The organism is Testudinibacter aquarius (assembly GCF_004342725.1).
Classification (GTDB): Bacteria; Pseudomonadota; Gammaproteobacteria; order Enterobacterales; family Pasteurellaceae; genus Chelonobacter; species Chelonobacter aquarius.
This window is the reverse complement of record NZ_SMCP01000003.1, coordinates 1-115,343: the sequence shown is the minus strand read 5'-3', so window position 1 is coordinate 115,343 and position 115,343 is coordinate 1. Positions and strand designations below refer to the sequence as shown.

At 45.0% G+C, this 115,343-nt stretch carries 113 protein-coding genes, 1 other RNA gene, 1 pseudogene and 1 riboswitch (1 of these 116 running past the window's edge); of the genes and pseudogenes, 66 read left to right on the top strand and 49 right to left on the bottom strand.

Annotated elements, in window-relative coordinates; translation table 11 throughout:
• The 3 genes from torA to EDC16_RS04040 form a co-directional block, all read right to left on the bottom strand.
• Nucleotides 1-279, bottom strand: partial view of a trimethylamine-N-oxide reductase TorA gene (torA, locus tag EDC16_RS04050; protein WP_132965672.1) — the 5' end (the start) only. The gene continues 2,211 nt to the left of window position 1, outside the view; 279 of the gene's 2,490 nt are visible here — the first part of the coding sequence; it begins with the start codon at nt 277-279; the stop codon falls past the left edge of the window.
• Nucleotides 280-323: 44 nt separating this feature from the next.
• Nucleotides 324-1,454, bottom strand: a complete 1,131-nt coding sequence (locus EDC16_RS04045) for a NapC/NirT family cytochrome c (protein ID WP_132965670.1) — start codon at nt 1,452-1,454, stop codon at nt 324-326.
• Nucleotides 1,455-1,736: 282 nt separating this feature from the next.
• The gene (locus EDC16_RS04040; RefSeq protein WP_132965668.1) at nt 1,737-2,162 is read right to left on the bottom strand and encodes a TOBE domain-containing protein; all 426 of its coding nucleotides are present in this window, start codon (nt 2,160-2,162) and stop codon (nt 1,737-1,739) included.
• Between the two features lie 520 nt (nt 2,163-2,682).
• Between EDC16_RS04040 and leuA the strand changes: the two genes are divergently transcribed.
• From leuA to leuD, 5 genes are all read left to right on the top strand, one after another.
• Complete coding sequence (gene leuA / locus EDC16_RS04035) at nt 2,683-4,224, top strand: 2-isopropylmalate synthase (RefSeq protein WP_132965666.1); 1,542 nt, start codon at nt 2,683-2,685, stop codon at nt 4,222-4,224.
• A gap of 233 nt (nt 4,225-4,457) precedes the next feature.
• Nucleotides 4,458-4,808 (top strand): endonuclease domain-containing protein, encoded by a 351-nt coding sequence (locus EDC16_RS04030; RefSeq protein WP_132965664.1) that lies wholly within the window; start codon nt 4,458-4,460, stop codon nt 4,806-4,808.
• Nucleotides 4,809-4,886: 78 nt separating this feature from the next.
• Nucleotides 4,887-5,963 carry a 3-isopropylmalate dehydrogenase gene (gene leuB / locus EDC16_RS04025; RefSeq protein WP_132965663.1) on the top strand — a complete coding sequence of 359 codons (1,077 nt, stop codon included), beginning with the start codon at nt 4,887-4,889 and terminating at the stop codon, nt 5,961-5,963.
• 44 nt (nt 5,964-6,007) lie between these two features.
• Nucleotides 6,008-7,417: a 3-isopropylmalate dehydratase large subunit gene (leuC, locus tag EDC16_RS04020; protein WP_132965661.1), complete on the top strand. Its 1,410-nt coding sequence runs from the start codon at nt 6,008-6,010 to the stop codon at nt 7,415-7,417.
• Nucleotides 7,418-7,427: 10 nt separating this feature from the next.
• A complete protein-coding gene (gene leuD, locus EDC16_RS04015) occupies nt 7,428-8,030 on the top strand; it encodes a 3-isopropylmalate dehydratase small subunit (RefSeq protein WP_132965659.1) in 603 nt (200 codons plus the stop codon).
• A gap of 93 nt (nt 8,031-8,123) precedes the next feature.
• Here leuD and EDC16_RS04010 read toward each other — a convergent pair whose 3' ends face one another.
• From EDC16_RS04010 to EDC16_RS03955, 12 genes are all read right to left on the bottom strand, one after another.
• Nucleotides 8,124-8,354: a YgaP family membrane protein gene (locus tag EDC16_RS04010; protein WP_132965657.1), complete on the bottom strand. Its 231-nt coding sequence runs from the start codon at nt 8,352-8,354 to the stop codon at nt 8,124-8,126.
• A 106-nt stretch (nt 8,355-8,460) separates the two neighbouring features.
• Nucleotides 8,461-9,822, bottom strand: a complete 1,362-nt coding sequence (qseC, locus tag EDC16_RS04005; RefSeq protein WP_416069093.1) for a quorum sensing histidine kinase QseC — start codon at nt 9,820-9,822, stop codon at nt 8,461-8,463.
• Nucleotides 9,806-10,474 (bottom strand): response regulator, encoded by a 669-nt coding sequence (locus EDC16_RS04000; protein ID WP_132965652.1) that lies wholly within the window; start codon nt 10,472-10,474, stop codon nt 9,806-9,808. Before EDC16_RS04000 ends, qseC begins: the two co-directional genes overlap by 17 nt.
• 85 nt (nt 10,475-10,559) lie before the next feature.
• On the bottom strand, nt 10,560-10,997 hold the full coding sequence (locus EDC16_RS03995; protein WP_132965650.1) for a YgiW/YdeI family stress tolerance OB fold protein: 438 nt from the start codon (nt 10,995-10,997) through the stop codon (nt 10,560-10,562).
• 122 nt (nt 10,998-11,119) lie between these two features.
• The gene (locus EDC16_RS03990; RefSeq protein WP_132965648.1) at nt 11,120-11,932 is read right to left on the bottom strand and encodes a pyridoxal phosphatase; all 813 of its coding nucleotides are present in this window, start codon (nt 11,930-11,932) and stop codon (nt 11,120-11,122) included.
• 780 nt (nt 11,933-12,712) lie between these two features.
• Nucleotides 12,713-13,450: a 23S rRNA (guanosine(2251)-2'-O)-methyltransferase RlmB gene (gene rlmB / locus EDC16_RS03985; protein WP_132965645.1), complete on the bottom strand. Its 738-nt coding sequence runs from the start codon at nt 13,448-13,450 to the stop codon at nt 12,713-12,715.
• A 60-nt stretch (nt 13,451-13,510) separates the two neighbouring features.
• On the bottom strand, nt 13,511-14,350 hold the full coding sequence (gene fghA / locus EDC16_RS03980) for an S-formylglutathione hydrolase (RefSeq protein ID WP_132965643.1): 840 nt from the start codon (nt 14,348-14,350) through the stop codon (nt 13,511-13,513).
• A gap of 57 nt (nt 14,351-14,407) precedes the next feature.
• Nucleotides 14,408-15,529 (bottom strand): S-(hydroxymethyl)glutathione dehydrogenase/class III alcohol dehydrogenase, encoded by a 1,122-nt coding sequence (locus EDC16_RS03975; RefSeq protein ID WP_132965640.1) that lies wholly within the window; start codon nt 15,527-15,529, stop codon nt 14,408-14,410.
• A gap of 40 nt (nt 15,530-15,569) precedes the next feature.
• Nucleotides 15,570-17,951 carry a ribonuclease R gene (gene rnr / locus EDC16_RS03970; RefSeq protein ID WP_132965638.1) on the bottom strand — a complete coding sequence of 794 codons (2,382 nt, stop codon included), beginning with the start codon at nt 17,949-17,951 and terminating at the stop codon, nt 15,570-15,572.
• Between the two features lie 185 nt (nt 17,952-18,136).
• Nucleotides 18,137-19,543: a sulfatase gene (locus tag EDC16_RS03965; RefSeq protein ID WP_132965636.1), complete on the bottom strand. Its 1,407-nt coding sequence runs from the start codon at nt 19,541-19,543 to the stop codon at nt 18,137-18,139.
• Between the two features lie 2 nt (nt 19,544-19,545).
• The gene (locus tag EDC16_RS03960) at nt 19,546-21,315 is read right to left on the bottom strand and encodes a solute:sodium symporter family transporter (RefSeq protein WP_132965634.1); all 1,770 of its coding nucleotides are present in this window, start codon (nt 21,313-21,315) and stop codon (nt 19,546-19,548) included.
• Nucleotides 21,316-21,494: 179 nt separating this feature from the next.
• Nucleotides 21,495-22,637, bottom strand: coding sequence for an NADH-dependent flavin oxidoreductase (locus EDC16_RS03955; protein ID WP_132965632.1), 1,143 nt, complete (start codon nt 22,635-22,637; stop codon nt 21,495-21,497).
• 391 nt (nt 22,638-23,028) lie between these two features.
• On the opposite strand from EDC16_RS03955, the gene EDC16_RS03950 reads away from it, so the two are divergent.
• Nucleotides 23,029-23,436, top strand: coding sequence for a PACE efflux transporter (locus tag EDC16_RS03950; protein WP_132965630.1), 408 nt, complete (start codon nt 23,029-23,031; stop codon nt 23,434-23,436).
• A 66-nt stretch (nt 23,437-23,502) separates the two neighbouring features.
• Here the strand turns inward: EDC16_RS03950 and fbpC are convergent, their stop codons facing one another.
• The 8 genes from fbpC to cysZ form a co-directional block, all read right to left on the bottom strand.
• Nucleotides 23,503-24,555 carry a ferric ABC transporter ATP-binding protein gene (fbpC, locus tag EDC16_RS03945; protein ID WP_132965628.1) on the bottom strand — a complete coding sequence of 351 codons (1,053 nt, stop codon included), beginning with the start codon at nt 24,553-24,555 and terminating at the stop codon, nt 23,503-23,505.
• Nucleotides 24,556-24,598: 43 nt separating this feature from the next.
• Entirely contained in the window at nt 24,599-26,623 is a 2,025-nt protein-coding gene (locus tag EDC16_RS03940) for an ABC transporter permease (protein ID WP_416069094.1), read from the bottom strand.
• 53 nt (nt 26,624-26,676) lie between these two features.
• Nucleotides 26,677-27,708, bottom strand: coding sequence for an ABC transporter substrate-binding protein (locus tag EDC16_RS03935; protein WP_132965624.1), 1,032 nt, complete (start codon nt 27,706-27,708; stop codon nt 26,677-26,679).
• Nucleotides 27,709-27,786: 78 nt separating this feature from the next.
• Nucleotides 27,787-28,818, bottom strand: coding sequence for an ABC transporter substrate-binding protein (locus EDC16_RS03930; protein WP_132965622.1), 1,032 nt, complete (start codon nt 28,816-28,818; stop codon nt 27,787-27,789).
• A gap of 26 nt (nt 28,819-28,844) precedes the next feature.
• The gene (locus EDC16_RS03925) at nt 28,845-29,882 is read right to left on the bottom strand and encodes an ABC transporter substrate-binding protein (protein WP_132965981.1); all 1,038 of its coding nucleotides are present in this window, start codon (nt 29,880-29,882) and stop codon (nt 28,845-28,847) included.
• A 323-nt stretch (nt 29,883-30,205) separates the two neighbouring features.
• Nucleotides 30,206-30,811: a YagU family protein gene (locus EDC16_RS03920; RefSeq protein ID WP_132965620.1), complete on the bottom strand. Its 606-nt coding sequence runs from the start codon at nt 30,809-30,811 to the stop codon at nt 30,206-30,208.
• 118 nt (nt 30,812-30,929) lie between these two features.
• A complete protein-coding gene (gene cysK / locus EDC16_RS03915) occupies nt 30,930-31,880 on the bottom strand; it encodes a cysteine synthase A (protein WP_132965618.1) in 951 nt (316 codons plus the stop codon).
• Nucleotides 31,881-32,017: 137 nt separating this feature from the next.
• On the bottom strand, nt 32,018-32,848 hold the full coding sequence (gene cysZ / locus EDC16_RS03910; RefSeq protein WP_132965616.1) for a sulfate transporter CysZ: 831 nt from the start codon (nt 32,846-32,848) through the stop codon (nt 32,018-32,020).
• 280 nt (nt 32,849-33,128) lie between these two features.
• On the opposite strand from cysZ, the gene zipA reads away from it, so the two are divergent.
• From zipA to EDC16_RS03890, 4 genes are all read left to right on the top strand, one after another.
• Nucleotides 33,129-34,307, top strand: coding sequence for a cell division protein ZipA (zipA, locus tag EDC16_RS03905; RefSeq protein ID WP_132965613.1), 1,179 nt, complete (start codon nt 33,129-33,131; stop codon nt 34,305-34,307).
• Nucleotides 34,308-34,504: 197 nt separating this feature from the next.
• On the top strand, nt 34,505-34,969 hold the full coding sequence (tnpA, locus tag EDC16_RS03900; RefSeq protein WP_132965612.1) for an IS200/IS605 family transposase: 465 nt from the start codon (nt 34,505-34,507) through the stop codon (nt 34,967-34,969).
• Nucleotides 34,970-35,098: 129 nt separating this feature from the next.
• Nucleotides 35,099-37,117 carry an NAD-dependent DNA ligase LigA gene (gene ligA, locus EDC16_RS03895; protein ID WP_132965979.1) on the top strand — a complete coding sequence of 673 codons (2,019 nt, stop codon included), beginning with the start codon at nt 35,099-35,101 and terminating at the stop codon, nt 37,115-37,117.
• Between the two features lie 135 nt (nt 37,118-37,252).
• Entirely contained in the window at nt 37,253-38,065 is an 813-nt protein-coding gene (locus tag EDC16_RS03890) for a class I SAM-dependent methyltransferase (protein WP_132965610.1), read from the top strand.
• A gap of 18 nt (nt 38,066-38,083) precedes the next feature.
• Here EDC16_RS03890 and EDC16_RS03885 read toward each other — a convergent pair whose 3' ends face one another.
• The 3 genes from EDC16_RS03885 to EDC16_RS03875 all read right to left on the bottom strand — a co-directional run bounded on the left by EDC16_RS03885 (nt 38,084) and on the right by EDC16_RS03875 (nt 39,298).
• Nucleotides 38,084-38,683 (bottom strand): 5-formyltetrahydrofolate cyclo-ligase, encoded by a 600-nt coding sequence (locus EDC16_RS03885; protein WP_132965609.1) that lies wholly within the window; start codon nt 38,681-38,683, stop codon nt 38,084-38,086.
• A gap of 36 nt (nt 38,684-38,719) precedes the next feature.
• Nucleotides 38,720-38,902: non-coding RNA, 6S RNA (ssrS, locus tag EDC16_RS03880), on the bottom strand.
• An 81-nt stretch (nt 38,903-38,983) separates the two neighbouring features.
• The gene (locus EDC16_RS03875) at nt 38,984-39,298 is read right to left on the bottom strand and encodes a cell division protein ZapA (RefSeq protein ID WP_132965606.1); all 315 of its coding nucleotides are present in this window, start codon (nt 39,296-39,298) and stop codon (nt 38,984-38,986) included.
• 155 nt (nt 39,299-39,453) lie between these two features.
• Here EDC16_RS03875 and EDC16_RS03870 point away from each other — a divergent pair, with 155 nt between their 5' ends.
• From EDC16_RS03870 to EDC16_RS03845, 6 genes are read left to right on the top strand one after another with little or no spacing between them, the layout of a single operon-like run.
• A complete protein-coding gene (locus tag EDC16_RS03870; protein ID WP_132965604.1) occupies nt 39,454-40,008 on the top strand; it encodes a UPF0149 family protein in 555 nt (184 codons plus the stop codon).
• A 33-nt stretch (nt 40,009-40,041) separates the two neighbouring features.
• Nucleotides 40,042-41,370: a Xaa-Pro aminopeptidase gene (gene pepP, locus EDC16_RS03865; protein ID WP_132965602.1), complete on the top strand. Its 1,329-nt coding sequence runs from the start codon at nt 40,042-40,044 to the stop codon at nt 41,368-41,370.
• Nucleotides 41,371-41,412: 42 nt separating this feature from the next.
• On the top strand, nt 41,413-42,618 hold the full coding sequence (gene ubiH / locus EDC16_RS03860) for a 2-octaprenyl-6-methoxyphenyl hydroxylase (protein WP_132965600.1): 1,206 nt from the start codon (nt 41,413-41,415) through the stop codon (nt 42,616-42,618).
• Nucleotides 42,619-42,634: 16 nt separating this feature from the next.
• Nucleotides 42,635-43,864, top strand: coding sequence for an FAD-dependent monooxygenase (locus tag EDC16_RS03855; protein WP_132965598.1), 1,230 nt, complete (start codon nt 42,635-42,637; stop codon nt 43,862-43,864).
• Nucleotides 43,865-43,875: 11 nt separating this feature from the next.
• Nucleotides 43,876-44,118: a DUF4160 domain-containing protein gene (locus EDC16_RS03850; protein ID WP_132965596.1), complete on the top strand. Its 243-nt coding sequence runs from the start codon at nt 43,876-43,878 to the stop codon at nt 44,116-44,118.
• On the top strand, nt 44,102-44,350 hold the full coding sequence (locus tag EDC16_RS03845; RefSeq protein ID WP_132965594.1) for a DUF2442 domain-containing protein: 249 nt from the start codon (nt 44,102-44,104) through the stop codon (nt 44,348-44,350). Before EDC16_RS03850 ends, EDC16_RS03845 begins: the two co-directional genes overlap by 17 nt.
• Nucleotides 44,351-44,428: 78 nt before the next feature.
• Here EDC16_RS03845 and EDC16_RS03840 read toward each other — a convergent pair whose 3' ends face one another.
• The 7 genes from EDC16_RS03840 to asd form a co-directional block, all read right to left on the bottom strand.
• Complete coding sequence (locus EDC16_RS03840) at nt 44,429-44,761, bottom strand: hypothetical protein (RefSeq protein ID WP_132965592.1); 333 nt, start codon at nt 44,759-44,761, stop codon at nt 44,429-44,431.
• The gene (locus tag EDC16_RS03835; RefSeq protein ID WP_132965590.1) at nt 44,758-45,120 is read right to left on the bottom strand and encodes a hypothetical protein; all 363 of its coding nucleotides are present in this window, start codon (nt 45,118-45,120) and stop codon (nt 44,758-44,760) included. The genes EDC16_RS03840 and EDC16_RS03835 overlap by 4 nt, the downstream gene beginning before the upstream one ends.
• Before the next feature lie 147 nt (nt 45,121-45,267).
• Complete coding sequence (locus EDC16_RS03830) at nt 45,268-46,596, bottom strand: anaerobic C4-dicarboxylate transporter (RefSeq protein ID WP_132965588.1); 1,329 nt, start codon at nt 46,594-46,596, stop codon at nt 45,268-45,270.
• 216 nt (nt 46,597-46,812) lie between these two features.
• Nucleotides 46,813-47,493 (bottom strand): lyase family protein, encoded by a 681-nt coding sequence (locus tag EDC16_RS03825; protein ID WP_132965586.1) that lies wholly within the window; start codon nt 47,491-47,493, stop codon nt 46,813-46,815.
• Nucleotides 47,441-48,055, bottom strand: a complete 615-nt coding sequence (locus EDC16_RS03820; RefSeq protein ID WP_132965584.1) for a lyase family protein — start codon at nt 48,053-48,055, stop codon at nt 47,441-47,443. Before EDC16_RS03820 ends, EDC16_RS03825 begins: the two co-directional genes overlap by 53 nt.
• 245 nt (nt 48,056-48,300) lie before the next feature.
• On the bottom strand, nt 48,301-48,933 hold the full coding sequence (gene bamJ, locus EDC16_RS03815) for a BamJ family beta-barrel-assembly machinery protein (protein ID WP_132965582.1): 633 nt from the start codon (nt 48,931-48,933) through the stop codon (nt 48,301-48,303).
• Nucleotides 48,934-48,976: 43 nt separating this feature from the next.
• The gene (asd, locus tag EDC16_RS03810; RefSeq protein WP_132965580.1) at nt 48,977-49,882 is read right to left on the bottom strand and encodes an archaetidylserine decarboxylase; all 906 of its coding nucleotides are present in this window, start codon (nt 49,880-49,882) and stop codon (nt 48,977-48,979) included.
• Between the two features lie 181 nt (nt 49,883-50,063).
• On the opposite strand from asd, the gene yceD reads away from it, so the two are divergent.
• The 12 genes from yceD to rplI all read left to right on the top strand — a co-directional run bounded on the left by yceD (nt 50,064) and on the right by rplI (nt 58,123).
• Entirely contained in the window at nt 50,064-50,585 is a 522-nt protein-coding gene (yceD, locus tag EDC16_RS03805) for a 23S rRNA accumulation protein YceD (protein ID WP_132965578.1), read from the top strand.
• A gap of 16 nt (nt 50,586-50,601) precedes the next feature.
• Nucleotides 50,602-50,772 (top strand): 50S ribosomal protein L32, encoded by a 171-nt coding sequence (gene rpmF / locus EDC16_RS03800; RefSeq protein ID WP_121124072.1) that lies wholly within the window; start codon nt 50,602-50,604, stop codon nt 50,770-50,772.
• A 33-nt stretch (nt 50,773-50,805) separates the two neighbouring features.
• The gene (gene plsX / locus EDC16_RS03795; RefSeq protein WP_132965576.1) at nt 50,806-51,831 is read left to right on the top strand and encodes a phosphate acyltransferase PlsX; all 1,026 of its coding nucleotides are present in this window, start codon (nt 50,806-50,808) and stop codon (nt 51,829-51,831) included.
• Nucleotides 51,832-51,901: 70 nt separating this feature from the next.
• Nucleotides 51,902-52,861, top strand: coding sequence for a beta-ketoacyl-ACP synthase III (locus tag EDC16_RS03790; RefSeq protein WP_132965574.1), 960 nt, complete (start codon nt 51,902-51,904; stop codon nt 52,859-52,861).
• Nucleotides 52,862-52,929: 68 nt separating this feature from the next.
• Nucleotides 52,930-53,871, top strand: coding sequence for an ACP S-malonyltransferase (gene fabD / locus EDC16_RS03785; protein ID WP_132965572.1), 942 nt, complete (start codon nt 52,930-52,932; stop codon nt 53,869-53,871).
• Nucleotides 53,872-53,897: 26 nt separating this feature from the next.
• Complete coding sequence (fabG, locus tag EDC16_RS03780; protein WP_132965570.1) at nt 53,898-54,626, top strand: 3-oxoacyl-ACP reductase FabG; 729 nt, start codon at nt 53,898-53,900, stop codon at nt 54,624-54,626.
• Between the two features lie 291 nt (nt 54,627-54,917).
• Entirely contained in the window at nt 54,918-55,148 is a 231-nt protein-coding gene (acpP, locus tag EDC16_RS03775; RefSeq protein ID WP_034617387.1) for an acyl carrier protein, read from the top strand.
• Nucleotides 55,149-55,253: 105 nt separating this feature from the next.
• A complete protein-coding gene (gene fabF / locus EDC16_RS03770; protein WP_132965568.1) occupies nt 55,254-56,492 on the top strand; it encodes a beta-ketoacyl-ACP synthase II in 1,239 nt (412 codons plus the stop codon).
• 232 nt (nt 56,493-56,724) lie between these two features.
• Nucleotides 56,725-57,102: a 30S ribosomal protein S6 gene (rpsF, locus tag EDC16_RS03765; RefSeq protein WP_132965566.1), complete on the top strand. Its 378-nt coding sequence runs from the start codon at nt 56,725-56,727 to the stop codon at nt 57,100-57,102.
• Entirely contained in the window at nt 57,089-57,415 is a 327-nt protein-coding gene (gene priB / locus EDC16_RS03760; protein WP_132965564.1) for a primosomal replication protein N, read from the top strand. Before rpsF ends, priB begins: the two co-directional genes overlap by 14 nt.
• 12 nt (nt 57,416-57,427) lie before the next feature.
• Nucleotides 57,428-57,655 (top strand): 30S ribosomal protein S18, encoded by a 228-nt coding sequence (gene rpsR, locus EDC16_RS03755; RefSeq protein WP_005759927.1) that lies wholly within the window; start codon nt 57,428-57,430, stop codon nt 57,653-57,655.
• Nucleotides 57,656-57,673: 18 nt separating this feature from the next.
• Nucleotides 57,674-58,123 carry a 50S ribosomal protein L9 gene (rplI, locus tag EDC16_RS03750; RefSeq protein WP_132965562.1) on the top strand — a complete coding sequence of 150 codons (450 nt, stop codon included), beginning with the start codon at nt 57,674-57,676 and terminating at the stop codon, nt 58,121-58,123.
• 132 nt (nt 58,124-58,255) lie between these two features.
• On the opposite strand, the gene EDC16_RS03745 is transcribed toward rplI, so the two are convergent.
• Complete coding sequence (locus tag EDC16_RS03745) at nt 58,256-58,714, bottom strand: NUDIX domain-containing protein (protein ID WP_132965560.1); 459 nt, start codon at nt 58,712-58,714, stop codon at nt 58,256-58,258.
• A 14-nt stretch (nt 58,715-58,728) separates the two neighbouring features.
• The gene (locus EDC16_RS03740) at nt 58,729-59,424 is read right to left on the bottom strand and encodes a pseudouridine synthase (protein ID WP_132965558.1); all 696 of its coding nucleotides are present in this window, start codon (nt 59,422-59,424) and stop codon (nt 58,729-58,731) included.
• A gap of 158 nt (nt 59,425-59,582) precedes the next feature.
• On the opposite strand from EDC16_RS03740, the gene icd reads away from it, so the two are divergent.
• The 3 genes from icd to EDC16_RS03725 all read left to right on the top strand — a co-directional run bounded on the left by icd (nt 59,583) and on the right by EDC16_RS03725 (nt 61,549).
• A complete protein-coding gene (icd, locus tag EDC16_RS03735) occupies nt 59,583-60,836 on the top strand; it encodes an NADP-dependent isocitrate dehydrogenase (protein ID WP_132965556.1) in 1,254 nt (417 codons plus the stop codon).
• 241 nt (nt 60,837-61,077) lie between these two features.
• Nucleotides 61,078-61,275, top strand: coding sequence for a hypothetical protein (locus EDC16_RS03730; protein WP_232517297.1), 198 nt, complete (start codon nt 61,078-61,080; stop codon nt 61,273-61,275).
• Nucleotides 61,268-61,549 (top strand): type II toxin-antitoxin system RelE/ParE family toxin, encoded by a 282-nt coding sequence (locus tag EDC16_RS03725; RefSeq protein ID WP_132965554.1) that lies wholly within the window; start codon nt 61,268-61,270, stop codon nt 61,547-61,549. Before EDC16_RS03730 ends, EDC16_RS03725 begins: the two co-directional genes overlap by 8 nt.
• A 64-nt stretch (nt 61,550-61,613) precedes the next feature.
• On the opposite strand, the gene EDC16_RS03720 is transcribed toward EDC16_RS03725, so the two are convergent.
• Nucleotides 61,614-61,943, bottom strand: coding sequence for an AzlD domain-containing protein (locus EDC16_RS03720; protein WP_132965552.1), 330 nt, complete (start codon nt 61,941-61,943; stop codon nt 61,614-61,616).
• Nucleotides 61,940-62,668, bottom strand: coding sequence for an AzlC family ABC transporter permease (locus EDC16_RS03715; RefSeq protein WP_132965551.1), 729 nt, complete (start codon nt 62,666-62,668; stop codon nt 61,940-61,942). Before EDC16_RS03715 ends, EDC16_RS03720 begins: the two co-directional genes overlap by 4 nt.
• Nucleotides 62,669-62,748: 80 nt before the next feature.
• Between EDC16_RS03715 and EDC16_RS03710 the strand changes: the two genes are divergently transcribed.
• Genes EDC16_RS03710 through EDC16_RS03695 form a run of 4 tightly spaced genes read left to right on the top strand, consistent with a single transcriptional unit; the run spans nt 62,749 to nt 65,695 of the window.
• Nucleotides 62,749-63,480: a 4'-phosphopantetheinyl transferase family protein gene (locus tag EDC16_RS03710; RefSeq protein WP_132965549.1), complete on the top strand. Its 732-nt coding sequence runs from the start codon at nt 62,749-62,751 to the stop codon at nt 63,478-63,480.
• On the top strand, nt 63,477-64,118 hold the full coding sequence (locus tag EDC16_RS03705) for a CDP-alcohol phosphatidyltransferase family protein (RefSeq protein WP_132965547.1): 642 nt from the start codon (nt 63,477-63,479) through the stop codon (nt 64,116-64,118). The genes EDC16_RS03710 and EDC16_RS03705 overlap by 4 nt, the downstream gene beginning before the upstream one ends.
• Nucleotides 64,115-64,729: a lysophospholipid acyltransferase family protein gene (locus EDC16_RS03700; protein ID WP_132965545.1), complete on the top strand. Its 615-nt coding sequence runs from the start codon at nt 64,115-64,117 to the stop codon at nt 64,727-64,729. The genes EDC16_RS03705 and EDC16_RS03700 overlap by 4 nt, the downstream gene beginning before the upstream one ends.
• Nucleotides 64,730-64,738: 9 nt before the next feature.
• Nucleotides 64,739-65,695 (top strand): phosphatidate cytidylyltransferase, encoded by a 957-nt coding sequence (locus EDC16_RS03695; protein WP_132965543.1) that lies wholly within the window; start codon nt 64,739-64,741, stop codon nt 65,693-65,695.
• Nucleotides 65,696-65,786: 91 nt separating this feature from the next.
• On the opposite strand, the gene htpG is transcribed toward EDC16_RS03695, so the two are convergent.
• Together htpG and EDC16_RS03685 are read right to left on the bottom strand one after the other, a co-directional pair.
• Entirely contained in the window at nt 65,787-67,673 is a 1,887-nt protein-coding gene (htpG, locus tag EDC16_RS03690) for a molecular chaperone HtpG (protein ID WP_132965541.1), read from the bottom strand.
• Between the two features lie 903 nt (nt 67,674-68,576).
• On the bottom strand, nt 68,577-70,361 hold the full coding sequence (locus EDC16_RS03685) for an ABC transporter ATP-binding protein/permease (protein ID WP_132965539.1): 1,785 nt from the start codon (nt 70,359-70,361) through the stop codon (nt 68,577-68,579).
• Between the two features lie 189 nt (nt 70,362-70,550).
• On the opposite strand from EDC16_RS03685, the gene EDC16_RS03680 reads away from it, so the two are divergent.
• Nucleotides 70,551-72,212 (top strand): putative transporter, encoded by a 1,662-nt coding sequence (locus EDC16_RS03680; protein ID WP_132965537.1) that lies wholly within the window; start codon nt 70,551-70,553, stop codon nt 72,210-72,212.
• Nucleotides 72,213-72,344: 132 nt separating this feature from the next.
• Here the strand turns inward: EDC16_RS03680 and dapA are convergent, their stop codons facing one another.
• On the bottom strand, nt 72,345-73,244 hold the full coding sequence (dapA, locus tag EDC16_RS03675) for a 4-hydroxy-tetrahydrodipicolinate synthase (protein WP_132965535.1): 900 nt from the start codon (nt 73,242-73,244) through the stop codon (nt 72,345-72,347).
• Nucleotides 73,245-73,426: 182 nt separating this feature from the next.
• Between dapA and bcp the strand changes: the two genes are divergently transcribed.
• A complete protein-coding gene (bcp, locus tag EDC16_RS03670; RefSeq protein ID WP_132965533.1) occupies nt 73,427-73,894 on the top strand; it encodes a thioredoxin-dependent thiol peroxidase in 468 nt (155 codons plus the stop codon).
• Between the two features lie 36 nt (nt 73,895-73,930).
• On the opposite strand, the gene thiC is transcribed toward bcp, so the two are convergent.
• Nucleotides 73,931-75,850, bottom strand: coding sequence for a phosphomethylpyrimidine synthase ThiC (gene thiC, locus EDC16_RS03665; RefSeq protein ID WP_132965531.1), 1,920 nt, complete (start codon nt 75,848-75,850; stop codon nt 73,931-73,933).
• 155 nt (nt 75,851-76,005) lie between these two features.
• Nucleotides 76,006-76,109: riboswitch (TPP riboswitch) on the bottom strand.
• 210 nt (nt 76,110-76,319) lie between these two features.
• Nucleotides 76,320-77,387 carry an AI-2E family transporter gene (locus EDC16_RS03660; RefSeq protein ID WP_132965529.1) on the bottom strand — a complete coding sequence of 356 codons (1,068 nt, stop codon included), beginning with the start codon at nt 77,385-77,387 and terminating at the stop codon, nt 76,320-76,322.
• 158 nt (nt 77,388-77,545) lie between these two features.
• Here EDC16_RS03660 and arsC point away from each other — a divergent pair, with 158 nt between their 5' ends.
• Nucleotides 77,546-77,896, top strand: a complete 351-nt coding sequence (gene arsC, locus EDC16_RS03655) for an arsenate reductase (glutaredoxin) (RefSeq protein ID WP_132965527.1) — start codon at nt 77,546-77,548, stop codon at nt 77,894-77,896.
• Here arsC and hda read toward each other — a convergent pair.
• The 3 genes from hda to upp form a co-directional block, all read right to left on the bottom strand.
• Nucleotides 77,891-78,610, bottom strand: a complete 720-nt coding sequence (gene hda, locus EDC16_RS03650) for a DnaA inactivator Hda (RefSeq protein WP_132965525.1) — start codon at nt 78,608-78,610, stop codon at nt 77,891-77,893. The two genes, arsC and hda, sit on opposite strands and share 6 nt — an antisense overlap.
• Before the next feature lie 65 nt (nt 78,611-78,675).
• Nucleotides 78,676-79,938, bottom strand: coding sequence for a uracil-xanthine permease family protein (locus EDC16_RS03645; protein ID WP_176551973.1), 1,263 nt, complete (start codon nt 79,936-79,938; stop codon nt 78,676-78,678).
• A gap of 46 nt (nt 79,939-79,984) precedes the next feature.
• Nucleotides 79,985-80,611, bottom strand: coding sequence for a uracil phosphoribosyltransferase (upp, locus tag EDC16_RS03640; protein ID WP_132965523.1), 627 nt, complete (start codon nt 80,609-80,611; stop codon nt 79,985-79,987).
• Between the two features lie 217 nt (nt 80,612-80,828).
• On the opposite strand from upp, the gene purM reads away from it, so the two are divergent.
• The 15 genes from purM (at nt 80,829) to lnt (ending at nt 97,615) form a co-directional block, all read left to right on the top strand.
• Nucleotides 80,829-81,872, top strand: coding sequence for a phosphoribosylformylglycinamidine cyclo-ligase (gene purM / locus EDC16_RS03635; protein ID WP_232517300.1), 1,044 nt, complete (start codon nt 80,829-80,831; stop codon nt 81,870-81,872).
• Between the two features lie 11 nt (nt 81,873-81,883).
• Nucleotides 81,884-82,522 carry a phosphoribosylglycinamide formyltransferase gene (gene purN / locus EDC16_RS03630; protein WP_132965521.1) on the top strand — a complete coding sequence of 213 codons (639 nt, stop codon included), beginning with the start codon at nt 81,884-81,886 and terminating at the stop codon, nt 82,520-82,522.
• A gap of 149 nt (nt 82,523-82,671) precedes the next feature.
• A complete protein-coding gene (locus EDC16_RS03625) occupies nt 82,672-83,625 on the top strand; it encodes a peptidylprolyl isomerase (protein WP_132965519.1) in 954 nt (317 codons plus the stop codon).
• 106 nt (nt 83,626-83,731) lie between these two features.
• Nucleotides 83,732-84,577, top strand: a complete 846-nt coding sequence (rsmA, locus tag EDC16_RS03620) for a 16S rRNA (adenine(1518)-N(6)/adenine(1519)-N(6))-dimethyltransferase RsmA (protein WP_132965517.1) — start codon at nt 83,732-83,734, stop codon at nt 84,575-84,577.
• A gap of 10 nt (nt 84,578-84,587) precedes the next feature.
• A complete protein-coding gene (gene apaH, locus EDC16_RS03615) occupies nt 84,588-85,409 on the top strand; it encodes a bis(5'-nucleosyl)-tetraphosphatase (symmetrical) ApaH (RefSeq protein WP_132965515.1) in 822 nt (273 codons plus the stop codon).
• Nucleotides 85,410-85,549: 140 nt separating this feature from the next.
• Nucleotides 85,550-86,419: a putative selenate ABC transporter substrate-binding protein gene (locus EDC16_RS03610; protein ID WP_132965513.1), complete on the top strand. Its 870-nt coding sequence runs from the start codon at nt 85,550-85,552 to the stop codon at nt 86,417-86,419.
• A gap of 61 nt (nt 86,420-86,480) precedes the next feature.
• Nucleotides 86,481-87,230: a phosphonate ABC transporter ATP-binding protein gene (locus EDC16_RS03605; protein WP_132965511.1), complete on the top strand. Its 750-nt coding sequence runs from the start codon at nt 86,481-86,483 to the stop codon at nt 87,228-87,230.
• Between the two features lie 6 nt (nt 87,231-87,236).
• On the top strand, nt 87,237-88,010 hold the full coding sequence (locus EDC16_RS03600; protein ID WP_132965508.1) for a PhnE/PtxC family ABC transporter permease: 774 nt from the start codon (nt 87,237-87,239) through the stop codon (nt 88,008-88,010).
• On the top strand, nt 88,010-88,867 hold the full coding sequence (locus EDC16_RS03595) for a PhnE/PtxC family ABC transporter permease (protein ID WP_132965506.1): 858 nt from the start codon (nt 88,010-88,012) through the stop codon (nt 88,865-88,867). The genes EDC16_RS03600 and EDC16_RS03595 overlap by 1 nt, the downstream gene beginning before the upstream one ends.
• Before the next feature lie 185 nt (nt 88,868-89,052).
• Nucleotides 89,053-91,635, top strand: a complete 2,583-nt coding sequence (gene leuS, locus EDC16_RS03590) for a leucine--tRNA ligase (protein WP_132965504.1) — start codon at nt 89,053-89,055, stop codon at nt 91,633-91,635.
• Between the two features lie 79 nt (nt 91,636-91,714).
• On the top strand, nt 91,715-92,212 hold the full coding sequence (lptE, locus tag EDC16_RS03585) for an LPS assembly lipoprotein LptE (protein WP_132965971.1): 498 nt from the start codon (nt 91,715-91,717) through the stop codon (nt 92,210-92,212).
• Nucleotides 92,213-92,234: 22 nt separating this feature from the next.
• The gene (gene holA / locus EDC16_RS03580; RefSeq protein ID WP_132965502.1) at nt 92,235-93,284 is read left to right on the top strand and encodes a DNA polymerase III subunit delta; all 1,050 of its coding nucleotides are present in this window, start codon (nt 92,235-92,237) and stop codon (nt 93,282-93,284) included.
• A 259-nt stretch (nt 93,285-93,543) separates the two neighbouring features.
• On the top strand, nt 93,544-94,974 hold the full coding sequence (locus EDC16_RS03575; protein WP_132965500.1) for a sucrose-specific PTS transporter subunit IIBC: 1,431 nt from the start codon (nt 93,544-93,546) through the stop codon (nt 94,972-94,974).
• A 151-nt stretch (nt 94,975-95,125) separates the two neighbouring features.
• Entirely contained in the window at nt 95,126-96,019 is an 894-nt protein-coding gene (gene corC, locus EDC16_RS03570; RefSeq protein WP_132965498.1) for a CNNM family magnesium/cobalt transport protein CorC, read from the top strand.
• Nucleotides 96,020-96,049: 30 nt separating this feature from the next.
• On the top strand, nt 96,050-97,615 hold the full coding sequence (lnt, locus tag EDC16_RS03565) for an apolipoprotein N-acyltransferase (protein WP_132965496.1): 1,566 nt from the start codon (nt 96,050-96,052) through the stop codon (nt 97,613-97,615).
• Nucleotides 97,616-97,665: 50 nt separating this feature from the next.
• On the opposite strand, the gene infA is transcribed toward lnt, so the two are convergent.
• Nucleotides 97,666-97,884: a translation initiation factor IF-1 gene (infA, locus tag EDC16_RS03560; protein WP_132965494.1), complete on the bottom strand. Its 219-nt coding sequence runs from the start codon at nt 97,882-97,884 to the stop codon at nt 97,666-97,668.
• Nucleotides 97,885-98,228: 344 nt separating this feature from the next.
• Here infA and rffG point away from each other — a divergent pair, with 344 nt between their 5' ends.
• The 8 genes from rffG (at nt 98,229) to EDC16_RS03520 (ending at nt 107,269) form a co-directional block, all read left to right on the top strand.
• Entirely contained in the window at nt 98,229-99,293 is a 1,065-nt protein-coding gene (gene rffG, locus EDC16_RS03555; RefSeq protein WP_132965492.1) for a dTDP-glucose 4,6-dehydratase, read from the top strand.
• 22 nt (nt 99,294-99,315) lie between these two features.
• Nucleotides 99,316-100,179: a glucose-1-phosphate thymidylyltransferase RfbA gene (rfbA, locus tag EDC16_RS03550; RefSeq protein WP_132965490.1), complete on the top strand. Its 864-nt coding sequence runs from the start codon at nt 99,316-99,318 to the stop codon at nt 100,177-100,179.
• Between the two features lie 96 nt (nt 100,180-100,275).
• Nucleotides 100,276-101,598 carry a hypothetical protein gene (locus tag EDC16_RS03545; RefSeq protein ID WP_176551981.1) on the top strand — a complete coding sequence of 441 codons (1,323 nt, stop codon included), beginning with the start codon at nt 100,276-100,278 and terminating at the stop codon, nt 101,596-101,598.
• A 13-nt stretch (nt 101,599-101,611) separates the two neighbouring features.
• A complete protein-coding gene (locus tag EDC16_RS03540; RefSeq protein ID WP_198362768.1) occupies nt 101,612-102,793 on the top strand; it encodes an oligosaccharide flippase family protein in 1,182 nt (393 codons plus the stop codon).
• A 26-nt stretch (nt 102,794-102,819) separates the two neighbouring features.
• Complete coding sequence (locus EDC16_RS03535) at nt 102,820-103,731, top strand: glycosyltransferase family 2 protein (RefSeq protein ID WP_157330538.1); 912 nt, start codon at nt 102,820-102,822, stop codon at nt 103,729-103,731.
• Between the two features lie 58 nt (nt 103,732-103,789).
• Entirely contained in the window at nt 103,790-104,884 is a 1,095-nt protein-coding gene (locus EDC16_RS03530; RefSeq protein ID WP_132965484.1) for a glycosyltransferase, read from the top strand.
• The gene (locus tag EDC16_RS03525; RefSeq protein WP_132965482.1) at nt 104,884-105,990 is read left to right on the top strand and encodes a glycosyltransferase family 4 protein; all 1,107 of its coding nucleotides are present in this window, start codon (nt 104,884-104,886) and stop codon (nt 105,988-105,990) included. The genes EDC16_RS03530 and EDC16_RS03525 overlap by 1 nt, the downstream gene beginning before the upstream one ends.
• A 7-nt stretch (nt 105,991-105,997) precedes the next feature.
• A complete protein-coding gene (locus tag EDC16_RS03520) occupies nt 105,998-107,269 on the top strand; it encodes a sugar transferase (protein ID WP_132965480.1) in 1,272 nt (423 codons plus the stop codon).
• Between the two features lie 116 nt (nt 107,270-107,385).
• Here the strand turns inward: EDC16_RS03520 and cpxA are convergent, their stop codons facing one another.
• The 3 genes from cpxA to mutH form a co-directional block, all read right to left on the bottom strand.
• A complete protein-coding gene (gene cpxA / locus EDC16_RS03515; protein WP_132965478.1) occupies nt 107,386-108,831 on the bottom strand; it encodes an envelope stress sensor histidine kinase CpxA in 1,446 nt (481 codons plus the stop codon).
• 74 nt (nt 108,832-108,905) lie between these two features.
• On the bottom strand, nt 108,906-109,619 hold the full coding sequence (cpxR, locus tag EDC16_RS03510) for an envelope stress response regulator transcription factor CpxR (RefSeq protein WP_132965476.1): 714 nt from the start codon (nt 109,617-109,619) through the stop codon (nt 108,906-108,908).
• A gap of 167 nt (nt 109,620-109,786) precedes the next feature.
• Complete coding sequence (gene mutH / locus EDC16_RS03505; protein WP_132965474.1) at nt 109,787-110,461, bottom strand: DNA mismatch repair endonuclease MutH; 675 nt, start codon at nt 110,459-110,461, stop codon at nt 109,787-109,789.
• Nucleotides 110,462-111,146: 685 nt separating this feature from the next.
• Here mutH and rppH point away from each other — a divergent pair.
• From rppH to lysM, 5 genes and pseudogenes are all read left to right on the top strand, one after another.
• Nucleotides 111,147-111,611 (top strand): annotated as a pseudogene (rppH, locus tag EDC16_RS03500) (RNA pyrophosphohydrolase); the annotation flags it as partial.
• Nucleotides 111,612-111,832: 221 nt separating this feature from the next.
• Nucleotides 111,833-112,624 carry a sulfite exporter TauE/SafE family protein gene (locus EDC16_RS03495; protein WP_132965472.1) on the top strand — a complete coding sequence of 264 codons (792 nt, stop codon included), beginning with the start codon at nt 111,833-111,835 and terminating at the stop codon, nt 112,622-112,624.
• Between the two features lie 22 nt (nt 112,625-112,646).
• Nucleotides 112,647-113,441 carry a prolipoprotein diacylglyceryl transferase gene (gene lgt / locus EDC16_RS03490; RefSeq protein ID WP_132965470.1) on the top strand — a complete coding sequence of 265 codons (795 nt, stop codon included), beginning with the start codon at nt 112,647-112,649 and terminating at the stop codon, nt 113,439-113,441.
• 36 nt (nt 113,442-113,477) lie between these two features.
• A complete protein-coding gene (locus EDC16_RS03485; RefSeq protein ID WP_132965468.1) occupies nt 113,478-114,329 on the top strand; it encodes a thymidylate synthase in 852 nt (283 codons plus the stop codon).
• Nucleotides 114,330-114,445: 116 nt separating this feature from the next.
• A complete protein-coding gene (gene lysM / locus EDC16_RS03480) occupies nt 114,446-114,889 on the top strand; it encodes a peptidoglycan-binding protein LysM (protein ID WP_132965466.1) in 444 nt (147 codons plus the stop codon).
• Nucleotides 114,890-115,343 lie beyond the last annotated feature (454 nt).

Sequence of the window (115,343 nt, the reverse complement as noted above, 5' to 3'; positions counted from 1 at the left end):
GTCACTATGCACTTGCTCAGCGACAACGGTTTGTAGCTCGTTGGCAATGGTTGGTTCGATTGCCGGACCGGATTTCACTACTTTGCCGTTTTCCACCACAATCCCAATTGGGCCCCAGTGGGCGGCAGACATGACGGTGGATGATTCTGCTGCCATTGCTTTGCCGGAGGCGAGCAGGTTAGTCGTAATCCCGCCAGTGGCTGCCATGCCGACCGTACCGAGTGAAGTGGTTTTCAGGAATTGACGGCGGCTGCCGTTAATTTTTTTAGTATGACTCATGTATATCTCCTTGTTAATTAACCGTTATCGTTGTGTCAGTGTAATCAATGTGCGCCAGATTGAGCAGCCTCGGCCGGTGTCATATCTTTGGCAAAATGTTGTAAATAAATCGTCACGGCACGCACTTCCGCATCACTCATCGAAGTGCGGTCTTTCATTGAGTTGATCACACCCACCCATTGATTTGCGGTGTAGTGATCGGCGGCAATCGGTGCATGGCAGGTGCTGCAATGGGTTTGATCCAAGCTTTTACCGTAGCTGTTCAACGCATCTAGATCGGCGGTCAGGGCATTTTTGCCAATCGAGACATTGAGTTTGACTTCATTCCAATCAGAATTGGTCACTGAATCATGTATGGTTTTGATGACTTCGACGTCGGCTTTGGCATTGTCATCCAAGACCCCGACAATGATGCGTTTTCCCATTTGTTGATACAGCAGGTTTTCCGCCCCGGCTTGCTGCCAACCGTCCACAACCGCATGAACATTCTCGCCCTCTTGTTTCCAGTCGATCAGTTTGGCAAACGGCATCAGGCGGATTTCTCCCTTTCCGGTTTTGGCGGCGGTAATCGCCAGCGCATACAGTTCCGGATCTTGACTATTGAAATCGGCGGCATGTTTGCTCAGTTCTCCACTGGCGGCACTGGAGTCGGTCGGGATATCCGGCATAAAATGCACCAGTCCTTTGTGGCAGTCGATACAGGTTTGATTGGTTTCCAGTGCCAGCTTGTGCATGGTCTGTGCCTGTTCCGACTGTTCGCCCAAAATCCAAGCATCGGTTTTGTGGCAAGTACGACAAGTGGAAGAATCTTGCTCTTTCATGTTTTTCCAGACCGCCTGAGCCATTTCTAAGCGATGCGCTTCATAAGCTTCTTGATCCGGAATTTTGCCGGTGATCTCGCCCCAAACGTCTTTCACCGCCATAACTTTGGCTTTCACATAATGCCAACTGTCCGGTGGCAAGTGACAATCGGCACACTCGGCGCGAATGCCTTTACGGTTGGCAAAATGCACACTGCCTTCCCACTCCTCTTTTGGAAAGCTCATCGAATGGCAGCTGACACAAAACTCGGTGGAATTGGTTTTGTGAAAAACGCCTTGGGTGAGCCACAATGCCAACCCGCCCAAAATAAAAAGTAACACCCCGAATAAGATTCCTTTCTTTTTCACCCACATAAAAGATACCTCTAATGTTTTAACTCGTTATAGTTATGCTTGTGGCGTATCTTAATCAAAATAGAAAAAGAGTATTTGATATGAATCAAATATAAATTAATTTTTTCAGATAAATAAAATGAAAAAGGGCGGAACAAGAGGGGCTGTCGTAAGGTTATTGATATTAATTCTTTGATTAATATATAAATTTAAAAGCCAAGTGCAAAATAATTTTTGCCACTTGGCTTATTTGAAATAGTAATGTTATATTACTAAATTACGCTATATTATATAATGATTGCTTTATTTCTTAACCCCTAACAGCACATGTGAAGCCTTGATTAGCACGTTAACCGCACTTCCAACTTCTAGTGCCAGATTTTTCACGCTCTGTTCGGTGATGATGGTGGTGATTGCAACGCCGCCTATGGTTTTGACCAATACTTCGGCGTTGACCGCACCATGCGTAATTTTTTCAACATGCGCTTGCAATTGGTTGCGCGCCGACAGGATTAAATCGTTGTCGGTGGACAGGATCACCGATGGGGCTTTGAAAATTGCAACCACACTCGAACCTTCGCTCAACCCCAGTTTTTGAGTGCTATCTGAGGTAATCACCGCGACTAAGATTTCGCCGCCGTTTAAGATTAATTCGATTTGATCGTTTACCGCCCCGCTTTTGATAGTTTTTACGCTGGCGGCAAGTTGGTTTCTGGCACTGATTGTCATATTGACTCCTTAAGTATGAAAGCTACAGGTAAGTAATTACGATTAATTTGTCAGGATAGCATGCAAGGAGGCGCACGCAAAACCTGAAAAGTCTCAAATTGGTATCATGTTTTGCAATCAGTACAGTATTCTGTTAAAAAAATCTTATAACCAGATTAAATCTAATAACACTCATTAATTTGATGTTTTATGCTGATATTTTTTTAATAAAAAGTATTTTATACTGTTCTGAAATGCTAATCTGGCTTGTTTGCAGCGAAAAATTTCATCAGAATGATTGACAAAGTGCGGTTGGCAAGTAAGAATAACCCCACGCTATAATTTTGAACTGTTTTGGATACCAAGATGAATTTTCCGTTTGCTTTATCTCTCCTCCTCTTGCTCGCAAACTAATTGTGCGGCTTGACTGTGGCAGATGATTGGCAAATGACAGTTAACAAGATTTTAAACCCGCACAACGTTGCGGGTTTTTTGCATTTATAAACCGCACTTTGGGCAATATCAATATAAGGAAAATGTGATGAATGATAATGTGATTATTTTTGATACCACCTTACGTGATGGCGAACAGGCATTGAGCGCCAGTTTAACGGTGAAAGAGAAATTGCAAATTGCCTTGGCGTTGGAGCGTTTGGGGGTGGACGTGATGGAAGTGGGCTTCCCGGTTTCGTCTTCCGGCGATTTTGAATCGGTGCGCACCATCGGACAACATATTAAAAACTCGGTGGTGTGTGGATTGTCGCGTGCGGTGGACAAAGACATTGATGCAGTGTACCAAGCCTTGAAGGAAGCGGAGCGTTTCCGGATTCATACCTTTATCGCCAGTTCCGCCTTGCATGTGGAAGCCAAACTGAAAAGCACCTTTGATGATGTGGTTGAACGAGCGGTGCATGCGGTGAAACGTGCCAGAAATTACACCAACGACGTGGAATTTTCCTGCGAAGATGCGGGACGTACCGGCATTGATAATATTTGCCGTATTGTGGAAGCGGCGATTAATGCCGGCGCAACCACGGTGAATATTCCGGATACTGTCGGTTTCTGCCTGCCGACCGAATATGGCAATATTATTCATCAGGTGATGAACCGGGTGCCGAATATCGATAAGGCGATTGTCTCGGTGCATTGCCACAATGATTTAGGCATGGCGACCGCCAACTCATTGACCGCGGTATTGAACGGGGCGCGTCAGATTGAATGTACCGTCAACGGCATTGGTGAACGTGCCGGCAATACCGCACTGGAAGAGGTGGTGATGGCGATCAAAACCCGTCAGGATATGTTCAAAGTGGATACCCGAATTAACACCCAAGAGATCCACCGGGTCAGCCAAATGGTCAGCCAGCTGTGCAATATGCCGATTCAGCCGAATAAAGCGATTGTCGGGAAAAATGCGTTTTCGCATTCGTCAGGTATCCACCAAGACGGCATGCTGAAAAATAAAAATACTTACGAAATCATGTCACCGGAATCGATCGGCTTGAAAAAAGAGAAGTTAAATTTAACCGCTCGTTCCGGCCGTGCCGCAGTGAAAGGACATATGGCGGATATGGGCTATGCAGAGAGCGATTATGATTTGGATAACTTGTACGATGCTTTCTTGAAATTGGCAGACAAAAAAGGGCAAGTGTTCGACTACGATTTGGAAGCCTTGGCGTTTATTGATATGCAGCAGGGGGACGGCGATCGTTTGACATTAGATAAAGTTTCCACGCATACAGCCAGTGACTTCCCGGCGACCTCTTTTGTACAATTATTGTTGGATGGCGAGAAATTAAGCACAGTGTCCACCGGTGGTAATGGACCGGTGGATGCGACCTATAATGCCATCTTGGCATTAACGGGTTTGGATATTAGGATGTCACATTACAATATTGTGGCAAAAGGCGAAGGCGCAGAAGCGTTAGGGCAAGTGGATATTGTGGTTGAATATGAAGGCCGCAAATTCCATGGTGTCGGTCTTGCGACAGACATTGTAGAATCTTCCGCCCTTGCCTTAATCCACGCCATTAACGCCATTTACCGTGCGCACAAAGTGGCAGATTTGAAAGCGAAAAAATAAGATTGAACCGATGTCCTTCTCCCTTGATGGGAGAAGGTGCCCGCAGGGCGGATGAGGGTGAAATCAAGTAAATTTGTACTCCCCTCATCCTGATTTTAGCCTCTGAACGACGCTAAAATCTGTCCTTCTCCCACAAGGGGAGAAGGAATTATCGGGGGTACAACCTATGTACCGTCTTGCATCAAGAATAAGAGACGTTAACCGAAGTTTTGTACTGTTATGAGATTCATTTAATGAAAGAACGAATTAAGCACAATGCGTTATCATTACGTAAAAATATGACAGAAGAAGAAAAGAACTTATGGTTTCATTTGCGAGATAAACGTTTAGAGGGTTATAAATTTAGGCGACAAGTTCCTATTGAAAACTATATTGTGGATTTTGTTTGTTATCGTCATAAACTTATTATTGAATTAGACGGCTCGCAACACTTTGATGATAATGCGTTAGTATATGATGCAAAACGAACTCAACGATTAAATCAACTGGGATTTCATGTGGTTCGTTTTACCAACGATGAAATTAATTTTGATTTAGAAAATGTATTAACAACAATTTATTATGAATTATCAGGGGAAATATAACCCCTCATCCGCCCTTCGGGCACCTTCTCCCACAAGGGGAGAAGGGAAACGAAAAAAATTAAAGACAAGGAATATATCATGCAATCATACAACGTAGCGGTTTTACCGGGCGACGGCATCGGCCCTGAAATTATGGCGCAAGCGATCAAAGTGCTGGAAAAGGTGCAGCAAAAATTTCAGTTTAAGTTGAACTACACCCATTTTGATATCGGTGGTGCTGGGATTGATAATCACGGCAAGGCGTTGCCTGATGTCACGTTGCAAGGCTGTGAAGCTGCGGATGCGATTTTATTCGGTTCGGTCGGAGGCCCCAAATGGGAAAGTTTACCACCGGCAGAGCAACCGGAACGTGGGGCATTATTGCCATTAAGAAAGCACTTTTCTCTGTTCTGCAATTTGCGTCCTGCGATGCTATACAAAGGCTTAGAAAAATTCTGCCCGTTGCGTGCCGACATTGCCGCCACCGGCTTTGATATGGTGGTGGTGCGTGAATTAACCGGCGGTATCTATTTCGGTCAGCCGAAAGGGCGCGAAGGCGAAGGCGCGAATGAAAAAGCCTATGACACCGAAGTCTATCATCGCTATGAAATCGAACGGATTGCGCGCATTGCGTTTGAAACCGCACTTAAGCGCAGCAAACACGTCACTTCAGTGGACAAAGCCAATGTGCTGACCAGCTCGGTGTTGTGGCGCGAAGTGGTGAACGAAGTGGCAAAAGATTACCCTGAAGTGCGGTTGGATCACATCTATATCGACAATGCCACCATGCAACTGATCAAACAGCCGTCGTTCTTCGATGTGTTGCTGTGCTCGAATATTTTCGGTGATATTGTTTCTGACGAATGCGCGATGATCACCGGCTCAATGGGGATGTTGCCGTCTGCTAGTCTGAACGAACAAGGCTTTGGCTTATACGAACCGGCAGGCGGTTCGGCACCGGATATCGCTGGCAAAAATATTGCCAACCCGATTGCACAAATTTTATCCGCAGCAATGATGTTGCGTTATAGCTTCAACTTGGAAGCGGCAGCGCAGGCAATTGAAAGTGCGGTCAAAACCGTATTGGCGGAAGGGCATCGCACCGCTGATTTAGCCGATAACAGCCAGCCGCTTTCCACCTCGCAGATGGGCGATTTAATTGCGGCTAAGATTTAAATTTCACGGCAAAATAACGAATTTACATATTTATGGATGACACAATGAAAAAGACTTTATATGAAAAACTGTTCGATGCACATGTGGTGTACGAGGCGAAAGGCGAAACCCCGATTCTGTACATCAACCGCCATTTGATTCACGAAGTCACCAGCCCGCAGGCTTTTGATGGCTTGCGGGTGGCAAACCGTCCAGTGCGGCAAATAGGTAAGACTTTCGGAACTATGGATCACAGCATCTCCACCCAAGAGCGTGATGTCAACAAACTGCAAGGGCAGGCGCGAATTCAGGTGTTGGAATTGGACAAAAATTGCAAAGCGACCGGCATTTCGTTGTTTGATATGACCGACAAAGAGCAAGGGATCGTGCATGTGATGGGGCCGGAGCAGGGTTTAACCTTGCCGGGCATGACGATCGTTTGTGGCGACTCGCACACTGCAACTCACGGTGCTTTTGGCGCCTTGGCGTTCGGTATCGGCACATCCGAAGTGGAACACGTTTTGGCAACACAAACCTTAAAACAAGCCCGAGCCAAAAGTATGAAAATCGAAGTGCGCGGTAAAGTCGGACCGGGTATTACCGCCAAAGACATCGTGCTGGCAATCATCGGCAAAACCACGATGGCGGGCGGTACCGGGCATGTGGTTGAATTTTGCGGCGAAGCGATTCGGGATTTATCGATGGAAGGGCGTATGACCGTATGCAACATGGCGATTGAATTGGGGGCAAAAGCCGGTTTGATTGCGCCGGACGAAACCACCTTTGCCTATTTAAAAGGTCGTCCACATGCGCCACAAGGCAAAGATTGGGATGATGCGGTGGCATATTGGAAAACCTTAAACACCGACGACGGCGCAGAGTTTGACACGGTGGTGGTGTTGGAAGCCAAAGACATTGCCCCGCAAGTGACGTGGGGCACCAATCCGGGACAAGTAATCGGTATCGACCAACGGGTGCCTAACCCGGCGGAAATGGACGATCCGGTGGTGCGTGGCTCGGCAGAAAAAGCGTTGGAATATATCGGCTTAGAAGCAAATACCGATTTAACTCAAGTAGCGGTTGATCAAGTGTTTATCGGCTCTTGCACCAATTCGCGCATTGAAGATCTGCGTGCGGCGGCAGCGGTGATGAAAGGGCGTAAAAAAGCCGATAACGTCAAACGGGTGCTTGTGGTGCCGGGTTCAGGCTTAGTCAAAGAGCAGGCGGAACAAGAGGGCTTGGATAAAATCTTTATCGAAGCAGGGGCAGAATGGCGTAATCCGGGCTGCTCAATGTGTTTGGGCATGAACGATGACCGTTTGGGCGAATGGGAACGTTGTGCCTCCACCAGCAACCGCAATTTTGAAGGCCGGCAAGGGCGCAACGGGCGTACTCATTTGGTTAGCCCGGCAATGGCTGCTGCTGCAGCGGTGTTCGGCAAATTTGTTGATATTCGCCAAGTTTCGTTAAATTAAGGAGTTCACTATGGCAGGTTTTAAACAACTTTCAGGTTTAGTCGTTCCACTGGATGCCGCTAACGTGGATACCGATGCAATTATCCCGAAACAATTTTTGCAAGCGATCACCCGTGTCGGCTTTGGCAAACATCTGTTTCACGAATGGCGTTATCTGGATGTGGACGGCACACAACCGAACCCGGAATTTGTGTTGAATTATCCGCAATATCAAGGTGCCAGCATTTTATTGGCGCGCAAAAATTTGGGCTGCGGCTCGTCGCGTGAACATGCGCCTTGGGCACTGGCAGATTACGGTTTTAAAGTGATGATCGCCCCGAGTTTCGCCGATATTTTTTATAACAACAGCCTCAATAATCATATGCTGCCGATTCGTTTAAGCGAAGAGCAAGTGGAAGAAATTTTCCAATGGGTGTGGGCAAACGAGGGCAAACCGATTGATGTGGATCTGGTGGCAAAAACCGTGACCGTTGGGGGCGAAGTCTACCATTTTGATTTGGATGAGTTCCGCCGCCACTGCTTGTTAGAGGGCTTGGATAACATCGGCTTGACTTTGCAACACGAAGATAAAATTGCGCAGTATGAGAAAAATATTCCGGCGTTTTTGCGTTAGTTAGCGCTCAACTTTTGCGATAAAACCGCACTTTGCATTTCGGCATAAAGTGCGGTTTTTTGATCTTGCTGTTAGGTTAATCAGGTATGTTAATTAAGTATGTTCATCATCAAAATCAATTTCGCAATTGTTGACACAAGTAGAAATGCCTAGCCATTTATAAATTAAACAATAACTTAGTAAGCCGCTGATAGTGATCAAGACTCCGATATATCCCCACGGGCCGATAATTTTAACTGCGCTCAGGATACATAAAGTAATTCCCAATAAGATTCGGATGATACGTTCCGGCGTTCCCAAGTTCTTACGTAATTTTTTAGGCATAACCCCTCCAGATGATTGGTTTAAACTAAAGTTGGAGCAAGGATTTACTACTTTTCAATTTTATTAATACAGATTTTTAACAACGATGTCAAATACCACTTTTGGATTATTCGAATCGGATCTCGCTTTCAAATCCTTTTGGAATAATATTTCTAAATTTAACCGAATAGTGGTGCAATTCTGCGATTCGGGTCACGATCGATAGCCCTAAGCCACTGCCTTTTTCATTTTGCCCGGCCGGACGATAGAAGCGTTGTCCCAGTTTAGGCAATGCTTCTTCGCTGACGCCATCGCCATTGTCGGATATCGTCAGGTGATCGGAATAGAGCGAAACCGTCACTTTACTACCATTAGGGCAGTAATGAATTGCGTTATCGATCAGATTGCGTAACATCAGTGAAACCAGCAACGGTTGTCCTTGTTGCAACGGCGGTTGACCATATTGCTGAAATTCGAGGCTAATCTGCTTTTTAGCGGCAGAAAAATGTCGCTCCCCCAGTAACGATTCAATCAAATCTTGCCATTGAATCGGCTCCAAATTATCCAGCTCGACCACCGAATCCAAACGTGAAAGCGTGAGCAGTTGTTCGATTAATTGACTGGCGCGGTCGATGCCGCTGGTTAGGTTATTTAAGGCTTGATTACGCATCGCCACATCGTTGCCGGCAAGCTGTGCGATCTCGGTTTGCACCCGAAGTGCGGTTAACGGACTGCGCAATTCGTGGGCGGCATCAGAAGTGAAGCGGCGTTCACGCAATAGCATATTCGAAGTGCGGTCGAAGAAATGGTTTAAGCTGTCCACAATCGGCTGAATTTCTGTCGGCAGTGATGGCACGGTAATCGGACTGTTATCGTCCGGAGAGCGTCGGTTGAGTTTCCGTTGCAATCGTTTCACCGATGCCAGTTCACGAGTAACGACAAAAATAATCAACGCCAATAGGATAGGTAGCCCTGTCAGCCAAACCCAGAGTTGGCTAAAGACAATATCGGAAACCACCTCTTTGCGATACTCAAATTCTTGGGCAACGGCGATCATCACCTCGCCATTATTCCCCGCAGGCAGCCAGAAAATCCGCCAGAGATCGTCGTCAATTTTTTGCTTGGAGAAACCTCGTGCCGGAGAGAATGCGATTTCATCCCCGTGCTCGCCGTCGGATAGCAGTTTTTCGCCATCACGGGTGAAAATCGCAAACGCTAATGCCTCATCATCCAACAGTTTTTTACGGATATGTTTGGGTGATTTCACACTTTTATTGATTCGCCCACTATTTTGCTGCACCAGCATCTGGCGTAAATTAGAGGAGGCAAGTCGTTCAGCAAATAAAATTTGTTGGGTATCAAACACTTTGTCGGTTTCGTCTTTAGCTTTCAGCCAAGCGATAAGGGTGGCAACGCTCCACAGTAGCAGTGAAGCGAAAGAGAGGATAATAATCAGGCGTAACCGTAGGCTGCTAATTTTCATCCACATTACCTAAAGTGTAGCCGACACCATGTACTGTGCGGATAAAATGGTTGCCCAGTTTTTTGCGTAGATTATGGATATGCACTTCCAGCGCGTTGCTGCTGATTTCGTCATCCCAACCGTGTAGTTTTTCTTCGATTAAAGCACGTGGCAGCACTCGGTCTTTATTTGATAGAAAAAGCGCCAGTAGTTTAAATTCGCGCGTAGTCAGATTGATCGGCTGTCCGTCAATTTTCACCATCCGACTATCCGGCTCAAAGCTCAGATTGCCGTGAGTAATTATCGGGTTGAGATTGCCGTTGCGGCGGCGAATCAGCGCCTCTAGCCGAGCGGCGACTTCACTTAAAGCAAAGGGTTTGCACAAATAGTCGTCAGCCCCCTGCTTCAAGCCACTGACCCGTTGCTCCAAGCTGTCACGGGCAGTCAAAATCAGCACCGGCACATCTTGGTTTTGCTTGCGCCACTGTTGCAAAATGTCCATGCCGTCCATTTTTGGTAGGGTGAGATCCAGCACCACCGCATCATAGGGGGCAGAATCCAGTGCTTGAAAGCCGGTTTTGCCGTCTTTAAACCAATCCACCGTATAATTAAAGGTGGTTAAACCGATTTTTAGGCCGTCACCGATCAGGGGATCGTCTTCAATGAGCAAGATTCGCATGATTATTTCCGTTAGCTTGAATGGTGAAAACCGCACTTAGTTAAAAGTGCGGTTGCGTTTGTGTGCTATGGTTGCCGTACGCTATCTATTGTACTTTGACAACGCGATAAATTTCCACTTCGGTTTTATTCCAAGATTTATCCACTTCACCAAACAATTTGACTTTGTCGTTTGGGGTGATTTCTTGTCCTGCCCAAGCACGACGATCAATTTCTACTTCAATGCTGCCACTGTCATCTTTGAACAAATAGTCTTCTTTGCCGACTTGTTTTTCGATGAAACCTTCCAAGACGATGCGTTGATCATCTTTGGCATTTTGCACTTCAGTGACTTTGATTGCTGCAGCTTGTTCGTTATTAAAACCACCGCGTTGCGTTTTGCCGTCACGGTGTTTACCGTCATGCTTTTGTGCCATTTGCTCACCACCAAAGGTCGGCTGTGTCGTTTCAGTGGCTTGGGTTGCAGCCAGTGCGGTTCCGCTGATGGCGATTAATAAGGCTGATACAAGGGCTAATTTTTTCATATTACTTACTCTCCGAGTTTAATTTTTCATCAAATGTTTACAAAGCGATAAATCTGTATTTGTGCTTTGTTGATATGTATTAAAGCAAAGAGTTCTTAAAAAAAACTTAACCGTTAAAATTTTTAAATATATTTTTCCAAAATTTGTTGGATGCCGTTTTGATCGTTATCGCTGGTCACCAGCTTGGCTTGCGATTTCACGTCTTCTTCCGCATTGCCCATCGCCACGCCCAAACCAACGGCAGTCAGCATGCTGATATCGTTGTGGTTGTCGCCGAAGGCGATCACCTGTTGCGGATCGATATTCCAGCTTTGCAGCAGATCCAACAAACGCCCGCCTTTGCTGTTGCCGTTGTTGGCAACGTCCACCCGATCAATCCAAGACCATTCGCAGCTGAATTGGTCGCTCGGCAATTGCGCTACCGCACTTTCCATCAACGTGCGGTCAGGGTGGCTGATCACGAATTTCCAGATTGCTTCCCCGGCAGCCAGCGGCTCATAAAAACTGCTTAGTTGACGTAAGTCCGGACGCACCGCTTGCGGGCAGCGTGCCACCCATTCGCTGAATTTGCGCATATGCGGATTGAACTCGGTGAAGGTCATTTGATTGCGGGTGTACATCAGCAGATGAATGCCCAATTGCTCAGCCACCTCAATCACTTTGCGTGCCTGCTGCCAACTGAACGGATTGGCAATCGGTGTGCTGTCGCTGGCTACATCGTAGATATAGGTGCCGTTGCAACAGATAATCGGGGTGTCCAGTTGCAGTTGGTGGTAATAAGGTTTCACCGCCGTGTGATGGCGACCGGTCACCAACACCACTTTCACCCCTTTTTCACGCACGGCTTTGATCGCTTCGATGCTGCTCGGCAGAATTTCGCCTTGGCTGTTGAGTAAAGTGCCGTCTAAATCAAATGCTACTACACGATATTTCATGGTTTATCCTTTTAAAGCGCTAGGTTGAGATACGAAATTTTTATAACCCCTTCTCCCTTGATGGGAGAAGGTGCCCGAAGGGCGGATGAGGGTGAGATATCGGATCACAGCACTACATCCAGCCCCCTCATCCTGATTTTTGCTTCTGAACGAAGCAAAAATCTGTCCTTCTCCCACAAGGGGCGAAGGAATTCTAACGACTACGTTCCAGCATTTTCACTAATTCGATTGCCAGCACATGACTTCCTTCTCCCTTGATGGGAGAAGGTGCCCGAAGGGCGGATGAGGGTGAGATATCGGATCACAGCACTACATCCAGCCCCCTCATCCTGATTTTTGCTTCTNNACTCCTTCTCCCTTGATGGGAGAAGGTGCCCGAAGGGCGGATGAGGGTGAGATATCGGATCACAGCACTACATCCAGCCCCCTCATCCTGATTTTTGCTTCTGAACGAGGCAAAAATCTGTCCTTCTCCCACAAGGGACGAAGGAATTCTAACGACTACGTTCCAGCATTTTCACTAATTCAGTTGCCAGCACATTATTTCCTTCTCCCTTGATGGGAGAAGGTGCCCGAAGGGCGGATGAGGGTGAGATATCGGATCACAGCACTGCATCCTGCCCCCTCATCCTGATTTTTGCTTCTGAACGAGGCAAAAATCTGTCCTTCTCCCACAGGGGCGAAGGAATTCTAACGACTACGTTCCAGTGTTTTCACTAATTCGATTGCCTGTATATTATTTACTTCTCCCATCGAGGGAGAAGGGAAATATAACAAGGCTTACTTTATCCGTTGACGCACAATTTCAAATAAGCAAACGCCAGTGGCGACGGAAACGTTGAGCGAAGAGACGCTGCCTGCCATCGGAATGCTGATCAACTGATCACAATGTTCACGGGTCAGGCGGCGCATACCTTCGCCTTCCGCCCCCATCACCAATGCAATGGCACCGTCCAGTTTGGCTTGATATAAGGTTTCCGTGGCTTCGCCTGCGGTGCCGATCACCCAGATATTGTGCTGTTGCTGCAATTCGCGCAAGGTTCTGGCAAGGTTAGTGACCCGAATCAACGGTACGCTCTCCGCAGCGCCGCAAGCGACTTTGCGTGCAGTAGAAGTGAGTTGCGCCGATTTGTCTTTCGGCACAATCACCGCATCGACACCGGCCGCATCGGCGGTGCGCAGACAAGCACCCAAATTGTGCGGATCAGTCACACCGTCCAACACCAACAAAAAAGGTGCCTGTTTGCCGCTTAAAATTGCGTCCAAATCGTTTTCGTTCAACTCTTTTGCCGGTTGCACCCGTGCAATAATGCCTTGGTGTACCTCACCGTCGGCTTTTTTATCCAGTGTGGCTCGGTTCATCTGCTGGATGGCAATGCCTAAATTTTGCAGCTGGTTTAGCAATGGCTGTAAGCGTTTATCTTCACGCCCTTTCAGCACATAGACTTCGATAATCCGCTCCGGCGCCGTGTTTAAAAAAGAGGAAACCGCGTGGATTCCGTAAATGTTTTCACTCATGTTTTTTATTGGTTATTCAGTTTGTTTGTTGTTTAAGATAGCATAAAAACCGCCTGCCTATCATCCGAAATGTTTGGCATGAAAGGCAAAGTGCGGTTCGATAAAGCTGGCGATAAAGTAGTAACTGTGATCATAGCCGGGACGCAGATTAAATTCGACGCTGAAGCCCTGTTTGACCGCACTTTGCACGAATTTTTGCGGTTGTAGCTGCTCAGGATAGAAACTGTCGGCATCGCCTTGATCGATTAAGATCGGCAGTTTACGTTTGGCGTATGCTAGCAATGCTAAACTGTCATATTGCGCCCAATTGTTGCGATCGTCGCCTAAATAAGCGCTAAAAGCCTTGATGCCCCACGGAGTTTCGCTGGGGTTGACGATGGGGGCAAAGGCAGAAATCGAGCTAAAGCGTTCGCTGTTTTTCAAGCCGATCATCAATGCGCCGTGTCCACCCATCGAATGGCCGAAAATCGCCGCTTGTCCATTAAGCGGAAAGTGTTGTGCCAACAGTGACGGCAATTCGTCAATGATATAGTCGTACATGCGGTAGTGCGTTGCCCAAGGTTGTTGGATGGCGTTCAGGTAGAATCCGGCGCCTTGCCCCAGATCGTAGCTGTCAGCATCAGCCACCATTTCACCACGTGGGCTGGTGTCGGGCATCACCAACGCAAAACCGTATTGTGCCGCCAAGCGTTGTGCGCCGGCTTTGGTGGAAAAATTTTCATCGTTGCAGGTTAAACCGGACAGCCAATACAGCAACGGCACTTTTTGCCCGTTTTCCGCTTGTGGCGGCAGGTAGATTGCAAAGGTCATCTCACATTCGGTGCGATTGGAAAAATGGCGGTAGCGTTGGTGCTGACCGCCAAACATTTTATTACTGCTGATCAGTGTCAATATTGTCATAAGATCCTCATACAGAAACGATAAAGTGCGGTCAGACCGCACTTTGAGGTTTAGGGATTAATAGTGAATCACGCTGCGGATCGATTTGCCCTGGTGCATCAAATCAAAGGCAGTGTTGATCTGCTCCAGCGGCATGGTGTGGGTGATAAAATCGCTGAGGGCAAATTCGCCGTCCAAATATTGCTGAATGATTTTCGGCAATTGGGTGCGTCCTTTTACGCCGCCGAATGCCGAACCGCGCCACACCCGACCGGTCACCAATTGGAACGGACGGGTACGAATTTCCGCCCCGGCCGGCGCCACGCCGATAATCACTGATTCGCCCCAGCCTTTGTGACAGCACTCCAGTGCCGCACGCATAACATCAACATTGCCGATGCACTCAAACGAATAATCTACGCCGCCATCGGTCATCTCGACAATCACCTCTTGAATCGGTTTGTCGAAATCTTTCGGATTGATACAGTCGGTTGCACCCAGTTTTTTTGCCATGTCAAATTTTTCCGGATTGACATCGACCCCGATAATCCGGCGGGCGCCAATCATACGCGCACCGATAATCGCCGCCAAGCCGATGCCACCTAAGCCGAAAATGGCAATGCTGTCACCGCTCTTGGCTTTGGCGGTGTTGATCACAGCGCCCATGCCGGTGGTGACGCCGCAACCGAGCAGACAGATCTCCTCCAGTGGCGCTTCTTTTTGTACTTTGGCCAGCGACACTTCGGCCACCACGGTATATTCAGCAAAGGTGGAACAGCCCATATAGTGATAAATCGGCTGTCCGTCTTTGAAGAAGCGCACCGTGCCGTCCGGCATCAAGCCTTTGCCTTGCGTTTCACGTACGGAGGAGCAGAGATTGGTTTTGCCGGACAGGCAGAATTTGCATTTGCCGCATTCGGCGGTATACAGCGGAATCACATGATCACCCACCGCCACGCTGGTGACGCCTTCGCCGACTGCTTCGACGATACCGGCGCCCTCATGCCCCAACACGCAAGGAAAAACTCCTTCGGAGTCTTTGCCGGACAGGGTGTAAGCGTCGGTATGACATACGCCGGTGGCGACAATCCGCACCAACACTTCGCCTTTTTGCGGCGGCATCAAATCCAATTCTTCAATTTTGAGTGGCTCATTCGGCGCCCAAGCAACAGCGGCTCGTGTTTTGATAAAATCAGTCATCGGCGTTCTCCTTGTTATCGTATCGGGTTAGTGGAATAACTTATTTACGTTTTCTACTTTTACTGAATGCCCCGCTTTTACTGCGTAGCGCTTTCTTCTTCTCGGCTCGTTTCGGGTCGGCTTTGCCGCCTCTGCCGTCACGCAGTCGTTTTTCCAAACTTTCGGCGTAGCGTACATTTTTCTTCAGTCGATCTTTGGCGGTTTTGCCCTCCCGTTGCGGTTTGCGTTCACTGGCGATCAACACAAAATCGATCTGTTTTTGTTCCAGGCTGACCGCAGCGACTTTGATCCGCACTTTGTCACCGATACGGTAGTACATACCGCTGTTTTCGCCGATTAAACGCTGACCAGCGCTGTCGAACTGGTAATAATCGTTGTCGAGGGTAGAGATGTGTACCAACCCGTCTATAAAGAAATCGTTTAAGCGCACGAACAGCCCGAAACCAGTGACTGTGGAAATGATGCCGTCGAACTCTTCGCCGACGTGATCCTGCATATATTCGCATTTCAGCCAATCGGCCACTTCGCGGGTGGCATCGTCGGCACGGCGTTCTGTAGTGGAGCAGTGATCGCCGAGCAGATCGATGTCGTCCAGCAGATAATGGAAGCCGCCGCCGTTGGTCGAGCGTTTGTTGCTGCCTTGCTCTTTGGCAATCAGGTATTTAATCGCACGGTGCAGGCTTAAATCCGGGTAACGCCGAATCGGTGAGGTGAAATGGGCGTAGTTGTCCAATGCCAAACCAAAATGTCCGATATTGTCGGCGGAGTAGATCGCTTGGCTTAACGAACGCAACAGCATGGTTTGAATCAGTTCATGATCGGGGCGCTCTTTCACCTGGGTCATCAAGGCAGCGTAATCCGCCGGTGTGGGTTTCAACCCGCCGTCTAGGGTTAAACCGCACTCGTTGAGGAAGCTGCGGAATGCCATCAGTTTTTCTTCGCCCGGCCCGGCGTGAATGCGGAACAGCGCCGGTTCTTGCGCTTTTTCCACCAAGGTCGCCGCTGCAATATTGGCTTGAATCATGCATTCTTCGATGATTTTGTGGGCATCGTTGCGCACCACCGGTTCAATCCGTTCGATGCGTCCTTGTGGATTGAAAATAAATTGGGTTTCGATGGTTTCAAAATCGATCGCACCGCGTTTTTTGCGTGCCTCGTGCAACACTTTAAACAGGTTGTACAGCTCTTCCAAGTGTGGTACCAGCAGGGCGTAGCGTTGGCGCAGTTCTTCGTCGCCCTCTAAAATCCGCCACACTTTGGTGTAGGTTAAACGGGCGTGCGAGTTCATCACCGCTTCGTAGAACTTATAACCGGTCATTTTGCCTTTTTTGGAAATATCCATTTCGCAAACCATACACAGCCGATCCACTTGCGGATTAAGCGAGCACAGCCCGTTCGACAGCACTTCCGGCAACATCGGCACCACTCGGTTCGGGAAATAGACCGAATTGCCACGGTTGCGGGCTTCGGCATCAAGTGCGGTTTTCAGCCGCACATAATAGCTGACATCGGCAATCGCCACCCACAGTTTCCAGCCGCTGTCGCCGTTTTTGCGGGCATACACCGCATCGTCAAAATCGCGTGCATCCTCGCTGTCAATCGTGACCAACGGTAGATCGCGCAGATTCACCCGCCCTTGTTTGGCTTCTTCGGCCACTTCTTCTTTGAGACTAGAAACCTGCTTCAACACATTTTCCGGGAAAATATGCGGAATATCGTGGTTGCGCAGCGCAATTTCCACTTCCATGCCCGGCGCCATATTATCGCCCAGAATTTCGGTGATAATCCCGACCGGATTGTGGTTGCGGGTGCGTGGTTGCAGTTCGACCACCACCACTTGTCCCATGCGTGCGCCCATTCGGTGTTCGTTCGGAATCAAAATATCATGGCTGATGCGGCTGTCGTCCGGCACCACAAAGGCAATGCCGGATTCCATAAAAAAGCGCCCGACAATCTGTTTCTTACGGCTCTCCAAAATCCGCACGATCCGCACTTCCTGCCGCCCACGGCGATCAAAGCCGTTCGGCTGCGCCAGCACATAATCGCCGTGCATCACCCGCTGCATCTGTCCGTTGGGAATAAACCAATCGTCTTCTTTCTTGCCACCAACTGTTCCCTCAACCTGCAAAAAACCATAACCGTCACGGTGCCCGATCACCGTGCCTTTCAGCAACGACAATTTCTCCGGCAGGGCATAACATTGGCGTTTGGTAAACACCAACTGCCCATCGTTTTCCATCGCACGCAAGCGACGGCGCATGCCTTCAACCTGCTCTTCGTCGCTAATCTTAAGTGCGGTCAGAATCGCCTGCCGACTCATCGGCGCATTGTGTTCACGAATAGTTTGTAAAATAAATTCACGGCTTGGAACCGGATTGTCATATTTCTCCGCTTCCGCCTGATAATTAGGATCTTTTGACATAATTTCTCCTTTTGTCTGTTGTTTTTATTGTTGTTATCTGGGATGTGCTCAGTTTGACATTTGGGGCGGGGGAATGCAAGGGTAGGCCGTGATTAAATAGAGTAGGATAGTAGGGTCTTTTGATATTAACAGGCTGATTTTTGCAGTGTTATGCGGTCAGTTCAGACCGCACTTTCTGCTGGATTTTAAGGTTTATAGTTTGGGTTTGGTTGAGGAATCTTTGCACCGACCTGCTGCTTCCATTGATCCAGCTTGGTTTTGAGTCGGGCGGTAATTTCTGGGTATTGTTGACTGAGCTCTTCGGTCTCTCCAATGTCGTGATAGACATTGTAGAGTTCTAATTTGCTGTCTTCGAAAAATTCTAACAATTTCCATTCCCCCTCACGTACCGAGCAACCCGGTGTACAGCCTTGATTGCTGTAGTGCGGATAGTGCCAGTATAGTTCTCGCTCCGGTTCATGCTGTTGGCGCAGTACCGGCAAAATACTGACACCGTCACAATGCTGCTCCGGTATTAATGGCAAACCTGCACATTCAAGCAGCGTTGGATAAAAATCGGTTGAAGTGATTGGTGTTTCAATAATCGAGTTGGCGGCGATATGGTTTGGCCAACGCACGATCAACGGCTCTCTAGTACCGCCCTCATACATCCAGCCTTTGCCTTCACACAGTGGCTTGTTGGTGGTCGGCGAGCCTTCGGCGGTTGCTAAGCCGCCGTTATCACTATAAAAAATCACGATGGTGTCTTGTTCCAAGCCGTTTTCTTTTAAGCAATCCAAGATGCGTCCGATATTCCAATCCATATTTTCTACCATTGCGGCATAAACCGGATCGCTTTGAATGGTGCGGCGGATAACGTGGTCGTCTTTTTTATGTTCACAAGGGAAATTTTCGCCGACCACAAACGGGTTGATTTTATCAATTCCTAACATACGCGCTTTTTTACGGTATTTTTCCACTAAGTGTTTGTGACATTCAATCGGCGTATGCACGGCGTAGTGGGACAGATACATAAACCAAGGCTGATCATCGTCTTGTCGGTTGATTAAGTTGATGGCTTCGTCAGTGAGACGGTCAGTCAGGTATTCCCCCTCCGGACCGTCTTCCAGGGTTTCGATGCCGTAAGGTGAAAAATAACCGTTAAACGGGTGTCCCCAGTCGCAGCCGCCGATATTTATATCAAAGCCGTGTTGATACGGATAGGTCTCGAAACGCTGCTCGTTGTGTTGACTTAAGTGCCACTTGCCGACGTGCCAAGTGCGGTAGCCGCCTTGTTTTAACGCTTTGGCTAACGAGAATTCGTCGGTGCTGAGATGATCGATATAAGGCACATCGGCTAATTTCCCTTCGGAGCGTCCGCCCAGCCATTGGGTCATACCTAAACGGGCAGGATATTTGCCGGTTAAAATACTGGCTCGGGTTGGTGAACAGACCGGACAAGAGGCGTAAGCGTCGGTAAAGCGCGCGCCCTCTTGTGCCAGTTGATCTAAACGAGGTGTTTCATAAAAGCTGCTGCCGTAACAACCAGTGTCACTCCAACCGTAATCGTCGAGCAGGATAAATAAAATATTGGGTTTTTTGCTGGCAGACATGGCTATTTTCCTCCGTTTGCTGAAGTTTGTTGATAACGGCTGTTGATATAACGTTCGTAAATCGGTTGAATTTTAATATGCAGCCACGCACAGAACAGTGCGCAAATCAGTACGGCTAAGCCGAAATAGAAACCGAAATCTGGTGAAACCACAGCTTCGGCATAAGCCAGCCCAACTTTAGAGAAGGTGACGTAAATTAAAGTGGCGCATGACAGCAAGATACCGCTGGTGAGCAGAGAATAGCGCCACGCCTGCATATTGATTTTGGCTTTACGCACTGTTTTAACTTCTTTTTCCGCCGCAGGTTTGGCTTTTGCCCAGATGATCAGCATCGCCATTTCAACGATAAAGAGCAAACCGTACACGTGCATCCAGTGAATATGAATGTATTCTTTTAACGCAAATACCAGCAGATAGTAGGTGATTAAGTGGAAAATGATGATGAACTTAGCCGCCGCTTCGGAAACTCTCAAGTGTTTGCCGAACAGTCCGATGAGTACCAAACTGACGATCGGAATAGCGATAAAACCGGAGAATTGTTGTAGGAAGATAAACAATCCTTGTGGCGCATAGACTAAGTTCGGGGCAATCATGATGGTTAAAACCGAACAGAAAATACCGAACTTTTTCGATACATTAATCACTTTAGTATCATCAGCTTGTTGGTTAATCAACGGCTTATAAATATCTACGGCAAACAGGGTAGAGGCTGAATTAATCAGCGAGTTATAGGTGGAGAATACGGCACCCAATAACACAGCTACAAATAAACCTAACAACGGAGCCGGCAGAATTTTGGCAACCAGTGTTGGATAAGCCAAATCACGCGGCTCTAGTCCGGCGCCGTATAAATGAAAAGCCAGTAAGCCCGGAAACATCGCAATAAAGGGGACTAACATTTTAAAGAAGCCGGCCATTAATAGCCCTTTTTGACCGGCTTTCAGACTTTCTGCGCCTAAGGCTCTTTGGATAACGAATTGATTGGTGCCCCAATAGAAAGTTGCAGTCACCATTAAACCGGTGAATACTGCTGCAATGGGAATGGCGTCTAGCTTGCTGCCAACTCCGATTGCATCCAATTTTTCCGGATTGGTGATTGTAATATAGTGCAAGGCATCAAGCATATTGCCTTGAATTTTATCACCGAGCGCCATTAGTCCTAAGATCGGAATCAGGCAACCGATAATCAATAAGCCGACGCCGTTCAGGGTATCTGATACCGCAACCGCTTTTAATCCACCGGTAATGGCATAAATGGCGCCGATCACCCCGACCACAATAGTGGTAAGCCATAACGCCTGCATTTTGCTGAGTCCGAGCCACGCCTCCAGATCCAGTATTTTCATTAAAGCTAACGCACCGCCATATAATACTGTCGGTGACCAAACGAAAATATAACCGAACATAAACAGATAGACGATTAATTTGCGGGTGCCTTCACCGTAGTGTGAGCTGAGAAATTCCGGCATAGTTGAAAATGCGCCGCCTAAATACATTGGTAGGAATAAAATCGCCAATAAAATAATGCCACGAATTGCCCAAATTTCCCAAGCTAATGGCGTCATATTGCCAAAATAGGTTAAACCGCTCTGCCCGACCAGCTGTTCGGTAGATATATTCGTCAATAATAACGAACCGGCAATAAATAATGCACCGAGTTTATTTCCTGCTAAAAAATAACCGTCGGAAGTTGAAACAGTTCCTTTTGTTTTATGCCAAGAGTACCACGCAACAAACAGCATAAATGCCAAACATGTGAATAATGCAAACATAACAGCCTCCTATTCCATCTATGTGTGTTGCGCTAGTGTAGATAGTTTTTGCTGTGATACATTATGATTGTGATCATTATTGCTGTGTGATGGCTGTCACAAATTTAAGATTTGCTAGTCTGGATGTGACGGTGACAGTTTTTTTGTGACTGCCACCTTATATTGGATTCAACCTGTGGTCAAATATCCACCGCTTTCCATTCCGAATTGCCTTTCACCGGCGGTAGGTAGGCAAGGTGCCTCATGTTTTGTTGCCAAAGGTTGCTAGGAATGCGATAACGATCAGCTTTATTCGGGTCGATTTCGGTGATGATTTCCGCTTCTCGTCCGTTGGCAATCAGGGTTGCCAAATCCGGGTTCATCATCACCGCTTTGCCGAGTGCGATAAATTCTGCCCAACCGGTTTGGTAGGCGGTGAGAATTTGATCCGCCGTAAACAGGCTGCCGACACCGATCAGCGGCAATTTTCCGTTAATCCGTTGGTGAATCAATTGCATACGGGTAAGTGCGGTGTCTGCGCCACGGCGGGCTTTTTTGTAGAAATTCCACAACGAAACATGTAGATATTGCAGCGGTTTTTGCACCAGTGCATCGATTAATGCAAATGTATCCTGCATGGTTAAGCCGTTTTCGCCCGGTTCTTCCGGCGAGAAACGGTAGCCGATAATGAAATCCTGTCGCCCCGACCGCACTTTGACCGAATTCACCGCATCGACCACCGCCAACGGGAAGCGTAAACGGTTTTCCAACGAGCCGCCCCATTGGTCTTGGCGCTGGTTGGTGGCTGCGGAGAAAAATTGTTGCAGCAAATAGTTATTTGCGCCGTGGATTTCCACGCCGTCAAAACCGGCTTGAATGGCTAAATCAGTGGCATTGGCAAACGCTTGAATCAGGGTTTGAATTTCCTCTTCCGTCAAGGCGCGGGCATGGCGTTGTGGATTTGCCGATGGTGCAACTACTTCAGCAGTGCCAATCAATTCTTTCACCGCCAGCTGCCCACCATGATGAATTTGCAAAATGGCTTTGGCTCCCTGTGCCTGAATGGTGTGTGCCACGGTTTTCAGACTGGGAAGAACGCCGCTGCCGATGGCGTAAGGCTGACCGGGAAAGGCTTTGCCTTCGGCAGAAATCAGTGTGGCAGCGGTGATAAACAGCCCAAAATCTTGGGCGCGACCTTGTAAAAAAGCAAGTTCTTCCTCGCTGGTGCTACCATCAGGATTGGAAGCATAGTGGGTCATCGGTGCCACCACGAAACGGTTTTTGATCTCCACCCCGTTATTTAGGATGTAGGGTTGGAACAGGGGGGTATATTGCAAATTCATTTTTAGCCTCTTCATTAGGGTCTGTTGATCTTTGTTTATATTTTGAGCTATAGACTATTTTTCGCCACTCTTTTTGCAAATAAATAAGGCAAAAGTTGTGAAGTTTAGTGATTCTAAACGAACGGCTTTTAACTCCGCTGTAGTACGAAAAGTAATGGCGAAAAAAAGTCATAGTCCTGCGGATTGTGTTTAAAATGAGCACACTCGTCGTTGTAATCCTCATCAATAGTCCCACTATTGATTTCGGCTTACGCCTAGATTGTGCTCATTTTAAACGACAACTCAAAATATAAACAAAGATCAACAGACCCTAAACAGAAACACTTCACTTTTCGACTAGATTGGGGCATATTCACTCATTTCAACAAATCTTAAACCCAGAGAGGACAAAATGTCTTTTGTCGAGCGGATTTTCCATGCCGCCCTGTTTGAAGTTTTGGCGGTGATATTTTCAGTTCTCGGCTTGACGTTGCTGACGGATCATTCGGTGAGTGCGCTGTCGGGGACGGTTATTGTGATTTCGCTGATGGCGATGGTGTGGAATTTTGTGTTTAACTGGGGATTTGACCGGGTTTTTCGTGGCGAAAGGGTATTACGCGGCTTCAAAGTGCGGTGCCTGCACGCACTGTTATTTGAAGGCGGTTTATTGCTGTTCACCATCCCAGTGGTAGCATATTTGCTGAATATCAGCTTTTACCAAGCGTTTATCATGGATCTGGGCATCACTGTCTTTATTTTGCTTTATACGGTGTTGTATAACTGGGTTTATGACCATGTGCGGGTGTGGATTAGAACATAGGGTTAGCAAAATATAACGAAGATTCGGGAAACTGACAGTTTCCCGATTTTTATGGTCAATAGCCACTTATTCTTTCGGTAACAAAAATACGCCTCTGGAAGAAAAATGCACGTAGGCGCTGTGTTGTCCGGCATCGAAGTCTTCCGGATTAAGGTTGATCAGCAGGGATTGTCCGTGCCAATCGGCAACGATTTCCCAGTGGTTGCCCATGTAAACCGCACTTTTGATATCGCAGCGCTGGCTCTCTTCACCGTTGCTGAGCAGTGAAATGGCTTCAGGGCGGATGCCGACCAAGCATTCGCCGTCTGCCAAATTAAATTGTGCTCGGTTGGCCAGTTCAAAGCGATACTGGTTAACTGTCACGTCCTGTCCTTGCAATATACCCGGTAGAATATTGGATTCACCCATAAAATTGGCTAAAAACAGTGAATTAGGGTGCAGATACAGCGCTTTGGCTGCGGCTTTTTGCATAATTTTGCCCTTGTTCATCACAATCACTTCATCGGAAACCGCAAAGGCTTCTGTTTGATCGTGGGTAACATACAGCGATGTAATACCTAAACGCTGTTGCAATTCACGGATTTTTTCTCGCATTGAACGGCGTAGGTTAGCATCAAGGTTACTCAATGGTTCATCAAATAATAGCACTTTCGGCTTGAGCACCAAAGCTCGAGCCAAAGCCACACGTTGCTGTTGTCCGCCGGAGATTTGATCCACAAAGCGGTTTTCAAAACCGGCAAGATCAACTAATTCCAAGGCTTCTTTCACCCGTTGTAAACGCTCTTCTTTGCTCACGCCTTGCATTTTCAGCCCGTAACCGACGTTATCGCCAATCGACATATGCGGAAACAACGCATACGATTGGAAAACGATACAAATATCGCGGTTTTGGATCGAGGATTTAGTGACATCTTCGCCGTCAATAAAAATTTGTCCTGAAGTTGGATTTTCTAAACCTGCTACCAAACGTAAAACGGTCGTTTTGCCGCAGCCAGAAGGCCCGAGCAATGTCACCATAGTGCCACGTTTAATAACCAAATCAAGATTGTCGATCACTACGGATTGACCAAAGGATTTGGTGATATTTTTTAATACTAAGAAATCATTGTTTTGAGTCATAATTTATCCTAATTCTTGATGGGCATATGCACGCCCCTACTACTTAATTCATTTTTTTCGCTTTGGAACGTGAAATACGGGTATCGCCGACTAACCAGTCAAAGAATAAAATAATTGCCATCATCACGACGATTAAAATAGAACCATAAGCAATGGCTATACCATATTCACCATCTTCCACTCGGTTAAGAATGTAAGATGTTGCTACACGTGTATCTGCAGTGACTAAAAATACTATGGCACTCACCGTTGTCATTGCACGCACAAAGCTAGTAACAAGTGCAGAAATCAACGCTGGTTTCAACAGCGGCAGCACCACAAAAATAATGGTTTTAAATGTGCTTCCTTTTAATGAAAGGGAGGCTTCATCAAGAGATTTGTCTAACTGCCCTAATCCTGCGATTGCCGCACGCATACCTACCGGCATATTACGCATCACCATCGATAGAATAATAATCAACCCTGTGCCGGTAATATAAATCGGTGCATCATTAAAGGCTAAAATATAAGACACACCGGCAACGGTTCCCGGTACGGCAAAACACAGTAAGGTTAAAAATTCTAGTGTTTTCTTACCTTTAAAATCACGTCGTACCGTAATATAAGCGATAAGCAAACCAAAAAATGCAGTGATCGGTGCTGCGGCAGCTGAGAACAATACGGTTTGAATCAGTGATGGCCAAGCACCATCATCTAAACCTTGTCCAAATAACATTATATAGTTTTTCAAGGTGAGCGTATAATCCACTCCCCAGTTTACAGTGAAGCTACCATAAAAAATACTGCCATATAACACCACATTGAATAAGACCCAAAAGCCTAACATAAAAGTAATGAAGTATCTCATTGTGCTTGGTAATTCTTGCACATCACCACGGTAGGATTTACCGGATACTGTGACATAAGAGCGATTACCGATCCACAGATATTGGATCACAAAAATGGACAATGAAAAGATCAACAATAATGTTCCTAACGTACTTGCGGAAGCATAATCCAGTTGAGAACCCGCAATATAAAAATAGATTTGAGATGAAATTACATCAAAACTACCGCCAAGCACCAACGGCGTACTGAAATCTGCTAAAGATTGAATAGCCACCACTAAGAAGGAATTTGCTAATGCCGGTTTCAATAACGGAAAAATAATACCGAAGAAGGTTTGATAACGATTAGCTCTTAATGTGTAAGAAGCTTCTTCAATAGATGGGTGAATTGATTTTAATGCACCTTCCAAAATCATAAATGACATAGGAGTTAATGCCAAAGTATGAGCAATCACGATGCCAGTAAATCCATATAGCCAGTTACTGCTAAAACCGAGATATTCTACTAAAAATTCTGTCACATAACCGGAACGCCCAAGCATTAACGTAACACCAAGCCCAACAACAAATGGTGGTGTTACAATGGGCAAAATAGAAAATATTTTTCCGATAAATGCACTGCGTTTTGCGATGCGAGTCGTATAAAGAGCAAATAATAAACCGAATAAGGTAGCAAGTACACCAATAGTCGCTGCCACACTCAACGAGTTTGTAATAATACGTAGCACATAAGGCTGCTGAATAATTTTCAATGCTTGTGTTGGCACAAACTCCGATCCGTTATAAAACATTGAAATAAAAATAGCAACGGTCGGATAGACAATAAAGAAAAAAATCAGTAAGACAATACTAATCAAGGATGCAATCACGAATTTATCGCTTTGCATTATTTTCATTTTAGCGAGAGCATTGGTCGCCAAAGCGGTTAATGCAAGCACTAAAACAAAAATCGAATAGCCTAAGCTAATTTTTGCAATGGTCGCTGAAATAAAGACAAATAGAAAAATTCCTACTATCACAGAAAATTCAAAAACACCTTGCCGATATTCATTTTGTTTAGCAATAATTTTAGAAATAAGTGGAATAAATAATAATCCGCCAAACCAAGCCCAGCTTAGATTTGGGGCTGACCACCCCATAGCATCAAATATTTCATCCGAAGTTGACTCCATAATTCCATAATCTAATGCTATGCTAGGTAGCAATATAAAACCTAACATTGCAAACGCAACCCAAAACATATTCGAATTGAATATTTGTTGCTTTTTCATAAAACCTCCAAGATAAAACGACACTATTTAGCCAATTTTATTTCTGTTACCCATTTATTAATTAAAGTACGACGAACATCATTTGAACCAAATTTACTAAAATCATAATTAATAAGGTTTAACTCATCTGGTTTTAATGAAAATGGAGCTCCAACTGCGGTTACATTGGTTAAAATATGGTGAGATTGTGCTTCTTTCCATGATAATTCTTGAGCATCTTTTGATAACGCCCAATCCACAAAAAACTGTGCATTCTTTTCATTACGAGCATTTTTTACAATACTTACTCCCCCTAATTCATAGCCGCTTCCTTCACAAGGCACAATGAGTTCTATAGGTGCTCCATTTTCTTTTTCAAAAGAATAATTCTGTAAGAAGCCAATACCAATAGTTGTTTCCCCTCTAGCAAGGTTACGAGAAGGTGCAGTACCGGCCTTAGGATATTGTGAAATATTATGATCTAATTCTTTAAGATATTTAAAGGCCTCATCTTCACCCCATAATTGAATAAAAGTGGCGATCGCGGTATAAGCAGTGCCTGAACTTTGTGGGTCAGCTAACTGAATTTCATTTTTAAGTCTTGAATCTAATAAATCTTTCCAGCATTTGGGTACTTCATTAATACCTAATTTTTTTAGCCGTTCGGTATTTACACCGAAACCTAAAACACCCATATAAACCACGGAGCTATAATTACCTTTCATTTTGCCGGGATCTTTAAATTGCGGTATTACATATTCTAAATTAGCGGATTGATAAGGTTGAAGTAGCCCCATTTCAGCAGCTTGAGCGTGCGTATCAAAAGGACCACCATACCATACATCTGCTTGTGGATTATTTTTTTCTGCTTCTAATTTAGCTAAGGTACTACCCGAACTATTACGGATAAATGAAGTTTTGACATCATATTTTTTAGAAAATGCCTGAACTTCTTTTTCACAAACAATATTTTGAGCACTACAATATACGACTAAACGACCTTCTGCTATAGCAACTGATGACAAGCCATTTAATAGTATGATGCTTAATACTGCACTTAACTTGAAATTTTTCATTATTTTTTCCTTAGGCTTTTGTACAAGAAGAGTGAGTAATATTTTTGTAATTACCCACTCTTTTAATTAATGATTCAATCATTGGGCTAGCTTGACACGATTAATCCATTTATCTATTAATCGTTTACGCTCGTCTGCTGCACCATATTTATTAAAATCATAATTAATTAAATTAATTGATTTGAAATCAAGCGCATAAGGTGATTGTTGTGCTTCTAAATTAGTTAGAATTTGGTGAGTATCTCCTTTTTGCCAAGATAATTCTTGAGCCTCTTTGGACAGCGCCCAATCCACAAACAATTTAGCATTTTCAAGGTTTCTAGCACCTTTTATAATACTGACACCACCAATTTCATAACCGGTTCCTTCACAGGGTACAATGAGCTCAACCGGTGCTCCTTTTTCCTTTTCAATAGAATGTTCATGTAAGAAACCTATGCCAATCGAAGCTTCACCACGGGCAGTATTACGAGTTGCGGTATTGCCGGATTTAGTATATTGCGAAACATTTTTATGTAATTCAGTTAAATAATTAAATGCTTCCTTCTCTCCCCATAGTTGTACAAATGTCGCTAATGCTGTATAAGCAGTGCCTGAACTTTGTGGATCTGCTGATTGAATTTCCATTTTTAAACGAGAATCAGTTAAATCTTTCCAGCATTTAGGTACTGGAATATTCAATTTTGCTAATCGTTCTGTGTTAACACCAAATCCTAAAATACCAAGATAAATTGCCGAAGTGTAATTACCTTTCACTTTGGCAGGATCTTTTAACTCATCAGGAATATATTGCAAATTTGGAGATTGATATGCGGTTAATAGTCCCATTTCTCCCGCTTGAGAATGAGGATCTAATGTCCCGCCATACCAAACATCACCTTGAGGATTTGCTTTTTCAGCCCCGATACGAGCAAAAATACTTCCCGTACCACCACGAATAAAGCTGGTTTTTACATTATATTTTTTTTCAAAAGCTGCAACTTCTTGCTCACACATGGTATTTTGGGCACTACAATAAACAACTAAACGCCCTTCAGCCTCAGCCTGCTGAGAAAGGAATAACCCACCAAAAACTGCGGTGACAGTAAGAAATATTTTTGAAAGCTTCATAAAACATATCCTCATCTATAATTACTTTACTGTGCTAGCTTCACTTCATCGACCCATTTGCTAATCAAACGTTTACGTTCGTCGGAAGCACCGAATTTTTCAAAATCATAATTGACTAAATTAAGTTGAGTCGGATCAAATGCGACCGGAGATTGCTCTGCGGTTTTATTGGTCAGAATTTGTAAGGACTCGCCTTTTTGCCAGGCAAGTTCTTGACCTTCTTTGGATAATACCCAATCCACAAATAATTTAGCATTATCGAGGTTGCGAGCACCTTTTAGAATACTTACACCACCTAATTCATAGCCTGTTCCTTCACAAGGAACGATCATTTCTATCGGTGCTCCATTTTGTTTTTCCAGAGCGTAGTCATGTAAGAAGCCGATACCCACTGTTGCTTCGCCACGAGCAGTGTTGCGTGATGGGGTAATGCCGGATTTAGTATATTGTGAAATATTTGGATGTAATTGTTTGAAGTAATTAAATGCCTCATCTTCGCCCCAAAGTTGAGCAAAGGTCGCAATAGCGGTATAAGCGGTGCCGGAACTTTGTGGATCAGCAATTTGGATTTCACCTTTCAAACGTGGATCGGTGAGGTCTTTCCAGCATTTCGGAACTTCGTTAATTCCTAATTTTTTCAAGCGTTCTGTATTAACGCCAAAACCAAGAATTCCCATATAAACAGCGGAACTGTAGTTGCCCTTTACTTTTGCCGGATCTTGGAAACGTTCTACGATTTGCTCGACATTTGGCGAACGGTAGGCTTGTAATAGCCCCAATTCACCGGCTTGGGATTGCGGATCAAGCGTACCGCCATACCATACGTCGGCTTGTGGATTATTTTTTTCCGCCTCAATTTTGGCAAAAGTACTACCTGAACCATTACGAATAAAAGATGTTTTCACATCATATTTTTCACCAAAAGCTTTTGTTTCTGCTTCACATAAGGCATTTGTGCCGCTGCAATAAATCACCAAACGCCCGGCGGCATTTGCCACGCCACTTAGCAGGGTGGCACCAAGTAGTGCAGTGGATACGGTAACGGCCAGTTTATTGAATTTCATCATTATTTCCTTATTTAAACATTAATAGAATATTATTTTTTACTATAAACAACATTTGACGTATCTAATAATTCTATACAAATCAAAAAGAAAATTGTGTGATCGAATTCGCAAATACGCAATATATCTTCATTTCGAGTCAAAATAAATCGGAGTATTTTATTGGTATTACGTTAATTATTTGAAAAACTTAGTAGATATGGAAAGTCACGATAGGGTAGTTATCTTTTTTCGCTTCTTTTTATTGGCATTGGGGTGTTTTTAAATAAGAAAAATCCGGTAAACCAAACGGTTTACCGGATCAAACAGTCATCAAATAGTGATTAACGTGCGGAACCGAGTGGTATTTCTGCGTCCGGTTCGTGCGTAATGCGATTGCGTAGGTCACGACGGATCACTTCAATGGTCCAGAACCAGCAGATATGCCCGACCAGCTCGGAAACATGTTCATACAACGGCCATTCTGATACCGGTGGGGTCAAGCCCAATAATGGGAAAGTAATATAGTGCACGGCAATATTGGCGATTAAACCGGCGGCGATCCCCTGCCACAGTTTCACTCTTGGAAAACGTTCAGCAACGATGCAATAGCTGATGGCGAATACCAATGAAAAAATCATGTGGGTGACGCCAATCCAATTGAACGCGTGATCGGCAAAGGTGAACGCAGCTTGTGTCGGGTCGATGCCTAAGTAGTCACGCAGGAAAACATGCGGCGGATTCAGAAATGCACGCGAGCAAACTTCCAGTGCCTGCGACGGATCTTGGCAAGCGGCAGTGAACAGATCCAACGGGCTGCGCGGCGGAAACGGATGCTCAGCCCCCCATTTTACAAACGCTGAAATAATGCCGCCGATGATACCGACAAACAGAGCTACGCCATAACGGCGACGGCTCGGATCGGTTTGTTGAAATAACCATTGAAACATAATATAAAACTCCAAATAAGTTTATAACAAATAAAAACCCAAGCAGATTTACTGCTCAGGTTTGAGATTATACTTATTTGTGATTATAAATTAAACATCAATTTGAGTAATTTTTGTGTTAAATGTCGATCCCGTCGAAAAGGGCGGTACTGAGATAGCGTTCTGAGGCGGAAGGCAGAATCACCACAACCAGCTTATCGGCAAATTCAGGCTGTTTAGCAATTTTGTCGGCAGCAGCCAATGCCGCACCGGATGAAATGCCGCCCAAAATGCCCTCTTCTGCCATCAAACGGCGTGCAGTGGCAATTGCCGTTTCGCTATCAACGGTTTCGACACGATCAACCAGTGACAAATCCAGATTTTTCGGGATAAAACCGGCGCCGATGCCTTGAATTTTATGCGGACCCGGTTTCACCTCTTCACCGTTGCGCGTTTGGCTGATCACCGGCGATTCTGCCGGTTCAACCGCAATTGAGGTAATCGCTTTGCCAAAATCTTGTTTAATGGCACGGCTGATGCCGGTTATGGTGCCGCCGGTGCCTACGCCAGCCACGAGCACATCGATTTTGCCGTCGGTGTCGTGCCAGATTTCCGGTCCGGTGGTTTGTTGGTGAATCGCCGGATTTGCCGGATTTTCAAACTGTTTCAAAATGATATAACGTTTTGGGTCAGATGCGGCAATCTCTTCGGCTTTGGCAATCGCACCCTTCATGCCCTTTGCGCCTTCGGTCAATACCAAATTGACACCCAAGCCTTTCAGCAGGCGTTTACGTTCCAAGCTCATGGTTTCCGGCATTGTCAGCGTGATTTTGTAGCCGCGCGCTGCTGCCACATACGCCAGCGCAATACCGGTGTTGCCGCTGGTGGCATCAACAATCTCTTTGCCTTCGGTCAAAATGCCGTCTTTTTCTGCTTGCCACACCATATTGGCGCCGATGCGACATTTTACGCTAAAGCTTGGATTGCGTGCTTCGATTTTAGCCAACAGGTTGCCGTTGTTGCCGAAATGTTTTAAACGCACTAACGGGGTATTACCGATGGTTTGTGAGTTATCTGCAAAAATTGTCATTTTAACCTCTTATGATGGAGTTAACGGTAAAAAGCGATGGTTAGAGCATAGTCGTTTTTCTCATAAAAAAGTAATGGTTTGTAGTTATACGTTATAACCTTCAGTTATGATACTTATACAGCTTTGAAATTATGCGTTTATTGAGGGTTGCTGACCGCACTTGAGGTCGCTGTTGTAACATCGGTTCCTGTTGTGTTTTTCTCGGCAGAGGCTTCACTTTGCCATGGACGGTAGTGATCAACCCAAAGTGCGGTTGCACCACAAACGGCAACGGGGATAATGATAAAATTTAAAAACGGAATAAAGGTGCAAATTGAAACCAAACCGCCGAAAGTTAAATTCAGGCTGCGCTTTTCTGCCAGTTGGTAGCGCATTCGCATAAACGAAATTTTATGATTATCAAATGGATAATCACAATATTGAATCGCCGCCATCCAAGCACCGTAAAGAAAAAACAGTGGCGGAATAATGGTTTGCCCGACACCCGGCACAAAGCTCAGTACAAATAATCCGATAAACTTCGGAAATGAATAGGCAAATTTTTGCCATTCACGGCGCAACATTCGTGGCGTATCTTTGACTAAATCCAGCGCTCCCAGACCTTGATCGTTGGTTTGTCCGGTCAGTAATTTTTCTACTTTTTCTGCCAGAATACCGTTGAACGGCGCGGCGATAAAACCGGCTAATAAATTGAAAATAAAGAAAAAGACGATCAAAATGGTAATAATCGCCAAGCCGTAAACCAGATAGCTGATCCAATCGAGCCATGCCGGAACGAAACTCACGAGCCACTGTGCAAAATTGCCGATTTGCCCCAACATCAGCCAAAAAATAGTGATTAGCAGCACAATATTAATCAAAATTGGCATCACGACAAAGCGGCGTAATCCCGGGCGGCTGATCAAATGCCAGCCGCGTAAAAAATAGGTCAGCCCTTGTTTGAATTCTGATTGTTCTGCTTGAAACATGGTTTATCGCTCCTGTGTGCGGTTATTGTAGGGTCTGTTGATCTTTGTTTATAATTTTAAACGATAACTCAAAATATCAACAAAGATCAACAGACCCTAGGTTAAACATAGTTTTTTACGGAAAAAATATGATAAGCTTGCAAAATCAATTTCCGTTAATGGATATTGATGGTATTCAAGCGCGTTCATTGGCATTTATCTACTCGGCAACCACTTTATTAAAGTATCGGTTAATGTATAGATTCAATTAAAGAATTAGGTTCAATTAAAGAATAGGTTCATGATGGATTTGCATATTATTTTAATCATTCTAATCGTACTGATTTTGGCTATTCTCGTTGTACATGGTTTGTGGTCGAGCAGACGTGAGAAATCACAGCTGTTTAAGGCGGCAAATACCTTTACGTATGATTCCAGAACCGCAGATTCGCTAAATTCACTAAAAGATGAGCCGGATTTGCTGCACCAACCTGCCTCAACTGACGGCAGAGGACAAATAGCCGAGTCGCAAGCCAATGATCGTACGTGGCGAGCGGACGAAACCGCACTTTCACAGGCTGAAGCGCCGATAAATTCACCACGGCAGCCGACCCAACCAGCGGTTTCGGTGGAGCAGGCGGTCAGTAATATCCGTATCACCTTGCCGGAGCAAGGGATCACAGCCAACCAGACAACACAGAGTACATTTACTCAAAGTGCGGTTGACCATCACGCTAGCAGAGCGGATTCCTTATCCCGTTCGTCATTGTTGAATCGCACGATTGCCGATCTTGAGCAGGAATTTGACAGTGAAGAGGGGATTAATACCTCTTCTGAGCTATTGCGTGAGGAGCTGGCGCGGGTGACTCAACAGCGAAAAATCAATATAAGCCAAGAAGTTAGCGACGATCTTACCCGCAACTCTATAAGCAGTCAAACCGCCGCGCCGAGCGAAGCTGCGGCAATCATTCGCGCACAACTGAATCCGGAAACTGAGAACAAATCGAGCCAGACACCGCAACCGAGCACCGACTCGATGCCATCTTCTGCTGAAAAAGTCGATGGTGCGCAACGTAATGAAAAACCGAAAACAATATTGCTATATGTGGTTGCAGCGCAAAATCAAGCGTTTCAAGGCACGCAAGTGGTACAGTCACTGGATAATCTGGGATTTTTATATGGTCAGCACAGTTTATACCACCGCCACTTGGATTTAGACGGCAGCTCCCCGATCTTGTTTAGTGCGGCGAATATGATGAAACCGGGTATTTTTGATCTGGACAGCATTGCCGATCTACGCACGGTCGGTTTGGCACTGTTTATGCACTTGCCATCGCACGGTAGTGATCTGGCCAACTTCCGCTTGTTACTGCGTGCCGCGCAAACGTTGGCGGACGAGCTGCACGGACAAGTGCTAAATGACAAACGGCAACCCTTTGATCAAGCATCAAAAGAGTACTATTTAAGTTTGATTAGTTAAGCCTGTTCTAGCCCATCGGATAACTTGAACCGCACTTTGAATCAAAGTGCGGTCTTTTTATAGGCAGACGAAGGCTGCCTATAAAAACCATACGCTATGCGTATGGAATCAAAGAGCTTAAGCGGTGAAAAGAAAAAATCCTCCGATATAATGAACAAGGCTGACAACCAAACTTCAACATATAGGAGGATATGCCAATGGCAAGTAAATCCAATGACGATTCAAGTCTATCACACACAAGATGGAACTGTAAGTATCACATAGTCTTTATCCCAAAATTCAGACGAAAAGCGATTTATGGGAAATTACGAATGGATATAGGGAGCATATTAAGGCAGCTATGTCATTACAAAAATGTGGAAATAATAGAAGCTCATGCGATGAAAGATCATATCCATATGCTATTAAAAATCCCGCCAAAGCTGGCAGTGTCAAGTTTTATGGGATATTTAAAAGGTAAATCGTCGCTCATGATTTTCGAAAGACATGCAAATCTAAAATATAGGTATGGAAATCGAAATTTTTGGGCAAAAGGTTATTATGTAAGTACAGTGGGTCTAAATACAAAAGTTATAGAGGAATATATCAGGAATCAGGAAAAAGAAGATATGATTCAAGATAATTTATCGAAGAAAGAATATGTGGACCCCTTTAAGGGGTAAGCCACAGAGTTAGTGTGCAGTTGTCAGTCTTTTCACATGCCCCTTGAGGGGCATGTGAAGTACTAGGCCCTTATAGGGCAGCCGAAAAACCGCACGTTTCACGTGCGGATTGTTATTTAGAAAAATATGATGAATACACAAATTATTTCCCAACAAATTGAGCAGTTGCGTCAACAACTTCGTTATCATGAATACCAATACCATGTGTTGGATCAACCTCAAATTCCCGATGCGGAATATGATCGTCTGCTGAACCAACTCAAACAGCTGGAAGCAGAGCACCCACAACTGATTAGCCCCGACTCACCGACGCAACGGGTTGGGGCGAAACCACTGGTCGGTTTTCGGCAGATTACCCACGAGCTGCCGATGTTATCATTGGATAATGCCTTTTCTGATCAAGATTTTTATGCCTTCGAGCGGCGAATCCAAGAGCGGTTAGGCCGCGTGGAAGAACTGACGTTTTGTTGCGAACCGAAACTGGACGGGTTGGCAGTCAGTATTTTGTATCTTAACGGCGTGCTAAGCCAAGCGGCGACACGTGGTGACGGCACCACCGGTGAAGATATTACCAGCAATATTCGAACCATTCGCAATATTCCGCTGCAACTGTTGAGCGACACCCCGCCAGCTCGTTTGGAAGTGCGTGGCGAAGTGTTTATGCCACATCAGGCTTTCGAACAACTGAACCAAGATGCGTTGCAACACGGGCAAAAAACCTTTGCCAATCCGCGTAATGCGGCAGCGGGATCGCTGCGTCAGCTGGATCCGAAAATCACCCGCCAGCGCCATTTGAGCTTAAATGCCTACAGCATTGGGATTTCCGAAGGGGTTGAGTTGCCAGCCACTCACTATGCACGGCTGCAATGGCTGAAATCGCTGGGGATTCCGATCAACAACGAAATCCGCTTATGCCAAGGTAGTGCTGAAGTGTTGAAATACTACCAAGATATTGCGGCCAAGCGCGATCAATTGGGCTATGACATTGATGGCACGGTGCTCAAAGTCAATGCGATTGCGCTGCAAGAACAGCTGGGCTTTGTCGCCAAAGCGCCACGTTGGGCAATCGCCTATAAATTTCCGGCACAGGAGCAGCTTACGCTATTAAAAGATGTCGAATTTCAGGTCGGCCGCACCGGGGCGATCACCCCGGTGGCGAAGTTGGAACCGGTGTTTGTTGCCGGAGTAACCGTCAGCAATGCTACTTTGCACAACGGCGATGAGATTGAACGGCTTGGCGTGGCGATTGGCGATACCGTGATTATTCGCCGTGCCGGTGATGTGATTCCGCAGATTATCGGGATTATCGAAGATCGCCGTCCGGCAGATGCCAAACCGATCATATTTCCGCAGCATTGCCCGGTGTGCGGCTCAGCGATTGTGCGAATTGACGGCGAAGCGGTTGCCCGCTGTACCGGCGGACTGTTTTGCGATGCCCAACGCAAAGAGGCGCTGAAACATTTTGTATCACGCAAGGCGATGGATATTGATGGTGTGGGCGATAAATTGATTGAACAGTTGGTCGAGCGGGAGTTGATCCACACCCCAGCGGATCTATTCCGTTTGGATAAAATCACCTTAATGCGCTTGGAGCGAATGGGTGATAAATCAGCACAAAATGCGTTGAATAGCTTAGAAAAAGCCAAAAAAACCACACTTGCGCGGTTTATCTTCTCGCTTGGCATCCGCGATGTCGGCGAAGCCACCGCACAAAATTTGGCGAACCATTTTAAAACCCTTGAAGCCATTCGTGCCGCCGATCAAGAGCAGTTAAAACAGGTGCAGGACATCGGCGAAGTGGTTGCAATGCGGGTCTATCTGTTTTGGCAGGAAGAACACAACCGCAGTGTGGTGGAAGATCTGCTAGCGCAGGGTGTTCACTGGGAGGCGGTAGAAGAAAAAGAGATTAGCGATAATCCGCTCAAAGGCAAAAATGTGGTGCTGACCGGCACGCTGACTCAAATGTCACGTGATCAAGCCAAAGCCTACCTACAACAGCTCGGCTGCAAAGTCAGCGGCAGTGTTTCCGCCAAAACCGACTATCTGATCGCCGGTGAAAAAGCCGGTTCTAAACTCAGCAAGGCACAAGAATTGGGAATTTCGGTGCTGTCTGAAGCCGAATTTTTGGCGTTGGTTGCCGAAAACTAACTTTATTTCTCTCCTCCTCCGATCCCCCTATTTGCTACTAGGGGGATAGAATTCTGTGCTTGATCACATTTTCATCGCTGTAACATAGGAATTGCAATCGCTATGTAATAATATATATAACAAAAAGGAAGAGCGATGAAATATCCAAATACGATCCATGACATCGATTTTGCCGAGTTGTATCGTCAGCATTTGCGACAAGCAACCCGAGCCCCGAAAAGTGCACAGGACTGGGATCAAAAAGCGGAAAAAATGCGGCAAGCGGCTGTCGATTTGCAAGACGACTATGTTACTGCCTTTTTAGCCAAAATGGCGTTGCAAGCCGGAGATTCGGTATTAGATGTCGGCTGTGGCGGTGGTGCTATCGGTTTATCGCTCGCCAAACAGGTCAAGCAGGTTTATGCACTCGATTTCAGTCCGAAAATGCTGGAAGTGGTGCAGCAACGGGCTGCGGTGTTAAAGGTGAATAACATCACACCGCTCTTAAAATCGTGGGATGACGACTGGCGTGATGTGCCACTGTGTGATATTTGTGTTTCCTCCCGTTCGTCAATGGTGAATGATTTAGAAGCGGCGCTCAACAAATTGAACCAAAAAGCTAAAAGAGCGGTTTATATGACCATGACGGTGGATAAAAATTTTGTGGCTCAAGAGATTCTGCAAGCCATCGGTAGGGACGGTGTTGGGTTTCCTGGCTATATTTATGCACTGAATATCTTATATCAACAAGGTTATCAGGTCAGCGTTGATTTTATCCACTCGACATTTGGCATGAATCACGTCAGTGAATGGGATAAAGCGGCGCTGATCCGCTCGGTGCAGTGGTCAATCGGGCGTTTGAGTGAGCACGAGATCACTAAGCTGGAGGCTTATTATCACCAGCACCAAACGCAATTGTCGTCTTATCCGTCACAAAAACTCTGGGCGCTGCTTTCGTGGCGAAAATAATGTGAATAGGCAATGCGATTACCCCACCAAAATCTGGTTCAACGGCACGTCCCAATGTTCGATTGGTAGCTGTTCGACTTGTTGACATTGGTGTGCCAAGCCGACAGTGATAGTATTTCTCCGTTGCAGATGTTGCAAAGTGCGGTCGTAGAAGCCGCCTCCCATGCCGAGCCGGTTGCCTTGTCGGTCGAAGGCCACCAACGGTGTGAAGATGATCTCCAATTCATTTTTTGTAACCAGTCGGGTCAGATCCAATTCAGGTTCTGGAATCGCAAACTGATTGGGCTGTAACAGGCTGTGGCGATCATAACGAAAAAACAGTAAATGTCCCGCCGTAAACGGATGCAAACGTGGCAGACAGACGGTTTTTCCCGCTTGCCATAGTTTTTCGATCAAAAGTGCGGTTGAGATCTCGCCGTTAAACGCTAAGTAGAGCGCAACGGTTTTGGCGTTGCGTTGGGCAATTAACGCGAGCGCTTGTCGGCAAATATTTTCAGCTGCTTGTTGCTGTTGCTCTGCACTAAGCTGTTGGCGTTTGGCACGCATTTGACACCGAATTTGCTGGCGTTGCTGGGTGATATTGCGCGTTGGTTTTGTTGCTAGGCAAGAATCGGTCATAATCGTGACACTTGAATTGCTTCACAGAAGTTTGGATTGGGTCCCGAGGTGCCGTTGCGAATAATCGGTCCTTGAACCCTACGGTTCAAGGGAGCCAGTCATACCGTTTTCAGGCTTCTCGGTCGAACCGAGCTTGCACACCGACAGTGAGGGACCGACTCAATAAAAGTTAAGTATCGGCTCAGGGACTTAATCCGCTGACGCACACCCCAGGAAATTTGTTCTTTAAATACTAGCCTACTTTATCGAAAAGTGCCAGTGTTACAATGTGATAATGTGCCCATCCGCACATTTTTACGACTATTTGTTTACTATTTGCATATCTGCACCAACTTCCGCCAGTGCACTGCTCAACGAGGCATCCAATTGTTGAATGCGGTGCAGCATCGAATCTTGTTGTTGATTTTTGCGTTTCTCTTGTTGCAATTCAAAGGTTAAATTCAGTGCAACAATGGATAGCACCCGATCCATTTGCAACATGCCGCTGCGTTCTTTCAACTCTCCGACACGCTGCTCCAGTTGCAATGCCGCTTCGCGCAGCGCCGATTGTTGCTCTTCCGGACAATGTAATCGTAAAACCTGACCAAAAATACGTAATTCGATATTTTCAGACATTTGCTAACCCCATGGACTGGCTTAATAAAAAGTAGCGATTATTATGCCATATTCTGCTGTTTTAACCATAGCGAAAGATGAATTTCAGGATTGTTTTGTTGGTTGTCATCGGCTTTGAGTGATAAAATAAAAGTCAACTTATCAGGAAGAAAAATATGACGACAACAACCTTAGACTATCGACAATTCAATCAGTTACTGAAAACGCATCAAATTGGTTTAAATGCTGCCGAATTACACGGCTTCCTCAGCGGACTGCTGTGTGGCGGCGGGCAAAAAGCTAATTGGAAATCCTTAACCTATCAATTCACCAACGAGGGACACGCCTATCCCACCGATGTAATGCAAAAAGTCGAGCAGTTGTATCAAGAGATTGATGACAGCCTGAGTGATGAAGAGCATTTTAGTTTTGAAATTTGGCTGGACGAAAGCAACCAATTCAACCGTGCTGACTCGCTTTCTGACTGGACCAACCACTTTTTATTGGGGCTTGGCTTGGCAAGACCACAATTGGAGCAAGACGATGACGAAGTGCAAGAAGCGGTTGCTGATTTGAACGATATTGCACGTTTGGGCTATGAAGAGGGCGACGATGCCGAAGAGTTGGATGTGGCATTGACCGAAATCAGTGAATATCTGCAAACCATTGCGATGTTTTTCTACAGCAGTTTCAACCAAAAAATGCCGGTTGATACACGAGTGCTTCATTAAGCATAATTATTAACTCAAAGTGCGGTAACCATTATGGATTTAACCTATTTAGCGGCGTTGCCGACAGCCGAATTTCAGCAACGGCGTCAACGTTTATGTGAACAATTGCCGGATGACAGTGCTCTGTTGATTTTCTCTGCGCAGGAGCAAACCCGCAATGCCGACAGCACCTATCCGTTTCGGCAAGACAGCTATTTTTGGTATTTAACCGGCTTTAACGAACCGGATTCAGCGTTGCTGCTGTTAAAACGTGGTGCTAAATATCAAAGTGCGGTTTTCCTGCGTCCGTCCGATCCGTTGCTGGAAACTTGGAACGGGCGGCGTTTGGGCGTCGAAAAAGCGTCGGACAGTTTAAAATTGGATGTGGCTTATTCAATTGCAGATATTAATTTGGAATTGCCTAAATTACTCAATGGCATAACCGTACTGTATCAAGCGGAAGATCAGCAAGCGTGGGGCGATAAAATTGTCAGCGACAGCTTGCGTTATGCGCGCCAACAGCAACGACAAGGTTTCAGTGCACCGACACAGCGGATCGACTGGCGACCGTTATTAGATGAAATGCGACTGTTTAAATCGGAACACGAAGTGGCATTGTTGCAGCAGGCAGGGCAAATCTCTGCGTTGGCGCATTTGCGAGCGATGCGGCAAACCCGTCCGAACCGCTATGAATATGAGATCGAAAGCGAAATTTTGCACGAATTCAACCGCCATGGTGCACGGTTTGCTTCTTATAACAGCATTGTCGCCGGGGGTGAAAATGCCTGTATTTTACACTACACCGAAAATGATCAGCTGTTGCAAGACGGCGATTTGGTGCTGATTGATGCCGGCTGCGAATTTGCGATGTATGCCGGCGACATCACCCGCACTTTTCCGGTCAACGGGCAGTTCAGTCCGGCGCAAAGAGCGGTGTATGAACTGGTGTTAAAGGCAGAAAAACGTGCGCTTGAGCTGTTGGTGCCGGGGGCGAGCATTTATCAAGTCAATCAGGAAGTGCTGAAAATCAAAGTTGCCGGTCTGGTTGAATTGGGGATTTTGCAGGGGGAAGTGGAGCAGCTGATTGCAGATAAAGCCTATTTACCGTTTTACATGCACGGCTTAGGGCATTGGCTCGGTTTGGATGTGCATGATGTCGGGCATTATGGCGAAAATCGCAACCGCACTTTGGAAGTTGGTATGGTGTTGACCGTGGAGCCGGGGCTGTATTTAAGCAAAAATAGCGATATTCCTGAGCAATATCAAGGCATCGGCGTGCGAATTGAGGATAATATCCTGATTACTGAATACGGCAATAAAGTGCTGACGGCGGCGGTGCCGAAAGAGATTGATGAAATCGAAATCCTGATGCAGCAAAAATAGCGCCGCAAAAATAATACAGAAAACAGAGCGAGGAGAACGGCAATGGAAAAATCCTATGATCTAGTGATTGTCGGTGGCGCCATGAGCGGCTGTTGTCTGGCGTTGGCGCTGGCACAGCATCTGCCGGAGTTACGCATTGCCGTCCTTGAGAAAAATGCTAAAACAAAACCGCAGCCACGGCAAAAGTGCGGTTTTGATGCACGCAGTATTGCGTTGTCGCAGGGTTCTTGCCAAAAATTGCAGCAGATAGCGTTTAATGCCAAGCAAAGTTTGTGGCAGAAAATAGCACCGTTGACGGAGGCAATCACCCAGATTCATGTTAGTGATCGTGGGCATTCCGGGATTGTTGAACTGTCGTCGCAAGCTTTGCAGCTCAGCCGCTTGGGGGCGGTGGTCGAGTTGGCAGCAATGGGCAAAGTCTTGTTGGAGGCGATTGCTCACTACCCGAATATTGATTATCTATCCCCCGTGACCATTACCGAGTTGCAGCGCAGTGCGGATGCTGTTCACCTGCAATTAAGTGATCAATCCCAGTTGCAGACCGCACTTTTGGTCTGTGCCGATGGCAACCATTCCACGATAGCACAGCAATGCGGCATCCATTATCAAACCTTGAACGACTATCAACAAAGTGCGGTGATCGCCAATGTTAAAGCTGGGCTGGCGCACGATGGACGGGCTTTTGAACGCTTTACCGCACAGGGGCCTTTGGCGCTGCTGCCTTTACAGCAAGATTGGTTATCGTTGGTGTGGTGTGTACGCAATCCTGAAGCTCTGCAGGCGTTAGATGACGCAGACTTTTTAGCACAACTGCAACAGCAATTTGGTTGGCGACTTGGCAAATTTGAGCAGGTCGGTAAACGGAGTGCGTATCCGCTGAAATTACAAAAAGCCGAGCGTCAAATTCACCACCGCTTGGCTCTAGTCGGCAATGCGGCACAAACCTTGCACCCGATTGCCGGACAAGGCTTCAATTTAGGGCTGCGTGATGTGACTTGTCTGGCGGCGATCTTGGTGCAAGCGGTGCAACAGGGGCAAGACTTGGGGGCAAGTGCGGTGTTGCAGCGCTATCGACAGCAGCGGCAAGCGGATCAGGCTCGGATGATCAACCTGACCGACAGCTTGGTTAACACCTTCGCCAATGATTTGCTGCCACTGCAAATTGCGCGCAATGCGGGTTTGTTGGCGCTGTCTGCCTTTGCGCCATTGCAACAACAGTTTATCAAACCGACTTTAGGCTGGGTATAACAGACGGAATATCAACATGAAAAATGCAGATGTAGTGATTATTGGCGGTGGTATGGTTGGTTTGGCGTTGGCTGCTGCGTTGGAAAACAGTGCTTGCCAAATTGTGATTGTCGAAGCGTTTGCGCCGGATCCAAACAGCTTGTCGAATCTCAGCAACCGCGTCAGTGCGCTGAATCTTGCCAGCCAAAAAATGCTGCATCAGCTTGGCGTGTGGCAGGAATTGAGACAGGGGCGTTGTTGTGCTTATTCGCAAATGGAGGTGTGGGAAAAAGACAGTTTTGCCAACATTTATTTTGATGCGGCTTCACTGGGGTTGGATCAACTGGGTTATATTGTTGAGAACCAACTGATTCGTCACCATTTATGGCAAAAAGTCATCAGCCAAAACAATGTGGAAATGCTTTACGGCAAGCCGAAAAGCCTGAATTTTAACCAACAGTGTGCTTTGCTCACACTGGAAGACGGCACTATGTTGACCGGAAAACTGCTGGTGGGTGCCGATGGCGCCAATTCATGGCTGCGACAACAAGCGGATATACCCTTGAATTTTCGTGATTACGGACACAGTGCGTTAGTCTGTAATGTAGAAACTGCCGAACCGCACTTGCACACAGCACGGCAAATTTTCAGTCAGGATTCAATTTTGGCATTTTTGCCGTTGCAGCAACCGCACTTGTGTTCGATTGTCTGGTCACAACCGCCGGAAGCGGCAGAACAGCATTTGAACATGGACGATCAAGCGTTTAATAAAGCGCTGAATATCGCTTTTGATAACCGCTTGGGCTTGTGCAACGTGGTCGGCAAGCGCCAAGCGATTGCGCTCACTGCGCGTTATGCCCGAGATTTTGTTAAACCCCGAATTGCACTGGTTGGCGATGCGGCACATACCATTCACCCACTGGCAGGATTGGGGGTGAACCTCGGTTTTATGGATGCGATAGCGTTGGCACAAGAGATTGAGAAAAATCTACAGCAACATCTCGATATTGGCGAACTGCGTTATTTGCGCCACTACGAACGCTGGCGTAAAAGCGAAGCAGTAAAAATGCTGGTCGCAATGCAGGGTTTTAAATCCTTGTTTAATGACCCGAATCCGCTGAAAAAACTGCTACGCGGTGTTGGTATGACCTTGACCGATAAACTGCCGATCGTCAAAGATCAACTCATGGCACAAGCGCTGGGACTCAATGGCGATCTGCCACAAAAAATCAAACAGATGCCGAATGATGAATTAATCTTCTCTTGAATGGAGATATAATGCCTGTAATACTACGCTTTAAAGGATATAAATTTTTCTTTTATTCTAACGAAGGAAATCCTAGAGAACCTGCACATATTCATGTTAGAAATGCAGAAGCCGAAGCTAAATTTTGGTTGGCACCACAAATATCTTTGGCACAAAATGATGGATTTAACGCAAAAGAATTAAGAGAACTATTAGATTTTATCCACGAACATTCAAGAATATTATTGGAGGCTTGGAATGACTATTTCAGCTAAGAATGTGAGATTTGATGAACATACTATGTGGGTTGAGTTGAATGATGCGCGTACTATAGGTGTGCCGTTAGCGTGGTTTCCAAAACTTTTACAAGCCAGTCAAGAAGAATTGAGCTGCTATGAACTTAGTCGTAGGGGAATACACTGGGAGCGGCTTAACGAAGATATTTCGGTTGAAGGATTACTTGCTGGACGTGGGGACCTCACTTATAAATATAACCATACCGCCTAGCGAATTAATCTTATTTCTTACATAACAAAAGAGCGGTTTTCCTCTCCAGAAAACCGCTCTTTTGTATTAGAGAATATATTAAAACTTATTTGTTCGTTCACCCTCATCCATTTGAGTGAGCATGTAAAACAGAGTGTCAAAATGTGAGTCTTTTCTACCGTCTAAAAAATCGCTCTTTCCTAATTGATAACCAACAATAATCACAGTTTCCTGTTGTTTCACAAAATAAATCGTGTTTTGTTGTGTTTTTGCTCGAATAAAAATTTTATAACTTGTGAAACCGATTCCGCTTTTAATCTGATTAAATAGCGGGCTATTGAGCTTTTCGATTATTGCTAAGCGGCTTGGTTCGGTGAAGACTTCATAAAAAATTGTTCGGGTGAATTTATTCGAAAAACCGATTTTTATCATGCTAAATCACCATCACGATAACCCATCATTTCGATCAATTCTTGTTTTGTTTTGGCTTGGCGATAATTTTTTATTTCTTCCGCCTCAACATATTCTGTTAAGTGCGGTTTGGTCGCAAAGAATGTGAGGCTTTGCTGAATTTGTTGTTGCTCTTCTTTATTGCAAGTGTAGGCGGAAAGTGCTTCTTCTTGTAGCTGCGCTGCTTTTTCCAAAATCAGGTTCTTGATAAACTGTTTCATGGAAATATCTTGTTTGAATGCAAAATCTTTCACAAGACGGAATGTTTCCAGATCTAAAGAAACATTGAGTTGCTTGTTTTTTTCATTGTGATTAGCCAAATTGTCCCGATGCAATTCCATCTTAATATCCTCTTAATAAGGAGCCTATAATAATAGGTTCTTATTTTAGCGCAAAGTGAGCGGTAAAAATAGTTTAAAATATAGACAAAGAGCGGTTTTCCTTTCCAGAAAACCGCTCTTTGTATTAGATTCAAATTTAGTCGGATATTAAATAATTGCGTAAGCCAGGGTATAACCGACAAAACAGGCAGTGATGACGCCAATTAAACCCGGCACCATGAAACTGTGGTTGAAGTAGTATTTACCGATTTTGGTGGTGCCGGTGACGTCAAAGTTGACGGTAGCAATGTCTGACGGATAGTTCGGGATAAAGAAGTAACCGTAAGTTGCCGGCAGCAAACCAATTAACAGTGGCGCAGGCAAACCGATTGCCAAACCGACCGGCAACATCATGCGTCCGGTTGCGGCTTGGCTGTTGATCACCACAGAAACCGCAAACAGCGCAAACGCAAAGCTCCATGGATAGGATTGTACCATCTCGGTGACACCGGCTTTAAACGACGGCATGGCATATTGGAAATAGGTGTCGCTCATCCAGGCAATACCAAAAATCGCAATCATTGCCACCATGCCGGATTTAAACACCACGCCATTCGGCACTGTTTGCGGATTGGTTTTGGTCGCAACCAAAATAATTCCGCCAAAGGCAAGCATCATCATTTGAATAATAATGCCCATGGAAATCGCTTTGTTTTCACCTATGGTTCTGACCTCAGGGAAAATCGCCACAATCACAATAATCACCAACGCTAAGATAAACAGCAGTACCGCATTGCGCGCTGAGCTTGGCAGTGCTTCGTTCAGGGTAGTGCTGGTGGTGTTGGCAATTCGGTCTTTCCAGATTGGGTCTTGCAGACGGCGTTGATATTCCGGATCGTCTTTCAACTCTTTACCACGGCGCAAGCTGTACAACGACATCATAATTACCCCGGCTAAAGTAGCAGGAATGGTAACGGCAACAATGCTCAGTAAGGTAACGTGTTCATAACCCGGCAATTCGACGATTTGGGTCAGGTAGTAAACCACGGCGGCGGAAATCGGACTACCGGTAATCCCCAGTTGAGAGGAGACAGAGGCGGCCGCCATCGGGCGTTCCGGACGGATACCGTTTTTCAGTGCAACATCACCGATAATCGGCATAATAGTGTAAACCGCATGCCCGGTACCCAACATCAACGTCATAATATAGGTGACTAAAGGGCCTAAAATGGTGACCATTTTCGGGTTGCGGCGCAAAATCCGTTCAGCGATTTGCAGCATATATTTCAAACCACCGGCGGCTTCGAGAATCGAAGCACAGGTGACGACCGCGATAATAATCAACATGACATCAATCGGCGGCGAAGACGGCGGCATGCGTAGCACAAACACTTCAATTAGCAAGCCGATTCCGGAAACCACGCCTAAACCGACCCCGCCAAAACGGCTGCCGATATACAGCATGATTAAAAGAAATAAAAACTCTAAATACAGCATATTAATTCCTTGCATAAAATTAGTCATAAAACGGCGTTATGATACGAAATTTATATCAGTAAACAAGCAGCAAATATGCAAGAATTGATTTATCTCACTAATAATAGTTATTGGCTACATTTTTGTTGCAGAAATATTTAAGTAATGTAACATTTGTGTAACTTTTCACTATTTTTACGGAGATAAAAATAGCGTAAAGCCTTTTTATTTTTTGATTTAAGTTTTAATCAAATTATTAAACATATCAGTTAAACGTTCATCAGCCTTTTTCAGTTTTTCTTGAGTATGATACAACCATGTTTCATGTAGACCTAGCTGCTCTGTGGCTTTGTTTAAAATTCGCTGCACTTCTGCCGGATTAGTTCCGCCCAATGCCAGATGGTTGTTAATCATATTGCTTGGTTCCAAATGGCTAAAGAAAGTCTCTTTCGACAGAGGAAAAGTGATTTTGTTTGGCATGGTTTCGGTGATAACTGTATCAAATATTTCTACTACTTTATCAAATGGTAGTTGCGCCGGAGGCAATTTATGTAACCGCCCGTATTGGGCTAATTTTGAAGCAAATTGATGGGCAATTGTGAACGGTATTCCTGCTTGGCGCTGAAGCACATTTGCCAGTTCGGTGGTAGTCGAATAGTCAGCATTGACTTGTTCCAGTGCCGCTTCTTTATCAATTTTCAAGCCTTCCAACACCGCATTGACGGTTTTCAGCATGGTGCAAGCCCGTTCTAGCGTTTCTGAAACATCGAGATTTTTGTAGTCGGTTAAGCCAGAATTGACGTTGTGGGCGGAGATACTGGCTTTGAAGGCATCGCCAGTGACTTGACTTGCCAGCAAACGTGCTTTATCCAAGGATGACGGGTTGCGTTTTTGCGGCATCAAACGCATTTTCAACATAGCCTTCAAATCCTAAAAAATCGGCTAACGCAGCCCGATTGATCGGGAAGCTGGATGTTGCCAGTGCTGCTGCTCCAAGCGGACATTTCTTCAAGCGGACGAAATAAGCAGAGAATCGTTGGGTGGTGCGTGCTAAGGTGGCTTCGTAGCCTAAAAGCAAATGTCCGAGCGTGACCGGTTGTGCTTGCACACCATAGGTATAAGAAGGAACAATGCTATCGAGGTTATCATGGGCAAGGTTTAAAAGGCGTTTTCGAGTTTCTAGCGATAAATAATATAAATAAAGGAGACGATCGCGGACTAATAATCGATGTAGTGTAGCTTGTATATCTTGCCAGCTACGTCCAACATGAATCATTGAACCTTCCGAACCAGTGAGTTCCAATAACATCGGCTGTATTTCGTAGTAATCGTGTGGGCGCTTTGACCCCGCTGCGAGTTGTTGTAGTGCTAGTGCAACTTTTTGTGCAACAGCTTGGGTGACGATACCTTCTTGGAAGGTCATTAAGGTTGATGCTTTTTCAATCTGATTGATCCAATAAAAAGAATCATGATTAAACATATTCGGTACTCCTTTTTCATGCAACAGGCGATAAAATAGATATAACAAATATTAACAAATATTATAATATACCTTTGCTTGGAAAATACTACCGATAATATCGTTTGTGATGAAATATTTGACAGAATAACGTTGAATACCGCACTTTTAATATAAAATATAAAAAATATCAACAGGCTCTAATAAAAAAGCGGAAATAATCAATATATTTCCGCTTGTTACTTTATTTTTACGGGAAGGCTGAATTAAATAATATCCAACAACTCTACTTCAAAAATTAGGGTGCTGAACGGTGGAATCGAAGCGCCGGCGCCACGTTCGCCGTAGGCGAGGTGGTGAGGAATGGTCAGGCGCCATTTTGAACCGACCGGCATCATCGAAAGGGCTTCAATCCAGCCGCTGATTACACCGTTGACCGGGAATTCTGCCGGTTGCCCACGTTGTACTGAGCTGTCAAAAACCGTGCCGTCAATCAAGCTGCCGGTGTAATGCACCCGCACTTGATCTTGGCGGCTTGGCACAGCGCCGTTGCCGGCGACCAATACTTCATATTGCAAGCCGCTCTCGGTTTCTTTTACGCCATCGGCTTTTTTGTTTTCGGCTAAGAAGTCTTTGCCCGCTTGTTCCACCTCTTTGAATTGCGCTTGTTGTAATTCAGCGGCTTGTTGCTGCATTTGTTGCAAGGCTTGGCTGACAGCTTGCAGATCAACCGCAGGTGCGTTTTGTTGAATGGCGTCGTAAATCCCTTTTGCCACTGCAGCCACATCAATATTCAACTGGCTTTGCAGCAGTTGTTGCCCCATTTGCAGACCAATACCGTAGCTGCCTTGTTGCTCTGTTGAATCTAAGGTGACGTTTGCGAAAAATTGTGCGCTCATAAATATCCTTATTGTTTATAAAAGAAAGTCGTAAAAATTAAAATTAAGCTGCTGAATCTTGCATAGCCGCTGAAACGGTCATTGCTTGCCCCATGTTGACCGCACTTGTTGCTTTTAGTGTCGGCAAAAACTCAATTTTATCCGCTTGGAATAAATTGATGACGGTCGAGCCAAGACGAAATGCGCCCATTTCTTCGCCTTTTTTCAGTTGCACGGCTGAAGCGCCATCTTGTGGATACTCCCATTGCTGCACCTTGCCGCTGCGTGGCGGATTGATGACGCCTGCCCAGACCGTGCTGATGCTGGCGGTGATGGTGGCACCAACCAGAATCTGCACCATTGCGCCGAACGGTGTATCAAAATAGCAGATCACCCGCTCGTTGCGCGCGAACAGATTGGGAATGTGTTGGGCTAAAAACGGATTAACCGAAAACAGATCGCCGGGCACATACACCATTTTGCGTAATACGCCGTCGCACGGCATATGCACACGGTGATAATCACGTGGTGATAAATAAGTGGTGACGAATTTGCCGTTTTCAAATGCTTCGGCTGATTTTTTATCATCTGCTAACAGATCCGATAAGCTGAAAAAATGTCCTTTTGCCTGAAACAGCTGTCCGTTGATAATGTTGCCCAGCTCGCTGATACAGCCGTCTGCCGGAAAGCAGACCGCACTTTGATCGGCATTAATCGGGCGTGCATCGGCTTTTAACGGACGGATAAAAAATTCATTAAACGACGCATATTGGTTTGCTTCGCTTTTTTCCGCCTCTTGTAGGTTGATTTTGTATTTGGCGCTAAAGGCTTTGATTGCCAGATGAGTGACTGCGCCCCACTGTTTTTCGGCGAACCAGCCGGCCAGGCGGGTTAGTGCCAACTGCGGCACCATATATTGAAAGGCGATTTTCAGCTGTTGCCAATAACTATTTTTGCTTTGTTGCGTCATATTTCCGAGCTCTTCTCTTGGTTATTTAAATGATAAAGTGCGATTATAACAATTTTCGGCAGTGCTGTAAGGTGAGATTTCCGACGCGGGCAAAGTGCGGTCTGAACGTTGTAAAAAAAGTTGCTAAAAAAGTATAATTCCTTTTGACTATTCTTGTCCGTGCAGTTAATATGCACGCCCTATGCAAAAGGTTAAACTTCCCCTGACTGTCGATCCGATAAAAGACGCTCAACGCCGTTTGGATTATGTGGGTTATTACTCGCCTAACCAATTAGAGCGCTTGGCAACGTCAGTCAGTCGCGTGCTGAATGAGGCACAAGTTACATTGTCGTTTTCAATAGATCCACAACGATTGGTCGTGATCAAAGGTCAGGCTAAAATCGATGTGGAGCTGGTTTGTCAACGTTGTGATAAGCCTTTTACTGTGACATTGGAATGCAGTTTTTGTTATAGTCCGGTGTCCAATATGGATCAAGCAGATGTGTTGCCGGAAATTTATGAGCCAATTGAATTTAATGAATTTGGTGAAATAGATTTGCGTGATGTGGTGGAAGACGAGTTGATGCTTGCTCTGCCGTTAGTACCGATGCACGATCCTGAACACTGTGAAGTGTCCGTGGCTGAACAGGTTTTTGGCAAATTGCCTGCTGAAGCAGAAAAACCAAACCCGTTCGCTGTATTAGCTAATTTAAAGCGAAAATAATTTAGGAGTATAGCCGATGGCTGTTCAACAAAATAAAAAATCTCGTTCACGTCGTGACATGCGTCGTTCACACGATGCTTTGACAACTGCTGCTGTTTCTGTCGATAAAGTAACCGGCGAAACCCATTTGCGTCACCATGTAACCGCAGACGGTTACTACCGTGGTCGTAAAGTTATCAACAAGTAATTTCGATTACTCTTGATTCTTTAAGGTAAGCAGTTGAATCGTCTAACCCTGGCGTTAGATGTAATGGGCGGGGACTTTGGTCCCCGTATTACTATCCCGGCAAGCCTGCAAGCGTTGGAACAAGATCCAATGCTACATCTGGTTTTATTTGGCGATAGTCAGGCTATTTCTCCCTATCTCGCAAATATTCCCCACCATCTCCGCCAACGAATCAATTTGCAGCATTGTGACCGTGTGGTTAAAAACCAGCAGGGGCTTTCCTATGCTTTGCGCCATAGCAAAGGCAGTTCAATGCGTTTAGCGATTGAAGCGGTGCGTGATGGTGCGGCGCAGGGCTGTGTCAGTGGTGGTGATACGGCAGTGTTGATGGGCTTGTCAAAAGTGTTGTTGCAGCCGTTGGCGGGGATTCAACGACCGGCCTTGGTGTCGAATATTCCGACTATAGACGGTAAACAGAGTGTTATGCTGGATTTAGGGGCGAATATCGATTGCTCTGCCGAGACGTTGGTGCAATTTGCCCAAATGGGCGCGATTTTTGCCGAAAATAACTTTGATTTGGTCTATCCGCGCGTGGCGTTGCTGAATATCGGTATTGAAGAATTAAAAGGGCTGAAAAATATCCGTGACGCCAGTCAGCTGTTGCAGCAGCAAACCGATTTGAACTATATTGGATACATTGAAGGCAATTATTTACTGAACGGATACGCAGATGTGATTGTCTGTGACGGGTTTGCCGGAAATATCGCCTTGAAAACGCTGGAAGGCACGGCGAAAAATATTTTTAGTCTGTTGAAAGGCACCAAGAAACAGCCGCCGTCGTTGATCAAAAAACTGCTTATCCGTATCGGCAAATATGCCTTAAGAAAATATTTTGTTCAATTGAAACAGTTTAATCCCGATCAATACAATGGCGCCTCTCTGTTAGGATTGACTTCTGTGGTGGTTAAAAGCCACGGCAGTGCCAATCAAGCCGCTTTTTTGTATGCAATACAGCAAGCGGCATGGCAAGTGCGGTCAGAAATTCCGAATAAAATTTTGATCGGCTTGGAAAAAAATTAAGCCGGTGTCGTTATTGAACCGCACTTTGTTGAAAATTCATCATTGATGATTCACACATAATGAGATGATTATGTTTAGTAAAATTTTAGCTACCGGCAGTTATTTACCGGAACAGATCAGAACCAATGCCGACTTAGAGAAAATGGTCGATACGTCTGATGAGTGGATTAGCGTACGCACCGGCATCAAACAACGGCGTATTGCCCGTGCTGATGAAACCGTGGCGACAATGGGAACTGAAGCGGCCAAACAATGTTTGGCGATGGCAGGAAACCTCGATGTCAATGAGATTGATTTGGTATTGGTTGCCACCACCAGCTCTTCGCACGCTTTCCCAAGTTCAGCCTGCTTGATTCAAAAAGCACTGGGTATTGAAGATGCTATTGCTTTTGATATTGCAGCGGCGTGCTCGGGTTTTGTGTATGCGTTGAGTGTGGCTGATCAATTTATCCGCACTGGACAGGTGAAAAAAGCCTTAGTCGTTGGTGCGGATCTGTTTTCTCGCAGTTTGGACGAACAAGATCGCGGCACCGTGATTTTGTTTGGTGATGGCGCAGGCGCAGTGATTCTGGAGGCCAGTGAAGAACCGGGTATTCTTTCCAGCCATTTGCACTCTGATCCGACCCAAGGTGAAGTGTTGGTATTGGAAAATGCCAAACGCAGCCGTGATGAGGCTTCTCCGGCATATCTAACCATGCAGGGCAATGAAACCTTCAAAATCGCTGTGCGCCAACTGGCGAATGTGGTAGAAGAAACCTTAGCTGCCAATAATTTGGATAAAAAAGACATTGATTGGCTGGTGCCACACCAAGCCAATTTACGCATTATCAGTGCTACCGCCAAAAAATTAGAGATGGATATGTCGCAAGTGGTGGTGACGCTTGACCGTCACGGCAACACTTCCGCCGGCAGCATCCCTAGCGCACTGGATGAAGCAGTGCGTGATGGTCGTATTCAGCGCGGACAACTGATTTTGATGGAAGCGTTTGGTGGTGGCTTGACATGGGGCTCAGTATTAGCACGTTTTTAAGCCCTATATTTAGTGTAATACGTTGCAGTGGTAAGTAGTAATCAGCAGTGGCAAACAGAGGATTTAATATGAAAAAATTTGCTATGGTTTTTCCGGGACAAGGCTCACAAGCTATTGGTATGTTAGCCGATTTGGCTACCCGCTTCCCGATTGTGGAACAGACGTTTAAACAGGCTTCCGATGCACTCGGTTATGATTTATGGAATTTGGTACAAAACGGTGAAGCAGAGGAGCTGAATCAAACTTGGCGTACCCAGCCGGCACTGTTGGCGGCGTCTGTTGCGATTTACCGTGTATGGCAGCAGCAATATCCGGCATTAAAACCAGAGGTGATGGCAGGACATAGTTTGGGCGAATTTTCTGCCTTGGTCTGTGCCGGGGTTTTGGATTTTGAAGAAGCCGTGAAATTGGTCGAACTGCGTGGTCGCTTAATGCAAAAAGCGGTTCCGGCAGGGACTGGCGCAATGTATGCGATTATCGGTTTGGACAATCAAGCGATTATTGATGCTTGCCAGCAAGCTGCTGAAGATGAAGTGGTGGCAGCGGTGAACTTCAATTCGCCGGGTCAAGTGGTGATTGCCGGGAATAAAAGTGCGGTTGAACGAGCTGCGGCATGTTGTAAAGAAGCCGGCGCTAAACGGGCATTACCACTGGCGGTCAGTGTGCCGTCACATTGTGCGTTGATGAAACCGGCAGCCGATCAGTTGGCGGTCGCTTTGGAGTCAGTGACTTTCAAACAACCGACAGTCGCAGTGATCAATAATGTTGATGTGAAACAGGAAAAAGCCGCCGACGAGATTCGTAGCGCATTGGTGCGCCAGCTGTATAATCCGGTTCGTTGGACGGAAAGCGTGGAAAAAATGGCGACTGCCGGAGTGAAAATACTGTTTGAAATCGGACCGAATAAAGTATTAACCGGACTCACCAAGCGTATCAACAAAGAGCTGGATGCCCATGCGGTCAATGATAATGCCTCGTTAAGTGCGGTGGCGGAACTTATTCAAGACTAATCAGACGAGTGAAAAAAGGAGAGCGTATGCAAGGTAAAATAGCATTAGTAACCGGTGCCAGCCGTGGTATCGGCAGAGCCATAGCAGAGGAATTAGCGGCAAAAGGTGCCACCGTGATTGGCACTGCAACCAGTGAAAGCGGAGCGGAAGCTATTTCGGCTTATTTGGGTGAGAGTGGCAAAGGCCTAGTGTTAAACGTCAGTGATGTAGCGTCTATTGAGCAGACATTGGCGCAGATTAAAGGTGAATTTGGCGAGATTGATATTCTGGTCAATAATGCCGGCATTACCCGCGATAATCTGTTGATGCGCATGAAAGACAATGAATGGAGCGATATTATTGAGACTAATCTGACTTCGATTTTCCATCTGTCAAAAGCGATGTTGCGCAGCATGATGAAAAAGCGTTATGGACGGATTATCAATATCGGTTCTGTGGTCGGTTCTTCCGGCAATCCGGGACAAAGCAACTATTGTGCGGCTAAAGCCGGGGTAATCGGTTTTTCTAAAGCATTGGCACAGGAAGTGGCTTCGCGTGGTATCACGGTTAATGTGGTGGCACCGGGCTTTATTGCGACCGATATGACCCATGCGTTAACCGATGAGCAAAAACAAGGTATTTTGTCGAATGTGCCTGCTGGACGATTGGGCGAGGCAAAAGATATTGCCAAAGCCGTTGCCTTTTTAGCATCTGATGATGCGGGGTATATCACGGGCACGACTTTACATGTTAACGGCGGACTCTACATGAGTTAATCCGTATGGAGCTGTTTGTCCCAATTGTCGATGTAAGCAAAATCAGACAAATTGAGATAAAAGCATGACAAGCCTATTCGGTAATGTTAGAATCTGCGATGGTATACAATCTTGGTTATAGACTTTTCCAAGAAACAAGAATATAGCCAAATTTTGTCATAGTATGTGTCGTTTGAGCCGTTATTTTTCAGTGGATTACTATCTCAGATAAATAATTGCAGCCGTTTAAACGGTCCATACCATATTCACCTTCTCGCTGTGGCGAAATTTAAAATATAGGAAATTTAAAAAATGAGTATTGAAGAACGCGTAAAAAAAATCATTGTTGAACAATTAGGCGTTAAAGAAGACGAAGTGAAATCTGAAGCTTCATTTGTTGAAGATTTGGGCGCTGACTCTTTAGATACAGTTGAATTGGTAATGGCTTTGGAAGAAGAATTCGATATCGAAATTCCTGATGAAGAAGCTGAAAAAATCACAACTGTTCAGTCTGCAATTGATTACGTTCAAAATAATCAATAATCTTCTGGATTTAGGCGGTTATAAGACCGCCTAAATTTTATCTACGGTTAAAAATTAATCTACGATTAAAAGTACCATTTTCAACCTCCCGTTCGGAGTATATTCATGTCAAAACGTCGCGTTGTTGTTACAGGCTTAGGAATGCTGTCACCGCTTGGTAATGATGTCAACTCAACCTGGCAAAACCTTCTCGCAGGAAAGAGCGGTATCAATCTGATCGAAAATTTTGATACCACCCATCACACTACAAAATTTGCCGGTCAGGTCAAAGATTTTAATGCGGAAGCGTATATTTCACGCAAAGATGCCAAAAAAATGGATTTATTTATCCAATACGGTATTGCAGCCGGAATGCAAGCTATTGAAGATGCCGGTTTGCAAGTGACAGAACAGAATTCACAGCGTATCGGAGTGGCAATAGGATCCGGCATTGGTGGTCTTGGTTTGATTGAGGAAAATCATACCGCACTTGTCAACGGTGGACCACGCAAAGTCAGCCCGTTTTTTGTGCCGTCAACTATTGTGAATATGATTGCAGGGCATCTGTCGATTAATTATAAATTGCATGGGCCGAATATTACGATTGCAACGGCTTGTACCACGGGGGTGCATAATATTGGGCACGCTTTCCGCATAATCAGCTATGGCGATGCCGATGTGATGATTGCCGGAGGGGCGGAAAAAGCCAGCACATCGTTAGGTATTGCCGGTTTTGGCGCAGCGCGGGCGCTTTCTACCCGTAATGACAATCCACAAGCCGCAAGCCGTCCTTGGGATATTGAGCGTGATGGTTTTGTGCTGGGTGATGGCGCAGGGATTATGGTGTTGGAAGAATACGAACATGCCAAAGAGCGCGGTGCTAAAATATATGCGGAGCTGGTCGGCTTTGGTATGAGCGGTGACGGTTATCATATGACCTCTCCACCAGCGGATGGCGCCGGTGCAGCGCTGGCGATGAAGAATGCGCTACGCGATGCAGCAATTGAACCGCAGCAAATTGGCTATGTTAATGCACACGGCACTTCGACACCGGCAGGTGATATTGCTGAAGCAACTGCAATCAGCTCAGTTTTCGCAGCCAATAAAGATCAGATTCTAGTCAGCTCAACCAAATCGATGACTGGGCACTTGCTGGGTGCTGCTGGTTCGGTAGAGTCGATTTTCACGGTATTGGCGCTGCAAGATCAAATCGTGCCGCCAACCATTAATTTGGATAATCAAGATCCGAATGTCACGCTGGATCTGGTTCCAAACACTGCACGCAAAGTTGAAATGGAGTATGCGCTATGCAACTCGTTCGGCTTTGGTGGCACAAATGGTTCGTTGATTTTTAAGAAAATCTGATCGAATTCTTGCTTTTAAATCTTAATAACAAAAGTGCGGTTTTCAATTAATGCAAACCGCACTTTTGTTTTTGCCGGCAGTTTAAAAATAATCCGAATTTTGCTTGTGCCGCCTAGGTAATCTGGGTATAATCTTGCGCCTTAACAGTCACATTCCATTTTCGTTCCTTGCTTCCGCAGACTGGTGACTGGTCTATCGTCGGAGGCTGATTAACCCGTAAGGAGCAGCAGCAATGCGTCACTACGAAATCGTTTTTATGGTTCATCCGGACCAAAGCGAACAAGTACCGGGCATGATCGAGCGCTACACTGGTTCTGTTAAAGAAGCAGGTGGACAAGTTCATCGCCTAGAAGATTGGGGTCGCCGTCAATTGGCTTATCCAATCAACAAACTACATAAAGCACATTATGTGTTAATGAATGTAGAAGCACCGCAAGAAGTAATCGACGAGCTAGAAACAACTTTCCGTTACAACGACGCCGTTCTGCGTAACGCTATTATGCGTACTAAGCACGCCGTAACAGAAGCGTCCCCAATGGTTAAAGCAAAAGACGATCGTCGTGCTTCAGCCGAAGTTGACAACAACGATTATGAGGATGCGGAAGAGTAATTTAACGATTGACAATCGTTTGTCGTTGACAGGTTTTGTTGCCTCTCATCCCAAACGAAGTATCAGTCCAAGTGGTATTGAACATTGTCGCTTTGTTTTCGAACATCGTTCGCAGCAAACCGAAGCAGGTTTAGCGCGGCAAGCGTGGTGTAAAATAGCGGTATCACTGAGTGGACAACAATTAATTAAACAAACTCAAAGCATTACGGTCGGCAGTAAACTTTTAATCGTCGGTTTTATCACCACGCATAAAAGCAATAACGGACTCAGTCAGTTAGTTTTACACGCCGAGCAAATCGAATTTATAGATTAGGAGACTCGCCCTATGGCACGTTATTTCCGTCGTCGTAAGTTCTGCCGTTTCACAGCGGAAAACGTAGTTGAAATCGATTACAAAGATATCGCCACGTTGAAGAACTACATTACAGAGAGCGGCAAAATTGTTCCAAGCCGTATTACCGGTACTCGTGCGAAGTACCAACGTCAATTAGCACGCGCCATCAAACGCGCTCGTTATTTAGCGTTGTTACCGTACACTGACAACCATCAGTAATCAAGAGAGGATACGGTAATGCAAATTATTCTTTTAGATAAAGTTGTTCATTTGGGTAACGTTGGTGACCAAGTGAATGTTAAAGCCGGTTTCGCACGTAACTTCTTGATCCCTCAAGGTAAAGCAGTTATGGCAACCAAAGCTAATATTGAACATTTCGAAACTCGTCGTGCTGAGTTGGAAGCTAAAGTTGCTAAAGAGTTAGCCGAAGCGCAAGCGCGTGCAGAAAGCATCGCAGCCTTGACTAGCGTGACTATCGCTTCCAAAGCCGGTGATGAAGGTCGTTTATTCGGTTCTATCGGTACTCGTGACATCGCTGATGCGATCACGGCTGCCGGTGTTAAGGTTGAGAAAAGTGAAGTTCGTCTGTCAGAAGGTCCTCTGCGTACCACTGGCGAGCACGAAATTCGTTTCCAATTACATGGTGAAGTCTTCACTTCATTGATTGTAAACGTCATTCCTGAATAAGCCGATTATTCAACGAAAAACCCGATTGTTGCTCAAATTGAGATGGCAATCGGGTTTTTTATTACCTCATATATTCCCTTTTCATGATTAGGGTCTATAGCTCAAATTATAAACAAAGGCCAACAAACCCTATTATTCAAACACCTTTAAAATATCGATTGGCACTGTTTTTGCTTGCAAATAGTCGTGAATCGATTCAAGCACCAACGGGCTTCTGGCGCCTTGTCCCGGTTGGCGGATATAGTCTTGAAATTGCGCCAGCGTCAGCCATAGCCCACGGGTGATATCGCTGTCGTGGGGTGTTATAACACAGCAGTCGTCCAGCTCTAAAGCAAATGTAAAACGCAAAAAATCGGTTTTACTGCGTGATGCCGACCACTGGTAAATTTTGACTAATCGTTCTATTTGGGCATGTTCAATCCCGGTTTCTTCCCATAATTCACGTTGCATTCCGGCGAGCAGGCTTTCGTCTTTTTCCAAATGCCCGGCAGGTTGGTTCAGTGTCAAAATGCCGTTATCCCACTCTTCAACAAACAAAAATTTGTCTTGGCAATGTACCACGCAAGCTAGGGTGATATTGGGTTTGTGCATACGTAATATCCTTGCTATTTTACGACTAAATGAAGCCGTTGAAATAATTGAGCCCGTTCAGTTGCAGACAACGTGCGGTATTGACCGCTGCTTAAGCCGTTTAAATCAAACCCAGCAGTTTCTGCGCGAATCAGGCGCAGCGTTGGGCAACCGATATGCGCAGTCATGCGTCTGACTTGGCGATTACGGCCTTCGTGGATTTGCAGCTCCAGCCAGCAGGTAGGAATGTTTTTCCGTTGCCGAATCGGTGGAATGCGTGCCCATAATCCTGTCGGTTCGGGGATTAACCGCACTTTGGCCGGCAACGTTTTACCGTCGTTTAGCAGCACACCTTGCCGCAGCGCCAAAAGTGCGGTTTCATCGGGAATATTTTCCACCAGCACCCAATAAGTCTTTGCCAGTTTAAATTTCGGATCGGTTAAGCGGTGTTGCAATTTGCCGTTGTTGGTCAACAACAGTAGGCCTTCACTGTCGCGATCTAAACGTCCAGCCGGATAAACTGAGGGAATCGGAATATAATCTTTCAAGGTGGCTCGCTGTTGATCTGCGCTGAATTGGGTCAGCACATCAAACGGCTTATTGAATAAAACGACTGTTGTTTCGGCAAGTGATACGGCAGTTGCCGATTTTCTTGGGGCAACAGCCAATTTTTGTGCTGCTCGCACAGTACGGCGAGTGAAAGTGCGGTTAGGCGTGTTAGATTTAGCCATAATGTTAAAAAAATATTAAAAAAATTGTTAAAATGTGATGTGAATAAAAGAAATAATTTAAGAAAAACTATACTATGCGGTGGGTTGAAGATACAGTATCTTTTTAAAAATTATTTCACCAAACTATTTCACCAAGTAAATCACGGAAAGGAGTCAATATGCAAAGCAAAGTTGTGGTCCCTACACAAGGAACGAAAATTACGCTGGATAGCCCAGGGCGCTTGAATGTGCCGGACAATCCGATTATTCCGTTTATCGAAGGGGACGGCATTGGCGTTGATGTTACACCAGCGATGCGTTTGGTGTTGGACGCAGCGGTAGAAAAAGCTTATGGCGGCAAACGCAAAATCGAATGGATGGAAGTCTATACCGGTGAAAAATCGACTAAAGTGTATGGCGAAGACGAATGGTTGCCACAGGAAACATTGGATTTAATTAAAGAATACCGTGTCGCCATTAAAGGCCCGTTGACCACCCCGATCGGTGGCGGTATTCGTTCGCTTAACGTGGCGCTGCGTCAGTTGTTGGATCTGTACATCTGCTTGCGTCCGGTGCGTTATTATGAAGGCACTCCGAGCCCGTTGAAACATCCGGAATATACCGACATGGTGATTTTCCGTGAAAATTCCGAAGATATTTATGCCGGTGTCGAATGGCAGGCAGGCACGCCGGAAGCGGAAAAAGTGATTGATTTCCTGACTAAACAGATGGGCGTGACCAAAATCCGTTTTACCGAGGAGTGCGGTATCGGCATCAAACCAACTTCAAAAGCCGGTACGCAGCGCTTGGTGCGTGCTGCGATCCAGTATGCGATCGACAATGATCGTGACGTGGTGACGTTGGTGCATAAAGGCAATATTATGAAATTCACCGAAGGCGCATTCAAAAGCTGGGGCTATGAGGTGGCGAAACAGGAGTTCGGCGCAGAATTGCTGGACGGTGGTCCGTGGATGCAGTTTAAAAATCCAAAGAGCGGTAAAACCATTACTGTCAATGATGTGATTGCCGATGCATTCTTGCAGCAAATCTTGTTGCGCCCGAAAGAGTATGACGTAATCGCCACCATGAACCTGAACGGTGACTATATTTCCGATGCGTTGGCGGCGCAAGTGGGCGGCATCGGTATCGCCCCAGGCGCTAACATCGGTGACGAATGCGCGATTTTCGAAGCCACTCACGGCACTGCACCGAAATATGCCGGACAAGACAAAGTCAATCCGGGTTCCTTGATTTTGAGCGGCGAAATGATGCTACGCCATTTAGGCTGGATCGAAGCAGCGGATTTAGTGGTATCCGGTATGGAAAAAGCCATTTCCAACAAAACCGTCACCTACGATTTCGAGCGCTTAATGGACGGCGCAACGCTGCGCAAATGTTCTGAATTCGCGCAGGATATTGTCGATAATATGTAATTTTAGCTACAGAAGACAAAAGCCACAGCTTGATTAATCAGGTTGTGGCTTTAATGGGTAAGAGTAAGTATTTAATATCGCCCGATATCATAAAAAGAATTAACTGTTTTTGGCGTTGAATAAAAAAGAGAGTACGTTGATTTGATCGCAAGAAGTGAAAAAAAACGATTTTAGTAGCGGCTTTTCTCATGATACACTGTTCAACAGTTGACCAGGCAACATTAAGATAAAAACGGCATTGATGAAAAATCGAGGTATTATGATTATCAAAGAAAAAGGGTACGATGAGTATTTAGCGCAAAAAATTGCGGCTGGACGTGCTGACGTTGAAGCAGGACGAGTTTGTACACTTGCAGAGGCTCGCGTTCGGTGGCAAGCAGTGGTTGAGGAATTGGATTCTGAGATAAAGCAATTCGAACGTGATGTGGCTTATGCCTAGATTGGTATTGTCTGACAAAACCATCATTGATATTGAAGGCATTTTGAGAAATGTCAGTGAATATACAAGTTCATTGGCTTCGATTGTAAAATTAGAAGCAGAGCTCTCCGAAAAATTTGAACAGATTGCATTTTTGCCTAGAGGTTTCAAATTACAAGAAGACGGCACAAGACACGCATTTTGTCGTCGTTATCGTATTGTTTACGAATATAACGAAATCAAGGATGAAATCATCATTTTGACTGTGTTGCACAGCTTAAGAAAATATCCTTAACTTTGATGCCTTATTAAAAAAGGTGCGAATTACTCGGATCCTTTTTTGTATTGGGATTAATCTTCTACAAACCCAGCAGATACAGCAAATTCAAGCAAGTGACACCGAATACCACGCTCAATAAAGTGTTACGCAGCCAAATATAACTGGCAAGCACGACAGCTAACGCAGCGATCTCATACAGCAAAGTAGTAAAGCCACTGGATAAGGAAGTTGGGATATTCAGGCTGCTGAACAGTAAAATCAGCATAATACACAACGGTAAGCTTTGATTCAGGCTTTGTAACCAGCCGAGTTGCAGCCAGCGCTGTGGTAAAAACAACGGTAGCGCCCGACACAGGAACATCACCGACGCCATGGCGGTAACAGTCACTAAGATTGTGATGGTATTCATCTGATGTTTTCCTTAGACAGTTTTTTGCCAAGTTGCAAGTGATAGCGTATCAAAATTACCAAAATACAGCATAAAATCGCAGCTAACATCACCCAACCGGGTGCTAACAATTTGCACGCTATAAAGGCAGACAATGCGAGCAGCAATGGAAAAAGATGACGGTTCTGGCGATATTGTTCATATGCTAAAATAATAAACAGACACGGCAGGGCAAACGCCAAGTGCGGTATGGCATCGGCCAGTTCTGCTCCAAGTAAGGCGCCGATCAATGAGGCGGAAACCCAGTAAAACTGACATAAAAAATTGATTTTAGTGATATTACTTTGGCGCTGATGTTGTTCCTGAGTGGTGGCTAAAGCATAGCTTTCATCGGTGATCGAAGCCGTGGTGTACCAACGTTGCCAGCCTTTTTGGGGTAAATCGGTGTGCAGTGCCAGGGTATAAAACAGTTGGCGCAAGCTGATTAACAAGGTGCCGATCACCAGTGGTAAAAAACCGGCGGCAGAGGCAAACAGCGGTATTGCAGCATATTGCGCGGCGCCAGAATAGACCACGATGCTTAACAACACGACTAACCAAATCGGCAAACCGGCGCCAACGCCTAAAATACCATAGGCAATCCCGGCGGCATAATATCCCATGGCAATCGGCAAGGTGAGTTTGATTAAACTGCCCCAAGTATTGCTAGCAGAGGGGGTTGTATGCTTATTGGCTGTGAAGTTCATTTTGAATAGTAATTGTTATTTGACCGAGGAACCGATAGTCTAATCAAAACCTATTTTGTGATCAAGTGAACGGAGACGTTATGCAAACTGCAGTAATTTGGGGCAACCTGGCGCAAATGCCAACACGGGTTGAATTACAGCGCTATTTGCCGAATAGTTTATTGCACGCCGCTAATAGCAATAATGCCCGCAGGCAGCAACGACGACAGTGCAGTATTTTGGCGCATTTTTTGCTGGCAAAGTTGTTGGAATATTTTCAGCAGCCGTTGAGCTTGCTCCAACAGATTCAACGCACCCCAAGTGGTCGCCCTTATTTTGCCGCTGCACCGCATATTGATTTTAATATCAGCCATTCGGCAGATTGGGTGGCTGTGGTGATTTCGGTTGCAGAAAAAAGTGAAAGTGCGGTGGCGGTAGCAGTTGATATTGAAAGCCCGCAAAAAACACGCAATTTTAACGGGTTATTACGGTTTTATGCTTCGCAACCAGAACAGGATTGGTTTGCGGCACAACCGCACGCCGAAGCGGCATTTTACCGCACTTGGTGTCTGCGTGAAGCCGTGTTGAAATCGCAAGGGGTCGGCATTGTCAAACTACGTTCAGTTATTCATCGCCCCGACAGATTACAAATTGAATGTGTTTACGCACCGCAAGGCAAGCTGTTTTTTACCGACGAATTACCATTTTATCTCGCTTATTTTTTACAACAAGCAGGTGAACAGCTGCCGCAAATTTTGGTCTGGCAAAACGACATAAATTCTGCCAACTTGACAAAACAGTTCATTTATCAAGTCAATAAGGACAACATATGACAGAAAATCAGAAGAATCGTCGTCCGCTTGCAACGCGCAGTAGCCGTTGGGCGCAGGCATTAGCCAAAAACTTAGCGCAGCGCAGCATACCGACCCCGAATCAAATCTCCCTGCTCAGTATCGTAGTTGCCTTATTCGGCGGGTTATTGTTAGCATTTTCGCCCAATGCCGTCGGGCTGATTTTGGCTGCACTTTTTATCCAACTGCGCTTACTCTGTAACTTATTAGACGGCATGGTAGCCGTAGAAGGCGGCAAAAAAACGGCCAACGGTGTGCTGTATAATGAAATTCCGGATCGTATAGCGGATTCGGTGTTGATTCTGGCGTTTGCTGCAGCTGTCGGGCAGCCGTGGTTGGGCTGGCTAGGGGCTTTATTGGCGGCGCTGAGTGCTTATATCCGTTTGCTTGGTGGTTCGTTAGGCTTGGAACAACGCTTCAGCGGCCCAATGGCAAAACCGCACCGCATGGCGTTGTTGACGGCGGGGTGTTTAATCGGGGCGGTGGAATGGCAGCTATGGTACAGTCAATATGCGTTATGGTTGGCGCTGGTGTTATTGATTGTCGGCACGTTACTGACCTGTGTTTTGCGGACACGTGCCATTTCGCGTGAGTTGGAAACGCAAGCGAGGTCAACATGATTGCCTCCTTACTTGCTACGCTAACCAAACTGTTGATCGGCGCCTATCCCCATTGGCGCAATAACTTGCCCAGTGGACAACAGCGGATCTATTTTGCCAATCATACCAGCCATTTGGATACGCTGGCAATTTGGTCGTCTTTTAATGCGGAATTTCGTGCCAAAATTCGCCCGGTTGCGGCAAAAGATTATTGGGATAAGGGTGGACTGCGCGGTTTGATTGCCAAAAAAGCGCTGAATGTGGTGATGATTGATCGTGAGGGCAACAGCGATGATCCGTTGCAGCCGCTGTATACCGCACTTGAGCAAGGGGATTCGCTGATTCTTTTCCCGGAAGGCACTCGCTCTGCCGAAAGCCAACCGGCAGGGTTTAAATCAGGATTATATCACTTGCGACAGCGTTATCCGCAAGTGGAGCTGGTGCCGATTTATCTGGATAACACTGGTCGCAGTTTGCCGAAAGGTGCATTTTTACCGCTGCCGTTTACCTGCTCGGTCACTTTTGGCGAGCCGTTACAGGTTGATGTAAAATGGGATAAAGCCGAGTTCTTACACCAAGCCAGACAAGCGGTGATCGCCTTGTCACAACCTTTGCCGCAATCAGCAAAATAGGAGCTGCCGATGTTGAATTTTTTAAGTGAAGCCGTGAACAGCATTCCGAGCAAATTTTGGTGGGTGCTGAGCGGGATGTTGGCATTATTGCTGATTGCAACCGTTATCGGACGTTGGCTGGCGTATAAAAAAAGCGGTGATGTGATCGATAACCTGAACCATCGGATTAATGCCTGGTGGGGGATGGTGGCGATTTTAGTGCTGTGCTTTATTTTTGGTAAAGTGGCAACGTTGGTGTTATACGGTTTGCTCTCGTTTTTCGCCCTGCGCGAATTTATCACCCTGACGCCGACCCGTCGTGCCGATTATTGGGCGCTGGTGTTCTGTTTTTATGTCGCCATTCCACTGCAATATTGGTTGATCGGCATTGAATGGTACGGACTGTTTGTGATGTGCTTGCCGGTGTACGGCTTTTTGATTCTGCCGGCAATTCAGGCGTTATCCGGCGATACGCAGGCCTTTTTTGAGCGCACCACCAAAATCCAGTGGGGCATGATGTTGACGATTTATTGCCTCAGTTACGCACCGGCACTGTTATTGTTACAGAACTTGGAGTTTCAGGGGCAAGGCTTGTTGCTGTTGATGTATCTGTTAATTGTGGTGCAGTTGAGTGATGTATTTCAATATGTGGTCGGTAAATTGTTCGGCAAACATAAATTGGCACCGAATGTCAGCCCGAGCAAAACAGTAGAAGGCTTGTTCGGTGGTGGTGCGATTGCGGTGGCGATCGGTACCGCACTTTGGTGGATCACGCCGTTCAGTATCGGCTATGCTGCGCTGTTTTCGTTAGTGATAGTGATTTGTGGCTTTCTTGGTGGTTTGTCGCTGTCAGCTGTCAAACGCAGCATGGGCGCCAAAGATTGGGGCACGATGATTTCCGGTCACGGTGGCATTATGGATCGCATTGATTCAGTGCTGTTTGCCGCACCGGTATTTTTCCATCTGGTGCGTTATACCTATTTTTAACACTCTGTTTAAGACGCTCAAGCGCATATACTAAAAAGTGCGGTCAAATCATCAGACTTGACCGCACTTTATGCTTTAAGGCTTAAAGAGATTACGCCAGCAGTTTATTGATGCGTTTGATAAATGCTGTCGGGTTCTCCAAGGCACCACGTTCGGATAGCATCGCTTGGTCGAACAGCAGCTCGACCCATTCGCCAAAGGCATTCTCATCGGCAGTATCTGCGGTTTTCTTGACCAGCGGATGCTCAGGATTCAACTCAAACGTATATTTCACTTCCGGTACCGGTTGTCCGGCGGCGGCGAACAGTTTTGCCATTTGCGTGGTCATTTGATCGTTGTCGGTGGAGACAATCGCTGGGGTATCGCTCAGGCGATGAGTCAAACGCACCTCTTTTACCCGCTCGCCCAAGTAGCCTTTCACCCGCTCGATAAATGAACCGAAGTTTTTATCCTGCTCTTTTTGTGCTTCTTCTTGCGCTTTATCGGCCAGATCGCCCAGATCCAAATCGGACTTGGTCACCGATTGCAGCGGTTTGCCGTCAAATTCGTTGAAATAGCCCAATGCCCACTCGTCAATCCGGTCGGACAGCAGCAAAACTTCGATGCCTTTTTTATTAAACAGTTCCAAGTGCGGACTGTTTTTGGCGGCGATGTAGCTGTCGGCGGTGATGTAATAAATGGCTTTCTGCCCCTCTTTCATGCGTGCAACGTAGTCTTGCAATGAGACGTTTTGCTCGCTGCTGTCGTTGTGAGTGGAAGCAAAGCGCAGCAGTTTAGCCACTTCTTGCTGATTGGTGTGATCTTCCGCCAATCCCTCTTTCAGCACCAAGCCGAACTCTTGCCAGAAGTTTTGGTATTTTTGTTTATCTTCATCTTTTGCCAATTTTTCAATCATGCCCAAGGCACGTTTGGTCAGGGCTTTGCGCAGCGCAGCGGTGACTTTGTTGTCTTGCAACAGTTCACGCGACACGTTCAGCGGCAGATCGTTGGAATCGATCAAGCCTTTGACGAAACGCAGGTAGTTCGGCATAAATTGTTCGGCATCGTCCATAATAAACACCCGTTGCACATACAGCTTCAAGCCGTGTTTATGTTCGCGGTTGAACAGATCCCAAGGCGCTTTGGTCGGCAGATACAGCAGGCTGGTGTACTCTTGTTTGCCTTCGACGCGATTGTGCGCCCACAGCAGCGGATCGCTGAAATCGTGGCTGAGATGCTTGTAGAACTCTTGATATTCTTCGTCGCTGATCTCGGTTTTATTGCGGGTCCACAACGCTTGTGCTTTGTTGATTTTTTCCCATTTTACGCCGCTTTCTTTGCCTTCATCATCGAACTCTTTGACCAGTAGCTCGACCGGCAGATCAATATGATCGGAATATTTGCTGATGATTTGACGCAAGCGCCAGTCGTCTAAAAACTCTTTTTCATCTTCGCGTAAGTGTAAGGTGATTTCGGTGCCGCGATCGGCTTTTTCGATATCGGCGACGTCATATTCGCCTTCGCCGGCAGACTGCCACAACACGCCCTGAACCGCACTTTCCCCGGCGGCACGGCTTTTCACCGTGACTTTGTCGGCAACGATAAAGGCAGAGTAGAAACCGACCCCGAATTGTCCGATCAATTTGCTGTCTTTGGCTTGATCCCCCCCCAAGCTGTTAAGAAATTCTTTGGTGCCGGATTTGGCAATTGTGCCCAGGTGATCGATGATTTGCTCACGGTTCATGCCGATGCCGTTATCGCTGATGGTCAAGGTGCCTTTGTCTTTGTCGGCGCTGACCCGCACTTTCAGATCGCCGTCGCCTTCGTATAATTCCGGGGCGGACAGAGCTTTGAAGCGCAATTTATCCGCTGCGTCGGAGGCGTTGGAAATCAGCTCGCGCAGGAAAATTTCTTTATTGGAATAGAGGGAGTGAATCATCAGTTGCAGTAACTGTTTGACTTCAGATTGAAAACCACGGGTTTCTTGATTATTGCTCATTGTTGTTTCCTATTTTTCTTTAGTTAAACAAAATTTGGTTAGGATTAGATATGGGAGCGGTTGGGGGGATTTCAAGGGGAAAAGTGCGGTTTGGTTTGATTTACACTTTTCGTTTAAAATTTAACTATCGGGTTTCGCCGATGGTGACTTACTTTTTTGATTCACAAAATCATAAATGATTTTGTTCACCCTACGGGTCGTTGCCAAAGGCAACGCTCAAAAGCTATCGCTTTTGTGCTTGTACAAAAAAGTAGGCAAAAGAAAGCACACCCTAATGAACTGCTGATCTTCGCTTAGTGTGAATTTGCTTAACGGAAAATTTTTAATGCGCCTGCTTCGCAGGCAGACTCGCTGCGCTCAAACAAAAAAATTTCCCTACAAATGTCACACACGCTCAGGCAGTTCATGAGGGAACCCGAAGAACACGACGCAGAATACAAGATTTTAATTGTGACGGAAGTATTGCCCTAAATGTAGGGGCGCATTGAATGCGCCCAAGATATAACGACTTAATTATAAATAGAAAAATCAAAGTGCGGTGCGGTTGGTTTTCAATTCCCCATCTGTAGTGCCTGAGCGTTTGCGTGAAGATTTCAAGGTCAATTTGTTGTGTCCGGAGCCTGCGTAGCAGGCAAGTTTACAAATTGACCGTAGAAATTAGCAAAGGCGAAGATCAGCACTACAACTGGGGTGTATTTTTTTGCTTACTTTTTTTGTACAAGCACAAAAGCGATAGCTTTTGAGCGTTGCCTTTGGCAACGACCCGTAGGGTGAACAAAATCATTTATGATTTTGTGAATCAAAAAAGTAAGTCGCCATCGGCGAAACTCGATAGTTAAATTTTAAATGAATGAAAAAAAGAAAGTGCGGTATAACCCAAGTTCAAACCGCACTTTGTGGCTTTTATACGTTTTCCAAGTACCAACCGCCGTCCTGTTCAATATGTAGCAGGTTGGTATGGAAGCGTTTCAACGTAGAGCGATGGCCGACGCTGATCACGGTGCTGTTTGGCAGTTCTTGCAGCAGTAGGCGATACATTGCGTCTTCCAAGCCTTCATCCATACTGGCGCTGGCTTCGTCTAAAAAGATAATTTGCGGTTTGTTCAATAATACCCGGGCAAACGCAATGCGTTGTTGTTCGCCCAACGACAGAATTTGGCTCCACTCCTCATTGCGGGTCAGTTTTTCGCTCAAATGTGCTAATGCGACTTTCTGTAACACTGCTTCCTCATGTTGATAATCGGCTTTTTCCGGCGCTTCATTGGGGTAATATAATGCAGCCAATAAGCTGCCTTGCGGCAAATACGGTTTTTGTGACAGGAACAGCGCATTGCTTGGTGTCGCGATTTCACCGTCGGCGTATGCCCATAACCCGGCAAAGGTTCGTAACAACGTGGTTTTACCGACACCAGAAGGACCTTGAATCAGCAAACGGCTATCTGGTCGGAGATCGAGGGTTAATTGCTTGATTAACGTGGTGTACGTCGGGGTCTTCACTGTTAAATTGCTGACTTGCAAGCGATCCGAATGTTCGTGAATGGTCGGCATTGGCAATTGCTCAGCGCTGCGCATGGCACTGTTAAAGCCGGTCAGACGATCCAATGTGGCTTTATACGAGGCAAAATTGTCATATGAATTGCGGAAAAAGGAGAGGGCGCTGTCCAATTGACCGAATACATTGGCGGTTTGCATTAAATCGCCTAACGAAATTTGTTGGCTAAAAAAGCGACCGGCTTGAATCAGAAATGGAAAAATCACCGAGGTTTGGCTGACCACAAAGTTGAAACCAGAGAATTTCAGGGTTCGATACACAATCTGCCAAACATTGGCAATCACTTGATCAAACTGGTTCAGCAAAATATTGCGCTCAGTTTTTTCGCCCTTATAAAATGCAATGCTTTCGGCATATTCTTTGATTCGAATCAGCGAATAGCGGTAGTTTGCATTCAATTTTTCACTCAAAAAATTTAAGTTAATCAATGGACGTCCGATTTTAAAAGCAAACAGTGAGGCGATTAAGACGTAGCTAAACGAGATAAACACCATGCCGTGCGGAATCTCGACGTTAAAGACCGAGAGTGGCCCTGATAGGTTCCATAGGATCAAGGTGAATGCCACAATGGAGGTAATTGCGCTGATCAATCCGGTGGAAAAACTGAGTGTGCTGGCGACAAAAGATTGAATATCTTGTTGAATCCGTTGATCGGGGTTATCGAGTTGGTTGTAGCTGTATTGGGTTTTATAATAAGTGCGGTTTGCCGTCCATCGATCAATAAATCGCTGATTTAATTTAATGCGCCATTGAATAATAAAACGTTGTGATAAATAAAAATTGGTTAAACTGAGTACAATATGAATGCTTGCTAACACAGTAAACAATGCAATTGAACTCCAGAACGTATTCACATTCATTTCTTGCAATGCGGTGTACATCGTATTGTACCAATTCGAAAACAACACGCTCAAGCGCACCGCCATTAATGACAGCAGCACAATGACCATAAAGAGAATAATGGCTTTCAGATTGTTTTTAAGATCAATATAATCCGCCGTCAATTGCCAAAATTGCTTGCCCCAACGGCTGAATTTGATCAGCAACATGGTGAGGATGATTAAAAACAAAAAGCTGCCAAAAAAAGCCTGAGCCAACCAGAGCGCCGAGTCAAAAAGTTCTTGTCGTAAATTCATAAAAATCCAGATTTAACATATAGTAAGCATTTGATTCTCAAATGGTGAAAAAGTTTAACAAAAAGCTAAAATTTTTCTGTAAAAAATATTGAGTTTGTTTTAAAAGTTTGCACTATAACAAACTTTTAGCCAGACAACACGAGTATAATAGCGCCAGTTCATTTTTATAAATAATCTATAGGAGATGTTATGAGTGATATTGCTATCACGATTAGCCTACTGGCTTTGGTTGCCGTGATCGGATTGTGGTTGGGGCATTTAAAGATCAGAGGGATTGGAATCGGTATCGGTGGGGTGTTGTTCGGCGGAATTTTGGTCGGACATTTCACCTATAAATATGGGTTGACCCTCGAATCTCATACCCTGCACTTTATTCAGGAATTCGGCTTGATCCTGTTTGTGTACACAATCGGGATTCAAGTTGGTCCCGGCTTTTTTGCTTCATTGCGGCAATCTGGGCTGAAACTGAATCTGTTTGCGTTGATGATTGTGTTGCTGGGCGCACTGCTGGTGGTTGTGTTGCACCTATTGTTTGGTGTTGAATTGCCGATTATTCTCGGGATTTTCTCTGGCGCGGTGACCAACACCCCGTCTTTAGGGGCCGGGCAGCAAATTCTGGCAGAGCTGGGCATGACCAACATCACCGAAACCATGGGGATGGCATATGCAATTGCTTATCCGTTTGGGATCTGCGGTATTCTATTGGCGATTTGGCTGATTCGCTTGTTCTTCAAGATTAAAATTGATGAGGAACACCGACAGTTTGAAAAAGAGTCGGGGCATGACAAAGAAAGCCTCAGCAGCTTGAATGTGAAGCTGAGCAATCCGAACATCAGCGGTTTAAAAATTCGCGATATTCCAGGATTCGAAGCCAAAAATGTGCTGTGTTCCCGTTTAAAACGTGGTGATGAGTTGATCGTGCCGCATGCGGATACACAAGTGGAGTTGGGCGATATTATGCACTTGGTCGGTGATATGCCGGATTTGCATCGAGTGCAGTTGGTGGTGGGCGAAATTGTGAAAGAGTCGCTTTCTACGCGTGGTACGGAATTGCGTTCTGTACGGGTGGTGGTCACTAACGAACAGGCGCTGGGTAAAAAAATTCGTGATCTGAAAATAAAACAGAAATACGAAGTGGTGATTTCACGTTTAAACCGTGCCGGGATTGAGTTGGTGCCAACCAGCAATACCAGTTTGCAATTCGGGGATGTGTTGAATTTGGTCGGACGTCTCGACGCCATCGAAGCCGTAACCGCAGTGATCGGTAATGCGCAGCAAAAATTACAACAGGTGCAAATGCTACCGGTGTTTATCGGGATTCTGTTGGGCGTGCTAGTCGGATCGATTCCAATCGCTCTGCCGGGCTTCCCGGTTGCCTTAAAATTGGGCTTGGCGGGTGGGCCGTTAGTGGTGGCGCTTATTTTGGCGCGAATCGGCAGCATCGGCAAACTTTACTGGTTTATGCCACCGAGTGCCAATCTGGCATTGCGTGAAATCGGGATAGTCCTCTTCTTATCGGTAGTCGGCTTAAAAGCCGGTGCACACTTCCTCGACACCTTGTTAAGCGGTAGTGGCATGGAGTGGATGATGTATGGCGCCATTATTACCTTTATTCCGTTGATGGTCACCGGGGTCATCGCCCGCATCTACGGCAAAATGAACTACCTTACCTTAAGCGGACTGCTCGCCGGCTCCATGACCGATCCACCGGCATTGGCATTTGCCAACGGCATCAAAGAGAATAGTGGAGCCGCCGCCCTCTCTTACGCAACCGTCTATCCACTGGTGATGTTTATGCGCATCATCTCACCACAAGTGCTGGCTGTCTTACTGTTGTTGTTTGCGAAGTGATGAGGGAAGGTGTTTTATGGTTGTCAAAGTACGGTTTTGTTATTCATCAATAAATAGCAATAGATAATAAAACACCGCAGCATTAATGCTGCGGTGAATTTTTAAGGGATGTAAGACGTTATAGTAATAACATTATTCCAGCAATCCGGCACTTTGTAGTGCAGCAGTCACGATCGGTTGGGCTTGTTCGCTCAATACGGTCAGCGGCAGGCGCAGGAATGGGTTGCTGATTAAGCCGATTTTGTAACATGCCCATTTGACCGGAATCGGGTTGGATTCGACAAATAAGTCTTTGTGCAGTGGCATTAAGCGGTTGTTGATTTCATCGGCTTGGGCAAAATCACCGTTGAGGGCGAAGTGGCACATTTTTGCCATGTCGGCGGCGGCAACGTTGTTGGTGACGGAGATCACGCCTTCGCCGCCCGCTTTCATTGCTTCTAGACCGGTGGCGTCATCGCCGCTCAGTACGATGAAATCTTCTCCTGCCAATGCTTTAATGGTTGTAACCCGGCTGACGTCACCAGTGGCTTCTTTGATGCCGACGATATTTGGGATTTTTGCTAGGCGGGCAACAGTTTCTGGTTTCAGATCGCTGCCGGTGCGTCCCGGTACGTTGTACAGAATTTGTGGTAGGTCGGTGCTTTCGGCAATCGCTTTAAAGTGTTGGAACATGCCTTCTTGGGTTGGTTTGTTGTAGTAAGGCACCACTGATAGACAACCAGTAACACCGCTGCCGTGCAGTAGTTTGGTCATGGTGATCGCTTCGCTGGTGGCGTTGGCGCCTGTGCCGGCAATAATTGGAATTCGTCCTGCTGCATATTCCACGGTCTTCAATATAACCTTTACATTTTCATCAATGCTGAGTGTGGCGGATTCACCGGTGGTGCCGACGGAAACGATGGCATCGGTTCCGGCTTCAATATGGAAATTGACAAGGGCTTCCAATTCGCTGTAATTGACTTCTCCGGCACTATCCATTGGGGTGACTAAGGCAACGATACTGCCTGAAAATAGAGGGTTGCTGGCCGACATAAAACTTCTCCTGTAGATTTTCTGTTGGTTTTATTGATGAAAATTTTAACTTAGATTGCCAAAATGACGACAGTTTGCAAGTGCTTTTTCTATTTTCCTGCATATAAATCAAAAAAAGTGAAAAAAGTGTGCTTTAGTGATAAATTTGAACAACATAAAATGGAAAAAATAAGGAGAAAGTAATGTTATCTATCTTAAAGTGCGGTACGTTGGCACCAGAGTTCAGCCTGTTGAATCAAGACGCGGAGAGCGTGAAGCTGTCTGATTTTCGAGGGCGTAAAGTACTGGTTTATTTTTACCCGAAAGCCTTGACACCAGGTTGCACTACGCAAGCCTGTGATCTGCGCGATAATAAAGCAGAATTGGCGCAGCTAGGCGTAGTAATTCTGGGAGTTAGCCCGGATTTACCGGCGAAATTACACAATTTTGTTGAGAAAAAAGCACTGAATTTTACCTTGTTGTCCGATCCTGATCATCAAGTTGCCGAGCAATTCGGCGTGTGGGGTGAGAAAAAATTTATGGGACGTACTTATGACGGAATCCATCGGATCAGTTTTTTGATTGATGAAAACGGTGTGATTGAGCAGGTGTTTGATCAATTTAAAACCAAAGATCATGCTCAGCTGGTGTTGGATTATCTGCAAAAATAGCGACAAGCAAGCAGCCTGCCGCCGTTAGCGAAAGCGCTATTTCAGATTAGTCGGTAAATGGTAAATTTCTCCGCCTTTTTGTTTAAACTGCTGTGACATTTCGGCTAAGCCCGCTTGCTGTTCGCTTGACAGGTTTGCGGCATAATCGCGCACTTCCTGCGAGATTTTCATAGAACAGAATTTCGGCCCGCACATCGAGCAGAAATGGGCGACTTTGCCGGATTCTTGCGGCAAGGTTTCGTCGTGGTAGGCTTGTGCGGTTTCCGGATCGAGCGATAGGTTGAATTGATCCTGCCAGCGGAATTCAAAACGGGCTTTCGACATCGCATTATCCCGAATTTGCGCCGCCGGATGACCTTTGGCGAGATCGGCGGCGTGGGCGGCGATTTTATAGGTGATCAACCCTTGTTTGACATCGTCTTTGTCCGGCAAGCCCAAATGCTCTTTCGGCGTGACGTAGCACAACATGGCACAGCCGAACCAGCCGATCAGAGCGGCGCCGATACCGGAGGTGAAATGGTCGTAGCCCGGCGCAATATCGGTGGTGAGCGGTCCGAGCGTGTAAAACGGCGCTTGGTGGCAGTGTTCCAGCTCTTCGGTCATATTGCGCTGGATCATCTGCATCGGAATATGTCCGGGTCCTTCGATCATCACTTGCACATCATATTGCCAAGCGATTTTGGTCAGTTCGCCCAAGGTATAGAGTTCGGCAAACTGCGCTTCGTCGTTGGCGTCTTGAATAGAGCCGGGGCGAAGCCCGTCGCCGAGCGAAAGCGCCACATCATAGGAGGCGCAAATTTCACAAATATCACGAAAATGGCTATATAAAAAATTCTCTTGGTGGTGTGACAAACACCACTTTGCCATAATCGATCCGCCGCGCGACACAATACCGGTCAGACGTTTGGCGGTCATCGGCACATAGCGTAGCAGCGTGCCGGCGTGAATGGTGAAGTAATCCACACCTTGTTCCGCTTGTTCGATCAGCGTGTCTTTAAACACGTCCCAGTTTAGATTTTCGGCAATGCCTTTCACTTTTTCTAGCGCTTGATAGAGCGGTACCGTGCCGATCGGCACCGGACTGTTGCGCAGAATCCATTCGCGGGTTTCGTGGATATTGCGACCGGTCGAAAGATCCATCACCGTATCTGCCCCCCAACGGGTCGCCCACACCAGCTTTTCGACCTCCTCTTCAATCGAAGACGTGACTGCCGAATTGCCGATATTGGCATTCACTTTCACCAAAAAATTGCGCCCGATAATCATCGGTTCGGATTCGGGGTGATTGATATTACACGGAATAATCGCCCGTCCCGCCGCCACTTCCTGCCGCACAAATTCCGGTGTGATAACGGCGGGCAGGTCGGCGCCGAAGGTTTGACCCGAGTGTTGTTGCAACAATACCGCACTTTGAACCCGTGCGCGTCCCATATTTTCGCGAATGGCGATAAATTCCATTTCAGGCGTGATGATGCCTTGACGGGCATAATGCAGCTGGGTCACGGTTTTGCCTGTCTGCGCCCGACGGGCAGGGCGTTGCAGTTGGAAGCGCAATTCGTCCAGCGCCTTGTCCTGTAAACGGGCTTGAGTGTAGTCGGAACTGACCGCACTTAGCACTTCGGTGTCTTGCCGCTCCGCAATCCATTGCTCACGCAATGCCTTGATTCCCTGTGCGATATTGATCGTTTGCGTTTCATCGCCGTACACGCCGGAGGTGTCGTACACCGGAATCGCGTCGTTCGGTTCGTATTGCGGATGGTTTTTATCGCCGCCGATCAAGGTCGGGCTGAGCTGGATTTCACGCATCGGCACTTGTATATCGGCGCGCGAGCCTTGCAGATAAATACGTTTTGAGCCGGGGTAGTGCGCCCCTTTCAGCGTGTTGATAAATTGTTGTGCCGCCGCCCGTTTTTGGCGGCGGCTGTTTGTTTCGGTATAAATAGTGGTGTCAGACATTGGCAAATTCCTTTTATAGTCGGTAAAAATAACCAAGAAATGCTTGTCCAGAGTGAAGAAAAAGGGTGGAAGTCAGGTAAACGGCAATTGTCGCATGTGAAACAGCAACAAAGTGCGGTTTAGCGATCAGAGAAAATCATCGGTTTGAAAAATAAGGTGATGATTGACTTGTTCCCTTCGCAGGTCTTAACCCGAGCAGGTTCCACGGATCCCGATTTACGGTCTCAGCCAATCATGATTGGCACTCCGACAAGAGAGGCGAGTATAAGCAAGATAACCGGCGGCGACAAGCGGCAAAAGCGGAAAATGTGATTTGGGTAAAGTTTTAAGGAGAATGAAAAAACAGCAAAGTACGGTTCCTGAGCTGCACCCCAAAAGCTAGATTACAAAACTAAACGATTGAGGTGCGGATTTTTATGATCAAAGATAACCAAACGTTTGAACAACAAGTTGTTTGCTGTTGCTGGGTTTAAGCCGATTCGGCGTCGTCATTCGATGGCCAAGCATTAACCACCGCTTTAACCAATGTCGCCAACGGAATGGCAAAAAATACGCCCCAGAAGCCCCACAAACCACCAAAGATCAACACGGCTAGGATGATGATTAACGGGTGTAGATTCACTGCTTCGGAGAACAGAATCGGGACCAGCAGGTTGCCGTCCAGAATCTGAATGATGATGTAACCCAACATCAGATACCAGAAGGTTGGAGTGATACCAAACTGTACCAATGCGACCAGCATAATCGGAATGGTGATTAACACTGCACCAACATAAGGCACCAACACCGATAAACCGACACCGAATGCCAACAGTAGCGGATAGCGCAAATCGAAAAACAGCAACAGCACGTAGGTGATGGCGCCGACAACAATAATCTCGAGAAATTTGCCACGAATGTAGTTGGAGATTTGGGTTTGCATCTCACGCCAGACTTGCGAAGCCAAAGTGCGGTTGCGTGGCATAAAACGTAGCACACCTTCAATCAAGACTTGTTTGTCTTTTACTAAAAAGAACACCATCAACGGGACTAAAAAAGCATAAATCCCAATGGTCACTAAACTGAGCAACGAAGACAGTGAGTAACGCAGTGCCGATTCACCGAATGCCAATAGTTTGGTGCGTAGATTGCTGAACAGCGAATCGAGCATCGGGTAGTCGATCAGCCCCGGATAATGTTCCGGCAAAGTCAGCAGCCAATGATGCAACTGATTGATCATCGTCGGTAAATCCTGGGCTAAGGAGATGGTTTGCGTCCATAAACGCGGCAGCAGTACCACCAGAATAAAGATAATGCTGGCTGCAAACAACAGTAACGAAATGCTGACAGAAACCGGGCGCGGTAATTTGAGTTTGTTTGATAAAAGCCTGATCGGCGCTTCAAGCAAATAAGCCAAGACGAGCGCAATCAACAGTGGCGCGATAATATCGCTGAAAAAATAGATGGCGACAAAGATGAAAAGAAGAATGGCAAACAACCCCAGCGCTTGCGGGTCACTAAAACGCCGTCTGTACCATTTTTGAAACATTTCCCACATAAATTGCTTTCCTGTTTGATTTGATTTTTTATCGTTAGGGCTAATCGGTTGACTATATTGTTCAATTAAATGCGATTTTTTGATTATAACAAGTTATTGACTTTATGAAAGATTAAAACTAGTTTGGATCAACAATTTATTACATTTGCGAGGTGAGCATGAGCATTAAGATTTTACACAATCCACGTTGTTCCAAAAGTCGTGAGACATTGGCATTTTTAGAGAATCAAGGGCAGGAAATCGAGATTGAACTGTATTTACAAAAAGCATATTCCTTGGCGGAATTACAACAGTTGGCACAGCAGCTCGGTGTAGCGGACGTGCGTGAAATGATGCGGGTTAATGATGAGCTGTACCGCACATTGGGCTTGGCAAATACCGAGTTGAGTCAAACAGAGTTGTTGCAAGCCATAGTTGAGAATCCGGCGTTGCTGGAGCGCCCGATTGTGATAAACGGCGATCAAGCTAGAATTGCACGACCGTTAGAACAGATTTTAGCGATTTTATAACTGTAGACAGTGCTTCACAAAAGGAATGGTGAGTTTGCGTTGCGCTTGCAATGAGGCTTGATCGAGTTTTTGCAGTGTATCGAACAGGCTCTTACTGTCGCGTTCAAGGCGTTTTAACAAAAACAACCCGACTTCGTCCGGCAGTTCCAAACCGCGTTGATAAGCACGTTGTTGCAGGGCTGTTAATTTTTGCTGCTCGTTCAGTGGTTGCAGTTTATGGATTTCACCCCAACTCAAGCGGGAACGCAGATCATTGAGTTGTATCGGCAGATGGCGCGGCGATTGGTTAGCACTTAAGATTAGAATCGTTTTACCCTGTTCTTTAATTCGATTATACAAATCAAAAAGTGCGGTTTCCCATTTGAGTTGCCCGCAGATGGCTTGCAGATCGTCGATGCAGACCAGATCTTGGGTTTCCAGATTGTCTAGAACGTCCGGAGAAAAGAGGCTCGTTTGTTCCAGCGGGATAAAACTGGCATGACCGCCGTGATCAAACAGCAAATGACAACAGGCTTTTAGCAGATGGCTTTTGCCGCAACCGGATTCGCCGTAGAGGTAAAAAAATTGTTGTTGACGTTGTTGCAGCGCATGAGACAGCGAGTCCAACAGCAGCGGATTATTGGCGCCATAGAAATTTTGCAGCGTCAAATCGTCTGCTTGTTGAATGGGTAAGGTCAGTTGGATTGCTGAAGTCAAAACATTACCTGCTGTCATTGCTGTCCGTCATCTTATCGCTATGGCAAGCGGCGCAAACAGGTTACGCCGCCATTGATGTCATTTTAGTTGATGGTGTCTTCTTTGGTTTTTGGCAACACCAAATTCATAATAACTGCCACGATAGCACACAAACTGATACCTTTTAAAGAAACTTCCCCAACATTCAACATCATGCCGCCGATGCCGAAGGTCAGCACCACCGAGATGATGCACAGATTTCTGGGTTCAGACACATTGACTTGTGCTTTAATCAGGGTACTCATGCCGACCACTGCAATTGAACCGAAGACTAACATCATAATTCCGCCCATCACAACAGTCGGGATCGTTGCCAAAAAGGCGCCGACTTTGCCACAAAATGAAATTGCGATTGCCCAACATGCCGCCCAAGTCATGATTTTTGGGTTGAAATTACGGGTCAGCATCACTGCACCAGTCACTTCAGCATAAGTGGTGTTGGGTGGTCCCCCCAAGAAAGACGCCGCAGAGGTTGCAATCCCGTCACCAAGCAAAGTGCGGTGCAGCCCCGGTTGTTTCAGAAAGTCTTTGCCTGTGACCGAGCTGATCGCCATAATTCCGCCGACATGTTCAATGGCCGGAGCGATAGCGATAGGCAACAAATATAAAATGGCTTCAAGCTTGAATTCCGGTGTGGTGAAGGTCGGCACACTAAACCAAGCGGCATGCTGAATTGGGGTGAAATCAACCAAACCTAAACACAGTGCCAAGATATAACCGACGGTAATGCCCAGCATAATCGGAATCAATTTCATCAACCCTTTGGCGAACACCGCCACCACCAACGTAGTGATCAAAGTTACCATTGATACCAGGATTGCTTGTTGATATGAATAAAGCTGTGAACCGTCACCGCCTTTGCCAATCGCCATATTCACCGCCAGTGGCGCTAATCCCATGCCGATAATAATGATAATTGGACCAACAACCACGGGTGGAAAGACCCGTTGTAAAATTCCGGCACCTTTGAGTTTGACTAAGCCGCTCAGTGCAATATACACCAGACCGGCGAACATCAAGCCGCCCATGGTGACTGAAAGCCCCCAAGTAGCGATGCCGTATTGCATCGGCGCAATAAAAGCAAAAGAAGAAGCGAGGAAAATAGGCACTTGGCGTCGTGTGCAGAGTTGGAACAGCAACGTGCCGATGCCAGCGGTTAAAAGTGCGGTATTGCTGTCTAATCCCACAATTAACGGTACTAAAACTAAGGCGCCGAAGGCGACAAATAACATTTGCAGCCCGACAAATGCTTGTTTTGGCAGGCTCTGAGCCGGCATTTCATCGCCATGCGGAAGGGTATTTTGCATGATGGGTTCCTCGTGCTAAAGTCATCATAAAGTGCGGTTCAGACGATTATTTTGTGCCGAAAATTTTATCTCCCGCATCACCTAATCCCGGAATAATATAACCTTGTTCATTTAAATGATCGTCCACTGAAGCAGTATAAAGTTCGACATCAGGGTGGGCTTTCTCCAAGGCGGCAATCCCTTCCGGCGCAGCGACCAGCACTAATACCTTAATCTGCTGGCAGCCTTTTTGTTTCAACAAGTCAATTGTCGCGACCATGGAACCGCCTGTTGCCAACATCGGATCGACCACAATTGCCAACCGCTCTTCCAGATCACCTGCCAGTTTTTGAAAATACGGCACCGGTTCCAATGTCTCTTCGTTACGATACATCCCAACCACACTGATTCTCGCACTTGGAATATGCTCCAACACACCGTCCATCATGCCTAATCCGGCGCGTAAAATAGGCACTACGGTCACTTTTTTACCTTTGATACGCTCTACTTCCACCGGGCCGTTCCAACCGTCGATAATCACATTTTCGGTTTCTAAATCTGCTGTGGCTTCATAGGTTAATAGACTGCCGACTTCGGTTGCCAATTCACGAAAATCTTTGGTGTTGATTTCTGCGGCACGCATCAGGCCTAATTTATGTTTAATAAGAGGATGTTTCACTTGGACAAGTTTCATTTTGGGCTCCTTGAAGTTAGATCCGATAAATTTTAATAGATAGAGCGCCGAATTAACAGTTTTTTATGTGTTGAGAGCAAACATCAATCAGCGCTAAATTAGCTATCGCCAAAAAATAGGCAGGCATGCTACAATTATGACCGTTTACAAGCGTGAAATGCGACTACCGAACGCTGCTGAATATGCCTTTTGTGATCAATTTAAACAGGAATGTATCGTGAAAAAAAACTCATTAAGTTATAAAGATGCCGGTGTGGATATTAATGCGGGCAATGACTTGGTTGGCAGAATCAAAGAGGATGTAAAGCGTACTCGTCGTCCGGAAGTGATGGGGGGGCTTGGTGGTTTTGGTGCATTGTGTGCGATTCCGAGCAAATATAAAGAACCGATTTTGGTTTCCGGCACCGACGGGGTCGGTACCAAATTGCGTTTGGCGATTGATCTGCATAAACACGATACCATTGGCATCGATTTGGTGGCGATGTGCGTCAACGATTTAGTGGTGCAGGGCGCAGAACCGCTGTTCTTTCTTGATTATTATGCGACCGGCAAGCTGGATGTTGATGTAGCGGCGGATGTGATTAAAGGCATTGCCGACGGCTGTGAACAGTCCGGTTGTGCGTTGGTCGGTGGTGAAACGGCGGAAATGCCGGGCATGTATCATCAAGGCGATTACGACTTGGCAGGATTCTGTGTTGGTGTGGTGGAAAAAGAAGAAATTATTGACGCCAGTAAGGTGAAAGTCGGTGATAGCTTGATTGCTTTAGCATCAAGCGGACCGCACTCTAATGGTTATTCCCTGATTCGCAAAGTGTTAGAAGTCAGTGGCGCTGACGCTGCGACTGAATTACTTGATGGCAAACCGTTGGCGGAACACCTGTTGGCGCCGACGAAGATTTATGTCAAATCGGTCTTACAACTGATTAAGCACGTTGACGTGCATGCTATTTCTCATTTAACCGGCGGTGGCTTCTGGGAAAATATTCCGCGTGTGTTACCGGCACACGTCAAAGCCAACATTCAAGAAAGTAGCTGGCAGTGGCCAGCCGTATTTAACTGGTTGCAACAGCAAGGCAATATCGAGCGGCATGAAATGTACCGTACGTTTAACTGTGGGGTGGGCATGGTAATTGCGCTGCCACAAAAAGATGTGGAAACCGCACTTGCGTTGTTGCGGCAAGCTGGAGAAAAAGTCTGGGTGATCGGTCAAATCGAAGCATTAGTCGGTGATGAAACGGCACAAGTGGTGATGTCGGCATGAGGCAGGGCGACATGATCAGAATTGCAGTTTTGATTTCCGGTGAAGGCAGTAATTTACAGGCATTGATCGATGCTTGTGCTAGCGGCAGAATTAAGGGTAACATCGTTAGCGTAGTCAGCAATAACGCACAAGCATACGGTTTACAGCGGGCGCAGCAGGCCGGCATCGAACACCGCACTTTTTTACGCAAAACCTATACCGATAATCAAAGTATGGACATGGCGGTTGCCGATTATTTGCAGCAGCAACAGGTCGATTTGGTGGTGCTGGCGGGTTATATGAAAATTTTGACACCGCTTTTTATTCAGCGTTTCAACGGCAAAATTTTGAATATTCACCCATCGCTGTTGCCAAAATATCCGGGATTGAACACCTACCAGCGCGCTATTGATGCAGGGGATGGCGAACACGGCACCACGGTGCATTTTGTCAATGAAGAGGTGGATGCCGGTGCAATCGTATTGCAAGCGAAAGTGCCGGTTTTTGCCGATGACAGCCTCGATGAGGTTATTGAACGGGTGAAAGCGCAGGAAGTGCGGATTTATCCGTTAGTGGTCGCATGGTTTGCGCAAGGACGGCTGCAATTACGTGATGAAAAAGCCTATCTTGATGGGCAACAGTTAGCAACAAATGGCTATGCGGCAGATTAATTGTGCAAAGTTGCAGCAGTTTTTCGGTATTTGCTGAAGAATTGAGCGATTGTGGCGGATTATCTGAGGAAATTGGAATTTTTTTGCAAAACTAAACTCTAAGCATATATCTTGCTTTTAGGTTTTAATTAAAACAAACGGAAGTATCAATGAAACTAACTTGTATTAATCGTAAATTTATTTCTAGTTTGGCATTATTGTTCACGATATTGATGCCCCTGCAGGCTAGTGCGGCGGAAAAAGTCGTTGCTACGGTGAATGGTTACCCAATTCTGGCTAGTCAGGTTAAAAAAGAGTTGGGTAGAAAAGCCGATAATGCCGCGAATCGTCAAAAAGCCTTGGACGGGATTATCGATGATATTCTGGTGCAGCAGGCTATTCAGGAATCCGGCGTTCGAATCAGCAGTGCACAGGTCGATAAAGTCTTTCAAAGTGTTGCCGACAGCAATGGCCTGACTTGGGGGCAACTGCTCGACGTACTGGATTATCAGGGCGTGAATTATCATGAATACCGTAATCAAATTGCGCACCAATTGTTGATGAACGAAGTTCGTCAGCAAAATATCGGTAAAAGCATTGATGTCACTCGTGAGCAAGTAGAAGCGTTGGGTAGTGATTTGCAAAAACAGGCGGAAAAGCGTGGCGCTGTGAAAAAACATACCGCGCCGGAATATCGGGTGCGTCACATTTTGTTAAAAACCAATCCGATTCTGACTGATGCCAAAGCGAAAGCGGAATTAAGCAAAATTCGTGCCGATATTTTGGCGAAGAAAACCAGCTTTGAAGCAGCAGCAAAAGCCAATTCCAAAGACTATCTCTCCGGTGACAAAGGCGGCGATTTGGGTTTTGCTTTCCCGGAAAATTATGTACCGGAATTTGCCAAAATGGTGAGAACCAGCAAAATTGGTACGATCACGCAACCGTTTAAAACGGAATTTGGCTGGCATATTTTACAAGTCACAGATACTCGCAAAGGTGATAAAACCGATGATTTCTATCGCCAAAAAGCCTATGAACAGATTGTCAACAAGCAGGCTCAAGCAGAATCCAAAAACTGGGTCAGCGGGCTGCGCAAACGTGCCCAGATTAAGATATTGAATTAAGCTGACCGCACTTTAGGGCAAAAGAAATCAAGAGAAAATCCCGCACTTAGCGGGATTTTTGTTTTATACTTAATCATAATTTTCTTATTCAACAGACAAACGATTTATGAACTCAAAAAAACATTTAGGCCATACCGCCCGTAAGCGCTTCGGGCAGAATTTTTTGCATGATCAACAAGTGATCCAAGGGATTGTTGCAGCGATTTATCCGCAAAGCGATCAATACTTAGTGGAAATTGGGCCCGGTTTAGGCGCCTTGACCGAACCGGTGGCTGAACAGGTGGATCAGTTAACCGTAATCGAGCTGGATCGCGATCTGGCCGAACGCTTACGCCATCACCCGTTTTTACACCAAAAACTGACTGTGATCGAACAAGATGCGATGCAAGTCGATTTCCGCCAGCTGTGTGAACAAGCGGGGCAGAAAGTGCGGGTGTTCGGTAATTTACCTTACAATATCTCCACCCCGCTGATGTTTCACCTATTTAACTACTACGACAGCATTCAAGATATGCACTTTATGTTGCAAAAAGAGGTGGTGAAGCGACTGTGTGCTGGTCCGAACAGCAAAGCCTACGGACGGCTGACCATCATGGCGCAGTATTTTTGCCAAGTGATGCCGGTGTTGGAAGTGCCGCCGAGCGCCTTTAAACCGGCACCGAAAGTGGATTCGGCGGTGGTGCGTTTGATTCCGCACGTCACGCTACCGCATCCGGTAAAAGATCTGTATTGGCTCAACCGTGTCTGTAGCCAAGCCTTTAATCAACGCCGTAAAACTTTGCGCAATGCGCTTGCTACTCTTTTCAGCAGTGAGCAGTTGACCGCACTTGGGGTGGATCAAAATGCGCGAGCCGAGAATTTGTCAATTGCAGATTATGCCCATTTGGCCAATTGGCTAACCGATAATCCACCGCAAGTGGAATCTGCACCAATCAGCAACGAAAACCAATAGGCGGAAGGCAATGGCAACTTATATCGTCGGCGATTTGCAGGGGTGTTTTGACGAACTGCAACTGCTGTTAGACAAAGTGCGGTTTGATCCGCAACAGGACGAGCTGTGGCTGGTCGGTGATTTGGTGGCGCGCGGCGATAAATCATTGGAGTGCTTGCGTTTTGTTAAAGCGTTGGGTGACAGCGCTAAAACGGTATTGGGCAATCATGACCTTCATTTAATTGCCACCGCACTTGGCTTGAAATCTATTAAGAAAAGAGATCGGGTTGAGGCGATTTTTGCCGCCGATGATTTCGTAGAACTGATTGACTGGTTGCGGCATCAACCGTTGCTGCGGCAACATCCGAAGCATGGATTTATCATGTGCCATGCAGGAATTAGCCCGGATTGGAGTTTGCGCCGTGCCAAAAAATGTGCGGCGGAAGTGGAAGCGGTGCTGCAACAGGGCGACTACCGCACGTTGATCAAGGAGATGTATGGCGAACAACCGGATCGCTGGAGCAAACAGCTCAAAGGCATTGAACGGCTACGCTATATTATCAACGTGTTTACCCGTATGCGTTTCTGCTATGCCGATCACCGCTTGGATTTTGCCTGCAAAACCAGGTTAGCCGACGCACCGTCGGATTTATTTCCGTGGTATAAACTGGATAACGCCACCTATCAACAACAGCCGATTCTGTTCGGGCATTGGGCAAGCTTGGTCGGAGAGCCGATGCCACAGGGGATTTATGCGCTGGATTCCGGCTGCGTGTGGGGCAACTATATGACCATGCTACGCTGGGAAGATCAGCAGTTTTTCTATCAAAGAGCAGTGAAAAATTACCAGTAATTTTAGGGGCTGTAAGCAATGGCAAAATAGCTCTTGTTTTTTTAGTTTAAACCTCGTATCTTTCCAAGGTTCATTTTGCTAAATGAATATCTCAAAATGCTAAATCCATTTTAGCAACCTTTCAAAATCTGGAGAGAAATATGAAACAACTGTTTGCAAGTTTTGCGACGGGTTTTACGGCGTTAAGTGTATTACTTAACCCGACAACGTTGTTTGCCAACACCACCTTCAAAATTAGTGCTATTCCTGATTATAACGCCACTGAAATGACCCGTTCATTTGACAGCTTTGCGGATTATTTAAGCAAAGAAACCGGGCTTGAAGTGCAGTATGTCCCTGTCACGGATTATGCAGCGGTGGTGACGGCGTTTCGTCGTGGAGAAATTGATTTAGTCTGGTTCGGCGGTTTAACCGGCGTGCAGGCTCGTGCGCGAGTAGCAGGTTCTGAAGCTATCGCACAACGTCCGCAAGATGAAAAATTCCAATCGGTGTTTATTAAACAAACCGCACTTGAAAATGTGAAAGACATCAAGGATGTGAAAGGTCACACTTTAGCTTTCGGCAGCGAAAGTTCCACATCCGGCCACTTAATGCCACGTTTCTTTTTAACTGAAGCGGGAGTTAATCCGGAAAAAGATTTAGACGCCCAACCGACTTACAGCGGTTCACATGATAAAACTTATGGTTTAGTGGAAGCAGGCAGCGTTCAAATCGGTGCGGTGAATAAGCAGTATTGGGACAAAATGGTGAAAGAGGGCAAAGTAGACAGCAGCAAAGTGGCGTTATTCTACACCACGCCTGAATACTACGATTACAACTGGACCATCAATTTAGTCGATAAAAAATTCGGTGAAGGCACCAAACAAAAAGTGAAAGCGGCATTATTAAAAGCCGATAGCGCAAGTTCTGAGGTGATGAATTTACTTTCTGCGGAGAAATTTATCGCAACCAATAACGACAACTACAACGACATTGAGAAAGTGGCGAAAGAATTAAAGTTAATTAAATAATATTCGCTCGGGTAATGGCATAGCGAGAATATGCCATTACCCTTTTCTCATAGGATTGTTTATGTCGTCATCTCTTCTTTCCCTGCACGATGTGTCTAAACGCTTTAATCAAAAAACGGTGCTAGACCAAATTTCGCTTAATGTTCAGGCCGGTGAAATTATTGCTTTAGTGGGGCCAAGCGGTTCGGGTAAGTCCACCTTAATGAATGCGATTATGCGTTCCGTTGAACTCTCGAGCGGTGCAATATTCATTGAGCATAAAAATATTCAAGATTATCGCAATAACAAAACATACGCACAGAAAGTCGGTATGTTACATCAGCAATACGACTTAGTGAAACAACTGGAAGTGGTGCATAATGTGTTAGCCGGGCGGTTAAATCATTGGGGGTTATGGCAATCTTTACTCTCGCTGATTAAACCGCAACAACGCCATATTGCCGAACAAGCACTAAGTGCGGTGGGATTGGCGGAAAAAATCAATCAACCCACCGCGGAATTATCCGGTGGTGAACAGCAACGTGTCGCTATCGCCCGTTTATTGGTGCAAAACCCGATGTTGATTTTAGCCGATGAGCCGGTTTCCGCCCTTGATCCGGCGAATGCGCAAAATGTGTTGGCACTTTTAACCAAATTGGTGCGTGAACAACATAAAACCCTGATTGCCAGTATGCATTCGGTGGAATATGCCAAAGCCTATTTTGACCGCATGATTGGGATTAAAGACGGCAAAATCGTCTTTGATCTGCAAACCAATCAAGTCAGCCAACAGCAACTTAATGCACTATACGGATTAGTAAAAACGGATTAGTACAAGATGAAAGCCTCACTGAATGAACGGCGTAATTTCTTAACGCTGATTCTATTGCTGACATTTTTGTTCAGCCTATTTGCCATTGATAATGAAAAAGGCATCGTGCATTCCGGCGGTTGGGCAACATTGCAACGGCTATTTTCCAGCTTGCTTCAGCTTGATTTGTCTGTTGCATTATTAACATTAGCATTCAAATCCAGCCTGCTCACCTTTGCCTATGCTTTATTGACGCTCTCCTTGGCATTAATTGGCGGATTTTTCTTAGCGATTTTTGCTTCAGGGGTATTCATTCCCTCAACCGTTTTGCAGGCGGTAGCAAGAGCCATTCTCGGGTTTTTACGCGCGATTCACGAACTGATTTGGGCATGGTTTTTTGTCGCCGCGGTGGGCTTAAACCCAATCGGTGCGGTATTTGCGTTGGCAATTCCGTATTCCGGCTATCTGGGCAAAATTTTTGCCGATACCTTGCAAGCTGTGCCGCATAAACCCATCGCCGCATTAAAACAAGCAGGTGCAACACCGCTGCAATTATTGTTCTACGGCTACTTACCGCAAGCCTTGCCGATGATGCTAAGTTACACCATGTACCGCCTAGAATGTGCCATTCGTTCCTCTTCCGTGCTGTCGTTTGTGGGCTTGGGCGGAATCGGCATGCAAATTCAGCTTTCCCTGCAAGATTTAAGATACGATCAAGTCTGGACTTTTTTGATTTTCTTAGTTGGTTTAATTGTGTTGATTGATCGCTGGAGCTATGCGGTGAGAAAGAGAGTGAAATAATGGATAAATTATCACAACATGTTGATCGCTATTTTATCAGGTATTCTTTTTGGGCAGTATTCGGCTTAATTGTGTGGTCTTGGCTGTATATTTTAAAAGATCAGCCTAATGCGTTATTTGATCTCTTTCGTGCAGAAAACGGGGATTATTTAGTGGAATTTATCGAAGGTATGTTAGGCGTGGGCGAAGAAACGCCGGCTTATCTTGATGCTGAAATGTGGCAAAAAGCGTTAGTGCTGACTTGGGAAACCTTTGTGATGAGCATTTTAGCCACAGGCATTGCCGCGATTTCTATGTTTATTTTCGTGTTGCCTTCCGCGCGCAATGTGGCACAGGGGAAATTGGGTTTCCAAGCCCATTGGTATCACAAAGTCGCCTATCATATTAGCCGTTTTTTCTTTCTGTTTAGCCGTGCCGTTCCCGAATTGATGTGGGCGATGATTTTAGTCTTTATTTTCAAAGCGGGCATTGTGCCCGGCGCTCTTGCACTTGCCATTCATAACTTCGGCGTATTAGGTAAATTATGTGGCGAAGTCATCGAAGACATGGACGAAAAGCCAATTCGTCATTTAGCCCAAAATGGGGCTTCAGCGCTACAAATTTTGTTTTACGGCATTTATCCTAGCGTTATGCCGAGCTTTTTAAATTATATTTTATACCGTATGGAAAATATTATTCGTGCTACATTAATTGTGGGTTTTGTCGGGGCAAGCGGATTGGGTATGCAATTTAAGTTAGCCATGAGCTTTTTCCATTATTCCGAAATCACGCTGTATTTGCTGTGCTATCTGTTGCTAGTCTATGCCACCGATTTCTTATCGGCTTGGGCTAAGCGTTATCTTGCGGCGAAAGAGTAGGGTGTTAAAATTTGTTTATAATTTGAGCTGTTACAGCGTTTTTTTCTCTGCTGTTCCTGCGCTGTTTTGCAGCTACCAAGCGTAATAAATTCTGTTATTCTGCGCCATTCTAGGCTATGCTATATCCCATTTTCTATTTAACCGCAAAAGTGCGGTTTTTTGTGTTGATAAAAGGTAATTTCGCTATGCAAGAGCAATATCGTCCGGATCAGATTGAACCGAAAGTGCAGAATTATTGGTTGGATAACAAAGTATTCGCCGCCAAAATTGATTTAAGCAAACAAAAATACTACTGCCTCTCGATGTTTCCGTATCCGTCCGGTCGTCTGCACATGGGGCATGTGCGCAACTATACCATCGGTGATGTGGTGGCGCGCTATCAGCGCATGAACGGCAAAAATGTGTTGCAGCCGATCGGCTGGGATGCCTTTGGGATGCCGGCGGAAAATGCGGCAATTAAAAACAAAACCGCCCCTGCGCCGTGGACCTATGAAAATATTGCTTACATGAAACAGCAGCTGAAAATGCTGGGCTTCGGTTACGACTGGGATCGCGAATTGACCACCTGTAAACCGGAATACTACAAATGGGAACAGTGGTTCTTCACCGAATTATATAAAAAAGGGTTGGTGTATAAGAAAACCTCGGTGGTCAACTGGTGTCCGAACGATGAAACCGTGTTGGCGAACGAGCAAGTGGATGAAGGGCGTTGCTGGCGTTGCGACACGCCGGTGGTGCAAAAAGAGATTCCACAATGGTTCGTCAAAATCACTGATTACGCCGAGCAGTTGTTGCAAGGCTTAGATGGTTTGCCGCAATGGCCGGATCAAGTGAAAAGCATGCAACGCAACTGGATCGGGCGTTCCGAAGGGGTGGAAATCACCTTCAAGGTTGCCGACAGCGATGACACTGTGGCGGTTTATACCACCCGCCCGGATACCTTCTTTGGCGTGTCCTATTTGGCGGTGGCAGCTGCGCATCCGTTGGCGGAAAAAGCGGCGTTGAATAATCCTGAATTGGCAGCGTTTATTGCCGACAGCAAAAATGCCAAAGTGGCGGAGGCCGATCTGGCAACCATGGAAAAGAAAGGCATGGCAACCGGCTTGGAAGTGATTCATCCGCTGAGCGGCGAAAAAGTGCCGGTGTGGGTGGCGAATTTCGTGTTGATGCACTATGGCACCGGGGCAGTGATGGCGGTGCCGGCGCACGATCAGCGTGACTATGAATTTGCGCAAAAATACCAGTTGCCGATTAAAGCCGTGATTCGTTCGACTGGTGTTGAGCAAGCGGATATCAGCCAAGCGGCTTTTGTCGAACCGGGTATTTTGTTTAACTCCGGCAAATTTGACGGCTTGGATTTTGAACAAGCCTTCAATGAGATTGCCGATGAACTGGAAAGTTTGCAGGTGGGCAAACGCCAAGTGAATTACCGCTTACGCGATTGGGGCGTTTCACGTCAGCGTTATTGGGGGGCGCCGATTCCGATGTTGACGCTGGAAAACGGTGATGTGGTGCCAGTACCAATGGAAGATTTGCCGGTGATTTTGCCGGAAGACGTGGTGATGGACGGAGTACAAAGCCCGATCAAAGCCGATCCAAATTGGGCGAAAACCACCTTTAACGGACAGCCAGCATTGCGTGAAACCGACACTTTCGACACCTTTATGGAATCGTCTTGGTACTATGCGCGTTATACTTGTCCGCAATATCAAAACGGTATGCTGGACAGCGAAGAGGCCAATTACTGGCTGCCGGTCGATCAATATATCGGTGGTATCGAGCACGCCACCATGCACTTGTTATACTTCCGTTTTTACCATAAATTGCTGCGTGATGCAGGCTTGTTGCAATCGGATGAGCCGGTCAATAAATTACTATGCCAAGGCATGGTGTTGGCGGATGCTTACTACTATATTTCCGACAGCAACGAGCGGATTTGGGTATCGCCGACCGAGGTTAGCGTTGAGCGAGATGAAAAAGGGCGAATCACCAAAGCGGTGGATAAACACGGGCATGAGTTGGTGCATACCGGCATGACCAAAATGTCTAAATCGAAAAACAACGGTATTGATCCGCAAGAAATGGTGGAGAAATACGGTGCCGACACGGTGCGGCTGTTTATGATGTTCGCCTCGCCGGCAGAAATGACCTTAGAATGGCAAGAAGCCAGTGTGGAAGGGGCAAACCGTTTCTTGCGTCGCTTGTGGAATTTGGTATTTGAATATCGGAAAAATCCGGCAACGGCGGCACTGGATCTGTCCGCATTAAGTGCGGATCAAAAATCGCTGCGCCGTGATCTACATAAAACCATTGCCAAAGTCAGCGATGATGTCGGTCGCCGCCAAACCTTTAACACCGCAATTGCAGCGATTATGGAGTTGATGAACAAATTGACCCGCGCGCCATTAGACGGCGAGCAAGACCGTGCGGTGATGGCGGAAGCCTTAAGTGCGGTGGTCAGAATGCTGTATCCGATCACACCACATATCTGTTTTACACTGTGGCACGAATTGGGCAACAGCGATACGATTGACTTTGCACCGTGGGTGCAGGCGGATGCTGAGGCGATGATTGACGATGAAAAACTGATCGTGGTGCAGGTGAACGGCAAAGTGCGTGGTAAATTGACCGTTGCTGCCGATGCGGCGGAAGACACGATTAAACAGACCGCACTGGCTGATGACAATGTCGCACGTCATTTAGACGGTTTGAATATTGTCAAAGTGATTTATGTGCCGGGCAAACTGTTGAGTTTTGTAGCAAAATAATCAGTAACTTTGACCGCACTTTATGCTGTCCAAGATTAAAGTTAAAGTGCGGTTTCTCATTCAGATGAGGATTGAAATGATGTTGAAAAAAAATGCTTGGGTTTTGTTGTGCACGTTGCTGCTGTTGAGTGGCTGTGGCTTTCATTTTGCCAATCAAGGTGGAATTGAGCCGGCATTTCAAACCATGAAATTGCAGAGCAGCGATCCTTACGGCTATTTGAGTCGGGAGGTACGCAATCAGCTACACCTACATCAAGTGCAACTGGTGGAGCAAGGTGAAGTGCCTGAGCTGAGAGTGAAAAACAGCCAAATTAGTTCCGCTGTAGTTTCGGTATTTAAGCAGGGACGGGAAGCAGAGAAACTGCTGACTTTGAATTTGTCTGCCAGTTTATACGTTCCGGGACGTGGTGAATTTCCAATCAACATCAGAAATACCCGTACTTTCTTTGATGATTCCCGTGCTGCGTTAGCTAAATCAGCTGAACAGGACGCAATTTATAACGACATGCGCGCGCAAGCTGCCCGTCAGTTGATGATTAAAATCATCAGCTTGCAAAATCAGCTGGCGGTAAAATAAGCATAATGAAGGTTGGCAGGCGGTGAAAAGAGTAACAGCGGCGCAGCTGGCAACCGCACTTCAGCAACAGGTGGCTTGCTGTTACCTGTTGCAGGGGCAGGATTGGTTGTTGCTGGACGAATCGCGCCAAGCAATTAAAGCGGCAGCGAAAACTCAGCAGTTTGATGAGGTTTTACCGCTTGCAATTGATAATGCCACAGATTGGGACGCACTGTATCAAGCCTGTCAATCGCGCGGGCTTTTTTCTGACAAACTCTTGATTATATTGCTGCTGCCAGACAACATCAGTCAAGCGTTGCAGAAAAAACTGCTGCACTTAATCGGTCTGTTGCACTCCGATATTTTATTGCTGCTGCAAATTCCTCGTTTCAATTTGCAAATTGAAAAACAGACCTGGTTTGTGGCGCTGAACGAATATGCAGCACAGCAGGCAACAGGTGCGGTGTTGGTTAATTGTCAAACGCCCAGTCTTGAACAGCTTCCTGCTTGGCTGCAACAACGAGCAAAAATCTTAGAGCTGAGCATTGAGCAAGAAGCGCTGCAACTGCTGTGTTACAGTTATGAAAGCAATCTACTGGCGCTAAAACAGATTTTGAATTTATTGAAACTGCTGTATCCCGACGGCAAATTGAGCTACCTCAGAGTCAAAGCCTGTGTGGAGCAAGCCTCGCTGTTTACCCCTTATCAGTGGCTGGATGCGCTGTTGGAAGGTAAAACTAAAAGAGCGGTACGGATTTTACATTCGTTGCAAAATGAAGAAGTTCAACCGCTGATTTTGCTGCGTAGTGCACAAAAAGAGCTGACCACTATTTTACAGCTATGTGCCAACGACAGTGCGGTTGACAGCAGTCAACCTTTGCCAACTCAACAATTGCGCCAACAATTTGACCGTTTACGGATTTGGCAGAATCGTCGGGTACTGTTTACCCAAGCAATCCGGCGCATGCGCTATGTTGATTTGTACCGATTATTGCAGAAACTGGCGGAGATCGAACGCCAACTCAAACGTGACTTTGATGCGGATGTTTGGCCGCAGTTACAAGATTTCAGCCTATTATTCTGTAAGTATTAGGGGCTGTAGCTCAAAATATAAACAAAGAACAACAGTCCCTAAACGACTAATCGGCTGACCGCACTTTTACCATAAATTTACATTTAATTTGACAAATCTCCTCTGTTGTCTCGCCATTTCTGCGAGGCGTTTTTGTTAACTGGATCACAAAAATAAAAAATTAACTAAAACGTTTTAGTTCATGTGTAGCTTAACTAAAACGTTTTAGTTAAAATCTTGCCCAGATTATAAACTATCGGTTAAATAACAGGAGAGGCAGATGGATTTTGTAAAAATTGCAACCCAAGTGATTGAAAAATTGGGTGGAAAAGAGAATATCAGTGCTTTGGCACACTGTGCAACCCGACTGCGGATCGTCTTGAAAGACGAAAGTGCGGTCGATAAAGAAGCGATTGAAAATATTGACGGCGTAAAAGGTCAGTTTTCAGTTGCCGGGCAATATCAAATTATTTTTGGTTCAGGCACGGTGAATAAAGTCCATGCGGAAATGAGCAGTATGTTAGGCATGGGCGATATGACAAAGAGCGATGTCGCTGCTGCCGGTGCACAAAACCAAAACTTGCTGCAACGTTTGGTAAAAGGCTTAGCCGATATTTTCGTGCCGATTATTCCGGCAATCGTCGCCGGCGGTTTGTTGATGGGGCTTGCCAATGTGTTTATGGCAAAAGACCTGTTTGTGGAAGGGATGTCACTGGTTGACACGCACCCTGAACTGGCCGATTTGGCGGCAATGATCAACACCTTTGCTAACGCACCGTTTGTTTTCCTCCCGATTTTGATTGCATTCTCCGCAACCCGCAAATTTGGTGGCAATCCGTTTCTGGGGGCGGCACTGGGCATGTTGCTGGTGCACCCGGATTTGGTCAACGGTTGGAATTACACCAGCGTGGTGGCAGAAGGCAAACTGGCTTACTGGAATATTTTCGGTTTCAGCATTGAGCGTGTTGGTTATCAAGGTTCGGTATTGCCGGTGTTGGTTGCCTCTTGGATTCTTGCCACCTTAGAAAAAGCGTTGCGTAAAGTCGTACCGTCGGTGCTGGACAACCTGCTAACGCCACTATTGGCGCTGTTTATTGCCGGATTGCTAACCTTTAGCTTTGTGGGACCAATCACCCGTGAAGTCGGTTTCTTGTTGGGGGCTGGTTTAACTTGGTTATATGATACCGCAGGCTTTATCGGTGGTGCATTGTTCGGTGCTTTGTATGCTCCGATTGTGATCACCGGGATGCACCAAACCTTTATCGCCATTGAAACGCAATTGTTGGCAGATTTTGCCACCACCGGCGGAACCTTTATTTTCCCGATTGCAGCGATGTCAAATATCGCACAGGGTGCTGCTTGTTTGGCGGTGTTTGTGATTATGAAAGATGTTAAAACCCGTGGGATTGCGTTGCCGTCAGGTATTAGTGCCTTGTTGGGTATCACTGAGCCGGCGATGTTTGGGGTGAACCTGCGTTATCGCTATCCGTTCATCGGCGCAATGGTTGGCGCCGGCTGTGCCAGTGCCTTTGTCGCCCTGTTCAATGTTAAAGCGCAAGCGCTGGGTGCCGCAGGCTTACCGGGGATTATCTCGATTAAACCGAACGATATCAGTATGTATGTGATCGGTATGCTAATCTCTTTTGTCGTTGCATTCTCTGTGACTGTGATTTTGGGTAAAAGAGCGCAAAAGAAACGGCAAGCAAATTAAATTGCGTTAATCTTGACTGAAACAAAAAGCCAACCAAATGAAAGTGCGGTTGGTTTTTTGTTTACTGGGTGGCAAACGGCTGGCGGAGCGGGGCAAAATATGCTAGTTTGGCAAAGAGTATTTTAATAAACCAACCTAATAAAAAACAGATATGATGAGTGACGAACAGATAAGCAACGATAATCAAGAGCAAGGCTCAAAAAAAGGATTTTTCCAATCACTATTCAGTGGCTTGTTTCAAGGGGAACTGAAAAACCGGAAAGAACTGGTCGAGGTGATTCGCGACTCAGAACAAAATGAGTTGATTGACCAAGATACCCGTGAAATGATTGAAGGGGTGATGGAGATCTCCGAGTTGCGGGTGCGCGATATTATGATCCCGCGTGCGCAAATCGTGTTTATCAATAAAGAGCAGTCATTGGATGCTTGCTTGGACGTGATTATTGAGTCGGCGCATTCACGTTTTCCGGTGGTGAGTGATGAACGCGACAATGTAGAAGGCTTGCTGCTGGCAAAAGATCTGCTGCCGTTTTCTCGCACCAATGCAGCAGAATTTGATATGTCTTCAGTGTTGCGCCCGGCGGTGATAGTGCCGGAGAGCAAACGGGTTGATCGCATGTTGAAAGAGTTTCGTTCCGAGCGTTTTCATATGGCCATTGTGGTTGATGAATTTGGGGCGATTTCCGGTTTGGTGACGATTGAAGATATTTTGGAGCAGATTGTCGGCGATATCGAAGATGAATTCGACGAAGAAGAAGCGGCGGATATTCGTCAACTGTCACGTCATGCCTATGCAATATCAGCCTTGACGGATATCGAAGATTTTAATCAAAAATTCGGCACGCATTTTGATTCGGAAGAGGTCGATACCATCGGTGGTGTCATTATGCAGGCGTTTGGTTATCTGCCGAGCCGTGATGAGGAGATTGAACTGGAAGGGTTGCTGTTCAAAGTGGTCTCTGCCGACAGCCGTAAAATTATTCAACTTCGACTTAGAGTGCCTGATCAGATCAAAGAGGATTCCGCATTTCCTGAAAATGTATAACTTGCCATGCAAATACTTTATTCTCACCCCATGATAAAAATACTTTTCGCATTAATATTGGGAGCAAGCGGTGTGCTTGCTTTCTCGCCTTTTGATTATTGGCCAATGGCGTATGTCAGCGTCATCGGCATGCTTTTTTTTGCCACTCAAAGCTCGTGCAAAACCGCACTTTATACCAGCTATTCCTGGGCATTGGGATTTTTCGCTTTCGGCATCAATTGGATCCATGTCAGCATTAATCTGTTTGGTGGTGTGCCGTTAATCCTCAGCTATTTAGCCGTGTTGCTGCTGGCGGCTTACTTATCATTATATCCTCTACTATTTACCTATTTGATCCAGCGTTTTCAGATTAAAAGTGCGGTCGTGTTTGCGATTTTGTGGACCTTCACTGAGTTTCTGCGTGGTTGGGTGATGACTGGGTTTCCTTGGTTACAATTTGGTTATTCGCAAATCGATAGCCCGTTCTATGGCATTGCTCCGTTGTTTGGGGTGCAGGGGCTGACTTTTTTTGTGGTCTGGATTGCAGCGCTGCTGATGAATAGCATCAAAGCAGGATTGAACCGTACTGACCGCACTTTAGCATTGACTGCCAGCTCGTTATTGATGGTATTGGGTTTGGCGTTTGCGGCGTTTTATTCAGGTGGAAAAATCAGTGCGGATTCCAGCGCAAAGCAGAGCAGCAGTTCAGCTAAGGCACTTACAATCACCTTAGTGCAAGGCAATATTGAGCAAAATCTAAAATGGGATCCGAACTATTTCAGCAATACGATTAACATTTACCAACAGTTAATCGCACCGCACTTGGGTAAGAGTGACTTGATTATTCTACCGGAAGCATCGATTCCGACGCTGGAAAATCAAGTACAGCCACTGTTGCAAAATTGGCAGGCGGCGGTACACAACAGCGGCAGCGAACTGATTGTCGGCACAGTCTATCATGATGAGTCGCAAGACCGCTTTTATAATTCTGCGATTGTGCTGGGTGATCCACATAATCCTTATCAGTTAACAAGTACTAACCGTTATAATAAACACCATCTGGTGCCGTTTGGCGAATATGTGCCACTAGAAAGCCTGTTGCGACCGTTAGGCAGTATGTTTAACTTACCGATGTCAAATTTTAAACAGGGGGAGTACCTGCAAGCTCCGCTTACTGCTAAGGGGGTTAAGCTGGCAACTGCGATCTGCTACGAAATTGTGTTAGGTAATCAACTACAACAAAATTTGGCTAATGCTAATAGTGATGTTATTTTGACGATTTCTAATGACGCTTGGTTTGGCGACTCGATCGGACCGTGGCAGCATTTTCAAATGGCAAGAATGCGCGCGTTGGAAAACGGCAAAGCGGTGATTCGAGCCACTAATACCGGCATTACCGCATTTATCGGTAATCAAGGACAAGTGTTGCAGCAAGCGCCACAATTTGAAGCGACGACATTAACCACAGAATTAAAATTAGAAACCATTGCCACACCGTATAGCGTGTTTGGTGATAAACCGCTGTACTTGCTGTCGCTGGTATTGTTAGTATTCAATATCTTGACCGCACTTTTACGTCGCAAACTACAACAATTAGCTACGCTGAAGACCAGATAAGGGAAGCACAGGCGCTGTCTTCATATGGGCAGCGCTGTTTTTGGGGAGGCTTAGCGACTGCGGAAAATAATACGCCCTTTAGTTAAATCGTAAGGTGTCAATTCAACCGTGACTTTATCACCGGTTAAAATACGAATGTAGTTTTTACGCATTTTGCCGGAAATATGTGCTGTGACCACGTGACCATTTTCCAATTCAACACGAAACATCGTGTTTGGCAGAGTATCTAAAATCGTTCCCTGCATTTCAATGCTATCTTCTTTAGCCATTCCTTCCTCTGAAATTTTACTGAATTTTATCGGTATGCGACGGTTAACACCACGCTTAATGTTTTGGGGTTGCTTTGTTACCGTAACAAAGCGCAGATTATACCTGCATCAGACGGATTCGGAAAGTTTTTTTAAATATAGATGGCTTTCCTTTTTTATTTTAAATAGGAATAGTAATCATTTGGTGTGAAAATATAAATACAAGAAAATTGTTATTTTTTTTAATTTCTTCTAAAATGAGAAAGATTTATCCGCAATTAATTTGAGTTTATTAAGGGAATGGAATTTTTCGACAGGATGTCATTGATAATATTCTATTTTTGATAGACTTTTAAAGGATTTTTATGAAAATTTTAGTTACTGGTGGTGCCGGTTTTATTGGTTCGGCGGTTGTTCGCCATATTATTCAAGAGACCGCGGATAGTGTCATCAATCTAGACAAATTGACCTATGCCGGCAATTTGGAATCCCTCGAACAAATCGCAGCGAATCCACGCTATGTTTTTGAGCAAGCAGATATCTGTGACAAAACCGCACTTGAACGTATTTTTCAGCAACATCAACCTGATGCAGTGATGCACTTGGCAGCGGAAAGCCATGTTGACCGTTCAATTGACGGGCCGGCGGCATTTATCGATACCAATATTGTCGGCACTTATACTTTGCTGGAGGCTGCCAGAGCTTACTGGAACGGACTAGAGTCGGCTAAAAAACAGGCTTTCCGTTTTCACCATATTTCCACCGATGAAGTGTATGGCGATTTAGAGGGAACGGACGATCTGTTCACCGAAACCACCCCTTATTCCCCTAGCAGCCCGTATTCCGCCTCCAAAGCGGCGAGCGATCATCTGGTGCGGGCTTGGTTAAGAACTTACGGTTTCCCGACCATTGTCACCAATTGTTCGAATAACTATGGTCCATACCATTTCCCGGAAAAATTGATCCCCTTGATGATTTTAAATGCGTTGGAAGGCAAACCACTGCCGGTTTATGGCAACGGTATGCAAATTCGTGACTGGCTGTTTGTGGAAGATCATGCGCGGGCGTTATATAAAGTGGTGACCGAAGGTAAAATCGGCGAAACCTACAACATTGGTGGACACAATGAAAAAGCCAATATCGAGGTGGTAAAAACCATTTGCAACTTGTTGGAAGAGTTGGTGCCTAATAAGCCACAAGGGGTTGTTCGCTACCAAGATTTGATCACTTATGTCACCGATCGTCCGGGACACGATGTGCGTTACGCCATCGACGCCGCAAAAATCGGGCGTGAGCTGGGCTGGCAACCGCAGGAAACTTTTGAATCAGGCATCCGTAAAACCGTGGAATGGTATCTCAACAATAAAAAATGGTGGAGTCGGGTGTTAGACGGTTCATATAGCTTGCAACGTTTGGGCACAAAAGCATAAAAAGTATAAAAAAGGAATGAATATGAAAGGCATTATCCTTGCCGGCGGTTCCGGCACGCGTCTCTATCCGATCACGCGCGGTGTCTCCAAACAGCTGTTGCCGGTTTACGATAAACCGATGATTTACTATCCGCTGTCGGTACTGATGCTGGCCGGCATTCGAGATATTCTGATTATCACCACCCCGGAAGATAATGAGAGTTTTAAACGCTTGCTCGGCGATGGCTGCGATTTTGGTATTAACTTGCAATATGCCATTCAACCGAGTCCGGACGGCTTGGCACAGGCTTTTATTATCGGAGAAGATTTTATCGGGCAAGACAGCTGCTGTTTAGTGCTGGGTGACAATATTTTCTTCGGCCAATCTTTTACACCGTTATTACAAAAAGCCGTCGCCAGAACCAACGGTGCAACGGTGTTTGCCTACCAAGTGAAAGATCCGGAACGTTTCGGGGTGGTCGAGTTTGATCAGCACTACAAAGCCTTATCCATCGAAGAAAAACCTCAAGTACCAAAATCCGATTGGGCGGTCACCGGCTTATATTTCTACGATAACCGAGTGGTAGAGCTCGCCAAACAAGTCAAACCATCCGCCCGTGGCGAATTGGAAATTACCACCTTAAATGAAATGTATCTCAACGACGGCTCCTTAAATGTACAATTGTTAGGACGGGGCTTTGCCTGGTTAGACACCGGCACCCACGAAAGCCTACACGAAGCGGCTTCTTTTGTGCGTACCATCGAAAATATCCAAGGCATGCAAGTCGCTTGTTTGGAAGAAATTGCCTGGCGGCAAGGCTGGTTAACCGATCAACAACTGACCGCACTTGCCAAACCGATGAGTAAAAATGAATATGGGCAGTATTTGTTGCGGTTGGTTAAATAATAAAAAGATTAGAATTCAGTTAATATAGTTTTACTTACATCATGCCGAAAGGTAAAGGAATTATTTATGAAATCAATTTTTTTCTATGGTATGTGAATGCAAAATTTATCTATTTATTCAATTGTTGCTTTTATCATCCTCTCTATGCTCAGTACTATAAAACTTTATATAGGAAGCGGAGCTATTTGGCTTGCTCAAATTTTATTATTGTTTATTGCACTGATTAGTTTCTTGTATGGAGTAAAAGGTAAATTAAAAATAATTAATCAACGTTTGTATGGTTTTTTTAACCATTATTTTATATTTTTATTTTGGTTATTATTTATGTTGGGTATTGCAATTGCTGCGCTTGAAAATGATGGCAAGGGAGCATATACCTTAATTAAATATTCTTTTTTTATACCAATTCTTCTAATATTACTGATAATCCCCTATATTTCCTCAGGTTTATTAGAGAGAGCACTTTATATAGTACTTTTTTTATCTTTGTTACCTTTAATTTCTTTTATTATATTCCGTTATCTAGATGCTATGGTTATATTAGGTGATGGTCGTATGGGATGGCTTGCTAGTTGGCCCGGTGTTATATGGAAAATTGGTGCATTTATCTGGCCTGTGGCAGCTTGGCGTTGTATGCAGAAAGTATCACTTTCAAATCTTTTGTTAGCATTTAGCTCCGCACTTATTATTGCCTTAGATGGTAGCCGTACAGCAATCGTTTGGATGATTCTTGTATGGCTGACCTTATCGATAATTGCAGCCTATACTAACAAACAAAAAATAAAAAATAATCAAATATTAGTACACTGTTGTTTATTGTTAGTTGTCAGTATATCTTTTGCTGCTATACAACCTACATTATTAGGCTGGGTTAGAGGACAGTATGATGATGCTATTATTCAACTGGTAACCCCCTCAACTAATATTCAGGACAAGTTAGATATTGAAAATGAAAAAATTAATAATATTGATAATAAATTAACACCGGAAAATACGACGGCAGTTCGCTTAGTTCAGGGAGATACTACAACACGCCTAGAAATGTTATCAATAGGTTGGCAGCAAGCAGTCGATAATTTTCCTTTTGGCGGTGGCTTTGGTAGCACAAAGGCTAATGAATATGGTGAAAAGGTTGTTATTCATATGACTTATTTGCAAATCTTAGCTGATGAAGGAGTTATCTCGCTTTTAGGTTACTTATTATTTTTTATATATCCTCTGTATCATGGGATAAGATTTGTAACTGAAAAGAAAGAGTTGTTTCTTGAAAGGTTTGAGATAATGCTTACTCCACTTTCAATTTTAATTCTATTTTTATTTATGGGGTTATTCCATCCATTGAGTAATGAGCTTTCTGAATGGGGTATTGTACTAGTGGCTATATCGATCATACTTAATTATGTCCCGCGTCATAAATAACACTTTTTGGCTAATGTTAGCTCAAATAGGAGGTCTGATCATTCCTCTTATAGAACTACCTATATTAGCTCGTGCTCTAGGACAGCAAAGTTATGGTCAAGTACTTTATGCTTTGAGTATAGCTTTAATTGCTTCGGTATTTATAGAGTTTGGATTTAATTTTAGTGCTGCAAGAAATGTGGTTAAATACAGAGATAATAAGCACAAGCTTTCACAATTAGTGAGTGATGTTTTATTAGCTAAGTTTTTATTAGGGATTTTTATTTCAATTATTGTTGCTGCTCTGATACTTTTTCAAATTGGAGAAACAGTAATTCCTAATGAATGGTTCTTCTGGATTTTATTATCAATGTTTTCATTTGGTTTTACTCCAATATGGTATTACATTGGGATTGAAAAATTAATTATTCCTGCATTGTTAGATTTAACACTGCGTAGTCTAGGTGTAATTTTTATTATTATAATGATATCTTCTCCTGAAGATGCCTTTCTTGTGTTAGTTATCCAAGCTATTGTGGGTGGGCTAAATACTATATTGCCAACCTTATTTATGATACGTAAAACCGGATGTGGGCATATTAATGTAAAGGGTGCTATAACAGTATTAAGAGAAAGTTGGGAGTTATTTCTTTATAAAAGCTCTCAGAGCATTATGGGATCAATTGCGTCGACATTGCTAGGGATATTTGGTGGCTCAAGTATGGTTGGGGCTTTTGTCCCGGCAGAGAAGCTAGTTAGAGCAAGTAGTGGATTATCAGCTCCATTACTGAATGCTTTTTTCCCATATTTAGTTAGATTACATTTAGAGTCTTTTCGATCAGCGAAAAAAATAGTTAATCTGACAGTAATTACAATTTTTATTCTTACACTTATCTTTTCTGGTGCTGTGACTTATCTTGCAGATTGGCTAGTGGCTTTGGTTTTTGGACAGGGGTATCATGAAGCTGCGGAGCTATTAAAAATTCTAATATGGATTTTACCTCTACGCATTTGTAGCATGGCATTAGCGATACTATGGTTTATCGTGATTGGTAAGGAAAATGTTGCAAGCAAGGTTATGATACTCAATGTGGTTATTATTTGTTTACTTGCCAGTTTTTTAGTGCCTATATTAGGTACTCTAGGTATGTGTATTGCTTTTCTAGCCGCAGAAATAGTGATGTTTTCCATTTTGCTCTTTCTATTCTATAGGTAGCTTATTAATATATTAAGGATATTGCTTTGAATAAATTTACTCTTAGTGTAGTCATTCCAACTTATAATAGACCTGATTTAGTTATTCGCGCAGTTGAATCTGTAATTGCTGAACGTGATGATACTTATAATAAGGTTGAGATTATTGTTGTTGATGATAACTCAAGTATTGAATCACCGGACTTAAGTGTGTATCAAGATTTAATTTTTTACAGAATGCCAGTTAATGGTGGGCCGGGTCCTGCTCGCATGAAGGGGATTAATTTAGCCACCTGCTCTTGGGTGCTTATGCTTGATGATGATGATATTTTAATGCAAGGAAGTGTAAGGTATTTAGCAAATCTATTATCTAAATTAGAAGAAGATGATTATCCGGTGTATCAATTCTCAACTAAGAAAGTATATCAGGTGGAACAGATTAAAAATAACTTTTTACTTGCAACATTTGATGACTATATGAATAAAGTGATTATTGATGACCTAACCGCAGTATTTAATCGTAAGAAATTTCTAAGCACAGGTTTACAATATCCAGATAATCGAGTCGGTGGTGAGCATTTACTTTGGTGGAAAATTGCTGAGAGATATGGAGTTCCATCATATGCACATCAAATAGTTTCGGTGTCAGATGATGCTCATGTTCGGTTAACACATTTTTCTTCTCAGATAAAAAATGCTGCTCATTATCAAGAATTAGCTGAAATGACGTTAAAGGATTTTGGTGAGCGTTTATGTAGCGATTATCCGAGTGAATATCGTCGTATACAATTAGCCTATATTACTTATAGTTTGTTGAATAAACAATCAAAAAAAGCAAGGCATATTCTTAAAACAGCTAGGATTAATAAAATATTAAAAGTTATATTGTGGATTATTAGCTGGCTACCTGATTATTTTATTAAAAAGTTATTCTTATTTTATCGTAATTATAACGGCTAGTATGTTGGTACGTAATATATATTATTCATTTTGAATATCGAAGGAAGATAAAAGAGCTATGAGAATACTATTAATCATAACAGGTCTTGGTATGGGGGGGGCAGAGCGTCAAGTTTGTGATCTTGCAGATGAATTCCATAAAATGGGTAATAATGTTGCAATTATTTCTTTAACAGGTAAAGAGATAGTATCACCAATATCTAAAGATATAGAAATATATTCATTAAATATGAAGAAAAATATCTTTGGGTTGATTCATTCTTTAGTGCAGGCAAAAAAGGTCATTAATAAATTCAATCCGGATATAGTGCATAGCCATATGTTTCATGCTAATTTATTTGCTCGATTGCTAAGAATTATTACCCCTATGAAAAAACTAATTTGTACTGCCCACAGTACAAATGAAGGCCGACATATAAGGATGTTAGCTTATAGAATAACTGATTTTTTATCAGACTTAAATACTAATGTCAGTCAAGAGGCGGTAGAGTGTTTCATTCAAAAAGGCGCAAGCCCAAGTAATAAAATGATTCCAATGTTGAATGGTGTGAGCCCCGATAAATTTGTATTTAATAAGGTACAACGAGAATTAATAAGAGATGAATTAAATATTACTGAGGGTGATTTTTTATTTCTTGCCGTCGGCAGATTGACCGATGCCAAAGATTATCCTAATTTATTAAACGCTTTCACATCAGTATTAAATAAGAATCCTAGGGCTGTATTGGCAATTGTTGGACAAGGTGAGCAAAAAGAAGAGCTTATTTCTTTAGCAGAAAATATTAATATCAGTCATTCAGTTTATTTTTTGGGGTTAAGGAGAGACATTCCAGCTCTAATGAGTGCTTGTGATTGCTTTGTTTTGTCTTCTAAATATGAAGGATTTGGATTGGTACTAGCAGAAGCTATGCTATGTGAGCGCCTCGTGGTAGCAACTGATTGTGGTGGAACGAAGGAGGTTGTGGATAATTATGGGTATTTGGTTACTAGGCAAAATTCTAATGAGCTGGCTAATGCTATGGTCAAAGTAATTAATTTATCTGATAATATTAGATATAGCATGGGAAGTGAAGCCAGAAAATATATTATGGAGCATTATTCATTAAATGTTATAGCCACACGATGGATTAATTTATATCAAGGTAATAAATAATGAAAATTGTCTATGTGATAACTCGTTCAGATGTGATTGGCGGCGCAAATGTTCACTTATTAGATTTAGCAGAAGGAATACAGAATAAAGGACATCAGGTTACGATTCTCATTGGGGGAACAGGGATTGTTGTTGAGAAAGCTAAAGAAAGAAATTTAGAGTGTATTATTGTTAAAAATTTAGTAAGGGAAATTAATCTTATTAAGGATTTTAAATGTTATTTTGAAATTAAAAAACATCTATTAATTTTAAGACCTGATATTGTACACTTACATTCATCAAAAGCTGGAATTTTAGGACGACTTGCCTCTTGGCGGTTAGGGTTAGCATATATATTTACCGCGCATGGTTGGGCATTTACTGATGGGGTAGCACAAAGAACAGCAATGTTCTATCGGTTTATTGAAAAAAGCATGGCTAAACTGGGTGGAAAGATTATTACCGTATCTGAGTATGATCGTAACTTAGCTTTGAAGCATGGTGTTGGTAAGCCTGAGCAATTAATTACTATACATAATGGAATATCAACTGATCGACGAATAATAAAAATGCCACATAATGATAAAATAATTAGACTTATTATGGTTGCACGTTTTGATATTCCTAAAAATTATACTGATTTAGTTGCTGCATTGGCAAAGGTTAAAGATTTAGACTGGCAAGTTGAATTTGTCGGCGATGGAGTTTTACTAAATATGGTTAAACAACAAGCTAAGTCTCTTTTTTTAGATGATAAAATTATCTTTTCAGGTCAATGTCATGATGTTGAAAAACGATTAGTAAATGCCGATATTTTTTTATTGATTTCAAATTGGGAAGGATTGCCGCTTACTATTCTTGAAGCTATGGCAAAAGGATTACCGATAATTGCTTCTGATGTTGGTGGTATAAAAGAAGCGGTTTGGGATGGGAAGAATGGTTACTTAATCCCTCGTGGGGACATAAATTGTTTAGCAGATAAATTAAATATACTCATTGGTAATAAAATGTTAAGAGATAGAATGGGATATGCAGGTAAAGATATTTTTGAATCACATTTCACTTATGAATTAATGCTGACTAAAACACTTGAAATTTATAAATCCGTTATAAACGTAAATAGCTAGGCTCAATATGACAAATAGACAATTTAGAAAACGCCACTCTCGTTGGTATGAACGGTTATTTTTTAGCACAACTGTACAGTCTACTTTAGGGGTTTTATTCTCGGTGTTTTTACCTGCTTTTGCATTATGGGGTAACGACATGTTCGGCTCTGAAACACGAATACATACCATTCTTGCGATAAGTGTTGCATTTATTCTGGTTGCGCTGTTTCTACGTGTTTTAATGCGTTATCCAGGAGATAAATCAAGTAGTTTCATTTTCTCAACTATCATTTCTTGTTATTCAATAGCGATTGTCATTTTATTATTTTTTCGCTTGGAATATTCACTTTATCTATTGATAAATAGCTTTATACTTTCTTTATTATTCTGTTTTTCAGGCTATTTTATAGCAAGACGTTGGATTGTGCCGAAAATCGCCTATATTCCTTTTGGGCGGGCAAAGACATTGGAACAAATCGATAATGTAAATTGGCATAAATTAGAACAACCTGATTTAGAGCGTCGCTTTAATGCAATAGCAGTAGATCTTCATTCCACTGATTTGACAGCAGAATGGCAAAAATTCCTAGCAGACTGCACTTTGCACGGTATTCCTGTTTATAACGCCCGCCAACTAGAGGAGTCGTTGACGGGGCGTGTGAAAATCAGGCATATGTATGAAAATGATTTGGGATCATTGCTGCCTTCACCGGTTTATTCGTTAATAAAACGCAGTATTGATATCATTTTGGTGTTGGGCACATTTCCGATTACGCTGCCGATTATGTTGATTACCGCACTTGCTGTCCGCTTGGAGAGTGATGGTGGAGCCTTGTTTATCCAAAAACGAGTAGGGCAAGGTGGTAAAGAGTTCAATATTTATAAATTTAGAAGTATGTGTAAGGATTCTGAAAAAGACGGAGCACAATTTGCTTCTGATTGTGATATGAGAGTGACACGGATTGGCAAATTCATTCGTAAAACCCGTATTGATGAGTTGCCACAATTTTTTAATGTGTTGAAAGGCGACATGAGTCTGATTGGTCCACGACCTGAACAGAAAATTTTTGTTGAGCAATTTGAACAAGAGATTCCGTTTTATAGTTACCGCCACATTGTTAAGCCAGGTATTTCCGGTTGGGCGCAAGTTGTGCATGGTTATGCAGCTGATGTTGACGATACTAAAGTAAAAATTGAACATGATTTTTACTATATTAAGCATTTTTCATTGTGGTTAGATATTCTAATTGTGTTCAAGACATTAAAAACAATGTTGACTGGCTTTGGCGCACGATAGGTAATTTACTTGTTCTATTTCAATTACTTCTAACTACAAATTCTGATGCCCACAGGTAGTGAGTAAACTCCAACCGCACTTTCCAAAGTGCGGTCTGACATTCAATAACTTATCCCTTAACTATCGAGCCACAATGGCAGCAGAATGGTGATTCTGAGTCCGCCTAGGCTGCTTTTGCCGGCAGTGACGGTGCCTTTATGTTGTTCTACCGAGTTGGCGACGATCGATAAACCTAAGCCGGTGCCGCCGGTGGTGCGGGCGCGAGCTTGGTCGGTGCGGTAGAAGGGGAGGAAGATTTGTTTATATTCGTGTTCGGCAACGCCGTCACCGTTGTCATCAACAATGATCTGAAGTTGTTTATTATCAATAATATTACAGTTCAGGAGCACACGGCTGTGGGCGTATTTGAAAGCGTTGCGGATAATATTTTCCAATGCGCTGGCGAGTACATCTTCGTTACCATTGATAAAGTATTTCTCAGGATTTTTGATATTCTGTGAAAAACTGAATTCAAAGTGGCGTTCACGGCTTTCAAATTTGGCATCTTCGACCACTTCTTCCCAGATATTCGGCAGTGGAAACACCTCTCGGTTTATATGAAGTGCGGTTTGTTGGCGTGAGAGCGTTAATAACTGATTCAACATTTTTTCCATACGCTCGGTTTCAGTTTCAATCCGCTGTAATTCACTGTTTTCACCTTGGCGACGGCGCAGTAAAGCGGCGGCGAGTTGCAGGCGTGTCAGTGGGGTGCGCAATTCATGCGACACATCCAATAACAGTCGTTGTTGTGAGCTAATCATACTTTCTAAGGACATCACCATGTGGTTAAAACTCTTGCCAACTTCACGCAATTCCATTGATCCACGTTGTTCTAAAATTGGATTAATGCTTAGATTTCCGGTGGAGATGGCATTGGCGGTGCTGCGTAATTCTTTGATAGGCTGGGTTAAACTGAAAATGAGCCCAAGCAGCAGTGGTGTGCTGGTCGCCATTAATAAGAACAGCATGATTAGTGGGTGATCAAAGAAAAAATTGATAAATTCCCGTTGTGGATCGACGGTATCAATAAAATACAACAAATAAGGCTCACGATCTTCTGAAAGAGGATAGGGCGAGATAAACGGGCCGACAATATCTTGATTATAAAACCGACGTTTTTGTGGCAACAGTGGATTATTTGAGCGATTGGCAAACTGATATAGCTGACTGCTTTCATTGTAATCCAGATTACCGATGATCTTATTAAAATCATTGGGATCCAGTAATACCGGCTTTCTTGGGGCTGAAATATGTCCAATCCTGTCACTAGGTAAGCTGCTGTGGGGACTTTTTTGGTACTGCAAATCGTATAGAATATTGTTTTTTGTTAGTTTGATCACTTCAAACTGATAGAGATTAACCTCATCAGTGGAGAGTTCGGTGTAATTGCGTGCGTCCATGGTTGGGATAAAGAATGCAAATCCCATCAAAACAAAAAAAGCCAACCAAATCAACCAAAAAAGAAAAAAGATTTGCACATTGATTGAATTAAGCAAACGCAAAAACTTACGCAGAGTTTTCATGACATAGTTTCATATTGGGTGCGTTGAAAAAAGAATAGCGTGTTGTTTGGCACGCTATTCTGATCATTGCTCACTTATTTTTCAGTGACCAGTAAGTAGCCTCGTCCGCGTAGTGTCTTGAACCATGGTAGATTGTCGGCACGTTCTGGCAGTTTTTTACGCAAATTAGAAATATGCATATCGATTGCACGGTCAAACGGTGTCAGGCGCTTGCCCAAAATTTCTAAGCTGAGTAATTCTCGTGACAGTATTTGTCCCGGATGCTTAATTAATATTTGCAATAGTGCAAATTCAGTACCGGTTAAATCTAAATCACGTTCTAAATATAGCGCCTGTTGTCTGCCCGGATAAAGGGTAATGCCGCCAAATTCGAGATGCTTGTTGTCGTCTTTCTCAATGTTGCTGCTGGCGCTGAGTGCGGTAGATTGGTTTTGCGTTCGACGTAAGATCGCTTTGATTCGTGCAACGAGTTCACGATCATTAAACGGTTTTGATAAATAGTCATCAGCACCTAATTCCAATCCCAAGACGCGATCGATATCATCCCCACGGGCAGTTAACATTAATACTGGTGTGGAGAAACTTTTTCTGATTTGTTTTAGGGTTTCTATTCCGTTTAATACCGGCATCATCACATCTAGCAGGACGATATCGTGGCTGAAATTCAGTAATTTCAATGCCTCTTCACCGTTATAGGCCAATTCAACGTCAAATCCCTCTATGTTTAATACTTCAGCCAACAGTTCAGTAAGTTCAACATCGTCATCGACAAGTAATATTTTTGCCATGAATGGTTTCCTTTAGTTAATTATTATTTATTGTTGCGGAACAATAGGAGGAGCTGTTTGTCTTTCATTTACTATGATGATTCAGCGTGACAATTCGGTAATATAAACAAGTTATGAAAGAGAAACAGACCCTACAGTTTGACAGCTAAGATACACTAAAGTTCGTATTATAAAGTTGAGGTAGAACAAAACTTTTGTAAAATTTCCGCAGTAAAGCTCTTTCTTAAGTAAAATCCGAGTGGTAATGTTTTAATTGCTTGCCCATTGTGGTCATATCCCATGGTCAATGCTTTGCTATTTGCGCCTTTTGGACGCAATTGCAGCACTTCACCGATACGAGCATTGATTTTGTGTAATCCACCCAAAACAATTAAATCCATCAACTCTTCCCAGTCTTGCGCGAGGCGAGCTTCTTGTTCGGCGCTCGGTTGCCACAAAATGGGCGAGCCAATCCGACGATCAGACAGTGCAATTTGGCGTTCACCTTCCACCGGAATCCACAGCACTTTTTGTAGTTTGTAACGTACATGGCTGTTTTGCCAAACGACACCGCTGTTTTGGCTGAGCGGTGCCAAGCTGACAAACGTGGTTTCCAACGGATATCCGTGCTGATTGACGGGAATCGTTTTTAACTCAATCCCAAGTGCGGCAAAATCTTGCTGTGCTTTGCTGCCGGCTTCTGCGCCAAGTGCGGTTTCCAATAGCATACCAACCCAGCCTTTATGACGTTTTAAATCGGTTGGCATTTGGATATTGTATTCCGTAGCCACTTCAGCCAGTCGCAGTCCAGCCAATTGGTGGGCACGGTGCAGCAATTGCGACTCTGATTGTGGCGTAGTCATCTTATATCCGTTTGAAATAGGGTGAATAGTTGGAAAATAACGTACGGTATTGTAACGGTAAGGCGTGAAAGATACAAATTTTATTGTTCAAGAAATAATCAGTATGGAATCCTGCTTTTTAAATACGGTGGGGATAACATTTTATTTGTATTAATTTATTGATTTATAATGATAAATTTAAAATAAGTTACTTTGTGTTTGGATTTATTAATGATAATACCGAAATCAGCCACAGTGTTATCCACAGAAAATCTGAATAACTCAAGGATGGTGAGAAATGTTATTTTTTTGTTTTAATTGCAGCATATTTGTGCAAGACTCGGATCAGAAATAAACATTTCTTTTTAATTGTCTGCCACTTGGCAGGGTAAAAACAGACGGCAAGTCGATCAATTAAGCATTTGTTTAATCAATCGACAACCTAAAGCAAAATCCTTATGGCAAAAGGCAGCAGCAGCTCTCAGTTGTTTTTAGACAACAATACTTCCTACGATTACACACAGAGTTATCCACAGTGGAGCGGAGAATTATCTTATCATTGTTAATATTTACAATCTGAAATAGAAGTTGAAAACTGTCACATAAAATCCATCTCACTCTTTACGCGGTTATTGTTGTATCGTTTTCGATATTATGAAACAATCAACACCATTTAAAAAATTTAGACGATTTAAGGGGATCGACGGTGATCGATTTCGATGGCTATCGGCCAAATGTCGGGATTATTATCAGTAACCGACAAGGACAGGTGTTGTGGGCGAAGCGTTGCGGACAAAATTCGTGGCAGTTTCCTCAGGGCGGCATCAACAACGGCGAAACGCCGGAGCAGGCGATGTATCGCGAGTTGTATGAAGAGGTTGGCTTGAGCCGTCAGGACGTAAAAATTCTGGCGGTATCCAAAGGCTGGCTGCGCTATAAATTGCCGAAACGCTTGGTGCGCAATGACGGTAATCCTGTGTGTATTGGACAAAAACAGCGCTGGTTTTTATTGACCCTGGTCAGTGGTGAAGACAGCATCAATATGCAGGCGACTAAAACGCCGGAATTTGACGGTTGGCGCTGGGTCAGTTACTGGTATCCGGTGCGGCAGGTTATCTCATTTAAACGAGAAGTCTATCGTAAAGTGATGAAAGAGTTTTCCAGCGTGGTAATGGCAGCACCGGACAGGGCAAGTGCGGTCAAATCGCATCAACACACCAGCCAATATAAATCGCTTGCAAGTACGAATACAAATAATACTAAGGACACGGCTACATCACCTAGCGACAATGAGCGCTCGACGAATGTAGGCAAAAAAGAACCACGTTATCAACGGAAACAACGTAAGTTCAATCAGGAAAGAAGCGCTCGGCAGAAAGGAGAACAACGCAAATGACGGTATTTGTAATCGGTTGTCTGTTGACCGGCGCTTTAGCGGGCTTTCTTGCCGGACTGTTTGGTATTGGCGGTGGTTTGGTGATTGTGCCGGTGTTGGTCTATCTGTTGCCGAAAATCGGTGTACCGGAAGCAATGTCGATGACGGTAGCGCTGGGCAGTTCTTTTGCGACCATTGTGATCACGGCTTTTTCTTCTGCACAACGCCATCATAAATTGGGCAACGTGGATTGGCAGGCGGCAAAATACTTGATTCCGTCGTTAATGATCGCGGTGTTTATTTCCGGTTTGTTTATCAGCCAATTGCCGAAAGCGGTCACCAGCAAACTGTTTGCGGTGATGGTGTTGTATTTGGCAACCAAAATGGTGCTATCGATCAAACGGGAAACGGGCAATCGCCCCTTAACGGTCAAGAGCGGTGTGGTTGGTGGAACGTTGATCGGCATTGTATCCAGCTTTGCCGGTATTGCCGGAGGCGCATTCATTGTGCCGTTTTTGAATTCACGTGGAATTGAAATCAAGCGGGCGATCGGAACTTCTTCATTTTGCGGCATGTTGCTCGGCTTGTCCGGTATGATCAGCTTTATTGTTAGTGGTTGGAACCTACCGGATCTGCCGTCTTATTCGATCGGCTATGTTTATTTGCCGGCGGTATTATTAATTACTGTCGTCTCTTTTTTCACCTCAAAACTTGGGGCAGACATGACTACCAAATTACCGGTGCCGACGTTGAAAAAGGCGTTTGCGATCTGGTTGTCATTGGTGGCACTAAAAATGTTATTCAGTTAAGTGTTTATCGGCAAGGAATCGTATGAATTCGTATCTTCGCTTTCCGGATTTTGATCCGGTTATTTTTGAACTCGGTCCAATTGGCTTGCGCTGGTACGGTCTGATGTATTTAATTGGCTTTGTTTTTGCCCGTTGGCTGGCGGTGCGACGCGCCAAGCAGCACAACAGTGGTTGGACAGTCGATCAGGTCGATTCGTTGTTATTTAATGGGTTTTTAGGGGTATTTTTAGGTGGGCGAATCGGCTATGTGCTGTTCTACCATTTCGACTTGTTTTTACAGGATCCGCTCTATCTGTTTCGGGTGTGGGAAGGTGGGATGTCTTTCCACGGTGGTTTAATCGGGGTGATTGTTGCGATGATTATCACCGCCCGTTTACAAAAACGCCCGTTCTGGCAAACTGCCGATTTTGTGGCGCCGTTGATTCCGTTCGGCTTGGGCATGGGGCGTATCGGTAATTTTATCAATGACGAACTATGGGGGCGGGTGACTGATGTCTCTTGGGCAGTCTTGTTTCCGTCCGGCGGTTACTTGCCGCGCCATCCGTCGCAGCTGTACGAAGCCTTGTTAGAGGGCGTGGTGCTATTCTTTATTCTGAATTGGTTTATCCAAAAACCGCGTCCGACGGGCTCAATAGCAGGGCTGTTTCTATTTTTCTATGGTTTATTCCGTTTTATCGTCGAATTTTTCCGTGAACCGGACGAACATCTCGGATTGTTTTTCGGACAGCAAATTTCAATGGGGCAAATTTTATCGACCCCGATGATGTTGATCGGCGCACTGATTGTCGTTTGGGCTTATCGGCGGTCAGTAAAGTAGTGCACGCCTAAAAGTGCGGTTTTGGAGGAGAAAAATATGCGTCAATATTTGGATTTATGCCGGCGGATCGTGGATCATGGCGTGTGGATTGGCAACAAACGTACCGGTAAACGCTGCTTAACTGTGATCAATGCCGATTTGAGTTACGATGTCGCCAACAACCAATTTCCATTGATTACCACCCGCAAAAGCTATTGGAAAGCCGCGATTGCCGAATTTTTAGGTTATATCCGTGGTTATGACAATGCTGCCGATTTCCGCAAACTCGGCACCAAAACCTGGGATGCCAACGCCAATGACAATCATGTCTGGCTCAACAGCCCGCACCGCAAAGGCAACGACGATATGGGGCGGGTTTACGGCGTGCAGGGCAGAAGCTGGCGCAAGCCGGACGGTTCACATTTAGATCAACTGCGAAAAGTGGTGGATAATTTGTCGAACGGTATTGATGATCGCGGTGAAATCATCACATTTTATAATCCGGGAGAAATTGAACTGGGCTGTCTGCGCCCTTGTATGCACACCCACACTTTTTCATTGCTGGGTGATACGCTGCATCTCACCAGTTATCAGCGTTCTTGTGACGTGCCGCTCGGCTTAAATTTCAATCAAATTCAGGTTTATATTTTTTTAGCGTTGATGGCGCAGATCACCGGGCATAAAGCCGGGCAGGCGTACCATAAAATTGTCAATGCGCATATTTATGAAGATCAGCTGGAGCTGATGCAAACGGTGCAGTTACTGCGCGAGCCGCTGCCGTTGCCGAGATTAGAGATCAATCCCCAGATCAAAACATTACAGGATTTGGAGACTTGGGTCACGATGGATGATTTTAAGGTGGTGGGTTACCAATCACATCCGCCGATTCAATATCCGTTTTCGGTTTAATTCGCTTTACTTTCGGTCGAAACTGATCGGATAATACACTGTGTTCGGTTCGGCTTTTGTCAAGGTTTTATCAGGCAAGTCGTTAATATTAATAAATTAATAATTAAGGAAAAGTTATGGGATTATTTGATTTTGTCGGCAACATCGGTAAGAAAATCTTCGGCAAAGAAGAAGAAGCTTCAAGTGCGGTAACACAACACATCAGTGAAGATAACCCCGGCGTGGAAAACGTGGCAGTGAAAGTTGAAAACGGTGTGGCAAAAATTGAAGGCACAGCAAAAGACGCGTCAGCCTTAGAAAAAGCCATTCTGATGGCGGGTAATATTGCCGGGATCACCAAAGTGGAAGCCGAAGGCGTCACCATTGCCAGCGGCGAAGCCTTAGCCTCTGACGATGAGTTTTATGTGATTGAAAAAGGCGACACCTTATGGAAAATTGCCGAAAAAGCCTACGGCAACGGCGCAAAATACACTAAGATCGTTGAAGTCAATAAAGAAGTGATCAAAGATGCGGATAAAATTTTCCCAGGGCAGAAAATTCGCATTCCGAAAGGGTTATAATTTCTTATCCTATTGATAATATTTAAAATTTGGTGTTATTTGTAACAAAACAGACTATTTAACATAGCTGGCAAATTGGCGACCAATCCTGATTTGCTGGCTATGTTTTTTTATTGTGATATACCCTATTGCTACGGCGCACTCTCGTTAGCATGATAATCGATTGAATTGAAGGCATACGCAGGGATAATAAAATAAAATTATGTGATTTACTTCACAAAATTAAGATAAAACCCGTTAATCTAGGAATATTTCTTATTTTCTCTAAAATTCTCTCTCAGGCTATATAGTGTCTTTTTTTCTATGATAAGTGCGAAATTAATTATCATACGAGAGGCGTTATATGCTCAATTTTTTAAGTGTAATAGTTCAATTTCCTGCAACAATTTTAAGACTGGTTTTAATTAAAAAGCATTTTAGTATTTGCCTTTTGTCGTTCAAACATCACGGGTGA

Coding starts and splice junctions, on each gene's coding strand:
- EDC16_RS04045 (WP_132965670.1), bottom strand. CDS start 1,454: ATGTGGGTGAAAAAGAAAGGAATCTTATTCGGGGTGTTACTTTTTATT.
- EDC16_RS04040 (WP_132965668.1), bottom strand. CDS start 2,162: ATGACAATCAGTGCCAGAAACCAACTTGCCGCCAGCGTAAAAACTATC.
- leuA (WP_132965666.1), top strand. CDS start 2,683: ATGAATGATAATGTGATTATTTTTGATACCACCTTACGTGATGGCGAA.
- EDC16_RS04030 (WP_132965664.1), top strand. CDS start 4,458: ATGAAAGAACGAATTAAGCACAATGCGTTATCATTACGTAAAAATATG.
- leuB (WP_132965663.1), top strand. CDS start 4,887: ATGCAATCATACAACGTAGCGGTTTTACCGGGCGACGGCATCGGCCCT.
- leuC (WP_132965661.1), top strand. CDS start 6,008: ATGAAAAAGACTTTATATGAAAAACTGTTCGATGCACATGTGGTGTAC.
- leuD (WP_132965659.1), top strand. CDS start 7,428: ATGGCAGGTTTTAAACAACTTTCAGGTTTAGTCGTTCCACTGGATGCC.
- EDC16_RS04010 (WP_132965657.1), bottom strand. CDS start 8,354: ATGCCTAAAAAATTACGTAAGAACTTGGGAACGCCGGAACGTATCATC.
- qseC (WP_416069093.1), bottom strand. CDS start 9,822: ATGTGGATGAAAATTAGCAGCCTACGGTTACGCCTGATTATTATCCTC.
- EDC16_RS04000 (WP_132965652.1), bottom strand. CDS start 10,474: ATGCGAATCTTGCTCATTGAAGACGATCCCCTGATCGGTGACGGCCTA.
- EDC16_RS03995 (WP_132965650.1), bottom strand. CDS start 10,997: ATGAAAAAATTAGCCCTTGTATCAGCCTTATTAATCGCCATCAGCGGA.
- EDC16_RS03990 (WP_132965648.1), bottom strand. CDS start 11,932: ATGAAATATCGTGTAGTAGCATTTGATTTAGACGGCACTTTACTCAAC.
- rlmB (WP_132965645.1), bottom strand. CDS start 13,450: ATGAGTGAAAACATTTACGGAATCCACGCGGTTTCCTCTTTTTTAAAC.
- fghA (WP_132965643.1), bottom strand. CDS start 14,350: ATGACAATATTGACACTGATCAGCAGTAATAAAATGTTTGGCGGTCAG.
- EDC16_RS03975 (WP_132965640.1), bottom strand. CDS start 15,529: ATGACTGATTTTATCAAAACACGAGCCGCTGTTGCTTGGGCGCCGAAT.
- rnr (WP_132965638.1), bottom strand. CDS start 17,951: ATGTCAAAAGATCCTAATTATCAGGCGGAAGCGGAGAAATATGACAAT.
- EDC16_RS03965 (WP_132965636.1), bottom strand. CDS start 19,543: ATGTCTGCCAGCAAAAAACCCAATATTTTATTTATCCTGCTCGACGAT.
- EDC16_RS03960 (WP_132965634.1), bottom strand. CDS start 21,315: ATGTTTGCATTATTCACATGTTTGGCATTTATGCTGTTTGTTGCGTGG.
- EDC16_RS03955 (WP_132965632.1), bottom strand. CDS start 22,637: ATGAATTTGCAATATACCCCCCTGTTCCAACCCTACATCCTAAATAAC.
- EDC16_RS03950 (WP_132965630.1), top strand. CDS start 23,029: ATGTCTTTTGTCGAGCGGATTTTCCATGCCGCCCTGTTTGAAGTTTTG.
- fbpC (WP_132965628.1), bottom strand. CDS start 24,555: ATGACTCAAAACAATGATTTCTTAGTATTAAAAAATATCACCAAATCC.
- EDC16_RS03940 (WP_416069094.1), bottom strand. CDS start 26,623: ATGTTTTGGGTTGCGTTTGCAATGTTAGGTTTTATATTGCTACCTAGC.
- EDC16_RS03935 (WP_132965624.1), bottom strand. CDS start 27,708: ATGAAAAATTTCAAGTTAAGTGCAGTATTAAGCATCATACTATTAAAT.
- EDC16_RS03930 (WP_132965622.1), bottom strand. CDS start 28,818: ATGAAGCTTTCAAAAATATTTCTTACTGTCACCGCAGTTTTTGGTGGG.
- EDC16_RS03925 (WP_132965981.1), bottom strand. CDS start 29,882: ATGAAATTCAATAAACTGGCCGTTACCGTATCCACTGCACTACTTGGT.
- EDC16_RS03920 (WP_132965620.1), bottom strand. CDS start 30,811: ATGTTTCAATGGTTATTTCAACAAACCGATCCGAGCCGTCGCCGTTAT.
- cysK (WP_132965618.1), bottom strand. CDS start 31,880: ATGACAATTTTTGCAGATAACTCACAAACCATCGGTAATACCCCGTTA.
- cysZ (WP_132965616.1), bottom strand. CDS start 32,848: ATGTTTCAAGCAGAACAATCAGAATTCAAACAAGGGCTGACCTATTTT.
- zipA (WP_132965613.1), top strand. CDS start 33,129: ATGATGGATTTGCATATTATTTTAATCATTCTAATCGTACTGATTTTG.
- tnpA (WP_132965612.1), top strand. CDS start 34,505: ATGGCAAGTAAATCCAATGACGATTCAAGTCTATCACACACAAGATGG.
- ligA (WP_132965979.1), top strand. CDS start 35,099: ATGAATACACAAATTATTTCCCAACAAATTGAGCAGTTGCGTCAACAA.
- EDC16_RS03890 (WP_132965610.1), top strand. CDS start 37,253: ATGAAATATCCAAATACGATCCATGACATCGATTTTGCCGAGTTGTAT.
- EDC16_RS03885 (WP_132965609.1), bottom strand. CDS start 38,683: ATGACCGATTCTTGCCTAGCAACAAAACCAACGCGCAATATCACCCAG.
- EDC16_RS03875 (WP_132965606.1), bottom strand. CDS start 39,298: ATGTCTGAAAATATCGAATTACGTATTTTTGGTCAGGTTTTACGATTA.
- EDC16_RS03870 (WP_132965604.1), top strand. CDS start 39,454: ATGACGACAACAACCTTAGACTATCGACAATTCAATCAGTTACTGAAA.
- pepP (WP_132965602.1), top strand. CDS start 40,042: ATGGATTTAACCTATTTAGCGGCGTTGCCGACAGCCGAATTTCAGCAA.
- ubiH (WP_132965600.1), top strand. CDS start 41,413: ATGGAAAAATCCTATGATCTAGTGATTGTCGGTGGCGCCATGAGCGGC.
- EDC16_RS03855 (WP_132965598.1), top strand. CDS start 42,635: ATGAAAAATGCAGATGTAGTGATTATTGGCGGTGGTATGGTTGGTTTG.
- EDC16_RS03850 (WP_132965596.1), top strand. CDS start 43,876: ATGCCTGTAATACTACGCTTTAAAGGATATAAATTTTTCTTTTATTCT.
- EDC16_RS03845 (WP_132965594.1), top strand. CDS start 44,102: ATGACTATTTCAGCTAAGAATGTGAGATTTGATGAACATACTATGTGG.
- EDC16_RS03840 (WP_132965592.1), bottom strand. CDS start 44,761: ATGATAAAAATCGGTTTTTCGAATAAATTCACCCGAACAATTTTTTAT.
- EDC16_RS03835 (WP_132965590.1), bottom strand. CDS start 45,120: ATGGAATTGCATCGGGACAATTTGGCTAATCACAATGAAAAAAACAAG.
- EDC16_RS03830 (WP_132965588.1), bottom strand. CDS start 46,596: ATGCTGTATTTAGAGTTTTTATTTCTTTTAATCATGCTGTATATCGGC.
- EDC16_RS03825 (WP_132965586.1), bottom strand. CDS start 47,493: ATGTTGAAAATGCGTTTGATGCCGCAAAAACGCAACCCGTCATCCTTG.
- EDC16_RS03820 (WP_132965584.1), bottom strand. CDS start 48,055: ATGTTTAATCATGATTCTTTTTATTGGATCAATCAGATTGAAAAAGCA.
- bamJ (WP_132965582.1), bottom strand. CDS start 48,933: ATGAGCGCACAATTTTTCGCAAACGTCACCTTAGATTCAACAGAGCAA.
- asd (WP_132965580.1), bottom strand. CDS start 49,882: ATGACGCAACAAAGCAAAAATAGTTATTGGCAACAGCTGAAAATCGCC.
- yceD (WP_132965578.1), top strand. CDS start 50,064: ATGCAAAAGGTTAAACTTCCCCTGACTGTCGATCCGATAAAAGACGCT.
- rpmF (WP_121124072.1), top strand. CDS start 50,602: ATGGCTGTTCAACAAAATAAAAAATCTCGTTCACGTCGTGACATGCGT.
- EDC16_RS03790 (WP_132965574.1), top strand. CDS start 51,902: ATGTTTAGTAAAATTTTAGCTACCGGCAGTTATTTACCGGAACAGATC.
- fabD (WP_132965572.1), top strand. CDS start 52,930: ATGAAAAAATTTGCTATGGTTTTTCCGGGACAAGGCTCACAAGCTATT.
- fabG (WP_132965570.1), top strand. CDS start 53,898: ATGCAAGGTAAAATAGCATTAGTAACCGGTGCCAGCCGTGGTATCGGC.
- acpP (WP_034617387.1), top strand. CDS start 54,918: ATGAGTATTGAAGAACGCGTAAAAAAAATCATTGTTGAACAATTAGGC.
- fabF (WP_132965568.1), top strand. CDS start 55,254: ATGTCAAAACGTCGCGTTGTTGTTACAGGCTTAGGAATGCTGTCACCG.
- rpsF (WP_132965566.1), top strand. CDS start 56,725: ATGCGTCACTACGAAATCGTTTTTATGGTTCATCCGGACCAAAGCGAA.
- priB (WP_132965564.1), top strand. CDS start 57,089: ATGCGGAAGAGTAATTTAACGATTGACAATCGTTTGTCGTTGACAGGT.
- rpsR (WP_005759927.1), top strand. CDS start 57,428: ATGGCACGTTATTTCCGTCGTCGTAAGTTCTGCCGTTTCACAGCGGAA.
- rplI (WP_132965562.1), top strand. CDS start 57,674: ATGCAAATTATTCTTTTAGATAAAGTTGTTCATTTGGGTAACGTTGGT.
- EDC16_RS03745 (WP_132965560.1), bottom strand. CDS start 58,714: ATGCACAAACCCAATATCACCCTAGCTTGCGTGGTACATTGCCAAGAC.
- EDC16_RS03740 (WP_132965558.1), bottom strand. CDS start 59,424: ATGGCTAAATCTAACACGCCTAACCGCACTTTCACTCGCCGTACTGTG.
- icd (WP_132965556.1), top strand. CDS start 59,583: ATGCAAAGCAAAGTTGTGGTCCCTACACAAGGAACGAAAATTACGCTG.
- EDC16_RS03730 (WP_232517297.1), top strand. CDS start 61,078: ATGAAAAATCGAGGTATTATGATTATCAAAGAAAAAGGGTACGATGAG.
- EDC16_RS03725 (WP_132965554.1), top strand. CDS start 61,268: ATGCCTAGATTGGTATTGTCTGACAAAACCATCATTGATATTGAAGGC.
- EDC16_RS03720 (WP_132965552.1), bottom strand. CDS start 61,943: ATGAATACCATCACAATCTTAGTGACTGTTACCGCCATGGCGTCGGTG.
- EDC16_RS03715 (WP_132965551.1), bottom strand. CDS start 62,668: ATGAACTTCACAGCCAATAAGCATACAACCCCCTCTGCTAGCAATACT.
- EDC16_RS03710 (WP_132965549.1), top strand. CDS start 62,749: ATGCAAACTGCAGTAATTTGGGGCAACCTGGCGCAAATGCCAACACGG.
- EDC16_RS03705 (WP_132965547.1), top strand. CDS start 63,477: ATGACAGAAAATCAGAAGAATCGTCGTCCGCTTGCAACGCGCAGTAGC.
- EDC16_RS03700 (WP_132965545.1), top strand. CDS start 64,115: ATGATTGCCTCCTTACTTGCTACGCTAACCAAACTGTTGATCGGCGCC.
- EDC16_RS03695 (WP_132965543.1), top strand. CDS start 64,739: ATGTTGAATTTTTTAAGTGAAGCCGTGAACAGCATTCCGAGCAAATTT.
- htpG (WP_132965541.1), bottom strand. CDS start 67,673: ATGAGCAATAATCAAGAAACCCGTGGTTTTCAATCTGAAGTCAAACAG.
- EDC16_RS03685 (WP_132965539.1), bottom strand. CDS start 70,361: ATGAATTTACGACAAGAACTTTTTGACTCGGCGCTCTGGTTGGCTCAG.
- EDC16_RS03680 (WP_132965537.1), top strand. CDS start 70,551: ATGAGTGATATTGCTATCACGATTAGCCTACTGGCTTTGGTTGCCGTG.
- dapA (WP_132965535.1), bottom strand. CDS start 73,244: ATGTCGGCCAGCAACCCTCTATTTTCAGGCAGTATCGTTGCCTTAGTC.
- bcp (WP_132965533.1), top strand. CDS start 73,427: ATGTTATCTATCTTAAAGTGCGGTACGTTGGCACCAGAGTTCAGCCTG.
- thiC (WP_132965531.1), bottom strand. CDS start 75,850: ATGTCTGACACCACTATTTATACCGAAACAAACAGCCGCCGCCAAAAA.
- EDC16_RS03660 (WP_132965529.1), bottom strand. CDS start 77,387: ATGTGGGAAATGTTTCAAAAATGGTACAGACGGCGTTTTAGTGACCCG.
- arsC (WP_132965527.1), top strand. CDS start 77,546: ATGAGCATTAAGATTTTACACAATCCACGTTGTTCCAAAAGTCGTGAG.
- hda (WP_132965525.1), bottom strand. CDS start 78,610: ATGACAGCAGGTAATGTTTTGACTTCAGCAATCCAACTGACCTTACCC.
- EDC16_RS03645 (WP_176551973.1), bottom strand. CDS start 79,938: ATGCAAAATACCCTTCCGCATGGCGATGAAATGCCGGCTCAGAGCCTG.
- upp (WP_132965523.1), bottom strand. CDS start 80,611: ATGAAACTTGTCCAAGTGAAACATCCTCTTATTAAACATAAATTAGGC.
- purN (WP_132965521.1), top strand. CDS start 81,884: ATGATCAGAATTGCAGTTTTGATTTCCGGTGAAGGCAGTAATTTACAG.
- EDC16_RS03625 (WP_132965519.1), top strand. CDS start 82,672: ATGAAACTAACTTGTATTAATCGTAAATTTATTTCTAGTTTGGCATTA.
- rsmA (WP_132965517.1), top strand. CDS start 83,732: ATGAACTCAAAAAAACATTTAGGCCATACCGCCCGTAAGCGCTTCGGG.
- apaH (WP_132965515.1), top strand. CDS start 84,588: ATGGCAACTTATATCGTCGGCGATTTGCAGGGGTGTTTTGACGAACTG.
- EDC16_RS03610 (WP_132965513.1), top strand. CDS start 85,550: ATGAAACAACTGTTTGCAAGTTTTGCGACGGGTTTTACGGCGTTAAGT.
- EDC16_RS03605 (WP_132965511.1), top strand. CDS start 86,481: ATGTCGTCATCTCTTCTTTCCCTGCACGATGTGTCTAAACGCTTTAAT.
- EDC16_RS03600 (WP_132965508.1), top strand. CDS start 87,237: ATGAAAGCCTCACTGAATGAACGGCGTAATTTCTTAACGCTGATTCTA.
- EDC16_RS03595 (WP_132965506.1), top strand. CDS start 88,010: ATGGATAAATTATCACAACATGTTGATCGCTATTTTATCAGGTATTCT.
- leuS (WP_132965504.1), top strand. CDS start 89,053: ATGCAAGAGCAATATCGTCCGGATCAGATTGAACCGAAAGTGCAGAAT.
- lptE (WP_132965971.1), top strand. CDS start 91,715: ATGTTGAAAAAAAATGCTTGGGTTTTGTTGTGCACGTTGCTGCTGTTG.
- EDC16_RS03575 (WP_132965500.1), top strand. CDS start 93,544: ATGGATTTTGTAAAAATTGCAACCCAAGTGATTGAAAAATTGGGTGGA.
- corC (WP_132965498.1), top strand. CDS start 95,126: ATGATGAGTGACGAACAGATAAGCAACGATAATCAAGAGCAAGGCTCA.
- lnt (WP_132965496.1), top strand. CDS start 96,050: ATGATAAAAATACTTTTCGCATTAATATTGGGAGCAAGCGGTGTGCTT.
- infA (WP_132965494.1), bottom strand. CDS start 97,884: ATGGCTAAAGAAGATAGCATTGAAATGCAGGGAACGATTTTAGATACT.
- rffG (WP_132965492.1), top strand. CDS start 98,229: ATGAAAATTTTAGTTACTGGTGGTGCCGGTTTTATTGGTTCGGCGGTT.
- rfbA (WP_132965490.1), top strand. CDS start 99,316: ATGAAAGGCATTATCCTTGCCGGCGGTTCCGGCACGCGTCTCTATCCG.
- EDC16_RS03545 (WP_176551981.1), top strand. CDS start 100,276: ATGCAAAATTTATCTATTTATTCAATTGTTGCTTTTATCATCCTCTCT.
- EDC16_RS03540 (WP_198362768.1), top strand. CDS start 101,612: ATGTTAGCTCAAATAGGAGGTCTGATCATTCCTCTTATAGAACTACCT.
- EDC16_RS03530 (WP_132965484.1), top strand. CDS start 103,790: ATGAGAATACTATTAATCATAACAGGTCTTGGTATGGGGGGGGCAGAG.
- EDC16_RS03525 (WP_132965482.1), top strand. CDS start 104,884: ATGAAAATTGTCTATGTGATAACTCGTTCAGATGTGATTGGCGGCGCA.
- EDC16_RS03520 (WP_132965480.1), top strand. CDS start 105,998: ATGACAAATAGACAATTTAGAAAACGCCACTCTCGTTGGTATGAACGG.
- cpxA (WP_132965478.1), bottom strand. CDS start 108,831: ATGAAAACTCTGCGTAAGTTTTTGCGTTTGCTTAATTCAATCAATGTG.
- cpxR (WP_132965476.1), bottom strand. CDS start 109,619: ATGGCAAAAATATTACTTGTCGATGACGATGTTGAACTTACTGAACTG.
- mutH (WP_132965474.1), bottom strand. CDS start 110,461: ATGACTACGCCACAATCAGAGTCGCAATTGCTGCACCGTGCCCACCAA.
- EDC16_RS03495 (WP_132965472.1), top strand. CDS start 111,833: ATGACGGTATTTGTAATCGGTTGTCTGTTGACCGGCGCTTTAGCGGGC.
- lgt (WP_132965470.1), top strand. CDS start 112,647: ATGAATTCGTATCTTCGCTTTCCGGATTTTGATCCGGTTATTTTTGAA.
- EDC16_RS03485 (WP_132965468.1), top strand. CDS start 113,478: ATGCGTCAATATTTGGATTTATGCCGGCGGATCGTGGATCATGGCGTG.
- lysM (WP_132965466.1), top strand. CDS start 114,446: ATGGGATTATTTGATTTTGTCGGCAACATCGGTAAGAAAATCTTCGGC.